General features: G+C 53.1%; 114 protein-coding genes, 1 tRNA gene, 1 other RNA gene and 1 riboswitch (2 of these 117 running past the window's edge). Of the genes, 43 read left to right on the top strand and 73 right to left on the bottom strand.

Annotated elements, in window-relative coordinates; all coding sequences use genetic code 11:
- Positions 1-575: the 5' portion of a diaminopimelate decarboxylase gene (lysA, locus tag KP80_RS02745; RefSeq protein WP_052282053.1), read on the bottom strand. It extends 682 nt beyond the left edge of the window; the window shows 575 of its 1,257 coding nt (coding positions 1-575); it begins with the start codon at positions 573-575; the stop codon falls past the left edge of the window.
- Between the two features lie 118 nt (positions 576-693).
- On the opposite strand from lysA, the gene KP80_RS02740 reads away from it, so the two are divergent.
- Complete coding sequence (locus KP80_RS02740; RefSeq protein ID WP_052282052.1) at positions 694-1,629, top strand: LysR family transcriptional regulator; 936 nt, start codon at positions 694-696, stop codon at positions 1,627-1,629.
- Here KP80_RS02740 and KP80_RS02735 read toward each other — a convergent pair.
- A complete protein-coding gene (locus KP80_RS02735; protein WP_052282051.1) occupies positions 1,616-2,308 on the bottom strand; it encodes an aspartate/glutamate racemase in 693 nt (230 codons plus the stop codon). The two genes, KP80_RS02740 and KP80_RS02735, sit on opposite strands and share 14 nt — an antisense overlap.
- Positions 2,309-2,450: 142 nt before the next feature.
- On the opposite strand from KP80_RS02735, the gene KP80_RS02730 reads away from it, so the two are divergent.
- The 9 genes from KP80_RS02730 to KP80_RS02690 all read left to right on the top strand — a co-directional run bounded on the left by KP80_RS02730 (position 2,451) and on the right by KP80_RS02690 (position 12,807).
- The gene (locus KP80_RS02730) at positions 2,451-2,777 is read left to right on the top strand and encodes a cupin domain-containing protein (protein ID WP_052282050.1); all 327 of its coding nucleotides are present in this window, start codon (positions 2,451-2,453) and stop codon (positions 2,775-2,777) included.
- Positions 2,778-2,982: 205 nt separating this feature from the next.
- The gene (locus tag KP80_RS02725; RefSeq protein ID WP_052282049.1) at positions 2,983-3,891 is read left to right on the top strand and encodes a hypothetical protein; all 909 of its coding nucleotides are present in this window, start codon (positions 2,983-2,985) and stop codon (positions 3,889-3,891) included.
- 43 nt (positions 3,892-3,934) lie between these two features.
- Positions 3,935-6,241, top strand: coding sequence for a hypothetical protein (locus tag KP80_RS02720; RefSeq protein WP_052282048.1), 2,307 nt, complete (start codon positions 3,935-3,937; stop codon positions 6,239-6,241).
- 18 nt (positions 6,242-6,259) lie between these two features.
- Positions 6,260-6,874: an N-acetylmuramidase family protein gene (locus KP80_RS02715; protein ID WP_197276135.1), complete on the top strand. Its 615-nt coding sequence runs from the start codon at positions 6,260-6,262 to the stop codon at positions 6,872-6,874.
- 509 nt (positions 6,875-7,383) lie between these two features.
- Complete coding sequence (locus tag KP80_RS02710) at positions 7,384-8,274, top strand: carbohydrate ABC transporter permease (RefSeq protein ID WP_052282047.1); 891 nt, start codon at positions 7,384-7,386, stop codon at positions 8,272-8,274.
- On the top strand, positions 8,267-9,169 hold the full coding sequence (locus KP80_RS02705; protein WP_052282046.1) for a carbohydrate ABC transporter permease: 903 nt from the start codon (positions 8,267-8,269) through the stop codon (positions 9,167-9,169). Before KP80_RS02710 ends, KP80_RS02705 begins: the two co-directional genes overlap by 8 nt.
- A 12-nt stretch (positions 9,170-9,181) precedes the next feature.
- On the top strand, positions 9,182-10,309 hold the full coding sequence (locus KP80_RS02700; protein WP_052282045.1) for an ABC transporter ATP-binding protein: 1,128 nt from the start codon (positions 9,182-9,184) through the stop codon (positions 10,307-10,309).
- A gap of 14 nt (positions 10,310-10,323) precedes the next feature.
- Positions 10,324-11,610 (top strand): ABC transporter substrate-binding protein, encoded by a 1,287-nt coding sequence (locus tag KP80_RS02695; protein WP_052282044.1) that lies wholly within the window; start codon positions 10,324-10,326, stop codon positions 11,608-11,610.
- A gap of 69 nt (positions 11,611-11,679) precedes the next feature.
- Entirely contained in the window at positions 11,680-12,807 is a 1,128-nt protein-coding gene (locus KP80_RS02690) for an oligogalacturonate lyase family protein (protein WP_052282043.1), read from the top strand.
- Positions 12,808-12,854: 47 nt separating this feature from the next.
- Here KP80_RS02690 and KP80_RS02685 read toward each other — a convergent pair whose 3' ends face one another.
- On the bottom strand, positions 12,855-14,273 hold the full coding sequence (locus tag KP80_RS02685; RefSeq protein ID WP_052282042.1) for a sugar porter family MFS transporter: 1,419 nt from the start codon (positions 14,271-14,273) through the stop codon (positions 12,855-12,857).
- Between the two features lie 134 nt (positions 14,274-14,407).
- Between KP80_RS02685 and KP80_RS23000 the strand changes: the two genes are divergently transcribed.
- Positions 14,408-14,596 (top strand): hypothetical protein, encoded by a 189-nt coding sequence (locus KP80_RS23000; protein WP_156315562.1) that lies wholly within the window; start codon positions 14,408-14,410, stop codon positions 14,594-14,596.
- Between the two features lie 3 nt (positions 14,597-14,599).
- On the opposite strand, the gene kduD is transcribed toward KP80_RS23000, so the two are convergent.
- Complete coding sequence (kduD, locus tag KP80_RS02680) at positions 14,600-15,361, bottom strand: 2-dehydro-3-deoxy-D-gluconate 5-dehydrogenase KduD (RefSeq protein WP_052282041.1); 762 nt, start codon at positions 15,359-15,361, stop codon at positions 14,600-14,602.
- A 122-nt stretch (positions 15,362-15,483) separates the two neighbouring features.
- Complete coding sequence (kduI, locus tag KP80_RS02675; RefSeq protein ID WP_052282040.1) at positions 15,484-16,320, bottom strand: 5-dehydro-4-deoxy-D-glucuronate isomerase; 837 nt, start codon at positions 16,318-16,320, stop codon at positions 15,484-15,486.
- A 470-nt stretch (positions 16,321-16,790) separates the two neighbouring features.
- Between kduI and KP80_RS02670 the strand changes: the two genes are divergently transcribed.
- A complete protein-coding gene (locus tag KP80_RS02670; RefSeq protein WP_052282039.1) occupies positions 16,791-17,966 on the top strand; it encodes an oligogalacturonate lyase family protein in 1,176 nt (391 codons plus the stop codon).
- A 331-nt stretch (positions 17,967-18,297) separates the two neighbouring features.
- Here the strand turns inward: KP80_RS02670 and KP80_RS02665 are convergent, their stop codons facing one another.
- The 3 genes from KP80_RS02665 to KP80_RS02655 form a co-directional block, all read right to left on the bottom strand.
- On the bottom strand, positions 18,298-19,011 hold the full coding sequence (locus tag KP80_RS02665) for an oligogalacturonate-specific porin KdgM family protein (protein ID WP_052282038.1): 714 nt from the start codon (positions 19,009-19,011) through the stop codon (positions 18,298-18,300).
- A 480-nt stretch (positions 19,012-19,491) separates the two neighbouring features.
- A complete protein-coding gene (locus KP80_RS02660) occupies positions 19,492-20,679 on the bottom strand; it encodes an acetyl-CoA C-acetyltransferase (RefSeq protein ID WP_052282037.1) in 1,188 nt (395 codons plus the stop codon).
- Positions 20,680-20,790: 111 nt separating this feature from the next.
- The gene (locus KP80_RS02655) at positions 20,791-21,660 is read right to left on the bottom strand and encodes a LysR family transcriptional regulator (protein WP_052282036.1); all 870 of its coding nucleotides are present in this window, start codon (positions 21,658-21,660) and stop codon (positions 20,791-20,793) included.
- Positions 21,661-21,754: 94 nt separating this feature from the next.
- Between KP80_RS02655 and KP80_RS02650 the strand changes: the two genes are divergently transcribed.
- Positions 21,755-22,210 (top strand): multidrug/biocide efflux PACE transporter, encoded by a 456-nt coding sequence (locus KP80_RS02650; RefSeq protein WP_052282035.1) that lies wholly within the window; start codon positions 21,755-21,757, stop codon positions 22,208-22,210.
- Between the two features lie 117 nt (positions 22,211-22,327).
- Positions 22,328-23,557 carry an amino acid permease gene (locus KP80_RS02645; RefSeq protein ID WP_052282034.1) on the top strand — a complete coding sequence of 410 codons (1,230 nt, stop codon included), beginning with the start codon at positions 22,328-22,330 and terminating at the stop codon, positions 23,555-23,557.
- A gap of 97 nt (positions 23,558-23,654) precedes the next feature.
- Here KP80_RS02645 and mqo read toward each other — a convergent pair whose 3' ends face one another.
- From mqo to KP80_RS02610, 7 genes are all read right to left on the bottom strand, one after another.
- Positions 23,655-25,310, bottom strand: a complete 1,656-nt coding sequence (gene mqo, locus KP80_RS02640; RefSeq protein WP_052282033.1) for a malate dehydrogenase (quinone) — start codon at positions 25,308-25,310, stop codon at positions 23,655-23,657.
- Between the two features lie 194 nt (positions 25,311-25,504).
- Positions 25,505-26,278, bottom strand: coding sequence for an ABC transporter ATP-binding protein (locus KP80_RS02635; RefSeq protein ID WP_231625898.1), 774 nt, complete (start codon positions 26,276-26,278; stop codon positions 25,505-25,507).
- Entirely contained in the window at positions 26,275-27,246 is a 972-nt protein-coding gene (locus KP80_RS02630) for an ABC transporter substrate-binding protein (protein ID WP_052282032.1), read from the bottom strand. The genes KP80_RS02635 and KP80_RS02630 overlap by 4 nt, the downstream gene beginning before the upstream one ends.
- A gap of 53 nt (positions 27,247-27,299) precedes the next feature.
- A complete protein-coding gene (locus tag KP80_RS02625) occupies positions 27,300-28,136 on the bottom strand; it encodes an ABC transporter permease (protein WP_052282031.1) in 837 nt (278 codons plus the stop codon).
- Between the two features lie 9 nt (positions 28,137-28,145).
- Entirely contained in the window at positions 28,146-29,492 is a 1,347-nt protein-coding gene (locus KP80_RS02620; protein WP_052282030.1) for an LLM class flavin-dependent oxidoreductase, read from the bottom strand.
- Between the two features lie 143 nt (positions 29,493-29,635).
- Complete coding sequence (locus KP80_RS02615) at positions 29,636-30,955, bottom strand: voltage-gated chloride channel family protein (protein ID WP_052282029.1); 1,320 nt, start codon at positions 30,953-30,955, stop codon at positions 29,636-29,638.
- Positions 30,956-31,025: 70 nt separating this feature from the next.
- Positions 31,026-31,087, bottom strand: a riboswitch (Fluoride riboswitch).
- Positions 31,088-31,131: 44 nt separating this feature from the next.
- Positions 31,132-31,596, bottom strand: coding sequence for an Lrp/AsnC family transcriptional regulator (locus tag KP80_RS02610; protein WP_052282028.1), 465 nt, complete (start codon positions 31,594-31,596; stop codon positions 31,132-31,134).
- Between the two features lie 140 nt (positions 31,597-31,736).
- On the opposite strand from KP80_RS02610, the gene KP80_RS02605 reads away from it, so the two are divergent.
- On the top strand, positions 31,737-32,348 hold the full coding sequence (locus KP80_RS02605; RefSeq protein ID WP_052282027.1) for a LysE family translocator: 612 nt from the start codon (positions 31,737-31,739) through the stop codon (positions 32,346-32,348).
- Positions 32,349-32,383: 35 nt separating this feature from the next.
- On the opposite strand, the gene KP80_RS02600 is transcribed toward KP80_RS02605, so the two are convergent.
- The 4 genes from KP80_RS02600 to KP80_RS02585 all read right to left on the bottom strand — a co-directional run bounded on the left by KP80_RS02600 (position 32,384) and on the right by KP80_RS02585 (position 34,376).
- The gene (locus KP80_RS02600) at positions 32,384-32,656 is read right to left on the bottom strand and encodes a GNAT family N-acetyltransferase (RefSeq protein ID WP_052282026.1); all 273 of its coding nucleotides are present in this window, start codon (positions 32,654-32,656) and stop codon (positions 32,384-32,386) included.
- Between the two features lie 10 nt (positions 32,657-32,666).
- Positions 32,667-32,900: a 4Fe-4S mono-cluster protein YjdI gene (gene yjdI / locus KP80_RS02595; protein WP_052282025.1), complete on the bottom strand. Its 234-nt coding sequence runs from the start codon at positions 32,898-32,900 to the stop codon at positions 32,667-32,669.
- A gap of 68 nt (positions 32,901-32,968) precedes the next feature.
- A complete protein-coding gene (locus KP80_RS02590; RefSeq protein WP_052282024.1) occupies positions 32,969-33,490 on the bottom strand; it encodes a hypothetical protein in 522 nt (173 codons plus the stop codon).
- A 190-nt stretch (positions 33,491-33,680) separates the two neighbouring features.
- Positions 33,681-34,376, bottom strand: a complete 696-nt coding sequence (locus tag KP80_RS02585; RefSeq protein ID WP_052282023.1) for an oligogalacturonate-specific porin KdgM family protein — start codon at positions 34,374-34,376, stop codon at positions 33,681-33,683.
- A 624-nt stretch (positions 34,377-35,000) separates the two neighbouring features.
- Here KP80_RS02585 and KP80_RS02580 point away from each other — a divergent pair.
- From KP80_RS02580 to KP80_RS02570, 3 genes are all read left to right on the top strand, one after another.
- Positions 35,001-35,258 carry a YjhX family toxin gene (locus tag KP80_RS02580; RefSeq protein WP_052282022.1) on the top strand — a complete coding sequence of 86 codons (258 nt, stop codon included), beginning with the start codon at positions 35,001-35,003 and terminating at the stop codon, positions 35,256-35,258.
- Positions 35,259-35,268: 10 nt separating this feature from the next.
- Positions 35,269-35,985, top strand: a complete 717-nt coding sequence (locus KP80_RS02575) for an SAM-dependent methyltransferase (RefSeq protein ID WP_052282021.1) — start codon at positions 35,269-35,271, stop codon at positions 35,983-35,985.
- 167 nt (positions 35,986-36,152) lie between these two features.
- Entirely contained in the window at positions 36,153-36,929 is a 777-nt protein-coding gene (locus tag KP80_RS02570) for an SDR family NAD(P)-dependent oxidoreductase (RefSeq protein WP_052282020.1), read from the top strand.
- A gap of 43 nt (positions 36,930-36,972) precedes the next feature.
- On the opposite strand, the gene KP80_RS02565 is transcribed toward KP80_RS02570, so the two are convergent.
- Complete coding sequence (locus tag KP80_RS02565; protein WP_052282019.1) at positions 36,973-37,341, bottom strand: NUDIX hydrolase; 369 nt, start codon at positions 37,339-37,341, stop codon at positions 36,973-36,975.
- Positions 37,342-37,444: 103 nt separating this feature from the next.
- Between KP80_RS02565 and KP80_RS02560 the strand changes: the two genes are divergently transcribed.
- Entirely contained in the window at positions 37,445-38,197 is a 753-nt protein-coding gene (locus KP80_RS02560) for a DeoR/GlpR family DNA-binding transcription regulator (protein ID WP_052282018.1), read from the top strand.
- Between the two features lie 75 nt (positions 38,198-38,272).
- Here the strand turns inward: KP80_RS02560 and KP80_RS02555 are convergent, their stop codons facing one another.
- The 4 genes from KP80_RS02555 to KP80_RS02540 form a co-directional block, all read right to left on the bottom strand.
- Positions 38,273-39,796: a phosphoethanolamine transferase gene (locus KP80_RS02555; protein WP_197276134.1), complete on the bottom strand. Its 1,524-nt coding sequence runs from the start codon at positions 39,794-39,796 to the stop codon at positions 38,273-38,275.
- A gap of 292 nt (positions 39,797-40,088) precedes the next feature.
- Complete coding sequence (locus KP80_RS02550) at positions 40,089-41,276, bottom strand: OmpP1/FadL family transporter (protein WP_052282016.1); 1,188 nt, start codon at positions 41,274-41,276, stop codon at positions 40,089-40,091.
- Between the two features lie 90 nt (positions 41,277-41,366).
- Positions 41,367-42,980: a mechanosensitive ion channel family protein gene (locus KP80_RS02545; protein ID WP_052282015.1), complete on the bottom strand. Its 1,614-nt coding sequence runs from the start codon at positions 42,978-42,980 to the stop codon at positions 41,367-41,369.
- Positions 42,981-43,227: 247 nt separating this feature from the next.
- On the bottom strand, positions 43,228-43,917 hold the full coding sequence (locus tag KP80_RS02540) for a hypothetical protein (RefSeq protein ID WP_052282014.1): 690 nt from the start codon (positions 43,915-43,917) through the stop codon (positions 43,228-43,230).
- 244 nt (positions 43,918-44,161) lie between these two features.
- Here KP80_RS02540 and psiE point away from each other — a divergent pair, with 244 nt between their 5' ends.
- Complete coding sequence (gene psiE / locus KP80_RS02535; RefSeq protein WP_052282013.1) at positions 44,162-44,575, top strand: phosphate-starvation-inducible protein PsiE; 414 nt, start codon at positions 44,162-44,164, stop codon at positions 44,573-44,575.
- A 310-nt stretch (positions 44,576-44,885) separates the two neighbouring features.
- Positions 44,886-45,446: a hypothetical protein gene (locus KP80_RS02530; RefSeq protein WP_052282012.1), complete on the top strand. Its 561-nt coding sequence runs from the start codon at positions 44,886-44,888 to the stop codon at positions 45,444-45,446.
- A gap of 229 nt (positions 45,447-45,675) precedes the next feature.
- Here KP80_RS02530 and KP80_RS02525 read toward each other — a convergent pair.
- From KP80_RS02525 to KP80_RS02515, 3 genes are all read right to left on the bottom strand, one after another.
- Positions 45,676-45,749: transfer RNA gene (locus KP80_RS02525), tRNA-Gly, on the bottom strand.
- Between the two features lie 80 nt (positions 45,750-45,829).
- On the bottom strand, positions 45,830-46,576 hold the full coding sequence (gene actS / locus KP80_RS02520; protein WP_052282011.1) for an amidase activator ActS: 747 nt from the start codon (positions 46,574-46,576) through the stop codon (positions 45,830-45,832).
- Between the two features lie 74 nt (positions 46,577-46,650).
- Positions 46,651-47,544: a LysR family transcriptional regulator gene (locus KP80_RS02515; protein ID WP_052282010.1), complete on the bottom strand. Its 894-nt coding sequence runs from the start codon at positions 47,542-47,544 to the stop codon at positions 46,651-46,653.
- Positions 47,545-47,715: 171 nt separating this feature from the next.
- Between KP80_RS02515 and KP80_RS02510 the strand changes: the two genes are divergently transcribed.
- The 4 genes from KP80_RS02510 to idi are packed head-to-tail and all read left to right on the top strand — an operon-like array spanning position 47,716 to position 51,128.
- Positions 47,716-49,194: a UbiD family decarboxylase gene (locus KP80_RS02510; RefSeq protein ID WP_052282009.1), complete on the top strand. Its 1,479-nt coding sequence runs from the start codon at positions 47,716-47,718 to the stop codon at positions 49,192-49,194.
- A 12-nt stretch (positions 49,195-49,206) separates the two neighbouring features.
- Positions 49,207-49,788, top strand: coding sequence for a UbiX family flavin prenyltransferase (locus KP80_RS02505; RefSeq protein WP_052282008.1), 582 nt, complete (start codon positions 49,207-49,209; stop codon positions 49,786-49,788).
- Between the two features lie 21 nt (positions 49,789-49,809).
- Positions 49,810-50,526 (top strand): DUF554 domain-containing protein, encoded by a 717-nt coding sequence (locus tag KP80_RS02500; RefSeq protein ID WP_052282007.1) that lies wholly within the window; start codon positions 49,810-49,812, stop codon positions 50,524-50,526.
- 53 nt (positions 50,527-50,579) lie between these two features.
- The gene (idi, locus tag KP80_RS02495; RefSeq protein ID WP_052282006.1) at positions 50,580-51,128 is read left to right on the top strand and encodes an isopentenyl-diphosphate Delta-isomerase; all 549 of its coding nucleotides are present in this window, start codon (positions 50,580-50,582) and stop codon (positions 51,126-51,128) included.
- Positions 51,129-51,190: 62 nt separating this feature from the next.
- Here the strand turns inward: idi and lysS are convergent, their stop codons facing one another.
- The 5 genes from lysS to xerD all read right to left on the bottom strand — a co-directional run bounded on the left by lysS (position 51,191) and on the right by xerD (position 57,277).
- Complete coding sequence (lysS, locus tag KP80_RS02490) at positions 51,191-52,708, bottom strand: lysine--tRNA ligase (protein ID WP_052282005.1); 1,518 nt, start codon at positions 52,706-52,708, stop codon at positions 51,191-51,193.
- A 9-nt stretch (positions 52,709-52,717) separates the two neighbouring features.
- Positions 52,718-53,816, bottom strand: a protein-coding gene (gene prfB, locus KP80_RS02485; RefSeq protein WP_156315561.1) for a peptide chain release factor 2 whose coding sequence is annotated in 2 segments (ribosomal slippage) — positions 52,718-53,740 and positions 53,742-53,816 — 1,098 coding nt in all. Because the reading frame shifts where the segments join, the coding sequence is not laid out codon by codon here.
- A gap of 89 nt (positions 53,817-53,905) precedes the next feature.
- The gene (gene recJ, locus KP80_RS02480; protein WP_052282003.1) at positions 53,906-55,639 is read right to left on the bottom strand and encodes a single-stranded-DNA-specific exonuclease RecJ; all 1,734 of its coding nucleotides are present in this window, start codon (positions 55,637-55,639) and stop codon (positions 53,906-53,908) included.
- A gap of 5 nt (positions 55,640-55,644) precedes the next feature.
- The gene (dsbC, locus tag KP80_RS02475; RefSeq protein ID WP_052282002.1) at positions 55,645-56,358 is read right to left on the bottom strand and encodes a bifunctional protein-disulfide isomerase/oxidoreductase DsbC; all 714 of its coding nucleotides are present in this window, start codon (positions 56,356-56,358) and stop codon (positions 55,645-55,647) included.
- A 22-nt stretch (positions 56,359-56,380) separates the two neighbouring features.
- Entirely contained in the window at positions 56,381-57,277 is an 897-nt protein-coding gene (gene xerD, locus KP80_RS02470) for a site-specific tyrosine recombinase XerD (protein ID WP_052282001.1), read from the bottom strand.
- A gap of 102 nt (positions 57,278-57,379) precedes the next feature.
- Here xerD and fldB point away from each other — a divergent pair, with 102 nt between their 5' ends.
- Entirely contained in the window at positions 57,380-57,901 is a 522-nt protein-coding gene (gene fldB / locus KP80_RS02465; RefSeq protein WP_052282000.1) for a flavodoxin FldB, read from the top strand.
- Here the strand turns inward: fldB and KP80_RS02460 are convergent.
- Together KP80_RS02460 and sdhE are read right to left on the bottom strand one after the other, a co-directional pair.
- Entirely contained in the window at positions 57,898-58,314 is a 417-nt protein-coding gene (locus KP80_RS02460; protein ID WP_052281999.1) for a protein YgfX, read from the bottom strand. The genes fldB and KP80_RS02460 overlap by 4 nt on opposite strands.
- Positions 58,295-58,561 (bottom strand): FAD assembly factor SdhE, encoded by a 267-nt coding sequence (gene sdhE / locus KP80_RS02455; protein WP_052281998.1) that lies wholly within the window; start codon positions 58,559-58,561, stop codon positions 58,295-58,297. The genes KP80_RS02460 and sdhE overlap by 20 nt, the downstream gene beginning before the upstream one ends.
- A gap of 248 nt (positions 58,562-58,809) precedes the next feature.
- Between sdhE and ygfZ the strand changes: the two genes are divergently transcribed.
- Positions 58,810-59,793: a tRNA-modifying protein YgfZ gene (ygfZ, locus tag KP80_RS02450; protein WP_052281997.1), complete on the top strand. Its 984-nt coding sequence runs from the start codon at positions 58,810-58,812 to the stop codon at positions 59,791-59,793.
- 67 nt (positions 59,794-59,860) lie between these two features.
- On the opposite strand, the gene trhA is transcribed toward ygfZ, so the two are convergent.
- The gene (trhA, locus tag KP80_RS02445) at positions 59,861-60,523 is read right to left on the bottom strand and encodes a PAQR family membrane homeostasis protein TrhA (RefSeq protein ID WP_052281996.1); all 663 of its coding nucleotides are present in this window, start codon (positions 60,521-60,523) and stop codon (positions 59,861-59,863) included.
- A gap of 158 nt (positions 60,524-60,681) precedes the next feature.
- The gene (gene yqfB, locus KP80_RS02440) at positions 60,682-60,996 is read right to left on the bottom strand and encodes a N(4)-acetylcytidine aminohydrolase (protein ID WP_052281995.1); all 315 of its coding nucleotides are present in this window, start codon (positions 60,994-60,996) and stop codon (positions 60,682-60,684) included.
- Positions 60,997-61,025: 29 nt separating this feature from the next.
- Here yqfB and KP80_RS02435 point away from each other — a divergent pair, with 29 nt between their 5' ends.
- Both KP80_RS02435 and bglA read left to right on the top strand, forming a co-directional pair.
- A complete protein-coding gene (locus tag KP80_RS02435; protein WP_052281994.1) occupies positions 61,026-61,775 on the top strand; it encodes a MurR/RpiR family transcriptional regulator in 750 nt (249 codons plus the stop codon).
- Between the two features lie 120 nt (positions 61,776-61,895).
- Positions 61,896-63,329 (top strand): 6-phospho-beta-glucosidase BglA, encoded by a 1,434-nt coding sequence (gene bglA / locus KP80_RS02430; RefSeq protein ID WP_052281993.1) that lies wholly within the window; start codon positions 61,896-61,898, stop codon positions 63,327-63,329.
- 39 nt (positions 63,330-63,368) lie between these two features.
- Here bglA and KP80_RS02425 read toward each other — a convergent pair whose 3' ends face one another.
- The 8 genes from KP80_RS02425 to KP80_RS02390 form a co-directional block, all read right to left on the bottom strand.
- On the bottom strand, positions 63,369-64,112 hold the full coding sequence (locus KP80_RS02425; protein ID WP_052281992.1) for an SDR family oxidoreductase: 744 nt from the start codon (positions 64,110-64,112) through the stop codon (positions 63,369-63,371).
- Between the two features lie 59 nt (positions 64,113-64,171).
- Positions 64,172-67,045: an aminomethyl-transferring glycine dehydrogenase gene (gcvP, locus tag KP80_RS02420; protein ID WP_052281991.1), complete on the bottom strand. Its 2,874-nt coding sequence runs from the start codon at positions 67,043-67,045 to the stop codon at positions 64,172-64,174.
- Positions 67,046-67,252: 207 nt separating this feature from the next.
- On the bottom strand, positions 67,253-67,642 hold the full coding sequence (gene gcvH, locus KP80_RS02415; RefSeq protein WP_052281990.1) for a glycine cleavage system protein GcvH: 390 nt from the start codon (positions 67,640-67,642) through the stop codon (positions 67,253-67,255).
- Positions 67,643-67,668: 26 nt separating this feature from the next.
- On the bottom strand, positions 67,669-68,763 hold the full coding sequence (gene gcvT, locus KP80_RS02410; RefSeq protein WP_052281989.1) for a glycine cleavage system aminomethyltransferase GcvT: 1,095 nt from the start codon (positions 68,761-68,763) through the stop codon (positions 67,669-67,671).
- A 391-nt stretch (positions 68,764-69,154) separates the two neighbouring features.
- Entirely contained in the window at positions 69,155-70,357 is a 1,203-nt protein-coding gene (ubiI, locus tag KP80_RS02405; protein ID WP_052281988.1) for an FAD-dependent 2-octaprenylphenol hydroxylase, read from the bottom strand.
- Between the two features lie 19 nt (positions 70,358-70,376).
- On the bottom strand, positions 70,377-71,555 hold the full coding sequence (ubiH, locus tag KP80_RS02400) for a 2-octaprenyl-6-methoxyphenyl hydroxylase (RefSeq protein ID WP_052281987.1): 1,179 nt from the start codon (positions 71,553-71,555) through the stop codon (positions 70,377-70,379).
- Entirely contained in the window at positions 71,552-72,868 is a 1,317-nt protein-coding gene (gene pepP / locus KP80_RS02395; protein ID WP_052281986.1) for a Xaa-Pro aminopeptidase, read from the bottom strand. The genes ubiH and pepP overlap by 4 nt, the downstream gene beginning before the upstream one ends.
- 65 nt (positions 72,869-72,933) lie before the next feature.
- Entirely contained in the window at positions 72,934-73,512 is a 579-nt protein-coding gene (locus tag KP80_RS02390) for a YecA family protein (protein WP_052281985.1), read from the bottom strand.
- A gap of 157 nt (positions 73,513-73,669) precedes the next feature.
- Here KP80_RS02390 and zapA point away from each other — a divergent pair, with 157 nt between their 5' ends.
- The 3 genes from zapA to KP80_RS02380 all read left to right on the top strand — a co-directional run bounded on the left by zapA (position 73,670) and on the right by KP80_RS02380 (position 74,841).
- Entirely contained in the window at positions 73,670-73,999 is a 330-nt protein-coding gene (zapA, locus tag KP80_RS02385; RefSeq protein ID WP_052281984.1) for a cell division protein ZapA, read from the top strand.
- Between the two features lie 41 nt (positions 74,000-74,040).
- Positions 74,041-74,224: non-coding RNA, 6S RNA (gene ssrS / locus KP80_RS22150), on the top strand.
- A 20-nt stretch (positions 74,225-74,244) separates the two neighbouring features.
- On the top strand, positions 74,245-74,841 hold the full coding sequence (locus KP80_RS02380; RefSeq protein ID WP_052281983.1) for a 5-formyltetrahydrofolate cyclo-ligase: 597 nt from the start codon (positions 74,245-74,247) through the stop codon (positions 74,839-74,841).
- 91 nt (positions 74,842-74,932) lie between these two features.
- Here KP80_RS02380 and KP80_RS23415 read toward each other — a convergent pair whose 3' ends face one another.
- From KP80_RS23415 to rpiA, 3 genes are all read right to left on the bottom strand, one after another.
- A complete protein-coding gene (locus tag KP80_RS23415) occupies positions 74,933-74,992 on the bottom strand; it encodes a type I toxin-antitoxin system Ibs family toxin (protein WP_156315568.1) in 60 nt (19 codons plus the stop codon).
- Between the two features lie 228 nt (positions 74,993-75,220).
- Positions 75,221-76,453 carry a phosphoglycerate dehydrogenase gene (serA, locus tag KP80_RS02375; protein ID WP_052281982.1) on the bottom strand — a complete coding sequence of 411 codons (1,233 nt, stop codon included), beginning with the start codon at positions 76,451-76,453 and terminating at the stop codon, positions 75,221-75,223.
- A gap of 265 nt (positions 76,454-76,718) precedes the next feature.
- The gene (rpiA, locus tag KP80_RS02370; protein WP_052282216.1) at positions 76,719-77,378 is read right to left on the bottom strand and encodes a ribose-5-phosphate isomerase RpiA; all 660 of its coding nucleotides are present in this window, start codon (positions 77,376-77,378) and stop codon (positions 76,719-76,721) included.
- A gap of 213 nt (positions 77,379-77,591) precedes the next feature.
- Here rpiA and argP point away from each other — a divergent pair, with 213 nt between their 5' ends.
- On the top strand, positions 77,592-78,485 hold the full coding sequence (argP, locus tag KP80_RS02365) for a DNA-binding transcriptional regulator ArgP (RefSeq protein WP_052281981.1): 894 nt from the start codon (positions 77,592-77,594) through the stop codon (positions 78,483-78,485).
- A gap of 48 nt (positions 78,486-78,533) precedes the next feature.
- Here argP and KP80_RS02360 read toward each other — a convergent pair whose 3' ends face one another.
- Both KP80_RS02360 and argO read right to left on the bottom strand, forming a co-directional pair.
- Complete coding sequence (locus KP80_RS02360) at positions 78,534-79,286, bottom strand: oxidative stress defense protein (protein ID WP_052281980.1); 753 nt, start codon at positions 79,284-79,286, stop codon at positions 78,534-78,536.
- An 85-nt stretch (positions 79,287-79,371) separates the two neighbouring features.
- Positions 79,372-80,007 carry an arginine exporter ArgO gene (gene argO, locus KP80_RS02355; RefSeq protein WP_052281979.1) on the bottom strand — a complete coding sequence of 212 codons (636 nt, stop codon included), beginning with the start codon at positions 80,005-80,007 and terminating at the stop codon, positions 79,372-79,374.
- A 204-nt stretch (positions 80,008-80,211) separates the two neighbouring features.
- On the opposite strand from argO, the gene dctP reads away from it, so the two are divergent.
- A complete protein-coding gene (gene dctP / locus KP80_RS02350) occupies positions 80,212-81,240 on the top strand; it encodes a TRAP transporter substrate-binding protein DctP (protein ID WP_052281978.1) in 1,029 nt (342 codons plus the stop codon).
- Positions 81,241-81,292: 52 nt separating this feature from the next.
- Here the strand turns inward: dctP and KP80_RS02345 are convergent, their stop codons facing one another.
- The 6 genes from KP80_RS02345 to tkt all read right to left on the bottom strand — a co-directional run bounded on the left by KP80_RS02345 (position 81,293) and on the right by tkt (position 88,817).
- Positions 81,293-81,628, bottom strand: coding sequence for a hypothetical protein (locus tag KP80_RS02345; protein ID WP_156315559.1), 336 nt, complete (start codon positions 81,626-81,628; stop codon positions 81,293-81,295).
- A 319-nt stretch (positions 81,629-81,947) separates the two neighbouring features.
- Entirely contained in the window at positions 81,948-82,811 is an 864-nt protein-coding gene (gene mscS / locus KP80_RS02340) for a small-conductance mechanosensitive channel MscS (protein WP_052281976.1), read from the bottom strand.
- Between the two features lie 177 nt (positions 82,812-82,988).
- The gene (gene fbaA, locus KP80_RS02335) at positions 82,989-84,068 is read right to left on the bottom strand and encodes a class II fructose-bisphosphate aldolase (RefSeq protein ID WP_052281975.1); all 1,080 of its coding nucleotides are present in this window, start codon (positions 84,066-84,068) and stop codon (positions 82,989-82,991) included.
- Between the two features lie 87 nt (positions 84,069-84,155).
- The gene (pgk, locus tag KP80_RS02330) at positions 84,156-85,319 is read right to left on the bottom strand and encodes a phosphoglycerate kinase (RefSeq protein WP_052281974.1); all 1,164 of its coding nucleotides are present in this window, start codon (positions 85,317-85,319) and stop codon (positions 84,156-84,158) included.
- A gap of 39 nt (positions 85,320-85,358) precedes the next feature.
- Positions 85,359-86,387 carry an erythrose-4-phosphate dehydrogenase gene (gene epd / locus KP80_RS02325; protein WP_052281973.1) on the bottom strand — a complete coding sequence of 343 codons (1,029 nt, stop codon included), beginning with the start codon at positions 86,385-86,387 and terminating at the stop codon, positions 85,359-85,361.
- A 438-nt stretch (positions 86,388-86,825) separates the two neighbouring features.
- Positions 86,826-88,817, bottom strand: coding sequence for a transketolase (gene tkt, locus KP80_RS02320; RefSeq protein WP_052281972.1), 1,992 nt, complete (start codon positions 88,815-88,817; stop codon positions 86,826-86,828).
- Between the two features lie 268 nt (positions 88,818-89,085).
- On the opposite strand from tkt, the gene KP80_RS02315 reads away from it, so the two are divergent.
- On the top strand, positions 89,086-89,844 hold the full coding sequence (locus tag KP80_RS02315) for a M48 family metallopeptidase (RefSeq protein ID WP_052281971.1): 759 nt from the start codon (positions 89,086-89,088) through the stop codon (positions 89,842-89,844).
- A 514-nt stretch (positions 89,845-90,358) separates the two neighbouring features.
- On the top strand, positions 90,359-91,627 hold the full coding sequence (locus tag KP80_RS02310; protein WP_052281970.1) for an OprD family outer membrane porin: 1,269 nt from the start codon (positions 90,359-90,361) through the stop codon (positions 91,625-91,627).
- Between the two features lie 71 nt (positions 91,628-91,698).
- Here the strand turns inward: KP80_RS02310 and KP80_RS02305 are convergent, their stop codons facing one another.
- From KP80_RS02305 to KP80_RS02240, 14 genes are all read right to left on the bottom strand, one after another.
- Positions 91,699-93,339, bottom strand: coding sequence for a thiamine pyrophosphate-binding protein (locus KP80_RS02305; protein ID WP_052281969.1), 1,641 nt, complete (start codon positions 93,337-93,339; stop codon positions 91,699-91,701).
- A 13-nt stretch (positions 93,340-93,352) separates the two neighbouring features.
- Positions 93,353-94,822, bottom strand: coding sequence for an aldehyde dehydrogenase (locus KP80_RS02300; RefSeq protein ID WP_052281968.1), 1,470 nt, complete (start codon positions 94,820-94,822; stop codon positions 93,353-93,355).
- Between the two features lie 9 nt (positions 94,823-94,831).
- On the bottom strand, positions 94,832-95,602 hold the full coding sequence (locus tag KP80_RS02295) for an aspartate dehydrogenase (protein WP_052281967.1): 771 nt from the start codon (positions 95,600-95,602) through the stop codon (positions 94,832-94,834).
- Between the two features lie 9 nt (positions 95,603-95,611).
- On the bottom strand, positions 95,612-96,406 hold the full coding sequence (locus KP80_RS02290; protein WP_052281966.1) for an SDR family oxidoreductase: 795 nt from the start codon (positions 96,404-96,406) through the stop codon (positions 95,612-95,614).
- Positions 96,390-97,160, bottom strand: coding sequence for an alpha/beta fold hydrolase (locus tag KP80_RS02285; protein WP_052281965.1), 771 nt, complete (start codon positions 97,158-97,160; stop codon positions 96,390-96,392). Before KP80_RS02285 ends, KP80_RS02290 begins: the two co-directional genes overlap by 17 nt.
- A 9-nt stretch (positions 97,161-97,169) precedes the next feature.
- Positions 97,170-97,700 (bottom strand): cupin domain-containing protein, encoded by a 531-nt coding sequence (locus KP80_RS02280; protein ID WP_052281964.1) that lies wholly within the window; start codon positions 97,698-97,700, stop codon positions 97,170-97,172.
- Positions 97,701-97,710: 10 nt separating this feature from the next.
- The gene (locus tag KP80_RS02275; protein WP_052281963.1) at positions 97,711-98,967 is read right to left on the bottom strand and encodes an MFS transporter; all 1,257 of its coding nucleotides are present in this window, start codon (positions 98,965-98,967) and stop codon (positions 97,711-97,713) included.
- A 26-nt stretch (positions 98,968-98,993) separates the two neighbouring features.
- Entirely contained in the window at positions 98,994-100,181 is a 1,188-nt protein-coding gene (locus tag KP80_RS02270; RefSeq protein WP_052281962.1) for an NAD(P)/FAD-dependent oxidoreductase, read from the bottom strand.
- Entirely contained in the window at positions 100,178-101,104 is a 927-nt protein-coding gene (locus KP80_RS02265) for a VOC family protein (RefSeq protein ID WP_052281961.1), read from the bottom strand. Before KP80_RS02265 ends, KP80_RS02270 begins: the two co-directional genes overlap by 4 nt.
- Positions 101,105-101,192: 88 nt before the next feature.
- Positions 101,193-101,981, bottom strand: a complete 789-nt coding sequence (locus tag KP80_RS02260; RefSeq protein ID WP_052281960.1) for an IclR family transcriptional regulator — start codon at positions 101,979-101,981, stop codon at positions 101,193-101,195.
- 14 nt (positions 101,982-101,995) lie between these two features.
- Positions 101,996-102,745, bottom strand: coding sequence for an SDR family oxidoreductase (locus KP80_RS02255; RefSeq protein ID WP_052281959.1), 750 nt, complete (start codon positions 102,743-102,745; stop codon positions 101,996-101,998).
- Positions 102,745-103,767 carry an aromatic ring-hydroxylating oxygenase subunit alpha gene (locus tag KP80_RS02250; protein ID WP_052281958.1) on the bottom strand — a complete coding sequence of 341 codons (1,023 nt, stop codon included), beginning with the start codon at positions 103,765-103,767 and terminating at the stop codon, positions 102,745-102,747. Before KP80_RS02250 ends, KP80_RS02255 begins: the two co-directional genes overlap by 1 nt.
- A 10-nt stretch (positions 103,768-103,777) precedes the next feature.
- Complete coding sequence (locus KP80_RS02245; RefSeq protein WP_052281957.1) at positions 103,778-104,086, bottom strand: recombinase-like helix-turn-helix domain-containing protein; 309 nt, start codon at positions 104,084-104,086, stop codon at positions 103,778-103,780.
- Positions 104,083-104,406 carry a Rieske (2Fe-2S) protein gene (locus tag KP80_RS02240; protein WP_052281956.1) on the bottom strand — a complete coding sequence of 108 codons (324 nt, stop codon included), beginning with the start codon at positions 104,404-104,406 and terminating at the stop codon, positions 104,083-104,085. Before KP80_RS02240 ends, KP80_RS02245 begins: the two co-directional genes overlap by 4 nt.
- Positions 104,407-104,823: 417 nt before the next feature.
- Between KP80_RS02240 and KP80_RS02235 the strand changes: the two genes are divergently transcribed.
- Entirely contained in the window at positions 104,824-106,035 is a 1,212-nt protein-coding gene (locus KP80_RS02235; protein ID WP_052281955.1) for an MFS transporter, read from the top strand.
- Positions 106,036-106,038: 3 nt separating this feature from the next.
- Here the strand turns inward: KP80_RS02235 and speB are convergent, their stop codons facing one another.
- The 4 genes from speB to KP80_RS23410 form a co-directional block, all read right to left on the bottom strand.
- Positions 106,039-106,959 (bottom strand): agmatinase, encoded by a 921-nt coding sequence (speB, locus tag KP80_RS02230; protein ID WP_052281954.1) that lies wholly within the window; start codon positions 106,957-106,959, stop codon positions 106,039-106,041.
- A 292-nt stretch (positions 106,960-107,251) separates the two neighbouring features.
- Positions 107,252-109,228 carry a biosynthetic arginine decarboxylase gene (speA, locus tag KP80_RS02225; RefSeq protein WP_072129034.1) on the bottom strand — a complete coding sequence of 659 codons (1,977 nt, stop codon included), beginning with the start codon at positions 109,226-109,228 and terminating at the stop codon, positions 107,252-107,254.
- Positions 109,229-109,236: 8 nt separating this feature from the next.
- Positions 109,237-109,368, bottom strand: a complete 132-nt coding sequence (gene yqgB, locus KP80_RS22140; protein ID WP_072129037.1) for an acid stress response protein YqgB — start codon at positions 109,366-109,368, stop codon at positions 109,237-109,239.
- Positions 109,369-109,465: 97 nt separating this feature from the next.
- Positions 109,466-109,603, bottom strand: a complete 138-nt coding sequence (locus tag KP80_RS23410; protein ID WP_419772948.1) for a hypothetical protein — start codon at positions 109,601-109,603, stop codon at positions 109,466-109,468.
- Positions 109,604-110,019: 416 nt separating this feature from the next.
- On the opposite strand from KP80_RS23410, the gene metK reads away from it, so the two are divergent.
- From metK to gshB, 6 genes are all read left to right on the top strand, one after another.
- Positions 110,020-111,174: a methionine adenosyltransferase gene (gene metK, locus KP80_RS02220; RefSeq protein ID WP_052281952.1), complete on the top strand. Its 1,155-nt coding sequence runs from the start codon at positions 110,020-110,022 to the stop codon at positions 111,172-111,174.
- 379 nt (positions 111,175-111,553) lie between these two features.
- Positions 111,554-112,948: a sugar porter family MFS transporter gene (locus KP80_RS02215; protein ID WP_052281951.1), complete on the top strand. Its 1,395-nt coding sequence runs from the start codon at positions 111,554-111,556 to the stop codon at positions 112,946-112,948.
- 76 nt (positions 112,949-113,024) lie between these two features.
- Positions 113,025-113,525 carry a SprT family zinc-dependent metalloprotease gene (locus tag KP80_RS02210; protein WP_052281950.1) on the top strand — a complete coding sequence of 167 codons (501 nt, stop codon included), beginning with the start codon at positions 113,025-113,027 and terminating at the stop codon, positions 113,523-113,525.
- A 94-nt stretch (positions 113,526-113,619) separates the two neighbouring features.
- The gene (endA, locus tag KP80_RS02205; protein WP_052281949.1) at positions 113,620-114,327 is read left to right on the top strand and encodes a deoxyribonuclease I; all 708 of its coding nucleotides are present in this window, start codon (positions 113,620-113,622) and stop codon (positions 114,325-114,327) included.
- Between the two features lie 193 nt (positions 114,328-114,520).
- Positions 114,521-115,252: a 16S rRNA (uracil(1498)-N(3))-methyltransferase gene (gene rsmE / locus KP80_RS02200; protein ID WP_052281948.1), complete on the top strand. Its 732-nt coding sequence runs from the start codon at positions 114,521-114,523 to the stop codon at positions 115,250-115,252.
- A 12-nt stretch (positions 115,253-115,264) separates the two neighbouring features.
- On the top strand, positions 115,265-115,343 hold the start of the coding sequence (gshB, locus tag KP80_RS02195; RefSeq protein WP_052281947.1) for a glutathione synthase. The gene runs 869 nt beyond the window's last position; the window shows 79 of its 948 coding nt (coding positions 1-79); the start codon lies at positions 115,265-115,267; its stop codon lies beyond the right edge, outside the window.

Genomic DNA, 115,343 nt, shown 5'->3' with positions numbered 1-115,343 from the left:
GAACCGATATGCATATGAATACCGACAAGTTTCAGTTTATAGCGCTGAATGACTTCCAGCGCCGCTGGCAGATCGCTATACCAGATACCGTGCTTGCTGTTTTCACCGCCGGTATTGGTTTTCTGGCTGTGCCCGTGGCCAAAACCTGGATTCACTCGCAGCCATACGCGGTGGCCCGGCGATACTTCGCCCAGCTGTTCGAGCATATCCACCGACCCCGCGTTCACCGGAATCTGCAATTCATGTACTCTTGAAAGCGTCGCGCCATCAATCATGTCGGCAGTGAAGACGATCTCATCTTTACCCGGCACAAAGCCCGCCGCGATGGCGCGTTCAATCTCACCTAATGATACCGAGTCCACCTTTACGCCCTGCTCACGCATCAGGCGCAGAATATGAATATTCGAGCAGGCCTTTTGGGCAAAACGGATAACGTCGAACTGATTTAGCTTGGCGATCTGCGCACGAATAATTTGCGCGTCATAAACCCACACCGGGCAGCCAAACTCGGCAGGTAGGCGCAGCAGGTTGTCGGCGGTCAGGTCGGTGTCAGTGTTGTTGAGCGGGCGTGGCATAGCGAACTCCGGTTATCATTTTTTTATGATTACGCCACAGTCGAAAGAGAATAAAAAATATCGTTTTGTCGAGAGTCTATGCAAAAATGATATGGACATGCTGATATAAGGAACGCCCATGCCTGCAGTTAACCTACGTCATATCGAAATCTTTCACGCCGTGATGACGGCGGGAAACCTGACCGAAGCCGCGCGTTTATTGAATACGTCGCAGCCGACCGTCAGCCGCGAGCTGGCGCGCTTTGAGCAGGTTCTGGGGCTAAAGTTGTTTGAGCGCAGCCGTGGGCGTTTGCATCCCACCGTCCAAGGATTACGTTTATTTGAAGAGGTTCAACGCTCTTGGTACGGCCTCGACCGTATCGTGAGCGCGGCGGAAAGCCTGCGCGAGTTCCGTCAGGGTGAGCTGTCTATTGTCTGTCTGCCGGTGTTCTCACAATCTTTTTTACCGCTGCTGCTGCAGCCATTTTTATCCCGCTACCCGCAGGTCAATATTCAAATCGTACCGCAGGAGTCACCGCTGCTGGAAGAGTGGCTGTCGGCACAGCGTCACGATCTGGGGCTGACCGAAACAACGCACACACCTGCCGGAACCGAGCGGACGCCACTGCTCACCTTGAATGAAGTTTGCGTACTCCCCGCGGCGCATCCGCTGGCGAACAAAGAAGTGCTGACTCCCGCTGATTTTCAGGGTGAAAACTACATTAGCCTGTCGCGCACCGACAGCTATCGTCAGCTGCTCGACACGCTGTTTAATGAACATCATATTAAGCGGCGAATGGTGGTTGAAACCCACAGCGCAGCGTCCATTTGCGCGATGGTCAAAGCGGGTGTCGGTCTATCCATCGTCAACCCGCTGACCGCACTCGACTATGTGAATAGCGGTGTCGTCATACGCCGTTTCAGCATTGACGTCCCCTTTACCGTGAGCCTGGTGCGCCCGCAGCATCGGCCAACGTCCGCGCTCATCGAAACCTTTACCGCACATTTGCAGCAAAACCTCGGGCGGATAATCGAGCCGTTTGACGCGGTGCTTAACCCGATTAAGAAAGCATAAACTCCACCGCGTCCGCCGCGTGAATAGCGGCTGTATCAAACACCGGCAGCGGGCTCATCTGAGCCGGGACCAGCAGACCAATTTCGGTACAGCCGAAGATCACCCCTTGCGCCCCCTGCTGCGCCAGAGACGCAATCACGCCGAGATAATAATCACGTGACGCATCGCTAAATTCTCCCAGGCACAGTTCGTCAAAGATTATCTGGTTGATCCGCTGGCGATCAGCGGCTTCCGGGATCAATGTGCTGATGCCAAATTCTTCCTGTAGCCGCCCGCGGTAGAAATCCTGCTCCATGGTGTAGCGAGTGCCCAGCAGCGCCACGTTGCTCATATTTTGCTGGCTAATGGCACGGCCCGTTGCATCAGCAATATGCAAAAACGGCACGTCGCAAGCGGTTTCAATCGCGTCGGCCACTTTGTGCATCGTGTTGGTGCACAGCACGATACCTTCCGCACCTGCCTGCTGTAGACCCACAGCCGCCTGCGCCAGAATCTCTCCTGCAAGCTGCCAGTCTCCGCGCGACTGACAGGCCTCAATCTCATGGAAATCAACGCTATGCAGCAGAATTTTTGCCGAATGTAGGCCACCCAGCTGCTGCTTCACTCCTTCGTTGATCAAACGGTAGTACGGAATGGTGGACTCCCAGCTCATACCACCCAGCAGGCCGATCGTTTTCATGCGCTTATCCTTATTCGTTGTCGTCCTCCCAGTGAACCAAAGTTGTGATCAACTTTCCACATCTGCGGCGAGAGTTTTCTTTTTGTTGGTTTCTGAGATAAATTTAATGAAACACCGTTTCAACATAAAATAGGACTGCTGGATGTTTATTTTTCATAAAGAGACCACCCTTGAAGATTTGGGCAATGGCGTAACCCGCCGCATCCTCGCGCACGATGGCAAGATGATGGCGGTCGAAGTTAACTTCGAAGCAGGCGCTATTGGCCCTATGCACAATCACCCGCACGAACAGCTAACCTACGTGCTGTCCGGCGAATTCGAGTTCACCATTGGTGAAGAGAAGCACATCGTCGGTGCAGGCGATACGCTGTACAAACAGCCCAATATTATGCACGGCTGCGTGTGCCTGAAAGCCGGTACTCTGCTGGATACCTTTACGCCAGTCCGCCAGGATTTCCTGAAGGCGTAATGCTTAACCGCCCAGCCGCTTTTCTATTTGAAAGCGGCTATCCTTTCTCCGTATTATTCCTGGCATTTATATCAGCGACATCTTAAATATTCACTATTTTGGATGAGTTATAAATCAGATTCCCATCACAGTTCCCTCAAAATAATTAACGATATTCTACTACACATTCGCGTTAATCAATTTTCTAAATATAAAAGGAATATATATGAAAAGGATTTCTATCGATGAGCTGCACCCTGCTGATGTTTTGCTTTTCTCACCAGAAAAGAAAAGCTTTATTTCCTGGGCCATTACTTTCCTCACCGATGCACCAGTCAGTCATGCGGCTATGTATTTTAATGCCATGCCACCGACGATCATTGAAGAAACACCACCGCAAGTTACCCTCAATGCCGCCGAGCGTCGTTTTATAGGTCGTACAATTCACGTATATCGCCACACCACACCGTCATCGCTTAACCCCGTTATTGATGCAGCACGACACCACCTCAATAATAATGAACCGTATGATAACACTGGTTTATATATGGTTGGGTTATTATTGATGTACAAGAAGTTTTCAATAACCAGTCAGAAACAGCAGATCATTATTAGAATTTTTCAAAAGCTAACTTCCACGATAACCCACTATATTCAACAACATCAGACACCGGGTAAACATCCGATGGTGTGCTCACAGTTTGTTGCCCAGTGTTTTGACGACGCAGGCAACAACTTCCGGCTACAGTTCCGCCATGCCGTACAGCTAGATTCGACGATCGGAGAGACGCTGCTGGAGAAAGCGATCGACTGGACAACGCAGAGACAACCGGTCTTTACCCAGCAGGATTCAGTCGCTGCGCCAGAAACTGCGAGCGATGAAGCGTTATGTGAAGCTCTGTATAAATCGTTCATGGAGGATACCTCCCAGCCAGCGCCTGCGATGACCGATGCGCTGGCTGAAGCTATTTACCATTTTTCCGAAGCGCATGCAGCGTTATTAAATATTGATACCGCAACCAATCGTTTTAATCCATTAACTGCGCTGCAAGCAAACAATAATATGTTCGTTTCGCCAGGCGATCTCATGCGTCACTGTAGCAATTTAACACCCGTCGGTATTCTGATGATATAGCACTAACACTTAACGATTTATTAATTGTTCAGGAGAATTAATCATGGTTGATGAGCACCGTCCGGAAAACCCAAAATCAGTAACAAATGAATCCCACCAGCAGGAATTTATGGTCACTACGGATATAACCATAAAGGAAAATGGACCGGAGCCAAACCCAGCATTATTAGATGCAGCAACAACACCGAGTTTCGCCGATGAGTTATACGAAAAAATCACTTCCGTAATCGGTGGGAGCAACCCGAATCAATTTTTCTGCATGAGCCTACCAGGTACTCATATAGATAAAAACCTCTACAGTTACGATATTGAAAAAAATGAGCAGAAACCGGCATTCGTCGAAGCTAATGAATCGAAGCTGGTGAATAAACTCTTTGATGCCTGCACCATGACGGCCTCCGATAATGGGCGGCATCTGCAAACACAGTATAAAAGCGCGCTTGATATGCTCACGCCGCAATTAAACAGCCGTCTGTTCGATGCGAAATCAAAACTACGCAAAGTCCTGATGACGCCTTACCCCTACAATTTTGGTGAAGGGCTTACCACTGGCTTTACCTTGCAGCAGGTTTTTTACCGCCTGTACAGTGAATACGTTGATGCCAAACAGGCCTGGGCTAAAGTACAACTAGACAAGAAAACAGAGTTAAACGCTAAATATCCCGGCAATAGCCGGGAGGACAATCGCAGTCGGCAGAATGACTATCTTGACTGGTATGAAACCACCGCCGAGTCTCAGTTGCTGAAGGTGCAGGAGAAGCTAGGTAAAGTACTGAACGTCTTTTCGCCGGGCGATATGGAGATTATTACCGGGATCCTCGATAGCGGTGCCGGACGCGAAGTTGCAGAGGCCCGACAGACACTCGCCAACGTGCAGAAACTCAATCCTGACGGCGGCTATGTTTATCCGGTGACCCTTTATCCTGAAAACTGGTTCACCCTGCTGGACACCTCATTTACCGCCCTTGATCTACTAGAAAGCCCAACAGCGCTGGCACAGCAGCTTTCAGTGCTTATCATGCAGCGTAATAATTTGACCTCTACCGTGAATTCATTCCTTGCCATTATTCCCGATGAAGAGGTGGTCAAAGCGCTATCAGATGCCCATACCACAGCCAATGATGCATTGACAAAAGCGGAAGGACAGCTGCTACAAAAGCAAATTAAAGTCACCAGCGATGCCATAAAATGCTTTATGACAATTGCCTCTAAATCAAATGGCAAGCTCCCCGATGCCACCGCGGCTAAAGTTCTCGGCATAGATTTAGGCAAGGTAACCGACGCCGTAAACGTCCTCACCACTTGTGCCACCGAATGTACACAAGCCCTGGACGCAGTGATTACCGCCGCGCAAAACGTCACAAGCAGTGCGATGGCCTACTTCAGCAAGCATAATTTAGAGCAGTACAAAGGGATGCTTGAGCCACTCCAAAATCAACTCAAGCAGGTGAACACAGAAATTACTGAGCTGCAAAATAAAATCGCCCTCTCATCGGTCATGCAGCAGGCCAAACCTGCAGAAAGCGACGCGAGTGAATTGAACGACAGCGATGTGGCGCCAAATGCTATTCCAGACCGTTTTACCCAAATTATCATCCACTCAAAAATGTCCTCAGTGAACCAAAGCTCCAGTAGCGCTACGTCCGCATCAACATCATCAAGCCGGGTATCGTTCTTCTTTGGCGGCTACAGCAGCAGCCAGTCGCATATGTCGGCAGTTAATGAGAGTCTCGCCAAAGAGAGTGATATGGATATTCAGATTGGTATGTCGGTGGCGAAAGTGGCGATTGGCAGGGAATGGTTTAACCCTGGAGTGTTCCTGTTGACTAAAGACATGTACAACACCTCCAGCAAAAAAATCGCGCCAAAGTACAGCGGTATACCGCTCAGCAAAGAACATTTTGACGCAATGAACAAATGCACCTTCCCGTGTTTTCCGGTTTCCTTCGTCATCGCCCGGGATATCACCATCAAGTTCTCATCGCGCAGTTCGGTATCCAGTAGCTTTGCGCAAAGCGTTGAGGATCACTCCGCACGGGGCGGTGGATTCTTTATCTTTGGCGGGAGTTCATCATCGTCATCAAGTTCATCACGCAGCAATTCGAGCACCAACTCCACGGCTAACAGCGTGACCATCCGCTTCACCAGTCCACAGATCATCGGTTATTACCTAGAGGCAACACCGGCCGATGAAAGCGCCAGCCTAAGTGAAGAACGCAACAGCACTGGCGAATTCATCTCCATTCTGGACTTTATTAAAAACTTCCAGTCGATGCTTGATGACTACAACAGCACCTATAATCGGGACGCCCTGCAAATGTCCCCACGCAGTAATCGTGCTACGGACTAATGGGAGATTGATATGCACATGGAAGACAGTGCTCCACTAGCACTCCAGACTTTGAACTGGCTGGATATCGTTGCCGCCGCGGCACAGATGAATATCGAACCCTGCACGCTCCAGGCCGTGTGTACCGTTGAAGCGTCAGGAAATGGTTTCCTTCCCTCCGGGAGGCCAAAAATTCTGTTTGAAGGGCATATTTTCTGGCGTGAGCTAGCAAAACGTCATTATCAACCGGAGCGTCTGGCCTCTGACTTCCCTTCTATTCTCTATCAGAGATGGACAAACCAGTTCTACCAGGGGGGAGAGAAAGAGTATGAACGGCTAGCCATGGCTCAGAGTATTCATCACGAGGCCGCATATTGCTCGACATCGTGGGGAGCATTTCAAATTATGGGATTTAACTATGCCCTCTGCGGTTTTCATTCAGTCACCGATTTCGTCGCCGCACAGCAGCAAAGCTGTAGTAAACAACTGGAGGCCTTTTGCAAATTCCTGATCACCAATAACCTACAGGTCTATTTGCAAAACAAAGATTGGACTGCTTTTGCCAGGCGCTACAACGGGCCAGAATATGTTCGTAACCAATATGATAAAAAACTAGAAATCGCTTATCGTTCGTGTCAGCACGCCCATTCGTGATGTTTTCGAAATAAGCTTTTTATTGTGACCAAAGCCTCATCTTTTTAGCTGAGGCTTTATATTCTTACCTCTCCATAAAGATTAGTTAGTTAATCATTTAAATAATTAATTATATCGCAATTTATAAAAGTTTATCGCCGTCAACTTCCATACCAGACACCCTGCAAACCGCCGCCAGATGGGTAAAAACGCCATCGCCGTCACTATAATGAAACATCGTTTCGACTTTGATCACACTTTCATGATTAATCGAATGACGTAGAAACAAATCGCAATAAAATAAATTTAAAACGGTGTTTTATAAAATGATTGTAGCCAAGCATGAGATTTTAAAACGCAACAACACCGACGAAAGGACCGCGTTTAAATTTTTTATATTACATCTACTTACAGGGAAGGCTTCATGACTGACACCAAGCTAACGCTTTAACACTCCTGGCGCCAGCAGGCGCGGGGAATGTCACTAACACCCAATCCATTTGACACACTTGTTTGCCAGGTAGGTATGTATGAATGAAAACAGAATGCTGGGATTGGCCTGGATTTCGCCCTATATAATCGGGCTGATAATCTTTACGGCCTTCCCGTTCGTGTCATCTTTCTTCCTCAGTTTTACTGAGTATGACTTGATGAGTCCGCCGGTGTTTAACGGCATTGAAAACTATCGCTACATGCTGACAGAAGATTCTCTCTTCTGGAAATCCATGGGTGTAACGTTCGCCTACGTATTTTTGACCATCCCATTAAAGCTGGCATTCGCTTTAGGGATTGCGTTTGTTCTGAACTTTAAATTACGCGGTATCGGCTTCTTCCGTACTGCTTACTATATCCCGTCAATCCTCGGTAGCTCCGTTGCTATCGCGGTGCTTTGGCGTGCGCTGTTTGCTATCGACGGCCTGCTCAACAGCTTCATCGGCGTATTAGGCTTTGACCCAGTTAACTGGCTGGGCGAACCGTCATTGGCGCTGATGTCCGTGACCCTGCTGCGCGTTTGGCAGTTCGGTTCCGCGATGGTTATCTTCCTTGCCGCGCTGCAAAACGTACCACAGTCTCAGTACGAAGCGGCCATGATTGATGGCGCCTCCAAATGGCAGATGTTTATGAAAGTGACCGTGCCGCTGATTACGCCGGTTATCTTCTTCAACTTCATCATGCAGACCACTCAGGCATTCCAGGAGTTTACCGGACCATACGTCATTACCGGCGGCGGCCCAACCTACTCAACTTACCTGTTCTCGCTGTACATCTATGACACGGCGTTCAAGTACTTCGATATGGGTTACGGCGCAGCGCTAGCGTGGGTTCTGTTCCTGGTCGTTGCGGTCTTTGCCGGCATCGCCTTTAAGTCTTCAAAATACTGGGTGTTCTACTCCGCCGATAAGGGAGGCAAAAATGGCTGATATCCAACAAATCTCAGAAGCAAGAAGCATCGCTGAACGTGAGGTTGCCCGTACCCTTAGACGTGAAAAGATTAACGCCTGGATTCGCTATGTCATCCTGCTGTTTGTCGGACTGTTAATGCTTTACCCGCTGGCGTGGATGTTCTCGGCATCGTTCAAACCGAACTACGAGATCTTCACCACGCTGAGCCTGTGGCCCGCACATGCAACCTGGGATGGTTTCATCAACGGCTGGAAAACCGGTACCGAGTACACCTTCGGCCACTACATGCTTAATACCTTTAAGTATGTGATTCCGAAAGTGATCCTGACCATTATCTCTTCCACCATCGTGGCATACGGCTTTGCCCGCTTCGAGATTCCATGGAAGAAATTCTGGTTCGCGACGCTCATCACCACCATGCTGCTGCCAAGCACCGTGCTGCTGATTCCTCAGTACCTGATGTTCCGTGAAATGGGCATGCTGAACAGCTACATGCCACTGTATCTGCCGCTGGCATTTGCGACACAAGGGTTCTTCGTCTTCATGCTGATTCAGTTCCTGCGCGGCGTCCCGCGTGACATGGAAGAAGCGGCGCAGATTGACGGCTGTAACTCCATCCAGGTGCTGTGGTACGTGGTGGTGCCGATTCTGAAGCCGGCGATTATCTCCGTCGCCCTGTTCCAGTTCATGTGGTCCATGAACGACTTTATCGGCCCGCTGATCTACGTCTACAGCGTTGATAAGTACCCGATTGCACTGGCACTTAAAATGTCCATCGACGTCACCGAAGGGGCGCCGTGGAACGAAATTCTGGCAATGGCGAGCATCTCCATTCTGCCATCCATCATTGTGTTCTTCCTGGCGCAGCGCTACTTCGTACAGGGCGTTACCAGCAGCGGAATTAAAGGTTAAGAGGGATATATCATGGCTGAAGTTATTTTCAACAAACTGGAAAAAGTGTACTCCAACGGCTTCAAAGCGGTACATGGTATCGACCTGAAAATTGCAGAAGGGGAATTTATGGTGATTGTCGGTCCATCCGGCTGCGCCAAGTCTACAACCCTGCGTATGCTGGCTGGTCTGGAAACCATCAGCGGCGGTGAAGTTCGCATCGGCGAGAAGATCGTCAACAACCTTGCGCCAAAAGAGCGTGGGATTGCGATGGTGTTCCAGAACTATGCGCTGTACCCACACATGACCGTGCGTGAGAACCTCGCGTTCGGTCTGAAGCTGAGCAAAATGCCGAAAGCGCAGATTGACGCTCAGGTTAACGAAGCGGCCAAAATCCTCGAGCTGGAAGAACTGCTGGAACGCCTGCCGCGCCAGCTTTCCGGTGGCCAGGCGCAGCGTGTGGCTGTAGGCCGTGCGATTGTGAAAAAGCCAGACGTATTCCTGTTCGATGAACCGCTGTCGAACCTGGATGCCAAGCTGCGTGCTTCCATGCGTATCCGTATCTCCGACCTGCACAAGCAGTTGAAGAAATCCGGCAAACCAGCGACCACCGTCTACGTCACCCACGATCAGACCGAAGCGATGACCATGGGCGACCGTATCTGCGTCATGAAGCTGGGCCATATCATGCAGGTTGATACCCCGGACAACCTGTACCACAAGCCTAAAAATATGTTCGTGGCCGGTTTTATCGGCGCGCCGGAAATGAATATTCGCTCCAGCAAGCTGGTGAATAAAGAAGGCCGTCTGAACCTGACTATCGGTGATGAGTTCATGCCGCTGTGCGACAGCCTGCAGCAGAAACTGACCGGTCATGAAAATGAAGAAGTGTTCTACGGTATTCGCCCGGAATTCGTCGCGCTCTCCGACGAACCGTTCGCGGAAGGTGGCTGCAGCGGTGAAATGGTGCGTGTGGAAAACATGGGCCACGAGTTCTTCGTTTACCTGAAAGTTGCCAACTACGAACTGACGGCACGCATCCCTTCAGATGAGGCTAAGCCAATGATTGATAAGGGGCTTCATCGTAAGGTGTACTTTAAGTTTGACATGGATAAATGTCATATCTTTGACGCTAAAACTGAACAGAACCTCTCTCTCTAATCTGGAGTATTAAAATGAAAAAAGTGCTTTTAAGCGCAGCAATCTCCGCCACCCTGGGCCTCACGGCCCTCCCATCGATGGCAAAGGATGTCGACCTTCGCATGTCCTGGTGGGGCGGTAACGGTCGCCACCAGGTGACGTTGAAGGCGCTGGAAGAGTTCCATAAGCAGAACCCGGATATTAACGTCAAAGCAGAGTACACCGGTTGGGATGGCCACCTGTCCCGTCTGACCACCCAGATTGCAGGCGGCACAGAGCCTGACGTGATGCAGACTAACTGGAACTGGCTGCCGATCTTCTCCAAAACCGGCGATGGTTTTTACGATCTGAACAAAATGAAAGACGTCATCGACTTAAGCCAGTTCGATGCCAAAGAACTGCAGTCCACCACGGTCGACGGCAAGCTGAACGGGATCCCAATCTCCGTGACCGCGCGTGTGTTCTACTTCAACGACGAAACCTGGAAACAAGCGGGCGTTGCTTACCCGAAAACCTGGGATGAGTTGATGGCGGCGGGTAAAACCTTCGAAAGCAAACTGGGCAAACAGTACTACCCGGTAGTTCTGGAGCACCAGGATACGCTGGCGCTGCTGAACTCCTATATGACGCAAAAGTACAACATCCCAGCTATCGATGCGCAGGCTAAAAAATTCTCCTACAGCAAAGAGCAGTGGGTTGAATTCTTCCAGATGTACAAAAAGCTGGTCGACAGCCACGTGATGCCGGATACCAAATACTATGCGTCATTTGGTAAGAGCAACATGTATGAAATGAAGCCGTGGATCCAGGGCGAATGGGGCGGTACTTATATGTGGAACTCCACCATTAACAAGTACTCCGACAACCTGAAGCCACCGGCCAAACTGGAACTGGGTAGCTACCCAATGCTGCCAGGTGCAACCGATGCGGGCCTGTTCTTCAAGCCAGCGCAGATGCTCTCTATCGGCAAATCCACCAAAAATCCTGAAGCCGCAGCGAAGGTCATTAACTTCCTGCTGAACAGCAAAGAAGGCGTGGATACGTTAGGCCTTGAGCGCGGCGTGCCGCTGAGCAAAGTCGCGGTGAAATACCTGACCGAAGACGGCATCCTGAAAGAAGACGACCCATCCGTTTCTGGCCTGCGTTTGGCGCAGTCTCTGCCAGCGAAGCTGAGCGTCTCTCCGTACTTTGACGATCCGCAGATCGTTGCCCAGTTCGGTACCACTCTGCAGTACATCGACTACGGTCAGAAAACCGTAGAAGAAGCGGCCGCTGACTTCCAGCGTCAGGGTGAACGAATCCTGAGACGCGCAATGCGCTGATTGCTATCAATGCGTTAATACCCTGCAGCTTCCGGCTGCGGGGTATTTTTTTATTTAAGGAGAAAGCACATGAAAGGCAAAATCATCCCGCTGAATTTCCGCCAGCAGAAAGACAGCGAAACCGGTCATGAGGTGATCCGGATGACGCCACCGCACATTATTTGCCACCGTAACTACTTCTACCAAAAATGCTTCACCCGCGACGGCGGCAAGCTGATTTTTGGCGGCGCGTTTGAGGGGCACTGGAACTACTATTTACTGGATATTGCCGCCCAACAGGCAACCCAACTGACCGATGGCCCCGGAGACAATACCTTCGGCGGTTTCCTCTCCGATGACGACCAGTCGCTGTGGTACGTCAAAGACACCCGCCAGCTCAGACGCGTTGACCTATCGACGCTGGAAGAGTACGTGGTATATGAAGTGGACGATGAATGGGTGGCCTATGGAACATGGGTCGCCAATTCTGACTGTACGCAGCTGGTCGGCATCGAAATTAAAAAAAGCGACTGGCAGCCGCTGACAGATTGGTCGAAATTCCGCGCCTTTTACTTCACCAAACCGGAATGCCGCTTAATCAATATTGATCTGAAAACCGGCGAGCAGCGGACCATTTTGCAGGAAAATGGCTGGCTCGGGCACCCGATTTATCGTCCATTCGATGACAACACCGTGGCGTTTTGCCACGAAGGACCGCGCGATGCGATTGATGCACGCATGTGGCTAATCAACGCCGACGGCAGTAACCTGCGCTGCGTACGCCAACACCAGACAGGGGAAAGCTTTACCCACGAGTTCTGGGTGCCGGACGGTTCAGCACTCTACTATGTTGCTCATAAGGAAAACAGCCCGCACCGTTATCTCTACAGCGCCGACCCATTAACGCTGGAAAATCGCCAGTTGATGGCGATACCGCCCTGCTCTCACCTGATGAGCAACCACGACGGTTCCCTGGTCGTCGGCGATGGAGCCCCGCACAATACCGGCGATATCAGCCTTAACGATCCATTTATCTGGGTCTTTGACCTGCACTCCGGCGAGAAGAAAGCGATTTGCCAGCACAACAGCAGTTGGAAAGTGCTCGACGGTGACCGCCAGGTAACCCATCCGCATCCATCATTTTCACCGGATGGGCAGTGGGTGCTGTATACCTCAGACGTGGAAGGGATGCCGGCGCTGTATATGGCGCAGGTTTAAATTCGTGCGGTTTGCTCCCCTCACCCCTTTGGGGTGAGGGAACTGAATTACACACCGATGTTTCTTAACTTCTCCCCTTTCATCAGCTTACGCTCAATATGTTCCAGCGTGACCCCTTTGGTTTCAGGAATCAGCCAGAAAGTGACGCCAATAAACGCCACGTTCAGCGCGGTGTATAGCCAGAACGTTCCCGCAGCGCCGATAGAGTCCAGCAACGTCAGGAAAGTCGCACCGATAATCATATTCGACACCCAGTTAGTGGTTGTCGAACAGGTGATGCCAAAATCACGGCATTTCAGCGGCTGAATCTCTGAGCACAGGATCCACACCACCGGCGCGGCGCTCATGGCATAGCCAGCGATGCACATCATGGTCATGCCTACCGACAGCCAGGACAGGCCGCTGGAGGCGGTACCGTTATCAAACTGCATCAGGCAGTAACCGAGCACCAGCGTCCCCAACGCCATAATAGTGAAACCAATTTTCAGCGCCGGTTTACGCCCCGCTTTATCGACGGTAAACACGGCGATAAAGGTGGCGAACATAAAGGTGAGACCCACCACCAACGTGGCGATCATCTGCTGTTCAGTGGTGGTAAAACCGGCCATCTTAAAAATACGCGGAGCGTAATACATGATGATATTCATCCCGGTAAATTGCTGCATCGCCTGCAGTAACATCCCGAGGAACACCGCCCGGCGTACGTTGCGGTTAACTTTGAACAGCGCCCAGCCGCCTTGCTTGAGTTTGAGGCTTTCTCGAATTTCATTTAGCTCATCGCGCGCTTTTTCTGACGTATCACGCAGCATACGCAGCACTTCTTCAGCCTCAATGTGACGACCTTTTTCCGCCAGCCAGCGCGGGCTGTTAGGGAGGAAAATCACCAAAATCATCAGCAGAACCGCCGGAAGCGCCAGCACCCCCAGCATGGCGCGCCAGTTGCCGCTATAGCTAAATGCGGTATCGGAGAGAAACGCCATCACAATCCCCAGCGTGACCATCAGCTGATACATACTGATCATTTTGCCGCGAACGTTTTCACTCGCCATCTCCGACAGATACAACGGCGCGGTATACGAAGCAATCCCTACCGCGACGCCGAGAATGACCCTGGCGATCAGCAGCATTTCAACATTAGCGGCAAATGCCGAGCCCAGCGAACCGGCGACAAACAGCACCGCGCCAACCATCAGGCTGTATTTACGCCCGAGGCGGAAAGAGAGCCAGCCGTTGAACAACGCGCCAATTGCCGCACCAAGCATCATGCTGCTCACCACCCACTCCTGCAGGCGGCTGGATAACACAAAGTGGTCAGTGATAAAGGGCAATGCGCCCGCAATCACCCCAATATCCAGACCAAATAGTAGCCCTGCCACCGCGGCAGCAATCGACACGAACTGATTCATTCGCTTGGTATCACGCAGCGTACGCGGCATTAACTTTGGATCATTACTGATGGAAGTCATTTTTTCCTGCCTGACAAAGTAAGACGTGACATGAAAGTAAGGGATTGCCGGGCGAAGGTGTCAGGCGGGACAGGTTAAAAACATGGATTTTATTGCTGCAACACTTGGTTTTGTGATGGACATTTTACTTTAAGATGGAAGAAAAACGCGTTGCATATTGCCTTAACCCCTATTACACAGGCGTTATTATTTCATGCCGGGAATATCGATATGGATTATCCAAACATATCAATATGGATATTTTACATACAACCAAAGACAACAGCCGTTGTCTTATGGGCGCAAAAAAACCTGCCGCAGCAGGTTTTTTTGAAGACGGCTAAAACTTAGCGCGCCAGCCAGCCGCCATCTACTGCAACGGTATAACCGTTGATGTAGTCAGATGCTGGGGAAGCCAGGAAGACAATCGGCCCCATCAGATCGCTTGGCAGACCCCAGCGGCCCGCTGGGATACGGTCGAGGATCGCAGCACTACGCTCTTCGTCAGCACGCAGCTGCTGGGTGTTATTGGTCGCCATGTAGCCTGGTGCAATGGCGTTCACGTTGATACCGTGTTTCGCCCATTCGTTCGCCATCAGACGAGTTACGCCCATCACGCCGCTTTTTGATGCGGTGTAAGAAGGAACGCGGATGCCGCCCTGGAAGGAGAGCATGGAAGCGATATTGATGATTTTGCCGCCTTTGCCCTGCGCAATGAAGTGCTTAGCCGCAGCCTGGGACATGAAGAACACGCTCTTGATGTTCAGGTTCATCACGTCGTCCCAGTCTTTTTCGCTGAAATCGATAGCGTCTTCACGGCGAATCAGACCGGCGTTGTTCACCAGAATGTCAATATGGCCAAACTCTGCCACCGCGCGCTCCAGCAGCGCCGGGATACCGTCAATCTGACGCAGGTCAGCGGTCAGGCTCAGGAAGCGACGACCCAGGGCGGTAACGCGTTCGATGGTTTCAGTGGGCTCAACGATGTTGATACCCACGATGTCGCAGCCGGCTTCAGCCAGACCCAGCGCCATACCCTGACCCAGACCCGTATCACAACCAGTAACGACGGCAACTTTACCTTGCAGAGAGAATGAATCCAAAATCATTATATATTCCTTGTTGTTAGCGCCTGTACCGAACAGGCATTGTTAGTCTATACGCGTACTCTTTCGGGCTACCTTCACGGCAGACTTAGCCCGAAATCCTCTGCGTACAATGCTGTCCGCGACTAGCGCAGATCTTTCACTGCAACATGATCCATGTCATCAAAGACCTGGTTCTCACCTACCATTCCCCAGATGAAGGTATACGCCTTAGTACCTACGCCTGAATGGATTGACCAGCTCGGTGAAATCACCGCCTGCTCGTTGTGCATCACGACATGACGCGTTTCCTGCGGCTGCCCCATCATGTGGAACACACAGCTGTCTTCATCCATATTGAAATAAAAATAGACTTCCATGCGGCGCTCATGGGTATGGCACGGCATGGTGTTCCACAGGTTGCCTGGCGCCAGTTCGGTCAGGCCCATGCTGAGCTGACAGGTTTCGAGTACATCAGGAACGAAATATTTATTGATGGTGCGGCGGTTACTGGTGAGGTTATCCCCCAGCGTGACTGGCGCAACGTCGGCCGGCGTCACTTTTTTCGTTGGGTAAGTGGTATGGGCTGGCGCGCAGTTGTAGTAAAACTTCGCGGGTTTCGCCGCATCGACGCTGGCGAAGACCACTTCTTTGGCTCCTTTACCAACATACAGCGCGTCGCGGTGGCCAATTTCATAACACTGACCGTCAACGGTAATCGTACCGGCACCACCGATGTTGATAACACCCAGCTCGCGGCGCTCCAGGAAGAAGCTAACGCCCAACTGTTTACCGACTTCACCGCCGACCGATACTGTTTTCGCCACCGGCATGATGCCGCCGACGATAATGCGGTCGATGTGGCTGTACACCATGGTGTACTCATCAGCGACGAAAACCTGTTCAACTAAAAACTCGTCACGAAGGCCTTGTGTATCCAGCGTCTTGGCATGCGCGCTGTGAATGCTCTGTCTCACTTCCACCTTAACCTCCAGGAAAATGTGGCTTTACTCTATATAGTAGAACGAAACTCTATTCCACTTTGTTTATGCACATATCTTATCGCTGATGAAATGGGTTTTCAATTCCAAATAAAACATCGTTTCATTTTTTCTGTGAATTAATATCAAAAATGCAAATGGGATCACGAATACGCCATTCAAGACGATCAATTAAAACTAAAAAACATTACTATTCATTTGGTTACATGTTTCTTTGAAAAATAACCTGAAAGAGGTAAATACCGTCGCAAAAATGAAGGTCGGCTTGACAAGCTCGTTAAACAAGCATCAAAAAAAGTAGCAGGAATGCTGATTTTTCGTATAAAGTGCGTCAGGCATCACAAACAATGAAACGTCGTTTTGATAAATTAACACCATATTTTTAAAATAACGTCCACATCGGCCAGCGAGGAAGATAGACCCCGCGACCGCTGGAGTAAAAGGAGAGCATCATGGCTAAAGGCATGCGGGTAAAATTGAACTATGAGGTCAGCCGCGACCCGGACACTGGCGCGGAAGTCACCCGCTTAACTCCACCAGAAGTAACGTGTCATCGTAACTACTTCTATCAAAAGTGTTTCTTTAACGATGGCAGCCATCTGTTATTTGCCGGTGAGTTCGATGGCCATTGGAACTACTATTTGCTGGATGTGGCAAATGCCGAAGCCGTACAGCTGACCGAAGGCGCTGGTGACAACACCTTCGGCGGCTTCCTGTCTCCGGACGACAAGTCCCTCTATTACGTTAAAAACGACCGTACCCTGTTGGAAGTGAACCTGAAAACGCTGGCCGAGCGCGAAGTTTACCGCGTGCCAGAAGAGTGGGTAGGCTACGGCACGTGGGTATCTAACAGCGATTGCACCAAGCTGGTTGGTATCGAGATAGCCAAAAGCGACTGGACACCGCTCAACGACTGGCAGCTGTTCCACGACTTCTTCCATAAAGGCCCGCATTGCCGCCTGCTGCGCGTGGATCTGAAAACTGGCGAAAGCGCGGTGATCCACGAAGAGAAGAACTGGCTCGGTCACCCAATTTATCGTCCGTTTGATGACAATACCGTGGCCTTCTGCCATGAAGGTCCGCACGACCTGGTGGATGCGCGCATGTGGCTGGTCAACGAGGACGGCAGCAACGTCCGTAAAGTGAAAGAACATGCCGAAGGCGAAAGCTGCACCCACGAATTTTGGGTTCCGAACGGTTCCGCGCTGGTTTACGTCTCTTACCTGAAAGGCAAACAGGGCCGTACCATCTACCGCTTCAACCCGGATACCAACGTCAATGAAGCGCTGATGCAAATGCCAGCCTGCTCGCACCTGATGAGCAACTTCGACGGCACCTTGCTGGTCGGTGATGGTTCCGGTACACCGGTCGACGTGAAAGACACCAGCGGCTACACCATCGACAACGATCCGTACCTGTACGCGTTCGACGTAGCCAAACAGTCATACTTCCGCGTTGCCCGCCACGATACCTCGTGGGCAACGGTACAAAACAGCCGTCAGGTCACTCACCCGCATCCGTCCTTTACCCCAGACGATAGCGCGGTGCTGTTTAGCTCTGATAAAGACGGCAAACCGGCGCTGTATATCGCCAAACTACCGAGCGAACGAGTATTAATGAAAGCATAAGTGTTCTGAGTTTGTGTTTCTGTAACTGGCCTTGCCCTCCTTTCGGAGGGCCTTTTTTTGTCTGCCGTTTAAGGCGATAAATATCACGCTGTACCGCCCTTCCTTTTCTCTCCAACATTAGGTTAATCCGAGCCTTTCTGTTTTCTAAGGCCATGCTCTGAAATCGATCGCTTTCTCATTCAAGCACACCATTCTGTCCCGCGGTGAGAGGGTTAAGGTGAAGAGATGGGCCTCGCAGAGAATAAAAAGATGAAGAAAATTGTGGAGGCGAAAAAACGAAAACCCCCGGCCAAATGCTCCGGGGGGAAAACGGATGAGGGTCCGGTTTTAATTAGAAGGAGTATGCAACACCAACACGCAGACGGGTCTGACGTTCATCGGTAGATTTCACACCCACGTTACCCACTTCAAAATACGGGGACCAGTTTTTATCCCACTTATAGGCCAGCTTAGCGTTGTATTCATTGCTATAAGGTTTGTTGTTATTACGATACAGGCTCTTATGCTGATCGTCTGCAATAGTACTGCGCGCATATACATAGTTCAGTTCTGCACGCCAGTCGCCCATCACCCAACCTACCCAGGTATCCACTTTATTCACTTTATCATCGGTACCGCCATTGCTTGAGGTCGCCGGTACGCGGGTATATTCGTAACGGTAACGCGCCGCGACGTAGAAACCGTTATCAAAACTGTACTGCGCGTGTAGATACGGTTTGTAGATAGAGTAGCTGTCTTTACTTTCAATATTAAAGCCAGGGTTCAGGGCAAAGTTATCCGTTGCCTTCCAGCGCCAGTTAATGGATTCCTCGTGTCCGTTACCCACGATTTCGTTAAATGGACGATCCTGTTTATCCGTATCGCCGCCCGTCTTCCACTTCGCTTCTACACCAAAGCCAAGACCATTATCAAAACGGTGTGAAACTGCCACACGGTCTGCGTTGGAACCGCTATCAATATATTCATGACGCAGGTCAACGGTCACCGCAGAAGCGGCGAAAGACATACCGGATAAAATAGCCAGGGCCAGATTTTTCTTAAGCATTTGCCATCCCTCAAAATGAAATAATGTTTCTTTATTATGGAATTTGATTTTATTTTTTCCGGATTTGCATTTTAGTGATCAAGATCGTAATTATTTGTTTCATAAAATCCGGCACAAAAAGGACGTGACAAAGCTCAACAAAAATAAGACAGAAATACAAAAAACCAGAACTTAGATCACAGTTATTTATTTATATAAATAAATCTTTTCTATATTTTACTTAAATTACAGACAGTTATCACAAAACAAATAACGTGCGTTATTTGTACTGATTGCAATGATTTATTTTCGATTGATAATCAGGCTAATGTTTAACGTATTAATAACGCCATTGATTGATACAAATACACATACGTTCATAAAAGGTCTAACTAGACATTTGCCTATTTATCTTCTTCAGAAAAAGGGCATAGAAACAAAAAAAGACCTCTCGCGAGGCCTTTTTAAATGGGGGGTGTTGGAAAGAAATTCGAAGAAAAGTTACGAGATATCCCGCTCAACCGCAAGTGCAACACCTTGTCCACCGCCGATACACAACGTTGCCAGTCCTTTGCGGGCATCACGTTTAACCATTTCATGGACCAGCGACACCAGAATACGACAGCCGGATGCGCCAATCGGATGTCCCAATGCAATGGCCCCGCCGTTTACATTGACCTTCTGTTCATTCCATTCCAGCATTCTACCCACAGATATCGCCTGGGCGGCAAATGCTTCATTGGCTTCAATCAGGTCAACATCGTTGAGCTGCCAGCCCGCTCGCTCAAGGCAGCGACGGGTAGCGTAGACGGGAGCAATTCCCATCAGCGCAGGATCCACGCCCACGCTGGCAAAAGCCCGGATGCGGGCGAGGATCGGCAAGCCCAGCTCCTGCGCCTTACTTTCACTCATCATTAATACGGCAGCCGCGCCGTCGTTTATCGACGAGGCATTACCGGCAGTCACCGAACCGGCGCTCTCAAAGGAAGGCACCAGACGCGCCAGCGCTTCGGCACTGGCATCGGTTTGCGGCTGCTCATCGGTATCGATGACCTGCGATACACCGCCGGGCAGTGAATTAGTGACCGGCACGATCTCATCGCGAAAACGGCCGGAATCAATGGCTTTACGCGCTTTATGCTGTGAACTCAGCGCCCACGCATCCTGCTGCTCGCGGCTAATACCATATTCCCGCGCCAGGTTTTCCGCCGTCACGCCCATATGATAATCATTGAACGCATCCCACAAGCCATCATGGACGAGGCTGTCGATAAGCTGGCTATTCCCGAGCTGAGCGCCGGTGCGGCTGTCGGTCAACACGTGTGGCGCGCGGCTCATATTCTCCTGCCCACCAGCGATGACCACATCCGCCTCACCGCATTGAATGGCCTGGGTCGCCAGATGCAGCGCCTTTAATCCGGAGCCGCAAACGTCGTTAATGGTGATGGCCGAAACGGTATTCGGCAGTCCGCCTTTGATGGCCGACTGTCGCGCCGGGTTTTGCCCAGTGCCTGCCGTCAGTACCTGACCAATAATCACCTCATCAATCACCGCGGCGGGTACTCCGCTGCGCGCGATCAATGCCTGGATCACAAGGCTACCCAGCTCCACGGCAGAATGGCGGGCCAACGCCCCCTGAAAACAGCCAATGGGCGTTCGGACAGCACCTACGATAACGACGTCTTTCATCTCGACCTCAGCGCAAAATAGTCCGCGTATAGTAGATGATTGTTATCAAATTTTTTCGCGATTGTTTAAAAAAAGTGAGTTTTATCACAAAGGAATTTCGTATTCGTCGCGTTAGCCCGATACCTGCTGCAGGTACTGCCGCAGCCAGCTTCCTGATGCGCCGAGCGGAGCCGCTTTATGCCACAGTAAATCGGTTGAAACCGAGATCGGCCAGCCCGCAATATTGAGCATAGTCAGCTGTGCCGAACGAGCAAATTCATCCACCAGCGCACAGGGCAGCGCGCACCAGCCCAGTCCCTGCGCCGCCATACTGAGCAGCATCAGATAGTTGGGGGCAGACCACACCGGCCCGCGAGAAGGCGCTGCGCGGTTTTCCAGGTAGGTGTTTAGCCGCAGCTCGCGCCAGGTGCGCAGCTGTTCCAGCGTTAGCCCCTGTTCACGCGTCAAAGGGTGATCCGGTGAGGTATAGATCGCCATGCGCGTCTGCATTGGCAGGCGGATGTGGCCAATATCGGTGGGATAGTCATCGCGGGCCTCAATCAGCCCGACCTGCGCACGCCCTTTTTGCAGCAGATCGACAACATCGTCGTCCTCCCCTACCAGGCACTCAAATTCGGTATGCGGAAAACGCTGGTCAAACTGCGCCAATAACCCTTCCAGCACGTCCGGATGTAGCGTATCGGAAAGCACAAAAGTCAGCCGAGCCTCGGTTTCGCCGCTCAATTCTACCGCCAGTTCGTCCAGTCGCTCGCTGGCCGCCAGTATCGCCTGCACGTAGCTCAACACCCGCTGCCCTTCGGCGGTCAACACCGGCTGGCGCGCTGAACGGTCAAATAGCGTAACGCCAATATCGGCCTCCAGATGGGCGATAGCGGTGCTGATGGTGGACTGGCTTTTTCGCAAGCGGCGAGCGGCGGCGGAGAACGATCCGCAGGCGACCGTTTCCACAAAGGCGGTCAGAGCTTCGGGAGAATAGCGCATGAAGTATCTACTTTATCGATGGGTTCTATCTTTTACTTATCACATTTGTCCATAAAATACCCGCAACAACGTTCAATAATTGAAAGGTCATCAGATGCAACACGATTCATTACATCGCAGAAAGCTCCCGGAGCGTATCTTCCATGCCGTTTGCTTTGAGGGGATCGCCACAGCGATCCTCGCCCCCACCGCAGCCTGGCTTATGCAGCGTTCGGTACTTGAAATGGGCGGCTTAACGGTGATTCTGGCTACCACCGCCATGGTGTGGAACATCATCTATAACGCCGTCTTCGACCGACTGTGGCCGGTCACTCGCGTGAAGCGCACCGCTAAAGTTCGTGCCCTGCACGCGCTGGGGTTTGAGTGTGGGTTTATCGTCATCGGCGTCAGCATTGTATCGTTCGTGCTCGGCGTGACGCTGCTACAGGCTCTGACGCTGGAGATTGGTTTCTTCCTGTTCTTCCTGCCTTACACCATGCTCTATAACTGGGCCTATGACAGCCTGCGTGAGCGCGTGGTCAAGCGCCGTTTAGAGAGACGCTGCGCGTAAAATCCCTTAACTTTTCAGACCGATAGCCATCGGTCTGAAAATGTTCAACCACACGAAAAGCTAATTATGGTAAATTATCCGCCATTTTTTTGGTTTCTTGGTTGATATATTCAAATAATGTCTAAAATTTGGTCTAAAGAAGAGACCCTCTGGAGCTTTGCCTTATATGGCACTGCTGTCGGAGCAGGAACCTTGTTCCTGCCCATCCAGTTGGGTGCAGCAGGTGCGGTCGTTTTGTTTATTACCGCCCTCGTCGCCTGGCCCCTGACGTATTGGCCACATCGCGCGTTATGCCAGTTCATACTGTCCGCTAACACCCCAGCCAGCGTGGGCATCACCGGTGCTGTCACCCACTACTACGGAAAGAAGATCGGTAACCTAATTACCGCGCTCTACTTTATCGCGTTCTTCGTGGTGGTCTTGATCTACGCGGTGGCTATCACCAACTCGCTGGCCGAGCAGATTTCCCGCTATCGCCCGGTGGACTTACCGCTGCGTGCACTGATTAGCCTTGGCGTAGTGCTGCTGCTGAACCTGATCTTCCTGACCGGTCGCCAGACGACTATCCGGGTGATGGGGATGCTGGTATTTCCACTGATTGCCTATTTCCTGTTCCTGTCGATTTACCAGATCGGGAGCTGGCAGCCGTCGCTGTTGACGACTCAGATGGAGGTCAACACCCATACGCTACACCAGGTGTGGTTATCCATTCCCGTGATGGTTTTCGCTTTTAGCCATACGCCGATTATCTCGACCTTCGCCATCGACCGGCGCGAGAAATATGGCGATCTCGCCATGGGTAAATGCAAAAAAATCATGAAGGTGGCCTATCTTATTATCTGCCTGAGCGTGCTGTTCTTTGTCTTCAGCTGCCTGATGTCGATTCCACCGTCCTATATCAACGCCGCAAAAGACGAAGGCGTCACCATTCTCTCCGCGCTGTCGATGGTGCCAAACTCGCCGAGCTGGCTGTCTATTTCCGGCATTATCGTGGCGGTGGTAGCAATGTCGAAGTCGTTCCTCGGCACCTATTTTGGGGTGATTGAAGGGGCGAGCGAAATGGTGAAGTCCACGCTAAACCAGGTGGGTGTGCGTAAGAGCCGCTCCTTTAACCGCGGCTTGTCTATCCTGCTGGTGTCAACGCTGACCTTTATCGTCTGCTGCATCAACCCGAATGCTATCTCGATGATCTACGCCATCAGCGGCCCGCTGATTGCCATGATTCTGTTTATTATGCCAACGCTGTCGACTTATCTTATCCCAACGCTCAAGCCTTACCGCTCCATCGGTAGCCTGATTACGCTGATTGTGGGTCTGATGTGCGTCTCTGTCATGTTCCTCGGTTAACCGGGTGACAGACACGAAAAAGGCCTGCTGGGGTAACCTGGCAGGCCTTTTTTATCGCTTTCCTGCACGCCGGTAACCCGGCGGCAGGAAGTCCTAATTACAATGCCATATCGTGCTGCGGTGAAGCGACTGCAGGCTGTTCAGCCGGTTTAGCCTGCGCAACCGGCGCATCTGGCATAGTGATCACCGGTGGTTTCGTCAACTGCAACGTGGCGGCCGTGTCGTCCCACACCTGCTGCGTCAGCGCCGTATTACCGTTCAGGTTCTGGCCAAAGCTCGGAACGATACCGCGAATTTTGCTCTGCCACTCCGGTGAGTTGAACTGCTCAGGGAACAGCTTTTTAATCACATTTAGGGTGATAGGCGCAGCGGTAGATGCACCTGGCGATGCGCCCAGCAGTGCAGAAATGGTGCGCTGTTGGTCAACAACCACTTCAGTCCCCAGCTTCAGTACGCCACCTTTATCAGCATCTTTCTTGATAATCTGCACGCGCTGGCCGGCCTGAATCAGTTTCCAATCCTCTTTACGCGCTTCTGGGTAGTACTCTTTCAGCGCCGCAAAACGATCGTCGTCGCTCAGCATGACCTGACTAATCAGATATTTCACCAGATCGAAGTTATCCAGACCGACGTGGGTCATCGGCAGCACGTTGCTGGTCGTGGTGGTGCTCAGCAGATCGAAGAACGAGCCCTGCTTCAGGAATTTGGTTGAGAAGGTAGCGAATGGCCCAAACAGCACCACGCGTTTGCCGTCGATAAAGCGCGCATCGATATGCGGCACCGACATCGGCGGCGCGCCCACGGAAGCCTGACCGTAGACTTTTTCCATGTGCTGACGAGTGACGTCCGGGTTTTCGGTCATCAGGAAGGAGCCGCCCACCGGGAAGCCCGCGTAGTTATCCGCTTCTGGAATACCGGTTTTTTGCAGCAGCTTCAACGCCCCGCCACCGGCACCGATGAAGACGTATTTCGCATCAATCGCATGCTGCTTACCGCTGTTCACGTCTTCAATGGTCACGTGCCAGGAGTTATCGCCATTACGCTTAAATTCGGTTACTTCGGAAGAGGTTTGCAGCGTGAAATGGTTATTTTTTTGCAGGCTGCCGATCAGCTGACGGGTGATTTCACCGTAGTTCACATCGGTACCGGATGGCGTCCAGGTCGCCGCCACTTTCTGCTGCGGGTCACGACCGGCCATCACCAGCGGTGCCCACTGGGCAATTTGCTGATGATCGGTCGAGAATTTCATGCCCTGGAACAGGGTGGTTTTTTGCAGCGCATCGTAGCGTTTGCCGAGGTAATCAACGTTCTTATCGCCCCAGACGAAGCTCATGTGCGGCGTCGAGTTGATAAACGCATGCGGGTTATTCAGCACGCCGCGTTTCACCTGCGCCGACCAGAACTGACGGGAAATCATAAACTGTTCGTTGATTTCCAGCGCTTTGGTGACGTCGATGGTGCCGTCGGGGCGCTCCGGCGTGTAGTTCAGCTCCATGTTCGCGGAGTGGCCAGTACCGGCATTATTCCAACCGTTAGAGGATTCAAGCGCCACTTTGTCGAGCTTCTCGACCATCACTTGTTTCCAGTCTGGCTGCAGCTCTTGCAGCCATGTGCCCAGCGAGGCACTCATAATCCCGCCACCAATCAGCAGGACGTCGGTTTTTTGGGTGGTATCGGTATTTGCATAAGCGGCTGAATTGACCAGCAGCGCTATTGTCGCCAGAGAGAAGAGTTTTTTATTTATAGCAGACATAATGATGATATTCGCATAGCAAAATGTAATGTGTGCGCTAATGGTAGCGCACTTTTACATTATTTTAAAATATCACTCATTTTTCATTTCGAATTATTAACATTTATTGCCACGCCTGCTTTTTTTAATTAAAAAAAGCAGGCTTATTCTTTGCGTGGAAATAAAAGCTAACCAACTCATCTTGCAACGAATAATTAGTGCAGACCAAACTCGGCCATTAATTCCTGGCGTAACGCAACAAAATCGGCGCTGCTGCGAACCCGTGGACGAGCGAGTGAAACTTCAATAGTGCGAATAGGATCACCCTTAATTTTCGGCAGAATCAGTACCCGGTCGGCAAGATAAATGGCCTCTTCCAAATCGTGCGTCACCAGCACCATGGTAATTTTTTCCACCTCGTGGATCCGCGCCAGTTCTTCCTGCATGGTGATTTTGGTCATCGCGTCCAGCGCGCCCAACGGCTCATCAAGCAGCAGGATTTCCGGTTGGATGGTCAGCGCCCGGGCAATCCCAACACGCTGGGCCATTCCGCCAGAAAGCTGATTCGGCAGCGCCTGCTCGCAGTGGCTTAACCCCACCAGCTCAATCGCTTCTTTTGCCCGCTCCCGCGCTTTTTTACGCGGGACGCCCTGCACATCGAGGCTAAAACTGACGTTTTCCAGCACCGTCAACCACGGCAGCAAACGCGGCTCCTGAAAAATCACCGCCCGCTCGCGGCTCATGCCATGTACCGCCTGACCGTCAATCACCACATCACCGCCGTCCGGTGTCTCCAGCCCTGCCAGAATGCGCAGCAGCGTGGTTTTTCCGCAGCCGCTAGGCCCGACGATAGCGATACTCTGGCCGCTGTCGATCTGCAAATTCAGATCGCGAAAGACATCAAACGGCTTACCTTCAAGGGAAAACGTCTTGCGCAGACGGCGAATCGAAATATCGCCGCGCGCTGCCTGAGTGGATATCGTCATCATGCACCTTCCGTTTTCAGCAAAATAGTGGACGCTTTCAGCTGGCCTTTTTGGATAACACCGTCGCGCTCAAGGATATCCAGCCAGAACTGCACGTCATGCGGCTCAGACAGCCCGCCTTTACGCACGCCGTAGCCGGTAAAGTACTTCGCCACTTCCGGGTTTTCACCGCGTTCTTTGAGGATGTTGGCCATAATTTCGCGCACTTTTTCTGGATTATCGCGGGCATAATCCAGCGCTCGCGCTGACTCCACCACGAAGATGCGCGCTGCATCCGGATGCTTTTTCACGAAGTCTGCACGCAATACGGTGAAACCACCGGCAATCGGCCCCAGCACATCGGCATCGTTGAAGATAGGACGCAGGCCGCCGTGGCTACGCGCCGCGCCTTCAAAGGTAGTTTGCCAGTAGCCGAACGCCGCAACGTCAACCTGCCCTGAACGCAGGGTCTGTTCCAGCTGCGGGCCCGGCACCGCAACCGGCTTGGCTGCGTTTTCCGGTAATTTCGCCTGATGCAACGCTTCGCGCAGGGTGTAATCCAGATGCGCCCCCAGCGTGTTCACCGCGACGCTTTTGCCGACTAAATCTTTGATAGATTTAATCGGGCTATCTTCCTTAACGTAGAAAATCGATTTAGTGGTTTCATTGATGCCATTGGTCGGATAAGCCGCAACAAAGTCATTGCCGTTGGCAATCGAGTTAATCACCGCTGGCGTTGCCGCTGAACCGATATCGATGCTGTTAGAGGCCAGAGCAAATAATGACTCCGGGCCGCCGCTGGCGTAACCGGCGTTTTTAATCGACACGCCTGTGCCCTTAAAATATCCCAGCGCTTCAGCTAACTCATGGGCGGAAATACCGCCGTAGCTCGCCATATAACGCATAGTGACTTCATCCTGAGCGCGCGCCGATGCGCTCATACCAAAAAGGAAAAGTGCCGCAACCCACGCAAAGTAAATTTGTTTTTTCATTATAGAATTCTCATCAGGCTATATTCGAATGCGAAAAATAAAGTGCTAGAAAATTAGTGGTTACGCGTGTTCCAGCGACACAGGCGGCGCTGTAAAAGCACCAGAATGGCGTTAGCTAATAGCCCGGCAAAGGCCAGCAGGAATATGGCGGCAAACATCATCGGGATCTGGAAGTTATATTGGGCGTTCATCACCCTAAAGCCGATCCCCTGATTGGCACCAATCATCTCAGCAGCGATCAGCAGCAGCAGCGCGGTGGTCGCTGACAGACGCAGGCCGACAAAAATAGAGGGCACGGAAGCGGGCACAATCACCCGGTAGAACAGCGTCAGCCGTCCGGCGCCGAAGGTTTTCGCCATTTCCAGCAGCTTTGCATCCACCTCTTTCACGCCGCTAATGGTCGACAGCAGAATCGGGAACAGCGCCGCCCAGAAGATAACGAATACTTTCGAGGTCTCCCCCAACCCCAACAGCAGGATAAAGATTGGGTACAGCGCAAGTGCCGATGTCTGACGGAAGAGTTGCAGGATCGGATCCAGCGCCTGTTCCAGCGGGCGAATTTGCCCCATAAACAGGCCCAGCGGAATGCCCACTACGATAGCGGCGAAGAAAGCCAACCCCGCACGCTGCAAACTTATCGTAATATCCCCGAGCAGTGCGCCCTGTGTAATACCGTTCCACAACGCCACAATGATTTTATCCAGCGGCGGGATCACCGCTGCATTCAGCCAACCTGCGCTGCTGGCAATTTGCCAACCGGCGAAGAACAGCACCAGCAGGCCGTAGCGGGCAATTAGCGACAGACTGCGCTGATACCACACCTTGTACGCTGGCGCTGATGCCACCTGGCGACGGGCTCTCAAACGGATTCGGGTCGTCGAATAAAACATAGCGCCTCCTCAAGCCACTTTGGCGTTGCGCACCGCGCTGTAGCGGTTGCTGACAAACGGTAGCCCCAGATTTTCACGCAGCGTTTTGCCCTCATACTGAGTACGGAACAGCCCGCGTTTTTGTAAAATCGGCACCACCAGCTCGATAAAATCATCCAGACCGCCGGGTAACCATGGCGGCAACACGTTGAAGCCATCTGCCGCTTCGTTTTCAAACCACGCTTGCAGCGTGTCGGCGACCTGTTCCGCGCTCCCCACCACCGTGAAGTGGCCGCGCGCGGTTGCCACCCATTGATAGAGCTGGCGAATGGTAAAGTTGTTTTCATCCGCGATCTGGCGGATCAGCTCCGGCCGCGACTTCATCCCTTCGGTCACCGGCAACGGCGGTAGCGGGCCGTCCGGATCAAATTTGCCCAGATCGATCCCCCCACCGGCGAGACCGTTCAGCAGCGCGATGCCATCGGCTTCAACAATCAGCGAGGTCAGTTTGTGGTATTTCTCTTTGGCTTCTTCTTCGGTACGGCCGATGAACGGCGCGACGCCCGGCATGATCAGCACATGATCCGGATTACGACCGGCGGCTCTGGCGCGTTTTTTAATGTCGCGATAGAAATCCTGTGCGGTTTCCAGGTGCTGATGTGACGTGAAAATCACCTCGGCAGTGGCGGCCGCCAGCGAACGACCGCTTTCAGACTGCCCGGCTTGTACGATAACCGGCTGGCCCTGCGGTGAACGCGGCACGTTTAGTGGCCCGCGGACTTTAAAGAATTTGCCGACGTGGTCGGTGTCATGCACCTTACTGCGGTCAAAGAACTGACCGGAGGCTTTATCACGTAAGAAGGCGTCGTCTTCAAAGCTGTCCCACAGCTTTTTCACCACTTCTACGTGTTCAGTTGCACGCTGGTAGCGATATTCATGCGGGTGCTGGGTATCGAGATTAAAATTGTGCGCCGCCGCTTCGGTGGCAGTCGTCACTACATTCCACCCCGCGCGGCCGCCGGAGATTAAATCCAGAGACGCGAATTTGCGCGCCAGGTTATAGGGTTCTTCATAGGTCGTGGACGCGGTAGCGATGAAGCCGATGTTTTTGGTCAGCGGTGCCAGCGCGGAAAACAACGTTACCGGTTCAAAACCGGCGACTTTCGCCGTACCACCGTCGGTCACGCCGGAGGCCGGAATAGCCAGGCCATCGGCCAGGAAGTAAGCATCAAACAGGCCGCGTTCGGCGGTTTGCGCCAGCTGTTTGTGGAATTCAAAGCTGGTTGCGCCATCGGCGGGTTGGTCCGGATGACGCCACGCCGCAATATGCTGGCCGCCGCCGGGAAGAAAAGCACCTAACTTGATTTGTCTGCTCATTCTGGGTTTCTCCTGATTCGTTGCCGGAATAGTGGGCTGGAACCAAGATAGCCAGAATGAGCCGCCATTCTGAAATAACAATTATTGAGTACGTTATTTACATTTTCGCAATAAGAAATCCATGCTGTTACAACAATACGTTATTAGCTATCCGCTTTTGCTTCATCATGATGCGCCGTCGGCTGCCGTTGTTCACGCTGCCAGGCCGGCAGTTCTGCCAGCTTAATCCCCTCGGGCACGATGCGATGCTTCAGGCAGGCCACGCGCTGAGAGCGATAGATGCCGGTGTAGCCCGACACCAGATAAGCCACCACGCAGCCCATCGCCGCATAAATGCCGATATCAGCGCCGAAGAGTTCGATCGCCATTAGGGTAGAAGCAATCGGCGTATTGGCCGCACCGGCAAAAATTGCCACAAAACCGATCCCGGCAAGGAAAGCGAAAGGCAAATGCAGTAGCGGTGCCAACGCATTGCCAAGCGTAGCCCCAACGTAAAACAGCGGCGTCACTTCCCCACCTTTAAAGCCGCTGCCCAACGAGGTGACGGTAAACGCCAGCTTGCCGAGAAAATCCCACGGCGCCAGCGGATGCTGGAAAGCATCAACAATCACCGGGATCCCAAGGCCAATGTAGCGGTCGGCATGCAGCAAATAGGCCGCTGCGGCGACAACCGCCCCGCCGATAAACGGCCGAAGCGGCGCGTAGGCGATGTGCGTTTTCATGATGCCGCCGATCAAATGCGTGGCATCGGCAAAGACGCGAGCCGCGAGCCCAAAGCAGCAGCCTGCGATGATCACCGCCCCCAGCGTCCAGAGAGACATTTGCGGGATCAGCGACATCGCGTAATGCGTGTGCTGAACGCCCCACATCAGCCCCACCTGGTCGGCGACAATGGCCGCCAGCAGGCAGGGAAAAATCGCCGTGTAGTGCATACGACCTATCGCCATCACTTCCAGGCCGAAAATCGCCCCGGCCAGCGGCGTGCCAAATACCGAAGAGAAACCGGCGCTGACGCCTGCCATCAACACCATCCGCCGCGCGTCATCATTCAGTTTTAACGCCGAGGTAAACTGGTCGGCAATCGATGCCCCCATTTGTACCGCGGTGCCTTCACGGCCGACCGACGCGCCAAACAGATGCGAAACCACCGTCCCGATAAACACCAGCGGAGCCATCCGCAGCGGAATCACCTTTGCCGGGCTGTGCACCTCTTCGAGAATCAGGTTGTTACCCGCTTCAACATCACGGCCAAAACGTAAATAGACCCAGCCCACGGCAAAACCGGCAAACGGCAGCAGCCAGATAAGCCAATGATGATGTAGACGCGTTGCGGTTGCCCATTCAAGCAAGAAGAGAAATAGCGCGGAGGCCGAGCCGACAAAAACGGCAATCACCAGAGCCAGCAGCAGCCATTGCAGTAAAAAGAAAAGCGGATTTTTACGAGCGAAGTGTTCAGAAAACATTGACGCATCCTTAGATGAAGAAATCATCCTGGACGCGGTTGAGGTGTGCCTGTTCATTCCCGGTCCAGGAATACAAACAGGCATCATCAGCCACACGGCGGTTCAAGGGGGTATGCCATCCCCTGCGCAATAATATTAGCACACGAATCGTTTCAGCTAAAAGCGTTTAGCCACGGTTATTTTAATGAGTCCAGTGGGAACGGCCTGTCCTGTACCACGGTTTTCATGACCAGCGTCGAGCGCAGATGCTGCACGCCCGGCATCGCCGAGAGCTTTTGGTCATAGAGCTTCTGAAAAGCCGACAGATCGCGAGTCACAACCTGCATCAAATAATCCGGATCGCCAAACAGGCGCTGTGCCAGCACGATCTGTGGGATCTCTTCAACCGCTTCCTCAAAAGCGCTGACCGCTTTCTTGTCGCCCTCTTTTAAGGTGGCAAACACCAGCGCCACAAAGTTAAACCCCATTTTGCCGGGATCGAGATTGGCACGGTAGCCGGAGATCACCCCTTCCTGCTCCAGCGCCCGCAGGCGTCGGTGGCACGGCGAAAGGCTTAAATTCACCCGTTCAGCCAGCTCGGTAATAGATAAACGCCCATCCGCCTGAAGCTCAGCAAGAATTTTTCGATCAATGCTATCCATTTAGAAGATTCTCTCATTTAACGCGGATTTCCAGCATAACATTGAAAGCTCATTGCGCAGTATTCCCGATATTCTTTCGTTAACGCAAAACACGAATGAATTGAGGCTAACACAATGAAAAATAAGGGAAGGTATAGGGAATGGAAATAAGTCTGGTGGCTGGATTCTGGCTGGTTTCTTTTCTGCTCATTATGACACCCGGCGCAGATTGGGCTTATACCATCAGCGCCGGGATCCACGGTCGCCGTATCCTGCCTGCGGTCGCCGGGCTGATGTCCGGCCATCTGCTGGCGACACTGGTGGTCGTCGCGGGGCTAGGTGTACTGATTGCCGGACACCCGCTGGCACTCTCTGCCATTACGCTTTTGGGTGCATGTTATTTGCTGTGGCTTGGCGTTTCGCTATTACGTCATCCGGCAACGGTTGCCAGCGCCAGTCACCTCAGCGGCGGCTGGAATCAATGGGCATTGAAGGGCTTGTGCATCAGCGGTCTCAATCCAAAGGTCTTTTTATTGTTTCTGGCGCTGCTGCCGCAGTTCACTGACCCACACAGCCAATGGCCGGTTGCCATGCAGATGTCGGCGCTCGGGCTGATGCATCTTGTCACCTGTACCATTATCTATTTACTGGTGGGTTATGGGTCGCGGGCGCTGCTGGCAAGCCGTCCACAGGCGGCAAGAATGGTCAGCCGATTCTCAGGGGGGTTGATGGTGGTGATTGCGGCACTGCTGCTGGTCGAACAGATCCGCTAAAACGAAACTGCGCCAGCCTCAGCTGGCGCAGAGATTCAGGCGCGAATATCGTCGTATTCGCGAGTGTTATCGAATTCGTGTTTGGCGAACGGGCACAGCGGAATGATTTTGCGCTGTTCTGCACGCATTTTCGCTACCACTTTGGCCACCAGCTTTTTACCGACGCCCTGCCCTTTCAGGCTTTCATCGACATCGGTGTGTTCAATAATACTCAGGTGTTCACCGGTAGGAACAAACACAATTTCGGCAACCTGGTTACCGTCAGCGTCGTTGACGTAAAACTTATTATGACCTTCCAGAATGTCCATTGGCTCTCACTTAGTCATGATGACGGTACTTAAGTGCCCCGCTTGGGCAGGTATCAATCACGCGAACAACCGTAGCAACGTCAACTTCATCCGGGATAATCCACGGTTTACGTTTCAGGTTAAACAGTTTACCGCTGCCGCGAACGCAGTTGCCGGAGTGCTGGCAAATCGCCGTATTGAAGTAGACATCAATCTTCTCCCCGGTGTAGACGCGATAACCCGCGTCCTCGAGTTCCTTATCCATGACATTGCCTCTATTTTTTATCTATGTTCGAGACTAAGCATAGACCTCTCACCGGTGAAAATCGTCAATCATTTTACCGTCACTTCATTGCGAATACGGTTCTGAAACTCTGTGGACTGGGTGGAGAACTTCTGTAGCTTATCGGTAAGCTCGGCAATCACCCGCTGGCTGTCGTTCGAGCGTCCGTAAAGGTAGTCAAAATAGACCGTACAGTCGGCGATTTTGCACAGCTTGGCATAGTCGTCCTGAAGATGGGGAAAGTAGATGAAAATCAGCGCTTTAATTTTTGAGTGCAAATGCGTGTTGTCACCGTTGATGCTGGCTTGGGTTCCGCGGTATTCCGCATCCTGCTTTTTCTTTATTTTGGCAATGAAGAAATGAATACTCGCAATTCGATGCGTGTGCCATTCAATTTCCATCGCTAACAGCTCTTCATATTTCTGCAGCGTTTTCTGATGTTTTTCCTCCTCACGTTTTAGCTCAAATTCATTCAGCATTTTTTTCTCGATCTTCATTTCGGTGCGCATGATGAGAAACCATCCGCCGCCCAGAACCAGAAAACAGACGATGAGAAGTAATAATACGACCATAGCGCTATCCATACACGAACCTCTGCGAGAATGTGAAAACAAATGACTCCGTGTAAGAGCGACACAACCGTGTGGGAATATTAAAAAATAGATGTCGATGCTAAAAAAATGATCGCAGATGAGGTTTATCGCAATACAGAAAGGAGAGAACCCCGGCTACTGCGCCGGGGGATCTCTAAATCGAAACGGATTAGAAGGAGTACGCTACACCGACACGGAAACGGGTCTGGCGGTCATCGCGGTCGTTAACGCCAACGTTGCCCACTTCACCGTACGGTGCCCAGTTTTTATCGATTTTGTACGCCACTTTAACGTTGTATTCCTGGGAGTACGGTTTGTTGTTGTTACGTGCATTACCTTCAGTACTACGTGCATATACGTAGTTCAGCTCGGTACGCCAGTCACCAAACACGTAGCCCGCCCACGCGTCACCACGGTTGACCTTATCATCGTCTTTATTCGCATTTGACGGATAACGGGTGTAGTCATAACGATAACGTGCCGCCACATAGAAGCCATTGTCGAAGCTATATTGCACGCGCAGATTTGGTTTATAAATAGAGCGGCTGTCGTTACTTTCAATATTAAAGCCAGGCTGTACAGAGAAGTTCTTGTTGAACTTGTACTGGTAGCTAATCGACTCTTCATGACCATTACCAATAAAGTCGGCGTAAGGCTTATCAGTATTATCGCCACCTGATTTCCACTTCGCTTCCACTGAGAAGCCGAAACCATTCGCAAAACGGTGAGAGACAGATACGCGGTCGGCGTTGGTTTTATCTGTCTTACCACCATCAATGAATTCGTGACGTAAATCGACAGTTACTGCGGATGCAGCGAAAGACGCGCCGCATAAAGCCATCATGACCAGAGATTTTTTAAACATTCAATAACCCTCAATTGGAATCATGTTTCATTTTTATGAAACTGAATTTTATTTTTTTAAGAAAGTTATTTTAGTGATCGAGATCGTAAAGATTTATTTCAAACAGCAGAGAGGTCTAATGACGTGATGAGCTTCAAGCTAATCGCGATTGACGAAGCCAAAATAATGGCTTAGATCACATCATAAGTTTATTTACAGTAAGTTGACATAACTTTAGATATCTATTTTATGTGTTTATTTTCAACAGGATAAAAAAACAAATAACCCATGTTATTTGTTTTTCATTAATAGTTAACGATGTCAATAATATAAAAACAAAGAGTAACCTGAAGTGAAAAACCTATTTGATACATATCTTCACAACCCAACTATGGAAAAGCCTGGCTGTTTCTGGATCACATTATCTGGATAAAATCGCTGTCATTAATATCATCCATGTTATGCTATTGGGGTTATTTCCTTTATTACGCACTTCGAGGCCTGCATGCTGGAGAATGTCATCATCAGATAATCAGCTTCCCGACCTTTTCAGGCCGGACTGATTATCGCTGCGCTTAAAACCTACGCTTTCACCTGCGGGTGATGGCTCGTTTTCGCACATGATGATTAAACAGGTTCTTCAGTATGAATTTATCCCGTCAGGAACAACGTACCTTACACGTTCTCGCCAAAGGTGGCCGCATCGCGCACGTCCGTGATAGCTCAGGCCGCGTCACATCCGTCGAATGTTACAGCCGCGAAGGGTTCTTGCTCAGCGACTGTACGCTCAGCGTATTCAAAAAACTCAAAACCAAAAAACTGATTAAATCCGTCAACGGACAGCCATACCGGATCAATACCACCGGACTAAACAACGTTCGCGCCCAGACGGATAACCGCTAAGGAGCAAGCCATGACAACGCGATTTCCTTTTACCGATCGCTACAATCCCGCGCTTTTGCAGGAAAACATGATGGGCCCCAACGCCATGCGCATTATGGAAGAGATGGCAGCAAGGCTGGAGATTAAACCGGGTATGCGCATTCTCGATCTTGGCTGCGGAAAGGGTATCTCCTCTATCCTGTTGGCAGAAAAATACGCGGTCACCGTTTTCGCCGCTGACCTGTGGATCTCACCGACGGAAAATGCCCAGCGCTTTACCCAGTTGCAGCTGGATGGACAAATTTTTCCGTTATCAGTCGATGCAACGCAGGCGATACCTTTTGCTGAAGCGTACTTTGATATCATCGTCAGCGTCGATGCCTATCAGTACTTTGGTGGCAATGATGACATGCTGGGGAAGCTGTTGCCCTTCCTGAAGCCAGGCGGACAGATTGCTGTCGCGGTACCGGGATTTACTGGCAACTACTCAGCAGATAACCTGCCGGAAGTCGTCAAGCCATTCTGGACACCGGAATGGTATTTCTACTCCTGTGCCTGGTGGCAAGCGCTGTGGGAGAAAGAACCGGGGCTTCAGCACTTTACCTTGCGGGAGATGGATTGCTGTCAGCAAGCGTGGGATGAATTTATGCAGTGTCCCATGGCACAGGAGATGATGGTGCCTATTATGGAAGCCGGTGCAGGCCGCTACTTTAACTTTATCGAGCTCACGGGACGTAAGCCAAAATAACCTCAACGCTGCCCTCCTTCCTGGAGGGCAGTCATCGATCGCGAGATAGTTTTTCTTCATCGTGATGCTATTTCTTATGCTTCGTCAGATTCGTTTTCCCCTGCCATTATTCTCCCATCGCAAGCGGCGCTCTGCGGCTTGATTCAATTTTGCAAACGAGGTTAACGATGAACGCATTATTTGCCGGTAAAAAACTGTTAGTGGTCGGCGGAACCAGCGGTATGGGTTTTGAAACGGCGAAAAAAGTCCTGCAAAACGGCGGTAGCGTAGTATTGGTCGGCAATCGTCAGGAAAAAGCTGAGCAGGCACGCCAGGCGCTGGCAGCCTACGGTAGCGTCGATATTATCGTTGCCGATCTGATGACTGACGCCGGTATGCAACACGTGATCGCCACCATCAATGCCAAACACAAAGATATCAGCCTGCTGGTTAACGCCGCCGGGGTATTCTTCCCGAAACCGTTCACCGAGCATGAATCTGCCGATTACGACATGTATATGAGCATCAATCGCGCGACCTTCTTTATTACCCGTGACGTGGTACGCAACATGGTCTCCGCAGGCATTAAAGGTGCTATCGTGAACATTGGTTCAATGTGGGCACAGCAGGCCATTGGTGCGACCCCCTCCTCCGCCTACTCAATGGCGAAAGCCGGTCTGCACGCGTTAACTAAAAACCTGGCGATTGAGCTTGGCGGTAACGGCATTCGCGTCAACGCGGTTTCTCCAGCGGTGGTGCACACGCCAATTTATGAGGGCTTCATTCCAAAAGACGACGTCAAAGAAGTGATGACCAGCTTTGATAGCTTCCACCCCATCGGCCGCGTGGGAAGCGCGGAAGACGTCGCCGAAACCGTGACCTTCCTGCTGTCGGACAAAACCGGCTGGGTAACCGGCGCGATTTGGGACATCGACGGCGGCGTGATGGCCGGCCGTAACGCGTAATCAATCTGGCGCATGCTCTTTCAGAGTATGCGCCGTTCGCTTGTTATGCCGCCTCACTCGGCATATCACCCAGAGAGTAATACACCGCCAGACCAAGTTCTCCCGCAATACGCACATCGTTATCCGCACCGTTCGATGCCCCTTCAAGACGCAGTACGGCATCACAGCGCGTCAGCAATCGGTGGGCGACGGGATAAAGAAACGCCTCGCTGATCTCATCACCAATGCGCGTTGAGCCGGCAGCAGTAGAGAGCGGAAACGCCAGCCACTCGCCAATGACCGGAATATGCCCTTTGCGATAGACAGCCAGTGCAGCCTGCTCCATTCGCGCCAGGTTTTCATGCATCAGCCGCTCATCACCATGGGTACCGCTTCTCACTGGGCCAGCAATCAGTACGATCATACTTTTCATTTTGACTCTCCAGGTATGTTGTTATTCTCTGTCGCAGATGACAGCACACAACCTATCATGCATAATCGTGCACATTCAAGACAAAACAAGCATAGAGGAAATGATGTTAGCCAGCCAACGAAAGCAGCTCATCCTGGATATTCTCGCTCGGGATAAGCAGGTCCACTCGACCGAACTTAGCCAGCGCTTTAGCGTTTCTGAAGACTCTATTCGTCGCGATCTCAGAGAGCTAGCATCGGCCGGATTGTTACAGCGGGTGCACGGCGGAGCACTGCCTGTTTCCGCCGCTATTGCCCCATTTGAAGCGCGGAAAAACGTGCAAATAGACGCAAAAAAAACCATCGCCCAGAAAGCGATGACGCTTATTGGTCCGGGCCAGGTGGTGATCATTGACGGTGGAACCACCACCGCCGAGATGATTAAGCTCCTGCCGCAGGAGATGCCCTTTACCGTCGTCACCCATAGCCCGAATATCGCCGTCGGGCTGATTGACTACCCGGCCATTGAAGTTATTTTGCTGGGAGGCACGCTGTTTAAGCATTCGGTGGTGACCATGGGCACTGCCATGACCGAAGCCGCCAGCCGTATTAACGCCGACCTGTACTTTATGGGCGTGACGGGCGTGCACCACAGCGCCGGATTCACCACCGGCAGTTTCGAAGAGGCTGGCGTTAAGCGTTTATTAAGCCAGAGAGCCAGCGAAACCATTGTAATGGCCTCACACGAGAAAATTAACGCCGCGTCCGCTTTTGCTATCGGTGATTTGGGCCTTGCCAGCACGATAATTGTAGAAAGTGAACTGGATATAGCACTGGTAGATGCGTTGGAACGCCACCGCGTAGCTGTCATTCGTTAGCCCCGCGAGCAAATGACAGCTCGGTAAAAAGCAAAAAATAAGGTGCCCACGCGGGCAGGGGCACCTCACATCTTCTTATTGCGCTATTACGCTAGAGATATCAATAGCGGGATCGTCCACTTTATACGGCTGCTGGCTTAAGCCAAAGTCGTTGGTATCGGAAATGCCATCAAAGAGATTGTAGGGCTGGATTTTCTCCGCGCTAATACCCATCCAGTCAGCCAGACCATTCACAAACAGTAAACCCGATTTCTGTGACGAGATAACTTTGCGCTCACGATCGTCCGATGAAATTTTCACCAGCGGAATGTCATGATGATATTTACTGATATAGTTGTTATTCAGTTGAATCACACCATCCACATCGCGATGGGCCATGCCATGATCGGAAAAATAGATCATTGAAAAACTGCGGCCATGGCTATTTTGTGAAATCACATCATGAAGATTTTCCAGGAACTTATCGGTTTGTTTGATGCTGGAGATATAACAAGCAATATAAGAATCTGTCTTGTTAGTTACGGTGATCGGGTCTTTCATTTCTTTAATACGATCGCAGGCATGCGGGTGAGAGCCCATGGTATGAATCACAAAGAAGCGCCGCTTCGTCGTACTTTGGTTAATCATCGGCTTTAATATTCGCAGCATGGCGAAATCTGAAATATTACGCTCGTTGTATTCCTGGAATTTGGTGAAGTAGCTTTTATCGCTTTTCTTGGCGATCGCTGATATCGGGGTATCCCACTCACCAAACTGCCCCTGATTTGAAACCCAGTAAGTACTAAAACCAGCTTTAGTGGCTAAGCCAACTACATTCAGATTATAGTTTGGTGTCCAGGCATTGGTATCCGCCAGGGTCAACATTAAACGTAATGAACCGATCGTGTAAGTTCCGGCAGATTCCAGACCGTTAACGATAACGCCCTTAGTCGAGTCGAGGAACGGCGTGTTCTTTACCGGGTAGCCGTAAGCATGGAAGTAGTCACGGCGCGCACTTTCACCAATAACCAGGTAGTAATCATCATACTGAGTTTTCCCCGTTTGCTTAACATCGACCCAATCGTTTTTGTTAACGAATTTCTCAAGCTCACTGTTTTCTTTCTCGACTTTCGCCACCGAGGCTTTTGTTTCATTGAAGAACAAAAATGCTCCTGAAGAGCAGAAAGAGAGGACAGCAAAGGACAAAACGAACAGCTTGTTGTTACAAGGTTTAATATTAAAACGTAAAGCCATACGATGCAGAATAAATGGTGCAACCAGTAATATAACCGTATACAAATATGCCTTAAGTGGAATTAATCGCAGAAACTCCAGTGATTCTCCAACGGTGGTTGCAAACAATGATGCAACATACTGATAGGTTGGATAGCCATATGTCAGACCAACTGGTGCGTATAATGTCAGAATCAGCAAGAAAGGAATGGTAATAAGAAACGTTCTTTTGGCCGTAAATAGCAAAGAACAGAGACCAGTTAACAACAAAACGTTCACAACTTCCGGATGCCCATCACCCGTCGCACGTAATAAAAAACGTGAGTAAAGAAATAGTGCAGTGAAGAAAAAAAGAACAGCAACGTGTTTTTTATATTGGCTAAACATTTTTAATAACATTTTTAGGCGAGTCGCGGATTGTACGCCTGAAGGTATTTGCCATCAACCTAATGAGGGAAATCCCAGTAAAAACTCTTATATATAGTAGTGTTCACTCAAGCTCAAATAATTTCGCAAAGAAAAATTAGCAATCATATAGTAATATGACTAACCATTTTAAATGGTCTTAGCGTATTACTGAAAAATTATCGTCCTTTCTTTATGCAGCCCAACTTAATGCATTTATACATTTTCAAAAAGGGAACGCTCATGCGGCCCCAAAATGACCTAACTATCGCCCTTAGAATTGATAACTGTAATTTACGCTGGCGAACCATAGGTAAGGATCGCTGTAGCTGCCTTTGTACACCGCAGGTGACTGCACGCGAGCGGACTGTATGTGCAGGTACGACACCGCAACGCCGAGATTACTCTGTGGCGTTATTTGATACTGCGCCCCGGTTGCAAAGCGCCACTCATCGCCGGTGGGTAACGTGAGCGCAGCATTGCTCTGCGAACGATAGACCGTACTGTCGTAAGCCACGCCCGCGTTCAAGCGCCACTGCTCCGTAGGCCGGTATTGCACCCCCAGCGCCGTGTGCCAGGAATCTTTAAGACGACTGTCTTTATCCAGCGGCTGGTCGCTCACGGTAATTTGCGGTGCGCCAAACTGGCTCCAGTCCTGCCAGCCCAGATCGCCCATCACCGACCACTGTTGATTAAGGTCATGCACCAGACTCAGCATCACCTGCTGCGGTGCCCGCACCTGAGCAGAAATAGGCAGATCGTATTCCACGTTCGGCAAGTTCGGGAAACGGGCTTTGCCGTCGATATTGAAGTCGTAATCGGTTTTACTGGTCCAGGCGATACCCGCTCGAGTTTGCTCAGTCAACGCCATCAGCAGGCCCAAACGGTAGCTCGTCGCCCAATCGTGATCTTTTTGCTGTTCATCATTGCCATCAACATTGCGCGTGAGCGATAGCAGACCGTAGTTAAAGTTAACAGAACCGCCGATAGACACCCTGTCGCTGAGTTTGTAGGCCAAGGAAGGGCTTAACGTCATCGCGACCATGGTGCTTTTCTTGATGAGCCTATCTCCTGCCCAGGAGCCAAAATCAATACCCAGCCCATAGTTACCGTACAACCCAAGGCCAGCATAAAGATCGTCGTTAACCTTCTGGGCATAGAACGCACTCGCATTCGGGAAAAAGCGCATGATATTGCCGGGGCTTTTGCGACCAGCATCATCGTCAAGCGAGTAAGAGATGTCGCCATCCATCGCCTGCAACCCGCCGGTGAACATATGATCCGGGAGTCGCGTCATCCCGGCGGGATTGGTCACAATGGTGGATGCATCCTGAGCTCGCGCCGCCTGCCCGGCCCCTGCCAGTGCGGTGTCCTCGGTACCAATCTCGTAGAAATAGAGCGCGCTCGCCTGCGTTGCCGGGGCGAAAAACAGACCGAGATAAACCAACGTGGATTTTTTCATGTTTGACCCGCAATTATCGATACTATTGGCAGCATTAGGGCACGTCGTGACGCCTGCTGCTTCGCGTGACTCTCCAACCCGATCCCAGGACTATTTTCCCGCATCCAACGGCACCGCCGGCGCCGGAGACCAATTCTCTTTCCCCACCATCACCGCCCCCTTTGGCTGCATCACGAAATTCGGCGACATAATCTGGACACCGAACTCATTAAAGACATCCTGAATATTGCTATGCAATTCGTTGCGCGCGTCGGCCAGAGACTGACCGGCAACCAGCCGAACCTGTAACTCATAGGCGATGTACCAGTCCATCAGGCTGAGCTGGCGTACCAGCGGCGGCGGCGACAGTTCGATACCCTTAGCCCGCTTCGCGGCAAGTTCCAGCATGGCGTGAACCTGACGCCAGGGAGTGTCATAACCGATGGTCACGCTAACCGTCAGGTTGACGCCACCGTCGGCGCTTTGCGCACTGAGGTTGGTAATTTTTCCGCTAACGACCACCGCATTGGGTACCGTCACCACATAGTGCTCACGGGTGATGATTTTGGTGGCAAGCATGCCAATTTCACTCACCTGTCCTTCGTTATCCGCAATGCGGATAACGTCGCCTTTGCGCAAGGCGCGGGAGTAAATCAGCACCAATCCGCTCATCGCGTGGTTCATCACCCCGGCCGACCCTAGCGTCAACATCAAACCGAAGAAGACGCTAATGCCTTTAAACGCCAGCGAATTAGCACCCGGCAGGAAGGGATACGCGGCTGAAAGCGCAAATAGCCAGACCACGACGGAGATCAGTTTACGGGTGGCGCTGACGGTTTCCGGATGAATGCCAGGAAGCTGTAATCGCCCTGCGGCGACCTGATCCAAAATCACCCGCAGCAGCTTCAGGATGAAGGCGGTAATCAGCACAATGACGAGAACAATCATCAGCCCAGGAAGAGCCGAGACGATCGATAACGCAATGTCGCGTACGACGCGGATCGACCAGTCGCCCAACGACTCTCCCCATACTCGCGTCCAGGGAAACAGGCTAAACACCCAGCTAAGCCATACATAAAACACCGCAACGCCGAGCAGAATCATCAACAACGCGTAGAGCCGCGTCTCAATCGCACCGATAAACCGTCTCCAGCTTTGGGGAACCCAGCTGCGGTTCTCAATAATCCGCCGACGATAAAAACGCCTGACGCCGCGCCAGGAGTAATAAGCGATATACCACAGCAGAATCATCCCCAGCATCGCGGCGAAGGCTTTCACCGCAGACAAGGCCAGTTGGCGGCCATCATACTGATCGTGCAGCGCCGTACGCTGCGCTTCCATTCTCACCAGCACCCGCTGCGCGGCCTGATCCAACGTGAGATCGTCGCCTTCATCGAGATCGCCTTGTGCCAGCAGCATCACCGGCTTACCGTTCATGACAATTAGCCTGCCGGGCTGGTTATAGCGAGTGACGGTTATCACCTTCAACGGCTCTCGTACGTCGGCTTGCGTGAAATGACGCAGCGTATTACGAATGCGCAGTACACGTTCCTCAGGCGTCGTAAGACCGAACTTTGCCTGTAACATCACAATCGGCTGATGAAAGATATATACCGTTCTGGCGCGTTCTTGATCGGTAGGTTCCTGGCGAGGCTCCGCCGCCTCGGTATTAAAAACCGCGGAAAGAAATAAACACGTAAAAACAGCGAGCAGTATCCTGTTCATATCCGCCACCGCGCACGCGAGAGTTATCATTATTATTCAAATGGACAGCCAAAGGCTGGGGGCACTTTTTCAGCATAGACCAGCCTTCCTCTTGCGCAATGTCAGTGGAAACATCGTCGAATCAAAACTCAGGCGTTAAAGAAAGGATTTAATCAGGCGGAGATGGAATACCGTAATACCTACACAGGAATCACTCAGGTGTTCAACACAAAAGCCGTATCAGCGATTAAGAAACACAGGAAGCTTCCTAAGATATTGCAGGGTATTCATGGTGACACAGGGTATTCACGGTACGGTTTTGGCTTTTGATGCCGGTATGGAGAGTGACAGACTTTCCCTCGTTGACCCAAAAACTGTCGCCGGCCTGCACCTGCTCATTAAAAATCGTCGCCCCAGGGTACATCTCTCGCAAACTACCGCTGCTCAGACCAAACCATTGCCGTGAAAGCGCTCTGAACGCTTGAGTGGTTAACAATTTGCCACCGACACGTTCGCAATGTTTGCGCGCCTCCGAGGCGTTGGCATCGACCGTACCCTCTCCGGTAAGCCAGTTTTTTATATAAAACGGATAGTATTGCGTTTGCCCGGTCTTTCGGTTGTAGACGACCAGCGTATTGACCCGCTCATTCGCCTTTGGCTGCCTTATCATTCGCAGCGTGACCCGCCCTTCGTGATGGGGTTTTATTTCAAGCCAATTACGGCTCGCACGAAACGTCAGGTCATTCAGATTCAAAAACTTACTGTTACTGCTCATCGTGACGGACGCCCCTACAAAACCTGACGTCAGCATCTCTACGGTGCGGTATCCCGGCATGCTGGGGGAGTGAAAGCTTATCCACTTAAAATGGTCGACGGCAGCAGACACTTTCTCGTTCGCCAACGCGGCGAACGGCAGTATAAAAGGTAAAACGGCAGCAGTAAGCAACAGAGCTTTCATGGTTGACCATTAGGCAGAGATTAACGTGAGATAAGTATGCAGAGTAGAGCCTTTGCCCTGGTTTGAAAGCGAATTTACACGTTCTGAAAGAAAGCCCTATCTCATTAAAAAACCTGACATAAAAACGCCTCCAGGCCAACAATACGTTTGGCATCCATAAACGCGATTAACGGAGCCAACGCCCGACCATTCCAACCATTTCGGCTATACTCACGATATCAACGCAGCCGTGCAGAGCAAGAAAATGCGAACAACGCTAAACGCTTCATTTGCAACCACCATCCCGACCATCATTCAGTTTATTTTAAATATCGGCATGCTGTGTTTGGCCATCATCCTGCTGGTTTTTCTCGGTAAGGAGTCCTTGTTTCTGGCGAAAACCTTTTTCAATGCAGCAACGATCAAGAGCTATGATTTTGTAGAAGGTCTGCTGACGTGGTTTTTATATTTCGAATTTATTGCGCTGATTGTTAAATACTTTCGGTCCGGTAGCCATTTCCCGCTGCGCTATTTTGTCTATATTGGCGTGACGGCCATTGTTCGTCTGATCATCGTACATTACGATTCCCCAATGAACGTGCTGCTCTATTCTCTTTCGATTCTGATCCTGGTGGTAACCCTTTGGGTATGTAGCAGCTCCCGACTGGCGCGAGATTGAGAACCTCGCCATCCACTCTTTCAGTGAGCGTTTCCAGGTACAAAAGAACGATCGCAACAGAAGTACACCTTATTTATTTATGGTTATAACGGTTCTTTTAAACTAATTTTGATTATTTATCCAACGAGCTAATTAAATCGTCCCACGTTGTCACACGCTGCCGCATAATATATACAAAACCCTTATTTTCTCTTTACGTTAATTCACCATTAGCGCTGTTAGAATTGGTTTCCGGGTATTACCCGGCCTAAATAACCACTTTTTTAATAGACCTACTCTCGGTTTCTTTTTAAACCCTAAGGGTGAATCAATGCAGCAAAAGTTACTGACCGGCCATATTGACCAGCGGCTATGGAATGGCATTATCCTCAAGGAGGGAGACAGTAAACAGTTTATAGAACTCCCCGCCGCCATTCTCCAACACGTTGAAATAGGCCAAACCATTCGTCTTTTATTCCGCAGACAGCGACTGGTTCGGGTCTTTAACGCAACCACCGACCAATTATACGAAACCGATTTCTTTGCGAATAAGCCTCTGCAGCGTAAATATCAGCTCTTTTTGTTTTTACTTGTTGCGGCTATTTGCGGGATTCCCGCTATTGGGGCGCTATTGGGTCTGGCGTTGATTGGGGGGCTTATCGGAACCACCTTCAGACGCAGCGAGGCAGCGGCATTGCAGGTTGCATTGGTCAGTACTGTCACGGCATTACTTTATGTTGGAATAGGTGGATATTTGCTGATGACCGGGCAATTTTTATTGGCCTTCGTGGTCTGCACGACGCTGGTGTTTAGCGCATTTATCTATGCCAGGACCATCGGAACGAAAGAGGCTGTTTTGCTAAATCAAACCATCGTCGCTACAGCAACATGATGATCCGGTCTGGATGACGAAGGGCAATATTCCAGCCCCCCAGAAATCGGCGTCGGGTCATAAACCCGTCGCCTTTAATATTCCGGGTCAACGGTTTCATCTTCTCTTTTCCTTTCTCGCCAACATTTCACATTTGCGCAGCAGACAGGCCAAACATAGGCTGGAAGATCACTCACATCGTTGCGCATACTTTGGAAAAACAGAGGAGTAACGATTTTAGGGAGAGTTTTGGAGCGGGCGAAGGGAATCGAACCCTCGTATAGAGCTTGGGAAGCTCTCGTTCTACCATTGAACTACGCCCGCAAAGGTGTGCGAGGAGCATTATAAACTTTACTCCTCGTCTGGCAAGGCTTTACATGGTTAAGTGATGATAAATTAACCGCTTAGCACTTCGGTTTGCTGCCCTGCGGCGGCAGATAACGTAGCGGGTCAATCGCCGTCGCCCGATAGCGAATCTGGAAATGCAGCCTGACGGAGTCAGCATCTGAGTTGCCCATGGTGGCAATCTGTTGGCCAATCTTCACGTTTTGGCCGTTATTCACCATCAGCTTATCGTTGTGCGCATAGGCGGTGATGTAATCTTCGTTGTGCTTAATCATCACCAGGTTGCCGTAGCCACGAAGCTGATTGCCGACATACACCACTTTACCTGCGCCTGCGGAGTAAACCGGCTGGCCGCGGCTGCCGGCGATATCAATCCCTTTGTTACCGCCTTCCGAGGTAGAGTATGTCATCACCACCTTACCACTTGTCGGCCATCGCCAGCAGCGCTGGCCAACAGGAGGCCAGGAGGATTTCGGTACCGCAGATGACGGTGTGACTTTTGCCGTCTGACCGGAGGATGATTTTTTGCTGCTCGAGGATTTCGACGCCCCGTTGACCTTGATCTTTTGCCCCACCTCAATGGTATACGGCGGAGAAATACCGTTCATGCGCGCCAAATCTCGCACGCTGGTGCCGGTCATGCGCGAAATACGCGACAGCGTATCCCCTCGTTTCACGGTGTATACCGAACCACTGTAGCTGCCCTCTGATTTGGACGAGTTACCCGCACAACCGGAGAGTACGAGCCCGATAATCAGGCACATCAACAGGCGTATTGGGGAAGTGATTGGGCGTCCTGCTCGCAAAACGAATCCTCAGAGAGTGAATAGTGGGGGCTATATCATAGCAGGGTAACGACGGATGCTAAACTCCCCGCTCGCTAGCGCGTAGGAAAGGGATAGCCTTCCGCCACCAGCTCCATGACCTGTGTACACCAGTTCACACCCGGCATTTTCACCATCGCAGGATAAAATATCTGCGGCGAGGGGAAAACATCCACCACGTAACACTGCTCAAGTTTCTCTGCACATACCTCTGATGAAGGCAGCAACGTCGCCGCCGCAAGCCCTGATTCCAGCCAATCGAGAATCACACCCGGCTGGGTAATATGCATAATGACTTTAGGGTCGACGCCCGATTTACGAAACAGATCAATCAGCATCTCATAGGTGCCAGAGTCCTTAGCGCGGTGCAGTAGCACCAGCGGTAGCTGTCCCAGAGCATGATAATCAAACGGGTTCGCCGGGGGACCCGGCAGGCACTGCTTGTTAATCACCGCCACTAGCCTGACCGGATCGAAAGAGACAAAGTCGAATCCTTCGCTGCGATAGGGGCGCTGGATAAAAGCCAGATCGATAGCACCTTCGTTTAATAACCCCTCCAGATGGCTGGAGTCCGTCACCGAGATATTAATTTCGATCTCCGGGTAGCGCTGATATAGCGCCAGCAGCAGCGGTTTGAAATACGATTGAAAAAGATGGCTCATACCAAAACGAAAATGCAGCCTGTCCTTCTGGGCTATTTCCATGGTTTCCCGCGCGGTGTCCTCCACCTGCCGCAGAATTTCGCAGGCTTTGCGATAGAGGAAAAAGCCGGCTTCGGTGGGCTCAATTCGGTTACCATGCCGCAAAAATAGCGGCGTATGCAGTTCGTCCTCCAGCTCCTGAATACGCTTGCTCAGCGGCGGCTGCGCCATATTCAGTACTTTCGCTGCCTGGCTTATCGACCCCTGCTCCACCACCCGGCAGAAATACCGTAATCGTTTTAAATCCATGCCGCACCCACCTCCAGAATCGCTTTGCTTTAGTGTACGCACGATATCCCGACGGGTGTAGTCCCATCTTTTTGATCTTCCCAGACCTAGCGAAACGGTATTTGCCCCTAAAAAGGGTAAGGAATAGGGTGAACGCAGACATTCTTTCGTGATTATCAACAGGAATACACTGTGAAAAATACCCCTACCGTACGCGACCTCCGCTCGGCGCTGGCGCTACTGAAAACGCTGCCGGGCGAATACGTTGAAACCAATACCGAAGTTGACCCACATGCCGAACTTTCCGGCGTTTACCGCTACGTGGGGGCGGGCGGTACCTGCCAACGCCCAACGCGTAAAAATGGCCCGGCGATGGTGTTCAACAAAATCAAAGGGTTTGATGATATCAGCGTGGCCATCGGCATTAACGGCTCGCGTAAACGCGTCAGCCATTTCCTCAACTGCCCGCCGGAACGACTGGGGCATCTGCTTAAAGACTCGGTTCAAAGCCCAATTCCACCGGTCCTGACGACGGAAAAAGCGGTCGCTCAAGAGGTTGTGCATCTGGCCACCGACGCCGATTTCGATCTGCGTAAACTGCTGCCTGCACCGACCAATACCGAAGAAGATGCCGGCCCGTATATCACCATGGGGCTGTGCTACGCCTCGGATCCGCAGACGCATGAGTCGGATATCACCATTCACCGTCTGTGTGTGCAAAGCCGCGACGAGCTCTCGATGTGGCTCACCCCAGGCCGTCATATCGATGCGTTCCGCATGAAGGCGGAAGAGCTGGGTCAACCACTGCCGATCTCAATCAGCATTGGTGTCGACCCCGCCATCGAGATTGCCGCCTGCTTCGAACCGCCAACCACGCCGCTGGGCTTTGATGAATTGAGTATCGCTGGTTCGCTGCGCGGCCAGGCCGTGGAAATGGTTAACTGCCTGACCATCAATGAAAAAGCGATTGCCCACGCGGAAATTATTATTGAAGGTGAACTGCTGCCAAACGTGCGGGTTCGCGAAGACCAGAACACCAATACCGGGCGCGCGATGCCGGAATTCCCAGGCTATACCGGTGAGTCCAAAGATGCGCTGCCAGTCATTAAAGTGAAAGCCGTAACGCATCGCCTTCAGCCAATCTGGCGCACCACCGTCGGGCCTGGCGAAGAACACGTCAATATGGCCGGTATCCCAACCGAAGCCAGCATCCTCGATATGGTGGGCCGCGCGATGCCGGGCAAACTGCTGAACGTCTTCGCCCACTCGGCGGGCGGCGGCAAGCTGCTGGCGGTAATGCAGTTCAAAAAATTCTCCCCAGCAGATGAAGGCCGTCAGCGCCAGGCTGCGCTGCTGGCGTTCTCCGCCTTCCCGGAACTCAAACACGTCATTTTGGTGGACGAAGACGTTGATATTTTTGATAGTGACGACGTGCTGTGGGCTATGCAAACCCGCTATCAGGGTGATATCGATACCATCACCATCCCAGGCGTACGCTGCCACCCGCTGGATCCGTCACAGGTACCGGAATACAGCCCAAGCATTCTGCAGCAAGGGATGTCCTGCAAAACCATTTTCGACTGCACCGTGCCGTTCCATCTGAAGCATCACTTTGAACGCTCGAAATTTAAGGAAGTGGACATCAAACGCTTCCTGCCTGATTTCGAGTAAGAGGAAACGACCATGACACCACGCATCATTATCGGCATCAGCGGCGCATCGGGCTTTCAGTACGGCGTGAAAGCGCTGGAGCTTCTGCAACCGCTGCCGCTGGAAGTTCACCTGGTGGTTTCAAAAGGTGCGGAGAAAACCTGCGCGCTGGAAACAGACTACCGTCTGGATGAGGTGATGGCGATGGCTGACGTCGTACATCCGATCGGTAATCTGGGTGCCGCGATCTCCAGCGGGTCATTTAAAACGCTGGGGATGTTGGTTGCCCCCTGCTCCATGCGATCGCTGGGGGCCATTGCGCACTGTCTTACCGATAATTTGCTGACTCGCGCGGCGGACGTGGTGCTTAAAGAGCGCCGCCGTCTGGTGCTGCTGGCTCGCGAAACGCCGTTAAACCTCGGCCATATTCGCAATATGGCCGCCGTGACCGAAATGGGAGGCATCGTCTTCCCACCGGTACCGGCGCTTTATCAACGTCCGCAAACCGCGGACGACATTATTACGCATAGCGTTAGCCGTGCGCTCGATCTGTTCGATATCGACGTGGACAACATTCCACGCTGGGGCGAAGGATCGCTGCGACACGAGGCTTAACGTACCAAGGACATTTTTTTCATGTTAATCGGCCCTTATGTAAATGGTTCCGCCATCATTATTGGCGGGCTCGTTGGTGCGCTAGCGGGAGGAAAACTTCCAGAGCGCGTGAAAACGGCACTGCCGATGACCTTCGGCCTCTGTTCCGTTGGTCTGGGTATCACCCTGGTTTTGAAAGTGAAATATATGCCCGCCGTGGTGCTGGCAATGATCGTCGGCGCGCTGATTGGCGAGCTGCTACATCTGGAAAGTGGAATTGGCAAAGTGGCGGGATCAACCCGTGGCCTGATCAATAAAGTTTTGCCGCCGGTGCAGGGCTTAAGCCATGAGGAATTCACCGAGAAGTTCGTGGCGATTCTGGTGCTATTTTGTGCCAGCGGTACCGGGGTTTTTGGTGCGATGACCGAGGGGATGAGCGGCGATCCATCTATCCTGTATATCAAAACCATCCTTGACCTGTTTACCGCCGGTATTTTTGCCACTCTGCTGGGCTACGCGGTGATGACCATTGCCATCCCACAGTTGATCATCCAGCTGGCGCTGGCGATGCTGGCCGTTGTTCTGCTGCCGATGATTTCACCCTCTATGATGGCGGATTTCTCCTGCGCAGGTGGACTACTGATGGTCGCTACCGGGTTGCGTATCTGTAACATTAAGCTTTTCCCGGTTGCCAACATGTTGCCAGGGCTTGTTTTGGTAATGCCTTTTTCCCATTTATGGGCTACGCTGGTCGCCTGAGTATATGGCCCGGTGGGTTTATGCCGGGTCATCTTTCATTTTCAGGAGTAGTCATGACTGGCGAACATGTCATTTTGCTCGATGAGCACGATAAACCTTCAGGCATTCTGGAGAAGTACGCCGCTCACACCCTCTCCACTCCCCTGCATCTTGCCTTCTCATGCTGGTTATTCAACGATAAAGGCCAACTGCTGGTCACCCGCCGTTCGCTGAGCAAGGTTGCCTGGCCCGGCGTATGGACCAACTCGGTATGCGGCCACCCGCAGCAGGGGGAAACCTTCGAACAGGCCATTGTCCGCCGTAGCCGCTTTGAGCTTGGCGTTGAGATTACCGATATCATTCCTGTCGCCACCGACTTCCGCTATCGCGCTGTAGCACCCAATGGCATCGTTGAAAATGAGGTTTGTCCGGTGTACGCCGCACGTGCGACCAGCGCCGTAGCGGCAAACCACGACGAGGTGATGGAGTATCAGTGGTGCGAACTGGCCGATATGTTGAGTGCGCTGACGCTCACGCCGTGGGCATTTAGCCCGTGGATGGTGATGGAAGCCGCCGACGAAAACGCGCAACAAGCGTTTATCGGCTTCGCAAAACAGGCCTAAACACAAAATGGCAGAGATAAAAAAACCCGGCAATGCCGGGTTTTTGCTTTTCGCGGTCGCAATTATTTCACCGGACGCATCGCCGGGAACAGGATAACGTCGCGGATGGTGTGGCTGTTGGTGAACAGCATAACCATACGGTCGATACCGATGCCCAGGCCTGCAGTTGGTGGCAGGCCGTGCTCCAGCGCGGTCACGTAGTCTTCGTCGTAGAACATCGCTTCGTCATCGCCTGCTTCTTTGGCATTAACCTGATCCTGGAAGCGCTGCGCCTGGTCTTCTGCGTCATTCAGCTCGCTGAAACCGTTACCGATTTCACGGCCGCCGATGAAGAATTCAAAGCGGTCAGTGATTTCAGGATTTTCATCATTACGACGCGCCAGCGGAGAAACCTCTGCCGGGTATTCGGTGATGAAGGTCGGCTGAATCAGGTGCGCTTCGGCAACTTCTTCGAAGATCTCGGTGACGATACGGCCCAGACCCCAGCTCTTCTCAACGTGAACGCCAATGCTTTCAGCAATCGCCTTCGCGGAATCGAAGTTATCCAGGTCAGCCATGTCGGTTTCTGGACGGTATTTTTTGATAGCTTCACGCATGGTCAGTTTTTCGAACGGCTTGCCGAAGTCGAAAGTCTGGTCGCCATAAGGCACCGCGGTGTTGCCCAGAATGTTCTGCGCCAGCGTACGGAACAGGGATTCGGTCAGCTCGATCAGGTCTTTGTAGTCCGCATACGCCATATAGAGTTCCATCATGGTGAACTCTGGGTTGTGGCGAACGGAAATACCTTCGTTACGGAAGTTACGGTTAATTTCGAACACACGTTCGAAGCCGCCAACCACCAGACGCTTCAGGTACAGTTCCGGCGCGATACGCAGGTACATGTCCAGATCCAGCGCGTTATGATGGGTGATGAACGGACGTGCGGATGCGCCACCTGGGATCACCTGCATCATTGGCGTTTCCACTTCCATGAAGTTACGGCCAACCATGAATTCACGGATGCCAGCCAGGATCTGGGAACGCACTTTGAACGTGTTGCGAGACGTATCGTTGGAAATCAGGTCCAGGTAACGCTGACGATAGCGCGCTTCCTGATCCTGCAAACCGTGGAATTTATCTGGCAGCGGACGCAGTGCTTTAGTCAGCAGACGCAGCTCGGTGCAATGGATAGACAGTTCACCGGTTTTGGTTTTGAACAGTTTACCTTTTGCGCCCAGGATATCGCCGAGGTCCCATTTCTTGAACTGCTCGTTGTAGATACCTTCCGGCAGATCGTCACGGGCGACGTACAGCTGAATACGGCCGCCAACGTCCTGCAGGGTAACGAAAGACGCTTTACCCATAATGCGGCGAGTCATCATACGACCAGCCACGGACACTTCGATATTCAGCGCTTCCAGCTCTTCGCCTTCCTTGCTATCGAATTCAGCGTGCAGTTGGTCTGAGGTACGGTCACGACGGAAATCATTTGGGAACGGGATACCCTGCTCACGCAGTGCAGCCAGCTTCTCGCGGCGTGCCTTCATTTCGTTATTAAGATCGACTACCTCGTCAGCGCCTTGTGCGTTTTGTTCAGACATGTTGGTTCCTCATAACCCTGCTTTCAAGCTTGCTTCGATAAATTGATCCAGACTTCCGTCCAGTACCGCCTGCGTATTACGGGTTTCAACCCCGGTGCGCAGGTCTTTAATGCGGGAATCGTCCAGAACGTAGGAGCGAATCTGACTACCCCAGCCAATGTCGGACTTGGTGTCTTCCATCGCCTGTTTTTCTGCATTCTTCTTCTGCATTTCCAGTTCATAAAGCTTCGCTTTCATCTGCTTCATGGCCTGGTCTTTGTTCTTGTGCTGTGAACGGTCGTTCTGGCACTGCGTCACGATCCCGGTCGGAAGGTGGGTAATACGCACCGCCGATTCCGTACGGTTAACGTGCTGACCACCTGCACCGGAAGCGCGGTATACGTCGATACGCAGGTCTGCCGGGTTGATTTCGATATCAATATCGTCGTCCACTTCCGGGTAGACAAACGCGGAGCTAAACGAGGTATGACGACGGCCACCGGAGTCAAACGGACTCTTACGCACCAGACGGTGAACGCCGGTTTCAGTACGCAGCCAGCCGTACGCATAGTCGCCGGAGATTTTAATGGTCACGGATTTAATCCCGGCCACGTCACCTTCGGACTCTTCAATAATTTCGGTTTTAAAGCCGCGTGCTTCTGCCCAACGCAGATACATGCGTTCGAGAATGCTTGCCCAGTCCTGCGCTTCAGTGCCGCCAGAACCGGCCTGGATATCGATGTAGCAATCCGCGCTGTCATATTCACCGGAGAACATACGACGGAATTCCAGCTGTGCCAGCTTGTCTTCCAGCGTGTCCAGCTCGGCAACGGCCTCGTTAAAAGTCTCTTCGTCGTCGGCTTCTACGGCCAGTTCCAGCAGGCCAGAAACATCTTCCAGACCCTGAGACATCTGATCGAGGGTGTCGACGATGGCTTCAAGGGAAGAACGCTCTTTGCCCAGCGCCTGCGCGCGTTCGGGTTCGTTCCAGACATCCGGCTGTTCCAGCTCGGCGTTTACTTCTTCCAGACGCTCTTTCTTGGCATCATAGTCAAAGGTACCCCCTAAGAACGTCAGAGCGCTCCGTGAGGTCCTGAATGCGATTATTTACCGGGTTTATTTCAAACATGGTCTATTTTCTTTTAATGGACGAGAAAAATGCGGTTATAAGAGCGGAATCTTAGCGGATTCCCGCTCTTAATTACAGTCTAAGTGATGTTAAATCGGCCAGAGATTCTCGATGATTAGCTGTAAGCTTCGGTTGCCGCGATATTCATTGATATCCAGCCGATAGGCCAATGTCACCTCACGCACACCATTATCCGGCCAGATGGTGGTATCGACATTAAATGCGATGCCATCCAGCAGCGGGCCACCTCCCACCGGTTCCACCATCACTTTAAGATGGCGCTCGCCCACCAGCCGCTGTTGCAGCAAGCGGAAACGCCCATCAAACAATGGCTCCGGGAACATTTGACCCCATGGCCCTGCTTCACGCAGCATCTGCGCCATCTCAAGGGTCATCTCCTGCGGACTCAATTCCCCGTCTGAAAGGATTTCACCCTGCAACAAAGCCGGATCCAGCCATTCGGTAACCAGATCGCCAAAGTGACGCTGGAACTCTTCAAAGCGCGCCTCTTCCAGCGAAAGTCCCGCCGCCATCGCATGGCCGCCGAATTTCAACATCAGTCCCGGGTGCAAGGTATCCAGGCGCTCCAGCGCGTCGCGCATATGCAGCCCCTGAATAGAACGCCCCGAGCCTTTCAACTGGCCGTTGCCCGCTGGAGCAAACGCGATGACCGGACGATGGAAGCGCTCCTTAATGCGTGAAGCCAGAATCCCCACAACGCCCTGATGCCACTCTGGATGATACATCGCCAGCCCGCCAGGCAGCTCATCGCTGCTGCGTTCCAGTTTTTCGCACAGGGTCAACGCTTCCGCCTGCATACCCTGCTCAATTTCTTTACGCGTCTGGTTGAGCGCGTCCAGTTCGTTTGCCAGTACGCGTGCATCGCCAAGGTTATCGCACAGCAGCAGCGCTACGCCGACCGACATATCGTCCAGACGCCCAGCGGCGTTAAGGCGAGGCCCTAGCGCAAAACCGAGATCGCTTGCCACCAGCTTCGAGGCATCGCGATTGGCAATCTCCAGCAGCGCTTTAATCCCCGGGCGACAGACTCCGGCGCGAATACGGCTCAGCCCCTGCCAGGTGAGGATACGGTTATTGACGTCCAGCGGCACAACGTCGGCAACGGTTCCCAGTGCCACCAGATCAAGGAGTTCAACAATCTTCGGCACCGCGATACCACGGGCTTCAAACCATCCCTTTGCCTTTAGGTGATTACACAGCACCAGCATTAGGTAGAACGCTACGCCTACGCCTGCCAAAGATTTAGACGGGAACGGACAATCGACGAGATTGGGGTTAACCATTGCATCAGCGGCAGGCAGCGTTTCACCCGGCAGGTGATGATCGGTGACCAGCACGCTGATCCCAAGCTTATGCGCATGATCGACGCCGGCATGGGAAGAGATCCCGTTATCCACCGTCATGATCATCTGCGCGCCGCGAGCATGAGCTTGATCAACCACTTCCGGACTCAGCCCGTAACCATCTTCAAAGCGGTTTGGCACCAGATATTCCACGCTTCGACAGCCCATCGCTCGCAGGGCCAGAACGCTTAGCGCGGTGCTGGTAGCACCATCGGCATCAAAATCGCCTACCACCATAATGCGCAGATTTCTCTCGAACGCGTCGTGGAGCATGTCGACGGCCTTTTCGACCCCCGTTAGGTCGCGCCAGTGCAGCATCCCTTTCAGGCCACGCTGCAAATCATCCGGAGATTTCACCCCGCGGCTGGCATAAAGGCGTCGCAGCAGCGGTGAAAGATCATCGGGCAGCGTGATTGATTCATCCACCTCACGGCGGCGAAGTTGAGTCTGTAATTTCACGCGAATTATTTACCGCTGGTCTGTTTTTGATGTTCGTCGAGGAAGGCTTTCATCTCTTTCGGCCCCTGATAACCCGGAACCACGTAACCATCGTTAAGGACAATCGCTGGCGTTCCGTTGACGCCAAACTGCACGCCCAGCGCGTAGTGGTTGGCAATATCGATATCACAGGTCGCGGCCTGCGCACCTTTGCCATTCATCGCGTCATCAAAGGCTTTGTTGCGGTCTTTCGCACACCAGATGGACTTCATATCTTGCTCAGCCTGGCTCTGCACTCCCTGACGCGGGAAGGCCAGATAACGCACGGTGATCCCCAGTGCGTTGTAGTCTTTCATCTCTTCATGCAGCTTGTGGCAATAGCCACAGGTGATGTCGGTAAAGACCGTGATCACGTGTTTTTCCTGCGGCGCTTTGTAGACGATCATCTCTTTTTCCAGCGCTTTCAGATGGGTCATCAACAGGCCGTTGGTCACGTTCACCGGCTGCGCGCCGCTCACGTCATACATTGGCCCCTGAATGATATGTTTACCGTCTTCGGTAACGTACAGGACGCCGCTATTGGTCAGCACGGTTTTCATGCCGGCAACCGGAGCGGGCTGGATATCAGTGCTCTGCACACCCAGTTTCGCCAGCGACTGTTTAATCGCCGCATCATCCGCGTGCGCCAGACCAGAGAATGCGGCCGCCAGCAGGGTAAACATCATTAAACCTTGTTTCATACACTGTCCTTTTAAATCAGCATCATGCTCGTGGATGGTGCTGTTGATGAAGTTGACGCAGCCGCTCTGTTGCGACGTGCGTATAAATTTGAGTGGTCGAAAGATCGCTATGCCCCAGCAGCATTTGCACGACGCGCAGATCCGCACCGTGGTTTAACAGATGCGTCGCAAAGGCATGACGTAAAACGTGCGGTGACAGCTTTTCACTGTCGATCCCCGCCAACTGTGCATAGTGCTTTATGCGGTGCCAGAAGGTCTGACGGGTCATCTGCTGCGCACGCTGGCTGGGAAACAAAACGTCAATCGCCACGCCGTTTAACATCCACGGACGGCCGTGCTCCAGCCAATTTTCAACCCAATAGACGGCCTCTTCTCCCAGAGGAACCAGCCGTTCTTTATTGCCTTTGCCAATCACCCGGACCACGCCCTGACGTAGGCTGATATCGCTCATCGTCAGGCCCACCAGCTCAGATACGCGCAGCCCAGTGGCATACAGTACCTCAAGCATAGCCTTGTCGCGTAGCTCAAGCGGTTGATCGACAACCGGCGCCTGCAGCAATCGTTCCACCTGCGCTTCGCTGAGATCTTTGGGTAATCGCTGAGGTAGTTTAGGCGACGCCAACAGCGCGCTGGGATCGTCTGAACGAATCTTTTCACGATACAAATGCTGGAAGAAGCGGCGCATGGCACTAAGCAACCGCGCTGTACTGGTCGCCTTATAGCCGCCCTGCTGGCGTTCAGCAAGCAGATTTTGCAGATCGTCGCTTTGCACGCTCTCAAGCGTGAGGCTGCGATGCGCCAGCCATTCAACCACCATCGTCAGATCTCGACGATAGGCGCTGAGGGTATTTTCCGCCAGATTTCGTTCCAGCCATAGCGCATCGAGAAACTGCTCGATTCGTGCAAGGTCCTTGTCCACATCGGCTCCTGTGCGTGTTTAATCAGCACCATTATGCCTGAATCAGATGCCTTTCTGGTACACTAGCGGCATCGTCATCGCAAGAATCGAGAGCTGTACGTCATGAATATTGGCCTTTTTTATGGTTCCAGCACCTGCTACACCGAAATGGCAGCGGAAAAAATTCGCGACATTATCGGACCGGAACTGGTCACATTACACAATCTAAAAGATGATTCCCCTGCTTTAATGGAGCAGTACGATGTGCTCATTCTCGGGATCCCGACCTGGGATTTCGGTGAAATTCAGGAAGATTGGGAAGCGGTCTGGGAACAGCTAGATACGCTGAATCTGGAAGGAAAAATCGTCGCGCTTTACGGCATGGGCGACCAGTTGGGCTACGGCGAGTGGTTCCTCGACGCGCTAGGTATGCTGCACGACAAGCTGGTCACCAAAGCGGTTAAATTCGTCGGCTACTGGCCAACGGAAGGGTATGAGTTTACCAGCCCGAAACCGGTTATCGCTGATGGGCAGCTGTTTGTCGGTCTCGCGCTGGATGAAACTAACCAGTACGATCTGAGCGATGAGCGTATTCAGAGCTGGTGCGAGCAGATCCTCGGCGAAATGGCCGAACAGTTCTCTTAATGTTTGCTCGGTGCGGGCTGCTGCAGAAGGATCCGCCGCAGGTCGCGCCACTCTTCCGGGTTCATACTGTCAGCCGCTAGCCACAGATGATGGCGTCGGCCGCCACCGCAGCGGCGAATGCGCAGCATCATGCCAGAACTCAGCATCCACGGCGCCCCCAGAACATCCCACTCCTGATTACGCCAGCGCAGCCGAGAGTCCATCAGCAGTTTAATCTCTCCCTGATGCGAATTGATGCGCCGTTGGCTGCGTACGCAGTCAAACACCACCAAAGACAGCAACAGTAGCCAAAGCGGGGTGTAACTCAACGGCCATGGCATCAGCAGCACAAAAGCCGCCACCAGGCCGTGGAGTAGTAAAGAGAGCCACTGTGAGCGCCAGGAGACGCGTAAATCAGATTGCCACAGGACCACGTTCCCGATTCCGTGTCTGAATGAGTTGCACCATGCGCTGGAGGCTGGCATCGGCTGGTTTACCGTGGTTCATCAACCAGTTAAACAGGTCCGGATCGTCGCATTCCAGCAGACGAATAAAGATAGCTTTATCTTCATCGCTCAGCGTGTCGTATTCATGCTCAAAGAACGGCATGATGGAGATATCGAGTTCACGCATACCGCGGCGGCATGCCCAGTGGATACGGGCTTTATTATTGATGTCCATAATTTCCTTCCAGCATAACGTTGTTACTAGTTTAACGTGTTTTTTGCAGTTTCTTTACTGGAATCTCACGTCATGCGCGTCATATTCAGAAAAAAGACCATGATAAATGAAAGGAATTCATTTTGTTACACGGCATCTCGCAGAACACGCTAACGGCACAAAACGGCCGTCAAAACCGCTTGCAATGGCGGGCAGCTCTTTTACCATGAGGGAATTAGCGCGATCGTTACTCAATTCAGGACACTCATATGGCTTTTACTCCTTTTCCTCCACGCCAGCCTAGCGCCTCCGCGCGTTTACCGCTGACGTTAATGACGCTTGATGATTGGGCGCTGGCAACCGTCACCGGTGCCGATAGCGAAAAGTACCTGCAGGGCCAGGTTACCGCCGACGTCGCGCAGTTAAACGAACATCAGCATCTGCTGGTTGCCCATTGCGATGCCAAGGGAAAAATGTGGAGCAACCTGCGCCTGTTTCGTCGTCAGGATGGTTTTGCCTTTATTGAGCGCCGCAGCGTACGCGAAGCGCAACTGACCCAACTGAAAAAATACGCCGTATTTTCAAAGGTCACTATCTCTGCCAATGACGATTTGGTTCTGTTGGGCGTGGCGGGTTTCCAGGCGCGTGCCGCGCTGGCCAATCTGTTTGCCGAGCTACCAAACGCTGATAAGCCAAACGTACAGGAAGATGAAACCTCCCTGCTGTGGCTGGCGCATCCAGACGAACGTTTCCTGCTCGTCACCGATATCGCCACCGCCGAGCGCGTGGCCGAAGCGCTGCGCGGCGAAGCCCAGCTCAACAACAGCCAGCAGTGGCTGGCGCTAGATATTGAAGCTGGCCTGCCGGTAATTGATGAAACCAACAGCGCGCAGTTTCTTCCACAAGCTACAAACATCCAGGCACTGGGCGGTATCAGCTTTAAGAAAGGCTGCTATACCGGTCAGGAGATGGTTGCCCGCGCGAAATTCCGCGGAGCCAACAAACGTGCGCTGTGGACGCTGGCAGGTAAAGCAGCCCGAGTCCCGGAAGCCGGGGAAGATCTCGAACTGAAAATGGGTGACAACTGGCGTCGCACCGGTACCGTGCTGGCCGCGGTGCAGCTGGAAGATGGTCAACTGCTGGTACAGCTGGTGATGAACAATGATATGGAAGCCGACAGCGTATTCCGCGTCCGCGACGATGCCAATACATTGAGCATCAAGCCGCTGCCGTATTCGTTAGAAGAAGAGTAAGCGGTTTTTCAGTCTCGCCGAGCTACGGCTAAATGTAGCCTGGCGAGATGTCGTACCATCAGGGCCGCTAGGCGTGTTGCCCCACATAGAGGTAAATTGCCAGGAAATGGCAGGCGCTCCCCCCCAGTACAAACGCATGCCAGATAGCGTGATTGTAAGGTATCCGCTTGCAGACGTAGAAAATCACGCCCAGCGAATAGACTATTCCACCGACCGCCAGCAGCGTCACCCCACCTATCGACAGCTTCACCGCCAGCTGATACACCACAATGAGCGACAGCCAGCCCATCGTTAGATAAGTCACCAGCGACAAGACCTTAAATCGATGGGCAATGGTTAGCTTAAATAAGATCCCCAGCAGCGCCAGGCTCCAGATAACAATCATCAGCCCCCGCGCCAGCGGCGAGTCCAGCCCAACCAGCAAAAACGGTGTATAGGTTCCGGCAATCAGCAGATAAATGGCGCAGTGGTCGAATTTTTTCAGCCATACCTTAGCGCGCTGAGAAGGAATGGCGTGATACAGCGTCGAGGCCAGAAACAGCAGAATCATACTGCCGCCGTACAGGCTGTAACTGGTGATAGCCGTGGCGCTGGCGTTGGTATCGATCGCTTGCACCAACAGCAGGACCAAACCAACAATCCCCAACACAAAACCGACACCATGACTGATGCTATTGGCAATTTCCTCTGCCAGAGAATATCCCTGCTGAATGAGTGGCTTCTTATCCATTACGCGCTCCGGGCGAACGATAAATCGAACAAACGCCCTAGCGTAACTGAGAATGATTTCAGTGAACACATGTAAGCTAAAATAAAATGATGATTTTTTGTAAAATCAGATTAATCAATAAGTTAATCAAGTCATTCAACTAACACGTGTACCTTATTTTAATCAATGCATTTAAATTCAATAACATAGAAGGTATTTTCACCAGGATAAATATCGGCGATCACCTGTTTAAGCTCGGGTAGGATCATGTTTTCCTGTTCAGCATGCCGCTCCGTCAAGGTATCCATGGTCACGGTTGAGGTGGCCACTACGCGAATGGTACAAAAGTAACCGTTATCTTCGTAACGCCCTACCCGCAGCACATCTCCAACTTTAAAATGCGATTCCGTCGCATCACGCAGCGTGATGGTCTTACGACCGGCAAGAATGTCGTCCTGAAAACGCTGAAAAAAAGTGATGTCGTTAGGCTGCATGGTATTATTCCTGTAGATGATTTAATTTGATGAGTATCGCCACCGTGAGCCTATTCTCCCACGCCACTATCGCCAGCCTCAATAATCTTGAGATGATGGTTTATCACTACGTTATCAAAAATCGCGACACGGTAATGTACATGACCATCCGCGAGCTGGCAGACGCGGCAGGTGTCTCAACTACCACGGTGATGCGCTTTTGCCGCAAGCTTAACTGCGAAGGCTACTCGGAGTTTCGCGTACGCTTCAAATTATATTTAGAGCAAGATGAACCGCAACAGGCTAATTTCGGCGCCAGTGAGATAATTAGTTTCTTCAAAGGCGTCAATAATGACGAGTTTGATAAACTGCTCGATAATGCTGTCGATATTATTCTGTCCTCAGAACGTATTATATTCGTTGGCGCAGGCACCTCCGGCTCACTCGCTAAATACGGTGCACGATTCTTTTCCAACATTGGTAAATTTAGTAATCATATCGACGATCCTTATTTTCCGGTCACTAATGATATGGCCAAAAATGCGCTGGCAATCGTGCTATCCGTCTCCGGTGAAACTGAAGAGATCTTGCGTTTTGCTGGCCAGTTCAGCCTGCACCGCTGCAAAGTGATGTCCATCACCAGCCACGAACACTCGCGCCTGGCAAAGCTCGCCGACTTTAATCTCTCCTGGCACGTGCCGCAAACCCGTATCGGCGGCGTCTACGATATTACAACACAGATCCCCGTTATCTATATTCTCGAGTCACTCGGTCGTAAACTGGCGAAGAAATTAGCATAAAAATACAGGGTGTTTTTTCGATGTAACATATTCCCTATGGTGGAATTTGTTATATCGTGACATTTAATTATCCTTTGTTAGACTCGGTTTTATTAAGACCAATATATGAGCATAGCAAAGATGAAAAAACTGACCTTACCGAAAGACTTTTTATGGGGTGGCGCCGTCGCCGCACACCAGGTTGAAGGCGGCTGGAATAAAGGCGGCAAAGGCCCCAGCATCTGTGACGTGCTAACCGGCGGTGCCCACGGCGTTCCGCGTGAAATTACCCAGGAAGTCGTGCCGGGGAAATACTATCCCAATCACGAAGCCATCGACTTCCACGGCCACTACAAAGAAGACATCAAGCTGTTTGCCGAGATGGGCTTCAAATGCTTCCGTACCTCCATTGCCTGGACCCGCATTTTCCCGAACGGCGACGAAGCGCAGCCAAATGAAGAAGGGCTGAAGTTTTACGACGATATGTTCGATGAGCTGCTGAAATACAACATCGAACCGGTTATCACCCTCTCACACTTCGAAATGCCGCTGCATTTGGTACAGCAGTACGGCGCGTGGACCAACCGTAAAGTGGTCGATTTCTTTGTCCGTTTCGCCGAAGTCGTTTTCGAGCGCTACAAGCACAAGGTCAAATACTGGATGACCTTTAACGAAATCAATAACCAACGTAACTGGCGTGCGCCGCTATTTGGTTATTGCTGCTCCGGCGTGGTGTATACCGAGCATGAGAATCCAGAAGAGACCATGTATCAGGTGCTGCACCATCAGTTCGTGGCCAGTGCGCTGTCAGTGAAAGCCGCTCGCCGAATTAACCCGGAAATGCAGGTCGGCTGCATGCTGGCAATGGTCGCCCTCTATCCGTTCTCCTGTAAGCCAGAGGACGTGATGTTTGCTCAGGAATCGATGCGCGAGCGCTATGTCTTCACCGACGTGCAAATGCGTGGCTACTACCCGCGCTACGTGCTGAACGAGTGGGAACGTCGCGGCTTCAACATCAAAATGGAAGCGGGCGACGAGGCCATCTTGCGTGAAGGCACCTGCGATTATCTGGGCCTAAGCTACTACATGACCAACGCCGTGAAGGCTGAAGGCGGTAGCGGCGATGCGATTTCCGGATTTGAAGGTAGCGTACCGAATCCGCACGTGAAAGCGTCTGATTGGGGTTGGCAGATTGACCCAGTTGGCCTGCGCTACTCACTGTGCGAACTGTACGAGCGCTATCAGAAGCCGTTGTTTATCGTGGAAAACGGCTTTGGCGCGTACGACAAAGTTGAAGACGATGGCAGCATCAACGACGACTATCGAATCGACTACCTGCGTGCGCACGTCGAAGAGATGATGAAAGCAGTCACCTACGATGGGGTTGACCTGATGGGCTATACGCCATGGGGCTGTATCGACTGCGTGTCATTCACCACCGGCCAGTACAGCAAGCGCTACGGCTTTATCTACGTCAATAAGCATGACGACGGCACCGGCGACATGTCGCGTTCACGTAAGAAGAGCTTTAACTGGTACAAAGAAGTGATCGCCAGCAACGGCGAAAACCTCTAATCGATAGCCCCTCTTCCTGACGGAGAGGGGCGAATTTCGCTATTTACCACCCGCCAGCTCAATAAAACTTCCGGTGACGTAAGAGGCCTTATCGCTGAGTAACCAAATAATCGCCTGTGCCACTTCTTCCGGTTGTCCACCACGCTGCATTGGCAGCATCGACTTCACGCGATCAACCCGCCCCGGTTCTCCGCCGGATGCATGCATCTCGGTGTAGATAAGACCAGGACGCACGCAGTTGACGCGAATTCCCTGCGCTGCCACCTCAAGTGCCAGCCCGGTAGTCAACGTATCAACAGCCCCTTTTGAAGCCGCATAATCCACATATTCGAAAGGAGCCCCCAGCCGTGACGCCGCCGAAGAGACATTCACAATCGCTCCGCCTTGCCCACCGTGCGGCAGCGCCATGCGTTTTACCGCCTCCCGGCAGCACAGAAAATAGCCGGTGACGTTGGTCTTTAAAACCCGATTAATACGTTCAGCGGTCAGCGCTTCCACGCGGCTTTGGGTAAACAGAATGCCAGCGTTATTCACCAGCGCCGTGAGCGGCTCCGCATGCTTGTCGAGCAATGCAAACATGGCCTCAACCTGTTCTTCATCGCCAATATCTGCCTGTACGGCAAACGCGTTGCCGCTGGCAGCTCTAATGGCGCTCACCACCTCTTCCGCCGCCTGCGCGTTCTGGTGATAATTCACCGCCACCGTATACCCTTCTTGTGCAAGCTGTAGCGCTGTCGCTCGCCCGATCCCCCGGCTTGCGCCGGTCACTAATGCAAGAGCCATCCAATCCTCCAAAAAATAAAGGCGCCGAAGCGCCTTTAAAAGATAGTGTAATCAGCGGATTACTGATATTCGCTCATCGGTACGCAGGAGCAGAACAGGTTACGGTCGCCGTAAACGTCATCAAGGCGTTTCACCGTCGGCCAGTACTTGTTCGCCACGCCCGCCGGGAAGACGGCGACTTCACGGCTGTAACCGTGGTTCCACTCGGCGACCAACTCATTCTGGGTATGCGGGGAGTTGACCAGCGGGTTGTCTTCCAGCGTCCATTCACCGGCTTTCACGCGGTCAATCTCAGCGCGAATGGCCAGCATGGCATCGATAAAGCGGTCCAGCTCGGCTTTGCTTTCCGATTCAGTTGGCTCAACCATCAGCGTACCCGCGACCGGGAAGGACATGGTCGGCGCGTGGAAGCCGTAGTCGATAAGACGCTTAGCAATATCCAGCTCGCTGATGCCGGTCTCTTCTTTCAGCGGACGAATATCCAGAATACATTCGTGCGCGACATGGCCATCGCGACCAGTGTACAGCACCGGATAAGCCTCTTTCAGGCGAGTCGCGATATAGTTGGCGTTCAGAATCGCCACCTGACTTGCCTGTTTCAGGCCCTCCGCGCCCATCATGCGGATGTACATCCAGCTAATTGGCAGAATAGAAGCGCTGCCGAACGGCGCCGCAGAAACCGCGCCCTGACGGGTCAACATGCCTTCGATATGCACCACGCTGTGTCCTGGTACGAACGGAGCCAGGTGAGCTTTCACGCCGATTGGACCCATGCCTGGGCCGCCGCCGCCGTGCGGGATACAGAAGGTTTTATGCAGGTTAAGGTGCGAAACATCCGCGCCGATAAAGCCCGGTGAAGTAATACCAACCTGCGCGTTCATGTTCGCGCCGTCGAGGTAAACCTGTCCACCGAACTGATGGACAATTTCGCATACTTCACGGATGGTCTCTTCATACACACCGTGAGTGGACGGATAGGTCACCATAATGCAGGAAAGATTTGCCGCATGCTGCTCCGCTTTCGCACGCAGATCGGCCAGATCGATGTTACCGTTCTTATCGCAAGCAACAACAACTACCTGCATCCCCGCCATCTGTGCGGAAGCCGGGTTGGTACCGTGCGCTGAGCTTGGGATCAGGCAGATATCACGATGACCGTCGTTGCGGCTTTCGTGATAGTGACGAATCGCCAACAGGCCTGCGTATTCGCCCTGCGCGCCGGAGTTTGGCTGCATGCAAAGCGCATCGTAACCGGTGAGTTTCACCAGCCAATCGGAAAGCTGACCGATCATCTGATGGTAGCCTTCTGCCTGATCAACCGGGCAGAACGGGTGCAGTTCAGCAAATTCTGGCCAGGTGATCGGGATCATTTCCGCCGCAGCATTCAGCTTCATGGTGCACGATCCCAGTGGGATCATCGCCTGATTCAGCGCCAGATCTTTACGCTCCAGAGAGTGCATATAGCGCATCATCTCGGTTTCGCTGTGATAGCGGTTAAACACTGGATGGCTCAGAATCGCGTCATCACGCTGCATCACCGATGGGATAGAGCGGCTGTCGAGCGCCACGTCTTTATCCAGGGTGTCGATATCCAGACCGTGATTATCGCCCAAAATCACCTTAAACAGGCTCAGCACATCTTCACGAGTGGTCGTTTCGTTCAGGGTGATGCCTACGGCATTGAGGATATCGCTACGCAGGTTAATTTCCGCAGTCTGCGCGCGCGCCAGCACCGCGGCTTTATCCGCCACTTCCACGCACAGAGTGTCAAAGTAGTGCGCATGACGCAGTTTTTGACCTTTCTGCTGCAGGCCCGCAGCCAGAATATCGGTCAGACGGTGAATGCGATTGGCAATACGCTTAAGGCCAACCGGGCCGTGGTAAACCGCATACAGGCTGGCGATGTTGGCCAGCAGTACCTGAGAAGTACAGATGTTGGAGTTCGCTTTCTCGCGGCGGATATGCTGCTCACGGGTCTGCATAGCCATACGCAGTGCGGTATTGCCTGCGGCATCTTTTGAGACGCCGATAATACGGCCCGGCATAGCGCGTTTGAATTCATCTTTCGCAGCAAAGAATGCCGCGTGTGGGCCACCATAACCCATGGGTACACCGAAGCGTTGAGCAGAGCCGAAAACAATGTCCGCGCCCTGTTTGCCTGGTGCGGTTAACAGCACCAGCGCCATGAAATCAGCGGCAACGCTCACCACCACTTTGCGGGATTTCAGTTCTGCAATCAGTGCCGAATAGTCGTGCACTTCGCCGGTCGTGCCAACCTGCTGCAACAGCACGCCAAACACATCCTGGTGATCCAGTGCTTTCTTCGCCTCGTCAACAATCACGTCGAAGCCGAAGGTTTCCGCACGGGTGCGCACCACGTCCAGCGTTTGCGGATGGACATCGGCAGCCACGAAGAAACGGTTCGCATTTTTCAGTTTGCTGACGCGCTTGGCCATCGCCATCGCTTCGGCCGCGGCGGTCGCTTCATCCAACAGGGAGGCGGACGCCATGTCGAGACCGGTCAGATCCAGTGTAACCTGCTGGAAGTTGAGCAGCGCTTCAAGGCGGCCCTGAGAAACTTCCGGCTGATACGGCGTATAGGCGGTATACCAGCCCGGATTTTCCAGCATATTGCGCAGGATAACCGGTGGCAGCTGCACTGGCGCATAGCCCATGCCAATGTATGACTTAAAGCGCTTGTTGCGACCGGCAATCGCCTTCAACTCCGCCAGCGCGGCGAATTCTGTGGTGGCGTCGCCTACCTGCGGCGGCGTAGCAAGCTGGATATCTTTCGGCACGATTTGTCCAATCAGTGCGTTTAATGAATCCGCGCCAACTGTTTTGAGCATCTCTTGCTGCTGCTGGGCATCCGGCCCGATGTGACGTTCAATAAACGCGCCACGGTTTTCAAGCTGGCTTAAAGTCTGTGTCATGAGCGATGGTTCCTGAAACGTGCGGTGAATCGTGATTGTCTAACTAAGCTGCCCGGTGGTGCTTCGCTTACCAGGCCTACAAACTACGCCAAATAATTCGCGTTGCAGGAGGCGGCAAGTCAGTGAATGCCCAGTCACGTACATAAGTACGTGACTGGGCTAAACGAACGCAGCCAACGCGCCTGCAGCGCGAAGTATGAAGCGTATTTATTCGTCTTCGAGCAGAGCTTCATATGCGGTCGCATCCAGCAGCGCGGCAACTTCCGCTTCGTCGCTGGCTTTGATTTTGAAGATCCAGCCGCCAGCGTAAGGTTCGCTGTTGACCAGCTCAGGAGAGTCTCCCAGCTCGTCATTGACGGCGACGATTTCACCGCTGATTGGCGCGTAAATATCGGATGCCGCTTTAACGGATTCCGCTACCGCACAGTCGTCGCCTGCACTCACGGTCGCACCGACTTCCGGCAGGTCAACAAACACCATGTCGCCCAGTAATTCCTGTGCGTGTTCGGTGATGCCGACGGTGTAGCTACCATCCGCTTCTTTGCGCAGCCATTCGTGTTCTTTACTATATTTCAGTTCTGCTGGTACGTTGCTCATCAAAAAATCTCCAGAATAATAATGAGTTACGCGACGGATTTGCCGTTGCGTACAAAAATAGGTTTCGTGACCTTCACCGGCATTTCACGGTTACGGATTTGCACAATCGCCGTCTCGCCAATCCCTGCCGGGACGCGAGCCAGTGCAATACTGTGGCCTAAAGTCGGCGAGAACGTTCCGCTGGTGATCACACCTTCACAAGGATTGCCGTTGGCATCGATAAAACGTACTGGCAGCTCGCCGCGCAGTACGCCTTTTTCGGTCATCACCAGGCCTACCAGTTGCTCGGTGCCTTTCTCACGTTCCAGCTCAAGCACTTCACGACCGATAAAGTTACGGTCTGCCGGTTCCCAGGCGATGGTCCAGCCCATGTTGGCCGCCAGCGGAGAGATGCTTTCGTCCATCTCCTGCCCGTATAGATTCATGCCCGCTTCCAGACGCAGCGTATCGCGCGCGCCCAGGCCACAAGGCTTCACACCCGCCTGTACCAGTTTTTGCCAGAAATCCGCGGCCTGCTCTTTTGGCAATGCAATTTCGTAGCCCGCTTCACCGGTGTAACCGGTGGTAGCGATAAAGAAATCCCCCGCCTGCACGCCGAAGAAAGGTTTCATTCCTTCTACCGCGTGACGCTGTTCATCGCTAAACAGGCTGTTGGCTTTTACTTGCGCGTTCGGCCCCTGCACCGCAATCAGCGACAGATCGTCACGGACGGTGATATCAATGGCATACGGTTCGGCGTGTTGGGTAATCCAGGAGAGGTCTTTTTCGCGGGTGGCAGAGTTAACGACGAGGCGGAAATAATCTTCGGTAAGGTAATAAACGATGAGGTCGTCAATCACGCCGCCCGAGGCATTTAGCATGCCGCTATAAAGCGCTTTGCCGGGCTTAGTGAGTTTGGCGACATCGTTCGCCAGCAGATAGCGTAGAAACTCACGGGTTCGACTACCGTGGAGGTCAACGATGGTCATGTGCGACACATCGAACATCCCGGCATCAGTACGCACCGCGTGATGCTCATCAATCTGCGAGCCATAGTGCAGCGGCATCATCCAGCCGTGGAAATCTACCATGCGCGCGCCACATAACACGTGCTGGTCATACAAAGGCGTTTGTTGAGCCATCATGTCCTCGTTGAATATATCGCACCACAAAAACTAACGGCGGAGCCTTTTCAGGCACCGACGCAAACGTTCTCTTTTCCCTGAACTTACCACCGAACACGGTGCTAAACCATCGGGAAAAAAGGGACATCACATTAGCTTATGACCAAAAGCCGCGAAAAAGCATACAGAATGATTGACTGCTAAAAAGCGAAATGCGCCACATATAATTAACAAAAACGGCGAGACATTCAGCATAAGATGATATTTCATGCGGAAAACGAGGCGTGTTTTCCGTAACATGAAAATCATAAGATTAAAAAATCTAATGCGAAAAATGGCGTGAAATTAGATTTTTTCAAATGAGGGATATGACTCCCGGCAGGGGGCCGGGAGTAAAAGTGTGATCGACTTAACGAAGCCACTCGGGAAGGTCATTCAGCCCCATCGCCTGACGAATCAGCTGTGGTTTTACCCCTGGTAGTGTATCCGCCAGCTTCAGACCGATGTCACGCAGCAATTTTTTGGCTGGATTTTCGCCCGCGAACAGTTCGCGAAAACCCTGCATGCCTGCCAGCATCAACGCGGCGCTGTGTTTGCGGCTACGTTCATAGCGACGCAGATAGAAATGCTGGCCAATATCTTTGCCCTGCGCATGCAGACGTTTGAGTTCATTAATGAGTTCGGCTGCATCCATAAAGCCCAGATTCACGCCCTGCCCGGCTAACGGATGAATGGTGTGCGCCGCATCGCCGACCAGCGCCAGACGATGTGCGGCAAACTGGCGTGCATAACGCCCGGTTAGCGGGTAAATTTGCCGTTCGCTCTCGACCTGGCAGAGCCCCAGACGATTATCGAAGGCAATATTCAATGCCTGGTTAAACTCAGCGTCGCTGGCCTGCTGCATCCGTTGAGCTTCCTGCGGCGACAGCGACCACACGATGGAGCACAGGTTAGGATCGGACAACGGTAGAAAGGCGAGGATGCCTTCACCGTGGAAGCACTGACGCGCCACCGCATCGTGAGCCTCTTCGGTGCGAATCGTCGCCACCAGCGCGTGATGGCGATAGTCCCAGAAGGTCAGCGGAATATCGGCCTTATTACGCAGCCAGGAGTTGGCGCCATCGGCTCCCACCACCAGACGGGCGGTCAGCATATTGCCGTCTTTCAAGGTTAAAAAGGCTTCATTCTCGCCCCACACCACCTGCTGGATTTCAGCGGGAGCCAGCAGCGTAACGTCAGAGCAGCGCTGTGCTTTTTGCCAAAGCGCCTGATGGATAACGGCGTTTTCGACAATATGGCCAAGATGACTGTAGCCCATGCTGCGATCGTCAAACGCGATGCGGCCAAAACTGTCTTTATCCCACACTTCCATACCGTGATAGCAGCTGGCGCGCTGGGAAACGATAGCCGACCAGACATCGAGCTTTGACAGCAGTTTTTCGCTGCCGGCATTAATGGCCGACACGCGCAGCGCTGGGGGCGCATTGGCGTCCAATACCTGTGGCAGTGATTGTTCCAGCACCGCCACCCGCAGGCCGCTGCCCTGTAAACCACACGCCACCGCGAGCCCCACCATTCCACCGCCTACGATGGCAACATCAACACTTTGCACATTAACTCCTTAACTGCTGTTAGCGGGCGACCCAGCCCAGCGTCCGCTGCGCCAGCACATCGCGTGCAGGGGTAAACAATTCCATCGCCATCAGCCCTGCGTTACGCCCGGCAACCAGAGGTGCCCAGCGGTTAGCAAACAGATGTACCAGGCTATCCGTAACGCCAATTGTGGCGGATTTATCCTCCGCACGCTGGCGTTGATACAGGCAAAGCAGCGCGTAGTCGCCGATATCCTGGCCGTCACGGTGCGCCTCGGTCAGCGTTTCCGCCAGCGTCATCACGTCCCGCATGCCAAGGTTAAAACCTTGACCGGCAATCGGATGCAGCGTCTGCGCCGCATTTCCCACCAGCGCCAGACGATGTGAGACGGTTCGTTTGGCGGTTGTCAGTGAGAGCGGATAAGCGTTACGTGCACCGGCCTGGGTAATACGCCCAAGCCGCCAGCCGAATGCTTGCTGTAATTCGTGGCAAAAACGCGTATCGGACCAACCCAATACTTCATCATGCCGCTCCAGCGGATGGCACCACACCAAAGAGCAGCGGTTTTGCGACATGGGTAACATCGCCAGCGGCCCATGCTGGGTAAAGCGCTCGAAGGCGCGCCCCTGATGAGCCACGGCGGTGGTGACGTTGGCAATCACCGCCACCTGATTATACGGTTCCTGCTGCCACTGAATACCGCACTGTTCACCGAGCGAAGAGCGTGAGCCATCTGCAGCCACCAGAAGCTTGCCCTTCAGCGTTTCACCATTATCCAGCGTCACGCTGACGCCTTCGGTTTCCCGAGTCACCTGCGTCACGCGTGCTGGGCAATGCAGCGTCACCCCACGCGCTTTACGCAGCAGGCTGAAAAGACGTTGACCCACATCGTGCAGCTCCACCACATTTCCCAACGCCGACAGACGGTAGTCTGATGCATCGAGGGTCACAAAACCGGCATGTCCACGATCGCTGACGTGAACGGTAGTGATAGGCGTCGCGCAGTCGGCAATAGCCTGCCAGAGATCGACTTTCGCCAGTTGCTGACAGGTGCCAGCCGCCAACGCAATTGCCCGGGCATCAAACCCCGGATGCTGGGTGGCGTTGATATCAGCAGCTTCAATCAGGTGTACCGGTAAACGGCCAGCGGTAAGATGTGATACGGCCAGTGCCAGCGTGGCACCGGTCATTCCACCACCGACAATAATCAGGCTCATAGCTGACGCGCCGCCGCCATGAGCGCTTCGATATCGTCAGCCGCTTTCACCACGGTTGCGGTGAGGTTTTCGTTACCGTCTTCGGTGATGAGAATGTCATCCTCAATACGGATACCAATACCGCGATACTCCGCCGGAACGTCCGCATCCGGGGCGATGTACAGACCCGGTTCAACGGTCAGAACCATACCGGGCTCCAGCACGCGGGAACGGTCGGTGCCGTAGGCACCCACGTCGTGAACATCCAGCCCCAGCCAGTGGCTCAGGCCGTGCATAAAGAACGGACGATGGGCGTTGTCAGCAATCAACTGATCAACTTCACCTTTGAGGATCCCCAGCCCCTGCAGACCTGTCACCATGATACGCACCACTTCGGTGGTCACTTCCTGAATGGAAGTGCCGGGACGATATAGCTCAAGCGCTTTGTGCAGCGAGGCGAGTACGATGTCATAAATGGCGCGCTGAGCCGGGCTGAACTTGCCGTTAACCGGGAAGGTGCGGGTAATATCTCCGGCGTAGCCCTGGTATTCACAGCCAGCATCAATCAGCACCAGTTCGCCGTCGCGCAGCTCGGATTCATTTTCGGTGTAATGCAAAATGCAGCCGTTTTCACCACCGCCCACAATCGTGTTGTAGGACGGGTAGCGTGCGCCGTGCCGGGAAAACTCATGCAGAATTTCCCCTTCCAACTGATATTCAAACATCCCCGGACGGCATTTTTCCATCGCGCGGGTATGCGCAAGCGCACTAATTTCACCCGCACGGCGCAGAATATCGATCTCTTCGCTGTCTTTGAACAAGCGCATTTCATGCACCATTGGGCGCCAGTCGACAATCGAATCCGGCGCACTCAGGTTCTGACGTGAGCCTTTGCGCAGTTTATCCAGCGCGGTGAAGACGATTTCATCCGCCCAGCTATATTCACCCTGCGCGTGATAAATCACATCCAGGCCATTCAGCAGTTGATACAGCTGCTGATTGATTTCACTGAAGGCCAGCGCGCGGTCAACGCCCAATTTTTCAGGCGCCGCATCTTGCCCCAGACGGCGGCCAAACCAAATTTCAGCCGTCAGGTCGCGAACGCGGTTAAACAGGACGCTGTGGTTGTGGGTGTCATCGCTTTTAATCAGCACCAGCAAGGCTTCCGGCTCGTTAAAGCCCGTGAAGTACCAGAAATCGCTATTCTGGCGATAGGGATACTCGGAATCCGCGCTACGCGTCACCTCTGGCGCGGCAAATATCAACGCCGCGCTACCTGGCTTCATCTGTGCCAGCAGCTGCTGGCGACGGCGGAGAAACGCTTGCTGTGTCATGACATCTCCTTTCAATCCCTAAGCGCCCCGTCAGCGTCTGTGCGCGGTAAACGGAGCAGGTACGGTTAGTGTAATGTTGGTTTTTGAACTTCAGGCGCGGTCGGCTGCGGACGAGTGAACGAATCGTGGCACAACAGCGCGGCGACACGAACATATTCGATAATCTCTTCCAGCGACATCTCCAGCTCTTCCTGGTCTTCGTCTTCTTCATAACCAAGTTGCGCAATATTACGAAGATCGTCAATGGCTTCGCCGGTTTCGCCTTTCACTTTATCCAGTTTTGGCTGCACCATCCCCAGCCCCAGCAGGAAATGGTTTACCCAACCAGAGAGCGCATCAGCACGTTCAAACACGCTAACGTCATCGCCATCCGGCAGATAAAGCTGAAAAAGGAAGCCGTCATCTTCCAGCGCATCGCTGGTTGCCGCATGCATAGCACGCAATGACTGAGCCAGTTCATGACCGAAGGCCAGACCTTCGTTAGTCAGGTCGTGAACCAGCGGCTGCCAGGAGCTGTCTTTATTGCCGCCGCACAGCAGGCCGCTTAGCAGACCGTGCATTTCAGCAGGCGTCAGACCTACCCCTTGTTGGTTGAGTTGCTGGTTCACCGCGGTATAACCCGGCATTTCGTTCTGTATAGACATGGCATTCGTCATTGTTGGGAGGATTTCATGATATGCTACCACTTTGGACCCTGGGGATACCAGAAAAGGGCTTGTATGTTCATACCAGGGTAGCTATAGTGTCGCCCCTTCACATCCTGAGAGTGAAGGTCGCGCAGTCAATCAGCAGGAAGGTGGCATGTCTGCAGAACCCGTCGATATCCATATTTTTGGCCGTTCACTGCGAGTGAATTGCCCGCCTGAACAAAGGGATGCTTTGAATCAGGCTGCGGACGATCTGAATCAGCGGTTGCAAGATCTGAAAGAACGCACTAGAGTCACAAATACTGAGCAGCTGGTTTTCATCGCCGCGTTGAACATCAGCTACGAGTTAACTCAGGAAAAGGCGAAGACGCGCGACTATGCTTCCAGCATGGAACAGCGTATTCGGATGCTGCAACAGACCATTGAACAAGCGTTGCTTGACCAGGGTCGCACATCTGATAAGTCAGGGCCAAAGTTTGAATAACACTTTGCAGTTTACTATGGTAGAGTGACTGTGAAGACAAAATTTCTCTGAGATGTTCGCAAGCGGGCCAGTCCCCTGAGCCGATATTTCATACCACAAGAATGTGGCGCTCCACGGTTGGTGAGCATGCTCGGTCCGTCCGAGAAGCCTTAAAACTGTGACGACGCATTCACCTTGAACCAAGGGTTCAAGGGTTACAGCCTGCGGCGGCATCTCGGAGATTCCCCTTCTACCTACCGGTCGTTATGACACAGCTTCCAGAGCACATTCTCTCCCGACAAGAAATTCGCCAGTTAATCCGGCAGCGTCGTCGTGCGCTCACACCAGAGCAACAAACTCAGTTTGGCCAACAGGCCGCCGCCCGAATGATGGCCTGGCCGCCAATCGCCATGGCACAAACCGTCGCGGTATTTTTGTCCTTTGACGGCGAGCTCGACACCCAACCGCTGATTGAACGGCTCTGGCAGGCAGGCAAGCGCGTTTATCTGCCGGTGTTGCATCCGTTCAGCCCGGGTAACCTGCTGTTTCTGCACTACCATCCGCAAAGCAATTTGGTGATAAACCGCCTGAAAATCAGCGAGCCCAGGCTCGACGTACGCGACGTATTGCCGCTAAACCAGCTGGATATTCTAATCACCCCACTGGTGGCTTTTGATGAGCACGGGCAGCGGCTTGGCATGGGCGGTGGTTTCTACGATCGTACCCTACAGAACTGGCAGACCCATGGCCTCCAGCCGGTCGGCTACGCCCATGATTGCCAGCAGGTAGAAGCGCTGCCGATAGAAGAGTGGGATATCCCCCTGCCCACCGTCATCACCCCCGCCAAAGTATGGCAGTGGTAGCCATTTTCTACCGATTGACAGCGCTGCATTTTTGACCTAAATTCCTCGGTAAAGGGTGAGGGAGGCGAACCTCCCTCCTGCGTAAATACTGTTAATATGCTGGGTAGGCGATAATTAACAGAATCAGCAGTATGATGACGAGTCTCATCATTGTCCCTTTCCTTTTCAGAGCCCCTGTTTCGGTAGGGGCTTTTCCGTTTCAGCCCCATGCTGAGCCTCTATCGTAAGTGGCTTTCTTACGCGAACAAGGCGCAGCAGAGCCTTTAATCACCGTTTGCGGCGAGGCTCGAAAATGAGATGTATCGATTGCACAGAAGAGATGACGCAGGGAGGGCTGATGGAATACGGGCAGACCCATGGCCTGCCCGTGGAGGAGAGATTAGTACAGCAGGCGAGCGCGCAGAGTGCCTGGAATCGCCTTCATGCTCAGCAGCGCTTTCTCGGCAACATCTTCTTCCGCTTCGATATCGATAACCACATAACCCATATCTGAGTTAGTTTGCAGATACTGTGCGGCAATGTTGACACCCTGATCGGCGAAGATCTGGTTTAACGCAGTCAATACACCCGGACGGTTTTCATGGATGTGCAGCAGACGACGCCCACCGTGCAGCGGCAGAGAAACTTCCGGGAAGTTTACCGCAGACAGCGTAGAGCCGTTGTCGGAGTACTTCGCCAGTTTACCCGCAACTTCCAGACCGATATTCTCCTGCGCTTCCTGAGTTGAACCACCAATGTGTGGCGTCAGAATAACGTTATCGAACTCACACAGCGGTGACGTGAACGGCTCGCTATTCGTCGCGGGTTCCGTTGGGAATACGTCGACAGCAGCACCCGCCAGATGTTTACTCGCCAGCACCGCACACAGCGCTGGGATATCAACAACGGTACCGCGAGAGGCGTTGATCAGAAGCGCACCTGGCTTCATTAGCGCCAGTTCTTCCGGGCCCATCATATTTTTGGTGGACGCATTTTCCGGCACGTGCAGGCTGACCACATCACTCATATTCAACAGGTCGGAAAGATGCTGTACCTGAGTGGCATTACCCAGCGGCAGTTTGCTTTCAATATCGTAGAAGAAGACGTGCATCCCCAGCGATTCCGCCAGAATCCCCAACTGAGTACCGATGTGGCCATAACCGATGATGCCCAGTTTTTTACCACGCGCTTCATAAGAACCCGCAGCCAGTTTGTTCCATACACCACGGTGCGCCTTGGCATTAGCTTCCGGAATACCGCGCAGCAGCAGCAGCAGTTCACCGATCACCAACTCCGCCACGGAACGTGTGTTAGAGAACGGCGCGTTAAATACGGGAACGCCGCGTTTTGCCGCCGCTTTCAGGTCAACCTGATTGGTACCGATACAGAAGCAGCCGACCGCCACCAGTTTCTCCGCGGCAGCCAGAACATCTGCCGTCAGATGCGTGCGGGATCGCAGGCCGATGAAATGTGCATCACGGATCGACTCCTTCAGCTGTTCAGTATCCAGCGCACCCTTGTGAAATTCGATATTGGTGTAACCTGCAGCGCGAAGGCTATCCAGCGCCTTCTGGTGCACGCCTTCAACCAGCAGAAACTTAATTTTGTCTTTTTCCAGTGATACCTTAGCCATTTCCCCGTCCTGTCTTTGTTTTACTGATGTTGTGCTGAACGAAAGTTCATCTAAGCAACATATCAAAAATAAATATTGCGGCAATATGAACGTTTGCGTAGGGGTCATGAAGAAGCGTCACGAATGACAAAATGCCAGCATAAAATGCTAAACCGAGAACTAAACGTGGGATGTTAATCAGGCGGGAGTTATAAATGTGACACAAGTCACCAAATTTAACCCTAATAAAAAAAATGGGGGAAATAATGATTCCCCCCGGGTCAGATCATTTCACAATAGTTTTCACGCCATCGGCGGTACCAATCAGCGCAACGTCTGCACCACGGTTGGCAAACAGGCCGACGGTAACCACACCTGGAAGGCTGTTAATCGCATTTTCCAGCGCGATAGCATCGAGAATTTCAAGGCCATGCACATCGAGGATCACGTTGCCATTATCAGTCACCACGCCCTGACGATATTCCGGACGGCCACCCAGTTTAACCAGTTCGCGAGCAACAGCGCTACGTGCCATCGGGATCACTTCAACCGGCAGCGGGAAGTTGCCCAGGATATCAACCTGCTTGGATGCATCGGCGATACAGATAAATTTATCCGCCACGGACGCAATAATCTTTTCGCGCGTCAACGCAGCACCGCCGCCTTTAATCATCTGCATATGGCCGTTGATTTCATCCGCGCCATCAACGTAGATACCTAAACGGTCAACTTCATTCAGATCGAAAACGTGAATACCGAGGCTTTTCAGCTTCTCGGTCGAGGCATCAGAGCTGGAAACTGCGCCTTCGATTTGTCCTTTCATGGTGCCCAGTGCGTCAATAAAGTGCGCGGCGGTTGACCCGGTACCTACACCCACAATCGTACCCGGTTGTACGTATTGAAGCGCCGCCCAGCCTACTGCTTTTTTCAGTTCATCCTGCGTCATGATCGTTTCGCCTGTGGTGTCATTCATCTGCGCGCATTATAGAACAGAACACCGCAACAATTCGAGTTAAGCACCGGCCCTCGACGGCCCAGAGCAGTTGACGACGCCAACACGTGAGCGTCATCACGGTAATCTGCAAACCAATTTCGTCTGTATCTACGGTAAATTTATGTCATAGTGCAGATAACACCGACACGGGAGTACCTCAGAGCAATGAAACGTCCGGACTACAGAACACTACAGGCGCTGGATGCCGTTATCAGGGAACGTGGTTTTGAACGCGCCGCGCAGAAACTGTGCATCACTCAGTCCGCCGTTTCTCAGCGTATTAAGCAACTGGAGAACATGTTCGGCCAGCCGCTGCTGGTGCGTACTGTCCCACCACGCCCAACCGAGCAAGGGCAAAAACTGCTGGCGCTGCTGCGTCAGGTTGAGCTTCTGGAAGAAGAGTGGCTGGGTGATGAGCAAACAGGGTCAACGCCGCTATTGCTGTCATTGGCAGTCAACGCCGACAGTCTGGCCACCTGGCTGCTGCCTGCTCTCTCGGAAGTTCTGAACAACTCCCCTATCCGCCTGAATCTCCAGGTAGAAGATGAAACGCGTACACAGGAACGCCTGCGTCGTGGTGAAGTGGTCGGCGCGGTGAGTATTCAGCCGCAGGCGCTGCCAAGCTGCCTGGTCGATCAGCTCGGTGCTCTGGATTACCTGTTCGTGGGTTCCAAAGCGTTTGCCGAACGCTATTTCCCCAATGGCGTGACCCGTTCCGCGCTGCTGAAAGCCCCTGCCGTCGCCTTCGACCATCTCGACGATATGCACCAGGCATTCTTACAACAGAACTTTGACCTGCCGCCGGGTAGCGTTCCGTGTCATATCGTTAACTCATCGGAAGCGTTCGTACAGCTGGCACGTCAGGGCACGACTTGCTGTATGATTCCGCATCTGCAAATCGAGAAAGAGCTGGCCAGCGGTGAGCTTATCGACCTGACGCCAGGGTTATTCCAGCGTCGTATGCTGTACTGGCATCGCTTCGCTCCTGAAAGCCGTATGATGCGCAAGGTCACCGACGCTCTACTCGCTTACGGGCATAAGGTCTTGCGTCAGGATTAAACAAAGAAAAACCCTCGCATGCGAGGGTTTTTTAATCGATGCCGTGGATTACTTCGCCGCTGATGGAGCCGGTGCTGCTGCAGGTGCTGCGGCCTGTTCAGGTTGCAGCTCGAACACCACATCTACCTGATCGGCAAACTGAATCGTGGCTTGCTCGTAGCTTTCCTGTGCGGAAACCGGTGCAGCATCAGCTTTCATCATGCGCACCATCGGGCTCGGTTGGTAATTCGATACATGGTAACGCACGCTATAGACCGGCCCCAACTTGCTGTGGAACCCGGATGCCAGCGACTGCGCCTGATGCACCGCATCTTCAATCGCTGCTTTACGTGCCTTGTCTTTATAAGCATCCGGCTGCGCAACGCCCAACGAGACAGAACGGATCTCATTCAAACCGGCCTTTAATGCGCCGTCGAGCAACGAGTTGAGCTTATCCAGCTGGCGCAACGTGACTTCCACAGTACGTACTGCACGATAGCCCTTCAGGACGCTTTTCCCATTCTGGTAGTCATAATCAGGCTGAGTGCGTAGGTTAGCCGAGCTAATGTCTTTCTTGTTTACGCCGTTTTGCTCAAGGAAAGAGAGATATTGCGCAACGCGCTGATCGGCTTGTTTTTTGGCACTCGCGGCATCTTTAGCGGCAATGTTCACTTCGATAGAAAGCGTCGCGATATCCGGTACCGCATCCACGCTCGCCGTCCCCGACGTGACAATATGTGGACCATTCGGCAATTCATTTGCCTGCACTGACATTGCGCTAAATCCGATTACTGCAGCCAGAGCCATCACTTTAAACTTCACTGTTGTATCTCCATGGTTATCACCCGACAACGGGGTCTTGCCTGCAAGCTTAGTCGTTGCCAGATGAAAGTCCATCAGATGACGCTTAGTTAAGAAGTGACTGTAGGTGCCCAACACCTTCTTTTGCCAGCTGAAAAGCGATGAACCACATGACAACGCCAACGACGATATTAATAATGCGTTGTGCTTTCGCCGTACGCAAACGCGGTGCCAGCCAGGCAGCCAACAGTGCCAGCGCAAAAAACCACAGGAACGAGGCGCTGATGGTGCCTAACGCAAACCAGCGCTTCGGTTCAACGTCCAACTGGCCCCCCAGGCTCCCCAGCACCACAAAAGTATCAATATAGACGTGCGGGTTAAGCCAGGTCACTGCCAGCATGGTCGCAATAATTTTCCAGCGCCCCTGCTTCATCACCTCTGCATTAGCGAGCTCAATATTGCTACCCATCGCCGTTTTCAGCGCGCCAAAACCATACCACAGCAAGAAGGCAACGCCCCCCCAGGTCACCAGCGCCAGCAACCACGGAGATGACATCAGCAACGCGCTGCCACCAAATATGCCGGCGCAAATAAGCAGCAAATCGCTCACCGCACACAACAGCGCAATCATGAGATGATATTGGCGGCGAATGCCCTGGTTCATGACAAAAGCATTTTGCGGGCCGAGCGGCAGAATCATGGCAGCGCCAAGCATAAGACCTTGAAAATAATAAGATAACACGATGAGTATTTCGCTGAATGTAAGTATGTAGCGAGACTATATCGCGGGATAATCATTAGATGAAATTGATTTTTTTAATAGGTTATTAGAATTACTAATAGCTTATCACTGCGCACGGGCTGCATATCCATTCATTGGCTATGCGTTATACTGCATTTCGTTGATTCAAACCCAATCTTTCCCTTCCGTGTTCAAGGATAGATCATGAAATTAAAGGTATTTTTTGCCGCCACTTTGCTATGTCTCACACATACCTCACTGGCTGAAACGGTACTTCGTTATTCCGACCATGAACCTCTTAGCAATATGCGTACAAAAATAATCAACGACGTTTTCTTCAAAGCTATTGAGCAGGAATCGCAAGGACGTATTCGGGTTGACGCCCACTGGAGCGGCGAACTCGCCGTAAGCTATGATGCCCTTAAAACGATCGGTGAAGGTCAAAAAGCGGATATCGGGATTGTGGTACCGGAGTACACCGCGGAACAACTCCCGCTTTATCAGATCTTTAAAAGCTTTCCACTCGGGCCTGATAACGGCGAGAAACAGGTACGATTTTTCCATAACGTCTTCGCGACAATCCCACAATTCGCTGCCGAACTGGCGGCTAATAACTTAGTCAATCTGCAGTTTTTCCTGGGATATCCGGCAGCCTTTTTCTCGACGGATCCCTCATTAAAGTATGACGACCTCAAAAACACGACCTGGCGTACGGCCAGTTTCTGGCATCAATCCTATTTAGAAAATGCTGGCGCAAAAGTCATTAAGATGCCATGGAATGAACAAATAACTGAGGCCCTACGCGACGGTAAACTGGACGGTTTATTAGTCAATCTCGACAGCGGCGACGATATCAAAGCCTGGCAAGGGGCAAAAGAGGTTGGTGTTTCACAGCGCCTTTGGCTTGGGCACGTCTATCTGTTGGTCATGAACAAAGCGCGTTGGGAAAGTCTTGCTCTACAGGATAAACAAGCCATTCAGCGTGCTGCTGCACGTACTGAAAAGATCCTTGGTTCTACGCTGGATGCGAGTCTTAATGAAATGGTCAGCAACATGAATGCCCATGGGGCTCATGCCCATTTCCTGACGACAACAGAACTGGAAAGCTGGCAGAACATCAGCCATTACCAGTCTATACAAGCCGATTGGATAGCGGTCCAAACAGCAAAAGGAGTGCAGAACACAGAGCATATTCTCAAGGCAGTAGAGGCTCAGCTACAGGCCATAGAGTAGCAACTGAGAGCCCCCGCCAGAGAGGTTCTCTGGCGGTCAGACGGGTGAATCATCAGGATAAACTCGCTTCCGTCCAGTCAAGGTCAAGCGAGAACCCATCATCCGTCTTCACCAGAGAGACCTGATAGCCAGAATCACGAAACAGTTTCATAATTTTTTCCAGCTCCTGCTCCGCGCCTTCGTTACCTAAAATCGGGAATTTCTCCCGGCTGAAAAACGCAGAGACAACCCCTCTCTTATGTTTTTTCGGATCTCGTAATAAACGTACCAGGTCTCCAGAGATCAGCGCTTTTTCATTCGCGATACGCTGAGACAGATCGGAACGATGCTTTTTGTATGTCTGATTAAGTAAGTAAGCTTTAGGAATAAACATTTCAGTAGCTGTCATTCATTATTTTATGTTTTCACGAATTCAGGGCATGTAGTCCGGCCCTGAGCATCGAAGCAAGCTCAGCCAGTAAGCGCTGATTAATTCGCGGTAATGTTGTGCATCTTCCGCGAAGAGTGTACTGACTTTAAAACCTGCCGACTATTGGGGCAGCACGCATTATCAATACAGAAATAAACTTTCTGCATGCAATATCATCTTTGAATATTTATTCAATAAAACTCATCGCCGCCATGAATATCACATAAAAAAATGGCTTCCCGAAAGAAGCCATTATTCGTTGTTCATCACTTACTCACCAGGCGATCGCACAGCTGAATTATGCTGATTCAGTCTGCGAGCTTACCGGTTTCATATTCACATCGAGCTGCGGGTAAGGAAAACTAATCCCATTAGCATCAAATTCACGTTTAATCTGCTCCAAAACGTCCCAATAGACGTTTTGCAGATCGCCACTCAGGCTCCAGGCGCGAACCACAAAATTCACCGACGAAGGCGCCAGCTCATTCAAGCGTACGGTAATATCGCGATCTTTAAGCACACGATTATCGGCTTCCAGAATACGCGTCAGAATCTGCTTAACCTTATCAATATCCGCATCGTAGGAAACGCCGATAATAAACTCATTGCGACGAGCCGGTTCACGGGAGAAGTTGATAATATTACCGGCAATAATTTTACCGTTCGGAATCACCACAATTTTTCCGTCCACGGTCCGCATGGTAGTGGAGAAAATCTGCACGCTCAGTACCGTTCCTGCGACACCGCCAAGGTCTACATATTCCCCGGCACGGAATGGTCGGAACATCACCAGCAGCACGCCAGCTGCGAGGTTGGAGAGCGACCCTTGCAGCGCCAAACCAACGGCTAAACCCGCGGCACCCAGTACAGCGATGACCGATGCAGTCTGCACGCCCACGCGGCCAAGCGCGGCAATCAGCGTAAAGGCGATAACCGCATAGCGCACCAGCGCGGAGAGGAAATCCGCCACGGTGGCATCAATTTTACGTGCCAGCATCAGGCGGTTGACGGTATTTGATACGATCCGCGCCGCAATCATCCCGACAACGATGATGGCAATTGCCGCAACGATATTGACGGCATAACTCAGCAGTAACTCCTGATTACGCACCAGCCATGAACCGGCACCATTTATGCTATCGACAACGTTTAAATCTTCCATTCAATATTCCTTATGGGAAACAAAATACGGCCTGTAAAACTACAGACAGGTATAAAGAGTAAACAAAAAATTAGCATTTTGCCAAATTGATCACATTTCCACGACAGACCATGACATTGAAAAGGCAATAAAAAAGCCCGCCATAAGGCGGGCTTTTACAGAAAAGTCGGTCTTTTCTTACAGAACGTCTTTCGCGTTCAGCTCAGAGAAAGCCTGTTCCAGACGGGCGATCATAGAGGTCTGAGCAGCACGCAGCCATACGCGTGGATCGTAGTATTTCTTGTTCGGCTGGTCTTCGCCTTTCGGGTTGCCCAGCTGACCCTGCAGGTAAGCTTCGTTTTCTTTGTAGTAGTTCAGGATACCTTCCCAAGTTGCCCACTGGGTATCGGTATCGATGTTCATTTTCACTACGCCGTAGCTTACGGAGTCTTTGATTTCCTGAGCAGAAGAACCGGAACCGCCGTGGAAGACGAAGTTCAGGCTGTTGTGCGGCAGGTTGTGTTTCTTAGAAACATAGTCCTGAGAATCGCGCAGGATAGTTGGGGTCAGAACCACGTTACCTGGTTTGTACACACCGTGTACGTTACCGAAGGAAGCTGCGATGGTGAAACGTGGGCTGATTTTGCTCAGCTCGGTGTAAGCGTAATCAACGTCTTCTGGCTGAGTGTACAGTGCAGAAGCGTCCATGTGGCTGTTGTCCACGCCGTCTTCTTCACCGCCGGTGCAACCCAGTTCAATTTCCAGGGTCATACCCATTTTGGACATACGAGACAGGTATTTGGAGCAGATTTCGATGTTTTCGTGCAGGGACTCTTCAGACAGGTCAATCATGTGGGAAGAGAACAGTGGTTTACCGGTAGCGGCAAAGTGTTTTTCACCTGCGTCCAGCAGACCGTCGATCCACGGCAGCAGTTTCTTCGCACAGTGGTCAGTATGCAGGATAACTGGAACACCGTAATGCTCAGCCATCTGGTGAACGTGGTGCGCACCAGAGATAGCGCCCAGGATTGCTGCACCCTGAGGAACGTCAGTTTTCACGCCTTTGCCTGCGATGAACGCAGCGCCGCCGTTGGAGAACTGTACGATAACCGGTGCTTTAACTTTTGCTGCGGTTTCCAGTACGGCGTTGATGGAATCAGTACCGACGCAGTTAACGGCTGGCAGAGCAAAGTTATTTTCTTTTGCTACCTGGAAAACTTTCTGTACGTCATCACCAGTGATTACGCCTGGTTTTACGAAATCAAAAATTTTAGACATGTTACGAGTCCTGTATCTTCGGCCTTGGAAAGGGGCGCGCCCTAAAGCGCGTGAATAACTGGGCAGGTTTCCCTGCCCTTAAATGGCTTACTTCTTAGCGCGCTCTTCGAGCATTGCTACTGCTGGCAGGACTTTACCTTCCACGAATTCGAGGAATGCGCCGCCGCCAGTAGAGATGTAGGAGATTTTGTCGGAAATACCGAACAGGTCGATAGCCGCCAGAGTATCGCCGCCGCCTGCGATGGAGAACGCTTCACTGTCTGCGATAGCGTTAGCCACAATTTCGGTCCCTTTACGGAAGTTAGGGAATTCGAACACGCCAACCGGACCGTTCCACAGAATGGTTTTCGCATTTTTCAGAATGTCAGCCAGTTTCTGTGCAGAAACGTCGCCCAGATCCAGAATCTGCTCTTCATCTTTGATGTCGTTAACAGATTTCAGGGTTGCAGCCGCAGTTTCAGAGAACTCGGTCGCTACGCGAACGTCGGTTGGGACTGGGATATCACAGGTGGTCAGCAGACGTTTTGCTTCGTCAACCAGGTCTGCTTCATACAGAGATTTACCGACGTTGTGGCCTTGAGCAGCAACGAAGGTGTTAGCAATACCACCGCCAACAATCAGCTGGTCAGCGATTTTAGACAGGGAATCCAGAACGGTCAGTTTGGTAGAAACTTTAGAACCGCCAACGATAGCAACCATTGGGCGTGCTGGTTCTTTCAGTGCTTTACCCAGTGCGTCCAGCTCAGCGGCCAGCAGTGGGCCTGCGCAAGCGACGTCAGCGAACTTGCCGATACCGTGAGTAGAAGCCTGTGCACGGTGTGCAGTACCGAATGCATCCATCACGAATACGTCGCACAGTGCAGCATATTTTTTAGACAGCGCTTCGTCGTCTTTCTTTTCGCCTTTGTTGAAGCGAACGTTTTCCAGAACCACCAGTTCACCGGCAGCCACTTCAACGCCGTCCAGGTAATCTTTCACCAGGCGTACTGGAGCAGACAGTTTGTCTTTCAGATAGTTAACAACCGGCAGCAGAGAGAATTCTTCGTTGTACTCGCCTTCGGTCGGACGACCCAGGTGAGAAGTGACCATCACTTTAGCGCCCTGCTTCAGAGCCAGCTCAATGGTCGGCAGAGATGCACGGATACGCGCGTCGCTGGTTACTTTCCCTTCTTTAACTGGTACGTTCAGGTCCGCACGGATGAAAACGCGTTTACCAGCCAGATCCAGATCGGTCATCTTAATTACAGACATGGTGAATCCTCTCGTTGATACTTAAAGTTTTGTCGACGCTCAAGCGTCGAGCCTGAAACCAATAGCTGCCATTGCTAACGTCGTGTCGAGCATTCGGTTAGCAAAGCCCCATTCGTTATCACACCAGACCAGCGTTTTGATCAGGTGTGCTCCACTGACCCGCGTCTGCGTGCCATCGACAATGGCGCTGTGCGGATCGTGATTAAAATCAGTCGAGACCAACGGTAATTCCGTATAGTCAACTATACCATGAAATGTACCCTGTGCTGCTTTTTGCAGCAACTGGTTGACTTCATGGGCTTTTACCGGCTTCTTCACCGTCACGCTCAGGTCAATCGCCGTCACGTTGATGGTGGGTACGCGCACTGCGATCGCCTCAAAATGGTCACTAAACTGCGGGAAAATACGGGCAATCCCCGCCGCAAGTTTTGTATCGACCGGAATGATGGACTGGCTTGCCGCGCGCGTGCGGCGTAAATCCGGGTGATAGGCGTCAATCACCTGCTGATCGTGCATCGCGGAATGGATAGTCGTAACCGTACCGGACTCAATGCCATAGGCATCATCTAATAATTTGATGACGGGAATGATGCAGTTGGTGGTACAGGAGGCATTGGAAACAATGCGGTGTTCCGCGCGCAGTTCGTGTTGGTTAACGCCAAACACGACGGTCGCGTCGAGATCGTTGCTGCCAGGATGTGAAAAGAGCACCTTCTTCGCGCCGGCGGCAATATGGGCTTCGCCGTGTTCGCGATTACCGTACACGCCGGTACAGTCCAACACCACATCAACCGACAGTTCACGCCAGGGGAGCGCGTCGATTGAACGCTCGTGCAGAAGACGGATGGAATCGTCGCCGACATAGAGCTGTTCTCGCTCCTGGCGGACATCCCAGGCAAAGCGCCCATGACTGGTGTCATACTTCAACAAATGCGCGATGCCGGCAGCATCGGCCAGTTCGTTGATAGCCACTACGGTGATTTCCGCACGGCGTCCGGATTCATACAAAGCACGAACCACGTTACGTCCAATGCGACCGAAGCCATTAATCGCTACGCGTACGGTCATAGGTCTCCTGCAAGGTTATCCCGAAGCAAAGTGGCTCACAGAGTAATGCAGCCATCGGTTCTGGGAAACCTTACCCGCCACAAACAGTGACTGATTGGTTAAATGTCGAACAAACTGCCAACTGAAACGCTTCAGCTAGAATAAGCGAAACGCGGAATAAAAGGAATGATTGTCCAGTTAGAGAAAGCGGTTATCTGACTTACGTCACACTTTTGTGCAATGAGAGGCCCTATTTATTCCACATCCCAGAATTGTGCATAAGCGTAGCAAGATAACGTTATTGCCGCTGCGTAAATCTGGATTTCTCTCTGAAAACGGATTAATCGCATCAATATGATGGCCGCCTCCATCAGATTTCAGATAACGTTCCCCACTCATCTTTTATTGAAGACAAAAAAAACGGGCCGCCTAAGCGACCCGTTTTCTACTGTCTTAAAACTACAGCAGCGCTTTCGCTTTCGCGACAACGTTGTCGACGGTGAAGCCGAACTCTTCGAACAGCAGCTCTGCCGGAGCAGACTCGCCGAAGGTGGTCATACCGACGATGGCGCCGTTCAGACCCACGTATTTGAACCAGTAGTCAGCGATACCCGCTTCTACAGCCACGCGAGCGGAGACCGCTTTTGGCAGTACGGATTCACGGTACGCTGCGTCCTGTTTGTCGAATGCATCAGTGGACGGCATGGAAACCACGCGCGCCTTCACGCCTTCTGCAGTCAGTTTTTCGTAAGCTGCAACCGCCAGCTCAACTTCAGAACCGGTCGCGATGAAGATCAGTTCTGGCTGACCCGCGCAGTCTTTCAGCACGTAGCCACCGCGAGCGATGTTTGCCAACTGCTCTTCGGTACGTTCCTGCTGTGCCAGGTTCTGACGGGAGAGAATCAGTGCGGTTGGGCCGTCCTGACGCTCTACGCCGTATTTCCACGCTACCGCAGATTCAACCTGGTCACATGGGCGCCATGTGGACATGTTCGGGGTCACGCGCAGAGATGCAACCTGCTCTACTGGCTGGTGAGTTGGGCCATCTTCGCCCAGACCGATGGAGTCGTGGGTATAAACCATCACCTGACGTTTCTTCATCAGCGCAGCCATACGTACGGCGTTACGTGCGTATTCAACAAACATCAGGAAGGTCGAGGTGTAAGGCAGGAAACCGCCGTGCAAAGAGATACCGTTAGCAATCGCGGTCATACCGAATTCACGGACACCGTAATGGATATAGTTACCCGCGATGTCTTCGTTGATTGGTTTAGAACCCGACCAGATAGTCAGGTTAGACGGTGCCAGGTCAGCCGAACCGCCGAGGAACTCTGGCAGCAGAGGACCAAACGCTTCGATAGCGTTCTGAGAAGCTTTACGGCTGGCGATTTTAGCCGGGTTAGCCTGCAGTTTAGCGATGAATTCGTTCGCTTTTGCATCGAAGTCTGAAGGCATGTCGCCTTTCATACGACGAGTGAACTCAGCGGCTTCTTGAGGGAAAGCTTTCGCGTAGGCAGCGAACTTCTCGTTCCAGCTGGCTTCTTTCGCCTGGCCTGCCGCTTTCGCATCCCACTGCGCGTAGATGTCAGCTGGGATTTCGAACGGCGCGTATTTCCAGCCCAGTTTTTCACGAGTCAGCGCCACTTCTGCATCACCCAGCGGTGCGCCGTGGGAGTCGTGAGTCCCTTGCTTGTTCGGAGAACCGAAGCCGATAATGGTTTTGCACATCAGCAGGGACGGTTTGTCGGTCACTGCGCGAGCTTCTTCTACCGCACGTTTGATGGCGTCAGAATCGTGGCCATCAATGCCGCGGATGACGTGCCAGTTGTAGGCTTCAAAACGCTTAGCGGTATCATCGGTGAACCAGCCTTCAACGTGACCATCGATAGAAATACCGTTGTCATCGTAGAACGCAACCAGTTTACCCAGCTTCAGGGTACCGGCCAGGGAGCACACTTCGTGAGAAATGCCTTCCATCATGCAGCCATCACCCATGAATGCATAGGTGAAGTGGTCAACGATATCGTGACCAGGACGGTTGAACTGTGCCGCCAGCGTTTTTTCTGCAATCGCCATACCCACCGCGTTTGCAATGCCCTGACCCAGTGGGCCAGTGGTGGTTTCCACACCTGCGGTGTAGCCGACTTCCGGGTGGCCCGGAGTCTGGGAGTGCAGCTGACGGAAGTTTTTCAGCTCGGACATTGGCAGATCGTAGCCGGTGAGGTGCAGCAGGCTATAGATCAGCATGGAGCCGTGGCCGTTAGACAGTACAAAGCGGTCACGGTCAGCCCAGGACGGATTTTGTGGGTTATGGTTCATAAAATCACGCCACAGGACTTCGGCAATGTCAGCCATACCCATAGGGGCACCCGGGTGACCGGATTTGGCTTTCTGTACTGCGTCCATGCTCAGCGCACGAATAGCATTAGCAAGCTCTTTACGTGAGGACATTTTGACTCCAGTTCGGACTGTTGAAGGCGTACCCTAACGCCACGAGGCGCGCACGTTACGGGCTGTGCCAGAAAAAAGTGCCAACAATGTAACCTATGCGACAAAGCATGTACATGGAGCATCCTTTTGCGAATTCAGAAATCTCTGGAACAGAGGTTAACGAGATGTAATCCACTCGCTCGCAACTGACGATATTCTTTATACTTAGCGTAACTCTGGCGATACCATTCCAGGGCACTATCAGATAAACGACTTTGGAAGCACTCTCATGAAAAAACGGGCGATAGTTCTGGCTTTCGGCGCGACGTTACTGCTTAGCGGCTGCCAGAATATGGATTCAAACGGCTTATTAAGTTCCAGCACCGGCGCGCTGCAGGCGTTCTCCTTAAGCGATGAGCAGGTGCAAGCCCTGAGCGATCAGGCCTGTAAGGATATGGACAGCAAAGCGACTATCGCTCCGGCCAGCAGCGACTACGTGAAACGCCTAAATAAAATTGCGGCCGCACTTGGCGACAACATCAATGGCCAGCCGGTGAATTACAAAGTCTATGTGGCAAAAGACGTTAATGCCTTCGCCATGGCTAACGGCTGCATCCGCGTCTACAGCGGCCTGATGGATCTGATGAATGATAACGAAGTCGAAGCGGTCGTCGGCCACGAAATGGGCCACGTCGCACTGGGGCATGTGAAGAAAGGAATGCAGGTGGCCATCGGCACCAACGCCCTTCGCGCTGCGGCCGCGTCTGCGGGCGGTATTGTCGGCAGTCTGTCACAATCACAGCTGGGCGATCTTGGCGAAAAACTGGTGAATTCACAGTTCTCTCAGCGCCAGGAATCTGAAGCAGATGACTATTCCTACGATCTGCTGCGCAAAAGAGGCATCAACCCAACCGGCCTTGCCACCAGCTTTGAGAAGCTGGCAAAACTCGAAGATGGCCGCCAAAGCTCGATGTTTGACGATCACCCTGGTTCTCAGGAACGTGCCCAGCACATCCGCGATCGCCTGAACGCCGACGGCATTAAATAATTAATCTATACACAAAATTATTCAAGTGGCATCAAGGCGGCAAGTGAGTGAATCCCGATGAGCTTACTGTGGTAAGTGATTCGGGTGAACGAACGCAGCCAACGCTGAGGCAGCTTGAAGGATAACGTGTATACAAGGGGGCGATATTGCCCCCTTGCTATAATAAGTAAAAAATATTAAAAGTAGCTAAACGGCATTAATTGATAATTTAAGCGCACAAACCGTTAAATATGCTTAGATGTCAGCCAGGAATAATATATAAGCAATACCCTCTCGCCTCAAACACTCATCCTGATAATGAATGAAAAATTATATTAATTCTCTTTCGGTAGGACCATAAGCCATATTTTTAAATAGTCTATACCGTCTAAGCCAATCCAGCCGCGACAGGCCATGCGGGTTCACCTGAAGGAAATATCCGCTCATACAATGATTGCTTTTGACACGCTTTCAGGAGAATATCGAAATTGTAACAACACAATTTGACAGTTATATAAACAGAGAAGTTCCCTCCGTGAAAAATAAATTAGCCTTAATTGCCTTAAGTATTATTGCCTCTGCGCCAGCTTTCGCCAGCCAACAATCTGAGAGTCAGGGATTTGTTGACGACAGTCATTTAGATCTATTTTTACGCAATGCCTATATTAAACGCGACTATCGCGATGGCCTGCATGATAAAAGCGAATGGGGCCAGGGCATTATTGCCACCTTCGAATCCGGCTTTACGCAAGGCCCAATCGGCTTTGGTGTGGATGGTATCGCACAGTATGCCGTACGCCTTGATGGCGGTCGCGGCAACAGCGGCGCTGGCGGCATTGACTTCTTTGCTCAGGACAACGACGGTCGCGCAAAATCCGACCTGGCAAAGTTTGGCGCCACGGCCAAAATGCGCTTTTCCAACACCGTATTAAGCTACGGCAGCCAGCGCCCCGCGCTGCCAATCATCAACGCTGATGATTCACGTCTGCTGTATGAAAGCTACACCGGAACCATGCTGACCTCCAAAGAGATCGCGGGCCTGGAAGTCAACGCCGGTTACCTCACCGACGAACAGCGTAAAAGCGACGACAGCCACAATAGCGGCCTGAAGAGCATCACCTTCGGCGGTGCCAGCTATCAGTTCAACGACCAGCTGAGCGGTGCGCTCTACGCTTCTCACGTGGAAGATGTCCTGAACAAACAGTATCTCGGTCTGAACTACGCGCAGCCGCTGACCGACTCTCAGAAGCTGGTCTTCGATTTCAACGGCTATAACTCTCGCCTGGAGCAGGAATATGCCGATTCACTGGATACCGGCCGCAGCAACTCCATCTGGAGCCTGGCCACCAGCTATATCTGGGATATTCACACCTTTAAAATCGCCTACCAGCAGAGCAGCGGCAGCACCGGCTATAACTACGGCGGCTACCAGAACCAGGGCGGCGTCGGCGACGGCGGCAATACCATCTGGCTGGCAAACTCCTACTGGTCTGATTTCAACGGCGAAGATGAGCGTTCATGGCAGGCGTCCTATGCGCTGGACTTCGGCGGTCTGGGCTTACCGGGTCTGAGCTGGACCACTGCTTACGTTCGCGGTGACAACATCAAGACGGCTGAGACCAGCAACGGTAAAGAGCACGAGTGGTTTAACCAGGTGCAATACCAGGTACAGGACGGCCCGGCGAAAGATCTGAAATTCAAAGTTCGCTACTCGGTACTGCGCGTATCCAGCAATGCCAGCGACTACAACGTCAGCGGCAACGAAGTTCGCGTATACGTCGAATATCCGTTCAACGCGTTTTAAGATTATCCCCACCGTTCGGTGAGAATAAACAGACCCCTTTCCCGCCAGGGAGAGGGGCCATCTTTTAAGCATCAATACAGCGTCTTCTGCGGCGGACCGGCAAACTTCAGCGCGCCAATCTGCCCCATTTTGACTTCAACCACCGACGGCCCTGGCATCGCTAACGCTTCGGTCATCACCGCAGTAAAATCCTCCGCCCGATCCACGCTCCACGCCTGCAGACCAATCGCCTGCGACAGCAGAGTGAAATCCGGCGTATGCAGTTCATTAAAGTATTGGCGTCCGCCGAAATACTTATCCTGAATGCCGCGCATCACGCCGTAACCCCCATCGTTCATGATTAGCAGCGTCACGTTGGCCTTTTCCTGCGCCAGCGTCGCCAGTTCGCCGAGGTTCAAACTCAGACCGCCGTCACCAACCAGCCCGACAACCTTGCGCTGTGGATTAGCAATCGCCGTGCCGATCGCCATCGGCAGCCCCATACCAATCGCCCCAGCTAACGAATGAATATTCATCAGTGGGCCGTTAGCGCGGAACAGACGACTGCCCCACAGACTGCCGGACACGGTAATGTCGCGAACCAGCAGGCCATCCTCAGGCAGCGCCTGGTCGATAGCATCGTTGAGTTTGGCATACTCGCCGCACTGCTCTCGTAATCCTTCTTCGGCTTTCACCACCGCGCCGCGCACCAGCGCATCCCACTGCGCGTTGCCCCATTCGCGCCCCTGCACTCTGTCCGCCAGCGCCGTCAGCAGCGCCGCACAGTCGACAGTGAGGGTGTTATCCATCAAGTAGTTGCGGCTGGCCGCGGCCGGGTCGATATCAATCTGCACCCTAGGATGCGGCAGTTCCAGCGTCCACGAACGGGTTTCATTACTGCGCAGTCGTGACCCGGCAACCAGCGTGAAATCGCAGCCCGACATCACCGCTTCAACCGACGGCGAGTTGTGGAATGCCCGCAGGCTCGCGCGGTGGCTATCCGGCAAAACGCCGCGCGCATGGGTGCTGGAAATCACCGTCATCCCAGCATCCGCCAGCTTTTTCACTGCCTCAGCGCAACCAAGTGCACCACCGCCCAGCCACAGCAGAGGCAGTTTTGCTTGCTTGAGTTGCGCCCACAGTGCATCCACTACGAGGTTATCGACACTCTCAGGGGAGCGCGCTTTAATCGGCGCAGTCACCAGCGACAGCGGGATCTTCGCCCCTTGAATATCAATGGGAATTTCCACCGATACCGGACCGCACGGCGGCGTTTGGGCCTCCTGAATCGCCTTGTGCAAAATCGCTATCGCCTGATTGGCATTACTGATGCGATAAGCACGCTTCGAGCTGGCCTTAAGGAACGTTAGCTGGTCGCGGGTTTCATGGATAAAACCGGTATCCGCATCCAGCCAGGCTTTTTCTACCTGACCGGTCAAATGCAGCAGCGGCGTGCAGGCATTCATCGCTTCCACCAGCGCACCCACCGCGTTGCCCGCCCCGGCACCGGTGCTGGTCAGCGCCACGCCCAGTCCAGAAAAACGGCCATGGGCATCCGCCATGGTGACCGAGCCCGCTTCACCGCGCGCGGGCACAAAACGGATATTGCCGCGCTGGCCCACCGCATCGGCAATCGGCAGGTTATGAATCGAGATGACGCCATAAATGGCTTCAACGTGATACTGCTCCAACGTTCTGGCGATAGCGTCGCCGACGGTAATCATTTCGCTCATTGCTCACCCTTTCTTAGTCGCACCAGTGGTTGACGCCATTACCCGTCGCCAGATAAATGCTCTTTTGTTGCATCCAGGCCTTTAATCCCTGAATACCCTTTTCGCGGCCCAGGCCGCTCTCTTTAAAGCCCCCAAACGGGGTCGAAATCGAAAAGACTTTGTAGGTGTTAATCCACACCGTGCCGACTTCCAGCGCTTCGCTTAAACGCAGCGCTCGCCCGGTATCACGCGTCCAGATACCGGCGGCCAGACCGTAGATAGAATCGTTGGCTTGGGTGATCAGCGCCGCTTCGTCGTTAAACGGTATGGCTATCGCCACCGGCCCGAAGATCTCTTCCTGACAGACACGGGCCTGATTATTCAGCCCTTCAATAATGGTCGGCATAAAGAAGCTACCCGCCGCCAGCGCCGGGTCGGCCGGAACCTCACCGCCGCACAGCACGCGACCCCCTTCGCGCTTCGCCAGCTCGACGTACTCCAGCACGCTCTGGCGATGCTTTTCACTGATGAGCGGCCCCAGATGGGTATCCGCACTGAAGGGATGGCCGACGCGTAAGCCGCGAGTCAATTCCAGCAGGCGTGCCATCAGCGGTGCATAGACTTGCTCGTGGATGAATAGTCGCGATCCGGCAATGCAGGCCTGGCCGGCGGAGCTAAAAATGCCGTAGCAGATCCCGCGCGCGGCCAGTTCAATGTCGGCATCTTCCAGCACGATAGTCGGTGACTTCCCGCCCAGTTCGAGAGAGGTAGGGATTAGTTTTTCCGCCGCCACATGCGCCAAATGACGCCCGGTCGTCGTGCCGCCAGTAAAGGAGATTTTTCGCACAGAAGGGTGGCGCGCCAGCGCATCGCCAATTACAGAGCCTTTCCCCGGCAGTACGCTCAGCAGGCCAGTCGGAAGCCCGGCTTGCTCAAAAATACGCGCCAGCTCCAGCGCCATCAGCGGCGTGGCTTCGGCGGGTTTTAAGATAACCGCGTTGCCGGCGGCAATCGCCGGGGCGACTTTTTGCATCTCGCTGGCAATCGGCGAGTTCCACGGCGTAATGGCCGCCACCACACCCAGCGGTTCATAGCAGCTCAGCGTCAGTAAATCTGGCTGACGCGGGGTTGGCAGCTCGCCTTCCAGCAGCTCGCAGGCAGCGGCAAAATAGCGCGCCGTCCCCGCAGCGCTCATCACCAGCCCACGCGCTTCCGCCAGCGGTTTGCCGTTATCACGACTTTGCATCCGCGCCAGCTCATCGACACGCGATTCAATATTGTCCGCCACTTTATGCAGCAGCCTCGCCCGCTGATGCGGTAGCGCATTGCGCCACTGCGGGTCGCGCCACGCGCGCTCTGCGCACTCAATCGCTTCCTGTAAATCCTCAAGACTTGCCGCATTCAGCGTGGCGTTGACGGAGCCGTCGGCGGGGAAATAGCTGCGCATCGTATCCCCACCGCCGAGACGCCAGTTGCCGCCAATAAAAATCGATAATATTTCCATAACAGCCTCTTAGCGCATCGCCAGTTCACGGCAGGCGCGAACCGCGCTTAATGCTGCCAGGGTGGAGGTTTTAGGGTTACTGGCCAGCGGTAATCCGCTGAGTTCCAAATGGAATTCGCCAAACCCCCCTTTGACATGGATGGTATGGGTATTGCGCTGAGTGGCCGGATCAACCATCAGCTGCACCCGGGTTTCGTCCATGCCGACGCCGCCAAGCGCAACGGTCGCCGCCACGTTGGCGTTCGCCGGAAACAGTCTGGCTGCCTCGCGGGCACTGCCTTCAAAAAAGACCTGCGCCTCAGAGACTGCATTGAGATCGATAAGCTGCTCGGCGTAGCTGCCGCGCCAGCTGGCGGGGCTTTTACGCGCCTGATAGGTTACGTGCTCCAGCCCGCCCTCTTTCGCCGCGGCCAGACCGTCAATTCCCGCCACGGCACCGGACAGCAACGTTAACTGGCCGCCCGCGTTAAGCAAACGGCTCTCCAGCGCGCTATCAGCCAGCGCGCCGGTGGAAATCACCGCCAGATGCCAACCGCGCGCCAGCACCGCTTCGCCGTACTGCGCCACCGCCTGTTGGCTTGCGCATTCCAGTACCAGATCCGGCGTGTCGTGGCATTCCAGCGGTGAAGTCAGCGCTTTCACCGCCTCACCAAGCTGGGCGTGAATGGCCGCATGATGCGACTCCCGCGCCACAATCCAGCCGATCGCCACCTGTTCTGGCAGACGTTCAATGACCGCCTGTGCCATGGCACCGTAGCCAATTAACATGATCTTTTTCATGACGCTTCCTTAAAGATGACGGCAGAAACCGCCGGAGACATCCAGCGCCGCGCCGGTAGTAAACGAGGCCAGCGGAGAGGCGAGGAATAACAGCGCCTGCGCCGGTTCCTGTGGTTTGCCAAGGCGCGCCATCGGAATACCGCGCTGACGAGCGATTTCCTCCGTCCACTCCGTCCAGCCCTGGCTTTTATCGCTGCGGTTCTCAAAGCGGCGTCGCCACTGACCAGACTCAACCATCCCCAGCAGAATGGAGTTCACGCGGACGCCTTTATCCACCAGCTCTTTTGACAGCGTCAGGGTCATATTCAACAGCGCCGCGCGGGCCGCCGACGTGGCAATCATGTGCTCTTCCGGCTGCAGCGCCAGCAGCGAGTTCACGCAGGTAATGGAGGCGATATCCGACTGCTCAAGCTGCGGCAGAAACGCCTGCACTGGGTTAATGACGCCAAACAGTTTGAGTTCCGCTTCATGCAGCCACGCCTCGCGCGGGGTATCGGCAAAATGCGCCACGTAGCCTTGTCCTGCGTTATTGATAAGCATGTCGACGGCACCAAAGCGCGCGTACACCGCGTCGGCAAACGCCTGTACCTCTTCGCTTTTCAGTACGTCACAGCAGCAAGAGAAAATCTCGCCTGCGGGATATTCGTTTTGTAATGTCGCGTGTGCGCTGGAGAGCCGGTCGGGATTGCGGCCGCAAAAGGCGACTTTTGCCCCCTCACCCAGCAGCAGGCGTAGCGTTTCAAAACCAATTCCTGAAGACCCTCCGGTGACTACCGCTACACGTCCATCAATTTGTGCATTCATCGCGCACCTCTTCTTTAATCCGTAAAAGCTGTTGATTGAAAAACTCGTGGTTATCGAGATAGCTGGCGTGCCCGGCCTGCGGTATCGCGGTGTACGGCATGCCGTATCGCAGCGCGAGTCCATACACCAACTCCGGTTGGGTGATGGCGTCCTGCTCACCGCACCACACTTCGAACACCCCGGCATAAGATTTCAGCCAACCGTGAATGTCGTCGTGCGCCAGCATCCACGACGCCGCCAGATAGCCTTCGGGGCGCAGTTTGCGCATCCCGTTGGCCACGGTAGCGATATCCGCTTCTCGTGCATCAGGGTGAAGCAGCCTGGCCGCGCGGGTCTGCGCCAGAATTTCGCCGCCTAACGCGATTTGCTGTTCGCGGCTGCGCCACACGTTTTCACGCAGCTCCAGTGCGCTTTGGCCGTAGCCCTGGGCCGCATCGGCCAGTACCAGATGCAGAACGCGCTGCGGATACTTCGCCGCAAAGGCGCTGGCCACCAGCGCACCGAGCGAATGACCCACCAGCACCGTTTGCATCACGCCTGCCTGGTCGAGCAACGCTGCTAGCGCATCGGCATAGTCACCGGCGTTGGCACACGTCGCGGTTAACATTGGGCTTTCGCCATAACCCGGCATATCCCACGCCAGGACGCGAAAACCGGGGAGCGCCATCTGCTTATGCCAGGAGGCCGCTCCGGAGCTAATACCGTGCAGCAGCATCAGCGGGATACCGGTTCCCTGCTCACGAAAACCCGTCATCATGGCTCCTTAGCTCCGCTTCACTTTGGACAGCGGGTGATCCGCCGGATAAGTTGGGATATGCGGTTTCTGAGTACCGAGCATGACGCACATCAGCGCTTCCTCTTCACCGTGGTTAAACAGCCCACGGTAGATTCCCGGCGGTACAGAAATCAGATCGCGTTCGTGTAGCACGGTTTCGGTGTACTGATCACCGTCCTGAATCATCAGCGTGATCTGCCCTTTGAGCATGAAGAACACCTCCTCAACGTCATCATGCAGATGCAGTGGCCCTTCGCACTTCGACGGCAGCACCATCGTGGAGAAAGTGAAATGTTCAGCGGGAACGGTGTTGGTATCGCTCGCCACGCCGGTCGCCCCGGTGCCGATATAGCGCATCTGCGCACGGCGATATTTCGGGTCGTAGTCAGCCTGGAACTTCAGTGCATTCCAGTCATATTTACGCCCTTCGAAACGCGCTATACGCGATTCGACCCACTCTTCCATGGTCAGATGGTCAGGTTTAACGCCCGGTTTTGCGGTTACAGTTGAATCAGTCATGACACTCTCCTCAATAACGTCTTAGCAGCGGCAGTAACAGGAAGCAGCCCACCGCCGCCATCACCGCCAGAAAAATCAATCCGGAATCCATGCTGTGGGTGAAGGCGATAAGCGCCCCCATGACCGCAGGCGATAACGCCCCAGCAAAGTTTCCCAGCCCGTTAAAAATGCCCCCCGCCGTGGCGCTCACCCGTGGATGCGTCGCTTTGGCCAGCAGGGCAAAAATGTTGGGTGCACCGGTTCCCCACATAAAGGTGCTGAAGCTCATCGCAGCGATAATCGCCAGCGGGGTATCAAGGTGCATCACCACCGCCAGCCCAACGCCTGCGCCCGCCATCGAGAGAAAACAGGCGGCGGCGCGTTTATCAACCCGGTCCGACAGCCATGCACCAATCACTTCTCCCGCCAGCATGGCGATAAACGGCATCGACGCGAGCCAGCCAGCATGTTCAAGATGGATACCTTTCCCTTTGATTAAATAGCCCGGCAGCCAGCCGTTGATGCCCCATAGATAGGTCAGGAAAGTGATGTTAAAGATGCAGATAATCCAGAAATGCGGGCTGACGAACAGCTCACGCCGCGCCGCACGCCGTTCATCCTGCGACGTCTGGGCAGTGCTGGTTTTCTCCTCCAGGCGAATTCCGCGCAAACCGATGCGCACAAAAATCAGCACCGGCACGGTGAGCATTGCCATCACAAAGAAAGTGCTCTGCCAGCCAAAGGTGTTGAGCAGCCAGAGAGAAAGCGGGAAGCCAATCGCTGCGCCAACTGGCGTACCGAGCAGCCACAGCATGGTGGCGCGCGCCTGGAGGTGCTGCGGGAAGTTGTGACGGACGATAGCAAACGCCAGCGGGAACAGAGGCCCTTCGGCAATGCCAAGTAAAATGCGCAGCACGATCATCAGCGTGTAGTTATGGGTAAAGCCCATCGCCACCATCAGCACGCACCACACCGCCATCATGCCGGTCAGCAGTCGCAGGGGCGCGATCTTGTCGCCGAGTCCGCTTAAAAAAACGGAGGAAAAACCGTAGCTCAGCAAAAAAGCGCTCATCAAAATGCCCAGCCGCGTGGTATCGAAATCGATCCCCATCGCCCGCTGAAAATGGCCGTCAGAAAACAGCGCAGCAATGCTGATTTTGTCGAAAAAGGCCAACAGTACGCAGGCCAGCAGCGACAGCGGAATAGCCCAGCGAACGGCTTTTTCAGGCATGCAGATGCCCTCACCGCTCGCCTCAACCGGCGCGGTGTTCGTCTCTAATGTGGTCATTTCTCCCCCTTAAGGGTGCGCGTGTTTTATCGCAATGACATCAGCGAAAAGGTCGGGTCAGTGAGCGGTACGTCCGATAAATCTCGTCCGGCCGCCATCCAGCGTTTTGCCAGCTTGACGGTACGAGCATCGTTAAACGCCACCAGCTGCGTGAGCCGTCCGTTATCATCCAGCGAGAAATAAAGGGTATTATCGCGTATCACCGTTTTACTTCCCGGTGAAGGGATCCCCAGGATCTGAATGTTGTGCTGGTATTGATCCGACCACAGCCACGGCGCTTCGTCATAGCCGGCGGCCTGCGGGTCGAGCATCGCTTTGGCCGTTGCCACCGCCTGGTTTTGCGCAAAAGCCCACGACTGAATACACAAGCCATAATGATGGTGCTGAGCCACATCACCAGCGGCGAAAATTGCGGGATCCGAGGTGCGACCCTGCGCATCCACCACGATCCCTTGTGCAATGTTCAGCCCGGCATTGCGCGCCAGTTCGAGGTTAAGATCGACACCGATCCCCACCACCACCGCATCAAACGTTTCGCGTTTACCGTCGCAGTGAATCACCGGATGGCCGTTATCGTCCTCCAGCTCCAGCCCACCGCAGCCAGTGCGAATATCCACGCCCTGCTGGCGATGCATCTGCTCAAGATGCTGCGACACATCGCGGCTGACCGAACGCATGCACAGCGTCGGCTGCTGCTCAAACAGCGTCACCGCAACGCCGCACTTGCGCGCCGAGGCGGCAATTTCCAGCCCAATCCAGCCGCCGCCAATAATGGCCAGCCGTTGGCTTTGCGCCAGCCGCTGCTTCAGACGCTGCGCATCCTGCCAGTGGCGTAAGGTATAGACCTGAGGATGGTTCGCCCACGCGGTACCAGGAAGACGCGCCCGACCACCGGTCGCGATCAGCAGTTGGTCATAGGCCAGAGACGCACCGGTGCTCAGGCGTACCGTTTTTGCCTCACGATCAATCGCTTCAGCGCGCTGCGGACGATACCAATTCAGATTCAGAGTCTGCTGCACCTCTTCGCTGAACAGACGCGGCAGTACGGCATCAGGCTCCAGCAGGGAAGCTTTCGACAGCGGAGGGCGCTCGTAAAAATCCCACTCCTCTTCCGCCACCACGCAGATTTCACCGCTAAAGCCTTCATCGCGTAGCGTTTTTGCCGCCCAGCCGCCCGCCTGACCGCCGCCAATAATGACAATGCGCGCCGTCATACCGCCTCCGACTTCTGCTGCTGGCGACGGGTATCATGATCAATCCCGCCTTCGACCGCCCATTCGGTAAACGACACCAAAGAGTGCTCCAGCTCGCGCGGATGCCAGTTTTCCGTCAGGTAGTCGTCGTTGGTGTAGTATTCAAACGCACCGCCGGTTGGGCTGTTGACATACCAGAAGTAGGCCGAAGACACAGGATGGCGGCCTGGACCGATAAATGTGCTCCAGTCGTGCTTGTTCATGGCGATCCCGCCGCCAATCACCTCATGGATATCACGCACGGTGAACGCCACGTGGTTCAGCCCACGCTTGCGGTTGGGTAACTGGAGTAAGAAGAGGTTGTGATGGCCGCCGCGCGCGCCACAGCGCAGGAACACCGCGCGGTTAATGTAGCGATCGGAAACCTGGAAACCGAGCACGTCGCGGTAGAATTTCTCCACCGCCGCCAGCTCTTCCACAAAGAACACCACGTGGCCGACGTTTATTGGTTGGGCGCGTTCGTAAACCGGGCTCGGGGTGTCGATGCGGCGCACGTCCCCCCACTGGTTTATCGGCTCGACGTTGAGTTCAACCGGCACCTGCTGACTGACCTGCACCCGCAGCGTCATGCCGTTCGGATCGAGACACTCCAGCGCGCCGTCCACTTCACGAAAGTCCGGCTGAACGGCCAGTTTCGGTCTTAGCGCTTCAAGGCTTTGTCGATCGGCCACCGCCCAGGTCATCCGGCGTAGTGTATTACCGGCTTCGAAAGCCGGAGGAAGATCGGGGCTGTCGGTGGCATTTAGCTCAACGCTCGCGCCGCTTAAGGTTGTAAAACGCTGGCCGCTGACGTCGCCGGTCAGGCCAAAATCATGCATAAATTTGGCGCAATGCGTCAGGTTATCGACGCCAAATTCCAGCTTTTCTATTCCAATCACGCTCATCACAGGTTGCCTCATTTACCGTTTATCACCCAAATTTGGGCGTAAGACATGCCCGACGCCCTTCGGCGCCTAGAGTTAACTCACTGATTTAACTGGCTTGAGAAAGATGTCCTAAGAAGCCAGAAATTTTATCTGCTGCCAGGCGAACCTCCTGCTGCAAACGCTCCCGGTCGGTTTGCGGGATCTCTTCGGCAGGTACCAGAATGCTCACCACCGCGGCCACGCGGCCGCTTCGGTCATACACCGGATAGACGATGGAAGAGATGCCGTGGCGGAAGAAGGATTCACCAATCACATAGCCGCGCGCTTTATCTTCCTGCACCATCTGCCACAGCGCTTCACGCTCAAAAAGCTGGCCCGGCGTGTTGCCCGGCAGCCGCTCCTGCGGGAACAGCTGTTCAAAATCAGCGCGGGAAAGGTCGGTCAACAGCATGCGTCCCAGCGAGGTGCAGTGCACCGGCAGCCGTGTGCCGATACTGACCTGATTAATCCGCGAACCGGCGGCACTGACGCGAGCGATGTAGATGATGTCGCGCCCATCGCGAATCGCCAGATGACTGCTGCACTGGCTGGTGTCACGCAGCTGTTCGATAACCGGCTGCCCCACCTGTGCAACATCCAGCGAAGCGATATATTCAAAGCCCAGACGCAGCACATTCATGCCCAGCGAGAAGGTGTTGGTGCGCGCGTTGCGCTCCAGAAATCCCATATACTCCAACGTCTGTACCACGCGATAGGCGGTGGCTTTCGGCATATCCACCAGCCGGTGCAGTTCGGCAAAGGTCAGATCGCGATGCTGCTCGCCGAAGGCCAACAGCAGCTGTAAGCCACGTTCCAGCCCCGGCACCAGATATTTCACTTCCTGATCGTTTGCCATATGCACTCCACTTCTTAGTTAAAAACAAAACCGCCGTTGACCGGAATGAGCTGCCCGGTGATAAACCGCGACAGATCGCTCAACAGCCAGACTACGCTGCCGGTCACATCCTCGGGCTGCTGCGCGCCGCTGAGCGCGCGTCCGTTTTCATACAGCTGGTGACGCTCCGCAGGCACATATTCCGTGGCCTCGACGCGGGTTAATCCTGGCGCAATCGCGTTGATGTGAATGCGTTTTTCACCCAGCTCGCGGGCCATGGAACGCGTCATGGCAATCACCGCCCCTTTGCTGGCGACGTAGGCCATTAAGCGCGGTGCGCCCCACAGCGCGGTATCCGAAGCCACGTTGACGATGCCCGATCCTTCGCGCAGCAGCGGCACCGCCGCGCGGGTGACCAGCCAGGTGCCTTTGACGTTCACCGACATCACCCGATCCCAAAGATCCGCATCGTAGTCGAGCATGTTTTTACCGCCGACGCCGGTGGCCATCGCCGCATTGTTCACCAGACCATCAATCTGGCCCTTCTCACCGATCGCGCTGAATGTGGTATCGATTGAGGCCGCATCCGCCAGATCGATAACGTGCGATTCGATGGTATAGCCCTGCTCGCGCAGCCCATGGGAGCTTTCGGCAAGTTCACCTTCAAGAATGTCGCACATCACCACCGCCGCACCCTGCTCTGCGCAGGCTTTGGCGAAGTGGAAACCCAGCCCACGCGCCGCGCCGGTAACCACAATGCGTTTACCGTTCAGGAGGCCATTCATCAGGCCGCTCCTTGCTGCTGTTCCCGAACCGCCAACTGCTCTTTAGCGGCTTTCTGCATCATGCGGCGCAGGCGGGACAACCCCACGTCGTGCTGATAAAGGTATTCGTGTTCACGGGCGTTTGGCGCCAGGCTTTCAAGCACCACGCGGTCTTGCTCCAGCACTTCCCAGTGCAGCTTCTCCAGGCGATTACGGTACATGAAGCGCCACATATCGCGCTGCCAGCCCTGCACACGGCGAATACGCCAGAAGAACACGCGGCAGTGATCGTTATCTTCCGGCACCACCATGCCGACGATAAAGAAGTGGCCACCCGGCCCAAAGCGCTGCTTGTAAGGGATCGACAAACGCATCCAGTAGGTGCCGCTGTTGCCCAGTTCTACCCAGTCAAAGTTGACGCCGCTTTGGCCTTTTTTCTCAAAAATGAAGCCAGTCTTAGTTGGCTGCAACACCATGTCGGCCTTGCGATCGCCTTCAGCCATCGAGTGCGAGGAGGAGTGCAGGTAAGTGCCGTGCATCGGATCCATCACGTTTTCCAGCGCGTACTGATAGTTACAGTCCCACGCCGCGGTACACAGGAAGTTGCTGTAGGCTTCGCCGTCAGCCAATTCCGTTGGGAAGGTTAACTCATCGGGCTGCTGATCGGCGGTAACGCCAAACCACAGGAAGATCGCGCCGTGCGCTTCCTGCACGTTGTAGCTGCGCACGCACTGCTGGCCCACCAGCGGGCATTTATCGACGGCGGGAACATCTTTGACTTCGCCGTTACCCGCCACCTCAACCCCGTGATACCAGCAGGCGATGCGATCGCCCAGATTCCAGCCCATCGACAGACGTGCGCCACGGTGCGGGCAGCGGTCTTCCAGCGCCTGTACCTGACCATCTTTGTTACGCCAGACCACAATCTGCTCGCCAAGGCGAGTAATGCCCACCGGTGCCGACTGGACTTCCCAACTGGCCAGTACCGGATACCAAAGGCCGCGCAGGCCCGTGTCGAGATAATTTTGTACGCTCGTCGTCATCGCCCTGCCCTCAGTAACCATTAACCTTTAAGAACGCCTGGAAGCTGCTGTCGCTCCACGGCTCCCCCTGCTGGTCGTGCATACGTGCAGCATTCAACCCGTTCACCAGCGCCGGTAGCGTATCAACGCCCTGCTCGAAGAGCGTCTCCAGAGCAGCAATCAGATTCAGTTCCCAGTTCTCCGGGACCCGGCTGCGCGTCTGCCAAATGAGGTTCTGGTAGCTGCCCGGTTTATGAATTGCACCGTTGCCGCCTTCAGCAGGAGGCGTGAACTGACGGCTCTCCGGCAGCGCTGGGTTAAAATCCTGGGTTTCGCTCATGCCACGGTCTCCTCGATAAACGTAATCTGAATCTGATTTTCAAATACCCGAACCGGGTAACGGTTGAGATTTCGCCCGCCGGGACCGTGCAAACACTGGCCGGTTTTGACATCAAATACGGCCTCATGCAGCGGACACTCCACCTTGCCGTCTTCGACAAAACCCTGGCTCAACAGCGCATAGGCGTGGGGGCATACATCTTCCAGGGCAAAAAATTCACCGTCGATCAGGTAAATGCCGATCTCTTTGCCTTCGATATTGCCGCTAAAAGGGAAATCTTCCTGTACTTGCTCTGCGTCACATACGCCTATCCAGCTCATCGCGATCCTCCAGGCTTTTGTTTCATATATGAAACTCTGTTTCTTATTTAATACGGTCAATATAAAAGCGATGCGTCTGACGTCAAGTGGGAATGTGACCGAATTGTTAATCTCAAGGAGTTTAATTAACTAAGTGTGCAAAGGATCACGAAAAAATGCAGAGATATGAAATCTTCATAATACGAAGCGTCAGGAATACATTTTATTAATGTTCTTAAATTTTCAAAAATAGATATTGACTTGTTCTATTGATAGTCTCTAAAAATTATTACCCGCTACCATGAAGCTGTTTCACCCATGAAACAACAAGTTATTTTATCTATATAAAACAATGAGTTTCATATGTTAACCATTTTAGCTCCGTGATAGTCACCAGAATAACAATATAAACAGATAAACATCATTAAGGCGGAAGTCATGACGGTAAGATGGCAGGGAACAATCGCATTGTTATTGTTAATTATTATTTCATACGTCGACCGGGTAAATATCTCGGTGATGATTCTCAACCCGGAATTCGCCGATCACTTCCGTTTAAATGGAAACAGAATGTTACAGGGAATGTTAATGACCTGCTTTCTACTGGGTTATGGTTTTTCCGCTTTACTATTAACTCCGGTTATTGAAAACCGGTTTAATTATCGACAAGGGTTGTTGGGCAGCATTCTGATTTGGGCCGTGGTGTGCGCCATATCACCGCTGTTGGGATCGCTGATGGGCATGCTGGTCGCACGCATCATTCTGGGCATCGCCGAAGGGCCACTGTTCTCACTCAAAACGCGGTTTATCAGCGATAACTTTACTGCCGATGAGATAGGTAAACCCAACGCTGTCACTGCGCTGGGCGTTTCGTTGGGACTGGCGGTTGGCTTTCCGCTGATCACCTGGACAATGACGCATTTTGGCTGGATGGGATCGTTCTATGCACTGGCGGTGATGAATCTTTTGCTCGGCGGTGGACTTATCTGGCGCTTTCTTCCCGCACCACGTCGGGAAGTCGAACGCCACAGCGCGGGCTTTATGCACACTTTTACCCTCGCATGGAAAACGCCGCTACTGGGCTGGATCCTGCTGGTCGAGATCGCCACGCTAAGCTACCTCTGGGGTAGCAGCGCCTGGCTGCCGGCATGGCTGCGCGATGAGCACCACTTCTCGCTGCACGCGACCGGTTTGCTCGCGGCCATCCCTTTCTTACTGAGCCTGGGGTCTAAGTTTCTTGGCGGCGTGCTGCTCGACAAAATGCGCCCGGAACAGGCACCGGTGCTTTTTGTGGTGGGCGGTTTACTGACGGCGCTTTCCGTGATGGCGCTGATGTTGAGCCACCAGCCGGCCATGCTGGCGCTGTTTATGCTTTCGGCGAATATCTTCTGGGGTTTGCAGGGCGCGGCAATTCCTGCGGTGGTGCAGCATCACGCCGCCCGGGAAGCCGTCGGGAGCGCTTACGGGATTATCAATGGCATTGGCAACATTTGTGCGGCGTTTATTCCGCTGTTGATGGGGTTGGTGATGAAGTCGGTGGGTTCGGTCAGCTCCGGGTTTTCGGTGCTGGTTGCCTCGCAGATTATCACGCTGCTGGCAGGTGGGATGCTGCTGCTGCGCATGCGTCGCGCAGCAGCAGTGAGCGTTTAAGGCTTATTCGCCTTTTTTCGCCGCCTGGATGTAGAGCATTTCCAGCGCCAGGGTTGCGGCCGCCAGTGCGGTGATCTCTGACTGGTCATAGGCCGGAGCCACTTCAACCACGTCCATACCGACGATGTTGAGATCTTTAAGGCCGCGGACCAGTTTAATGGCGCGATCGGATGTCAGACCGCCGATCACTGGCGTACCGGTGCCCGGTGCAAACGCCGGATCCAGACAGTCGATGTCGAAGGTCAGATAAACTGGCATATCACCGACAATCTGCTTAACCTGCGCGATGATATCGTCCACGCCGCGATCGTTAACCTGGCAGGCATCGAGCACGGTGAAGCCGTTGTCTTTATCAAACTCGGTACGGATACCAATCTGCACCGAGTGGTTCGGGTCAATCAGACCTTCGTTCGGCGCGGTGTAGAACATGGTGCCGTGGTCGAACTCGCAGCCGTTAGCGTAGGTATCGGTGTGGGCATCAAAGTGCACCAGCGCCATTTTGCCGAAGTGCTTCGCGTGCGCGCGCAGCAGCGGCAGGGTGATGAAATGGTCGCCGCCGAAGGAGAGCATACGCTTACCGGCTGCCAGCAGTTTTTCCGCGTGCGCCTGCAGTTTTTCACTCATTTCACGGGCATCGCCGAACGCGTAAACCAGGTCGCCGCAGTCAACGACATTCAGGCGTTCACGCATATCGAAGTTCCACGGGAAGCGGTTGTGCTCCCAGGCCAGGTTAGTGGAAACCTGGCGGATCGCCGCCGGGCCATGACGGCCACCGGCACGACCGGAGGTTGCCATATCAAACGGTACGCCAGTAATCACCCAATCCGCATCGCTGTCGTACGGCTGGAAGTTCATCGGCAGACGTAGAAAACCAAACGCGTTGGAAACCAGGGAGTTATCGTATTGATGACCTAAGGTGCTCATGTGCTAACCTCTTGTAAAATCATGCTAAAAAAAATCCCCTCCGCGTCGTTAGGCCCGACGAGGAAGGGATTGATTTGGGTAACTGCTTATATGGGCGAATTATCGCCGTTATTTTGTACGGATACAAGCGGTGTACGCTTGTCCCCTCACCCCGCCCCTCTCCCTCAGGGAGAGGGAGAAAACCAAACCGCATCGTTTAGCTTCTCCATCTCTGCGGAGAGCCTGAAAACTCAACCGCACAGCGGGCCTCTCTCCCCTTTGGGGAGAGAGTTAGGGTGAGGGGGCCGTCAACTTACTCGTCTTCGAGATAAGTATAGCCGTACAGCCCAGCTTCAAACTCTTCCAGGAACTGCTGCTGCAGTTCGGCGTCCAGATCGGTGTTTTTCACCTGGTCGCGGAACTGGGTTAACAGCGTATTAGGATCGAGCTGCACGTACTGCAGCATATCCGCCACGGTATCCCCTTCATCGGACAGTTCAACTTCCACGCTGCCGTCAGGGAAGACAAACACGTCCACCGCTTCGGTATCGCCGAACAGGTTGTGCATGTTGCCGAGAATTTCTTGATACGCGCCAACCATAAAGAAGCCCAGCATCGGCGGGTTATCCACGTCGTATTCTGGCATCGGCATGGTCGTGGCAATACCGTCACCATCAACGTAGTGATCGATAGCACCGTCGGAGTCGCAGGTGATATCCAGCAGCACCGCACGGCGTTCAGGTGCCTGGTTCAGCCCTTCCAGCGGCATCACCGGGAACAGTTGATCGATACCCCACGCATCCGGCATCGACTGGAACAGGGAGAAGTTGACGTAAATCTTATCCGCCATACGCTCCTGCAGTTCGTCGATAATCGGACGGTGCGCACGGTTGCTTGGGTCGAGTTGCTTCTGCACTTCATGGCACATATTCAGATAGAGCTGTTCCGCCCACGCGCGTTCCTGCAGGCTGAAGGTGCCTGAAGAGTAGCCGACGTGAATATCGTGCAGATCCATCTGGCTGTCGTGCAGCCATTCACGCAGCGAACGGCGTGTTCCCGGCTCATGCATCTCCTGCCAGGTTTCCCACATGCTTTGCAGAGCGCGCGGAGCATCTTCTGCCGGAGGCGTTGCCTCGGTGTTTTCGCTACGTTCAACCCCGATAATATTGGAGACCAGCACCGTATGGTGTGCGGTTACTGCGCGGCCGGACTCGGTAATCACCGTTGGGTGCGGCAGGCCGTGTTCTTCACACGCATCGCCAATCGCCCAGATAATGTTGTTTGCGTATTCGTTGAGCCCGTAGTTCACGGAGCAATCGGACTGCGAACGCGTACCTTCATAGTCCACGCCCAGGCCACCGCCGACATCGAAACACTGAATATTCACGCCCAGCTTATGCAGTTCGACGTAGAAACGGGCAGACTCGCGCACGCCAGTGGCGATATCGCGAATGTTGGCCATCTGTGAACCGAGGTGGAAGTGCAGCAGTTGAATGCTGTCAAGACGACCGCGCTCACGCAGAATTTCAACCAGTTGCAGCACCTGGTTTGCCGCCAGGCCAAACTTGGATTTCTCACCACCGGAGGACTGCCACTTACCGGAGCCCTGCGACGCCAGACGCGCGCGGACACCCAGACGCGGAACCACGTTCAGGCGCTCGGCTTCTTCCAGCACGATGGCAATTTCGGACATTTTCTCGATGACCAGATAGACCTTATGGCCCATCTTTTCGCCGACCAGCGCCAAACGAATGTATTCACGGTCTTTATAGCCGTTACAGACAATCACGCTACGCGTCATGCCCGCATGCGCCAGCACAGCCATCAGCTCGGCTTTTGAACCGGCTTCCAGCCCCAGCGGTTCACCGGAGTGGATCAGCGATTCGATCACGCGACGATGCTGGTTCACCTTGATCGGATAGACCAGGAAGTAGTCGCCTTTATAGCCATAAGACTCACGGGCGCGTTTAAACGCGGCGTTAATCGAGCGCAGACGATGCTGCAGGATCTGCGGGAAGCAGAACAACGCAGGCAGACGCTGCCCCTGCGCTTCACGGGCTTTTACCAACTCGGCGAGGTCAACACGGGCGTCCGGAACATCAGGGTCAGGGCAGACGCTGATATGGCCAAGCTCGTTGACGTCGTAGTAGTTATTGCCCCACCAGGCAATGTTGTATGTGCGTAGCATTTTGCTGGCTTCCTGGGAGCTCATCGCAACCTCCTGCATGGAACGTAGTACACCGCGTTCGCCTGCTGACGAAAGCGAATCCAATGAAATGTCGTCAGACATAGCGAACCTCAATTATTTATAACAAGTGTAAAACAGTTAACTACTATCGCAGCGTAACGTTGCGATAACAACCCATAAGCAGACGGATTAGCCAGCAGAACATGCTGGCGCACCGACTGTGCGACCGGTTTCTTATTCATATCATTGTAAAACACGCACCTGAACCTGGTATGACGGTTCAGCGAAACCACGAGAAAACCCTTGCTACAAGCAAGAGCGCCCTTGTTCAGTCATCCGTTACCTACCGGCTCTGGAGTCCTGAGAAGCGCCGAAATGGGTATAACATCGGCTGGTATGCAAAGCAGAAATGAGGGTTGCGGGGGGTATGTTCGCGCCAGAACGGCACGACAAAATCGGCAGAATACAACGGTTCATTATCTCGTATCACCTCCACGGCCGCCCGGTAAGAACGGACCAACAAGCCAAAGCAAAGTTTTAGCCCGGCTGGAAGTGGCGACACGTGAAAATGACGTGTGCTTATTGGTATGAGCCGCGCGCGGCGTTTTATACCGATAAGGCGGGAAAAAAGCAAAATATAAATGTGCACATTGACGACAGTGTCAGGAAAAATTTCCATTCCATTGAGCAGCAGAATGAGAGGCATCTCAAAAAAAACTGGCAATGAGGTGAAGATGTGACCTAAAATAGCCATCCAGATGTTAATCCATCTATACCGATTAACACTCAGACTGCCAGTGACAGAAAGCGACAAGTCCGTGGTAGAATCCTCCATCGTGACTATGCAGCACGACAGTTCGAGCTAACCAAATTCCTATTGGGTGATATTAAATATGGCAAAACACCTTTTTACGTCCGAGTCTGTATCCGAAGGGCATCCTGACAAAATTGCGGACCAAATTTCTGACGCCGTGCTGGACGCTATCCTGGAACAGGATCCGAAAGCCCGCGTAGCGTGCGAAACTTACGTCAAAACCGGTATGGTGCTGGTCGGCGGTGAAATCACCACCAGCGCTTGGGTTGATATCGAAGAGATCACCCGTAAAACCGTTCGCGAAATTGGCTATGTGCATTCGGATATGGGCTTTGATGCCAACTCCTGTGCAGTACTGAGCGCTATCGGTAAACAGTCCCCTGACATCAACCAGGGTGTTGACCGTGCTGACCCGCTGGAACAGGGTGCGGGTGACCAAGGCCTGATGTTCGGCTATGCGACCAACGAAACCGATGTGCTGATGCCAGCACCAATCACCTACGCACACCGTCTGGTGCAGCGTCAGGCTGAAGTGCGTAAAAACGGCACCCTGCCGTGGCTGCGCCCGGATGCGAAAAGCCAGGTGACCTTCCAGTACGACGACGGCAAAGTTGTCGGTATTGACGCGGTAGTCCTGTCTACCCAGCACGCTGAAAGCATCGATCAGAAATCGCTGCAGGAAGCGGTGATGGAAGAGATCATCAAGCCGGTTCTGCCAACCGAATGGCTGAACGCATCAACCAAATTCTTCATCAACCCAACAGGCCGTTTCGTTATCGGTGGCCCAATGGGTGACTGCGGTCTGACCGGTCGTAAAATCATCGTCGATACCTACGGCGGCATGGCTCGTCACGGTGGTGGTGCATTCTCCGGTAAAGATCCTTCTAAAGTTGACCGTTCCGCAGCCTACGCTGCGCGTTATGTCGCGAAGAACATCGTTGCCGCAGGCCTGGCGGATCGTTGTGAAATTCAGGTTTCCTACGCTATCGGCGTGGCAGAGCCAACGTCCATCATGGTTGAAACCTTCGGTACCGAGAAAGTGCCAACTGAACAGCTGACCCTGCTGGTACGCGAATTCTTCGATCTGCGTCCATACGGCCTGATTCAGATGCTGGACCTGCTGCACCCAATCTACAAAGAGACGGCAGCATACGGTCACTTCGGTCGCGAACATTTCCCATGGGAAAAAACCGACAAAGCAGCCCAGCTGCGCGACGCCGCTGGCCTGAAATAAGCCTCGACTCATCGCTAAAAAGCCAGCCTCGCGCTGGCTTTTTTTATGCCTGCTCACCATCCCTTCATCGTATGCATTTACATTTCCAAACAAAGTAATGAAAGCGATTACATAATGTGATTGGCGTGGATAAAGCCTTACAACACCACCATGAAACGCCTTTTCATCTTTATGCGTTGTGTTTCAGTTAATTCTCATTATTTGCTTTTATCACAATGTTAAAATACATAAATCTATATGATTTTATTGTAATTTAACCTAATTTTAACTTAAACGTTAGTGTAACCGATTACACAGTCGTGATTATTATCACATTTTTTTACTTCGTACTCTCCTACCCTAAGCATCTACAAAATCAATGACTCAACTGGAGGGCATAATGCCTAACAATAAAAAACAGGGTCGCTCTAACAAGACAATGACCTTCTTTGTCTGTTTCTTAGCCGCTCTGGCCGGACTGCTGTTCGGCCTTGATATCGGCGTTATTGCCGGTGCTTTGCCCTTTATTACGACCGATTTCCAGCTCAGTGCACATACGCAAGAGTGGGTGGTGAGTTCCATGATGTTCGGTGCTGCGGTGGGTGCCGTCGGCAGCGGCTGGCTCTCCTTCCGCTTGGGTCGTAAGAAAAGCCTGATGATCGGCGCGATCCTTTTCGTTGCCGGCTCCCTGTTCTCTGCCGCCGCGCCAAACGTCGAAGTGCTGCTGATCTCCCGCGTGCTGCTGGGCTTGGCCGTCGGCGTAGCGTCCTACACCGCGCCGCTGTACTTGTCTGAGATTGCGCCGGAGAAAATCCGCGGCAGCATGATTTCTATGTACCAGTTGATGATCACCATCGGTATTCTCGGCGCCTATCTGTCCGATACCGCGTTCAGCTACAGCGGCGCATGGCGCTGGATGCTGGGGGTTATCATCATCCCAGCGATTCTGCTACTGATTGGCGTTATTTTCCTGCCGGACAGCCCGCGCTGGTTCGCTGCCAAACGCCGCTTCAACGATGCCGAACGCGTGCTGCTGCGGCTGCGTGACACCAGCGCAGAAGCCAAACGTGAGCTGGACGAAATCCGTGAAAGCCTGAAGGTAAAACAAAGCGGCTGGGCGCTGTTTAAAGAGAACAGCAACTTCCGCCGCGCGGTGTTCCTCGGTATTCTGTTGCAGGTGATGCAGCAGTTCACCGGGATGAACGTCATCATGTACTACGCGCCGAAAATCTTTGAGCTGGCGGGTTATGCCAATACCACCGAGCAGATGTGGGGGACGGTTATCGTTGGTTTAACCAACGTGCTGGCGACCTTTATCGCGATTGGTCTGGTTGACCGCTGGGGCCGTAAACCAACGCTTATCCTCGGCTTTATCGTCATGGCCGTCGGTATGGGCATACTGGGTAGCATGATGCATGTGGGCATTCACTCCGCCGCTGCGCAGTACACTGCAGTCCTGATGCTGCTGATGTTCATCGTCGGTTTTGCAATGAGTGCCGGTCCGCTGATATGGGTTCTGTGTTCCGAAATTCAGCCTCTGAAAGGCCGTGACTTCGGTATCACCTGCTCAACCGCTACCAACTGGATTGCCAACATGATCGTTGGTGCCACCTTCCTGACGATGCTGAACTCGCTGGGCAGCGCGAATACCTTCTGGGTATACGGCGGCCTGAACGTGCTGTTCATCTTCCTGACCCTGTGGCTGATTCCAGAAACCAAAAATGTCTCTCTGGAACACATTGAACGTAACCTGATGCAGGGCCGTCCGCTGCGCGAAATTGGTGCTCGCGACTAACCCTGAATGACGCTTCCTCCTGCGGGAGGAAGCTTCCCCTTGCACCACCTCGCTTCACGTTTTATCCTCAGCCGTTATGAAAACCCCTCGAATTCCTATCGCCATCCAGCAAAACGTTATGCGCAGCCTGCGGGAAAAACTCGCCCAGGCCAACCTCGCGCTGGGCCGAAATTACCCGGAGCCCAAACTGGTTTATCAGCAGCGCGGGACGTCCGCCGGTACCGCGTGGCTTCAGCAGTATGAGATCCGCCTGAATCCAGTGTTATTGCAGGAAAATCAGCAGGCGTTTATTGATGAAGTGGTACCACATGAGTTGGCGCACTTGCTGGTATGGAAACACTTTGGCCGCGTGGCGCCACACGGCAAAGAGTGGAAGTGGATGATGGAAAGCGTGCTTGGGGTACCGGCTCGCCGAACGCATCAATTCGAACTGGAATCTGTACGCCGCCAGACTTTTCCCTATCGCTGTAGCTGCCAGCTTCATCAGCTTACCGTCCGCCGCCATAACCGCGTGCTGCGCGGTGAAGCCACCTACCGCTGCGTCCACTGCGGCGAGCCATTAGTTGCAGAAATGTAACCATCGGAAATATCAGGAAGTTTTCCGTTCTAACTGATTGCATCTGACAATCACATTCGTTACGTTGCGGGCTCGATTTGAGATGGAGTTCGTGATGTACCGTAAATTGTCTTTTGCCGCCGCATTTTTGGCGACGGCGCTTTCAGGCCAGGCATTAGCCGAGGGTATCAACAGTTTTTCCCAGGCCAAAACGGCGGGCGTAAAGGTTAATAACGACGTTCCCGGCGACTTTTACTGCGGCTGTAAAATCAACTGGCAGGGTAAAAAAGGCGTTATCGATCTGGAGTCCTGCGGCTATAAAGTGCGTAAAAATGAAAACCGCGCCAGCCGCGTTGAGTGGGAACACGTAGTGCCGGCCTGGCAGTTTGGCCATCAGCGTCAGTGCTGGCAGGACGGCGGCAGAAAGAACTGCGCTAAAGATCCGGAATATCGCAAAATGGAAAGCGATATGCATAACCTACAGCCGGCGGTTGGCGAGGTTAACGGTGACCGCGGCAACTTTATGTACGGACAGTGGAATGGGGGCGAAGGCCAGTACGGCCAGTGCGGCATGAAGGTCGATTTTAAAGCCAAGGTCGCAGAACCGCCGGAACGTTCGCGTGGGGCGATCGCCCGTATCTACTTCTATATGCGTGACCGCTACAGCCTGACTCTTTCACGCCAACAAACCCAGCTGTTCAACGCCTGGGATAAAATGTATCCCGTCAGCACCTGGGAGTGCCAACGCGACGAACGCATCGCCAAAGTTCAGGGCAATCATAATCCTTATGTGCAGCAGGCTTGCCAGGCGCAAAAAAGCTAACCTATACACACGATCTTTCAAGCAGTCCAGGCATTATGGTATGCGTTTACTCCGGGCACGAGCCTGAGTCAGCGCATCAGGATTTGCTGCCTTGATGCATCTTGAAGGATTTTGTGTTTACACTAGCGGCAATCGTTCATTTTCCCTGCCCTCTTCTTAAGCTGAGGGCATAGCTACAGATGGAAGTCAGACTATGCGTATCCCCCGCATCTATCACCCGGAATTGATAACCGTCGGCACGCAGATCCCTCTGTGCGATGACGCCGCTAACCACGTTGGCCGCGTCCTGCGCATGGGCAAAGGCCAGGAGATCCAACTGTTCGACGGCAGCAATCAGGTTTTTGACGCCGTGATTACTGATGCCAGCAAGAAAAACGTGATGGTCGAAATCTTGCGCGGCGAAACGGATGATCGTGAATCTCCAGTACATATCCATCTGGGTCAGGTGATGTCGCGCGGCGATAAAATGGAATTCACTATCCAGAAATCGATAGAACTGGGTGTAAGCCTCATTACGCCACTTTTTTCTGAGCGCTGCGGGGTTAAACTGGATGCCGAGCGCCTGAATAAGAAGCTCCAACAGTGGCAAAAAATCGCGATTGCCGCCTGCGAGCAGTGTGGTCGCAACGTTGTACCGGAAATTCGCCCAGCAATGGATGTCGAAGACTGGTGCGCCGAGCAGGATGATGCGCTGAAGCTCAATCTGCACCCGCGCGCCAGCGCCAGCATCAACACTCTGCCGCAGCCGGTTGAGCGCGTACGATTACTGATTGGCCCCGAAGGAGGCCTATCAGCGGATGAAATTGCCATGACCGCACGCTACCAGTTTACTGATATTCTGTTGGGGCCTCGCGTTTTGCGCACAGAGACTACCGCACTCACCGCCATCACCGCACTACAGGTGCGCTTTGGCGATTTGGGTTAAAGGAGAACAATAATGATCAAGCTCGGCATCGTGATGGATCCCATCGCAAGCATCAACATCAAGAAAGACACCAGCTTCGCTATGCTGCTGG

Source organism: Kluyvera genomosp. 1 (genome assembly GCF_001266615.1).
Lineage (GTDB): Bacteria > Pseudomonadota > Gammaproteobacteria > Enterobacterales > Enterobacteriaceae > Kluyvera > Kluyvera cryocrescens_A.
This window is presented reverse-complemented; position numbering and strand designations above follow the sequence as displayed.

Coding starts and splice junctions, on each gene's coding strand:
- KP80_RS02635 (WP_231625898.1), bottom strand. CDS start 26,278: ATGATGACGATATCCACTCAGGCAGCGCGCGGCGATATTTCGATTCGC.
- tkt (WP_052281972.1), bottom strand. CDS start 88,817: ATGTCCTCACGTAAAGAGCTTGCTAATGCTATTCGTGCGCTGAGCATG.
- KP80_RS02515 (WP_052282010.1), bottom strand. CDS start 47,544: ATGGATTTAAAACGATTACGGTATTTCTGCCGGGTGGTGGAGCAGGGG.
- KP80_RS02685 (WP_052282042.1), bottom strand. CDS start 14,273: ATGACTTCCATCAGTAATGATCCAAAGTTAATGCCGCGTACGCTGCGT.
- epd (WP_052281973.1), bottom strand. CDS start 86,387: ATGACCGTACGCGTAGCGATTAATGGCTTCGGTCGCATTGGACGTAAC.
- KP80_RS02660 (WP_052282037.1), bottom strand. CDS start 20,679: ATGAAAGACGTCGTTATCGTAGGTGCTGTCCGAACGCCCATTGGCTGT.
- KP80_RS02240 (WP_052281956.1), bottom strand. CDS start 104,406: ATGAGCTGGATAGGCGTATGTGACGCAGAGCAAGTACAGGAAGATTTC.
- KP80_RS02725 (WP_052282049.1), top strand. CDS start 2,983: ATGAAAAGGATTTCTATCGATGAGCTGCACCCTGCTGATGTTTTGCTT.
- KP80_RS02665 (WP_052282038.1), bottom strand. CDS start 19,011: ATGCTTAAGAAAAATCTGGCCCTGGCTATTTTATCCGGTATGTCTTTC.
- KP80_RS02670 (WP_052282039.1), top strand. CDS start 16,791: ATGGCTAAAGGCATGCGGGTAAAATTGAACTATGAGGTCAGCCGCGAC.
- dctP (WP_052281978.1), top strand. CDS start 80,212: ATGAAATTAAAGGTATTTTTTGCCGCCACTTTGCTATGTCTCACACAT.
- sdhE (WP_052281998.1), bottom strand. CDS start 58,561: ATGGACATCAATAATAAAGCCCGTATCCACTGGGCATGCCGCCGCGGT.
- KP80_RS02215 (WP_052281951.1), top strand. CDS start 111,554: ATGCCTAACAATAAAAAACAGGGTCGCTCTAACAAGACAATGACCTTC.
- KP80_RS02500 (WP_052282007.1), top strand. CDS start 49,810: ATGTTAATCGGCCCTTATGTAAATGGTTCCGCCATCATTATTGGCGGG.
- idi (WP_052282006.1), top strand. CDS start 50,580: ATGACTGGCGAACATGTCATTTTGCTCGATGAGCACGATAAACCTTCA.
- fbaA (WP_052281975.1), bottom strand. CDS start 84,068: ATGTCTAAAATTTTTGATTTCGTAAAACCAGGCGTAATCACTGGTGAT.
- mqo (WP_052282033.1), bottom strand. CDS start 25,310: ATGTCTGCTATAAATAAAAAACTCTTCTCTCTGGCGACAATAGCGCTG.
- gcvH (WP_052281990.1), bottom strand. CDS start 67,642: ATGAGCAACGTACCAGCAGAACTGAAATATAGTAAAGAACACGAATGG.
- rsmE (WP_052281948.1), top strand. CDS start 114,521: ATGCGTATCCCCCGCATCTATCACCCGGAATTGATAACCGTCGGCACG.
- KP80_RS02380 (WP_052281983.1), top strand. CDS start 74,245: ATGACACAGCTTCCAGAGCACATTCTCTCCCGACAAGAAATTCGCCAG.
- KP80_RS02740 (WP_052282052.1), top strand. CDS start 694: ATGCCTGCAGTTAACCTACGTCATATCGAAATCTTTCACGCCGTGATG.
- KP80_RS02255 (WP_052281959.1), bottom strand. CDS start 102,745: ATGAATGGCCTCCTGAACGGTAAACGCATTGTGGTTACCGGCGCGGCG.
- KP80_RS02570 (WP_052282020.1), top strand. CDS start 36,153: ATGAACGCATTATTTGCCGGTAAAAAACTGTTAGTGGTCGGCGGAACC.
- KP80_RS02560 (WP_052282018.1), top strand. CDS start 37,445: ATGTTAGCCAGCCAACGAAAGCAGCTCATCCTGGATATTCTCGCTCGG.
- KP80_RS02245 (WP_052281957.1), bottom strand. CDS start 104,086: ATGAGCGAAACCCAGGATTTTAACCCAGCGCTGCCGGAGAGCCGTCAG.
- KP80_RS02590 (WP_052282024.1), bottom strand. CDS start 33,490: ATGGTCGTATTATTACTTCTCATCGTCTGTTTTCTGGTTCTGGGCGGC.
- KP80_RS02295 (WP_052281967.1), bottom strand. CDS start 95,602: ATGAAAAAGATCATGTTAATTGGCTACGGTGCCATGGCACAGGCGGTC.
- KP80_RS02265 (WP_052281961.1), bottom strand. CDS start 101,104: ATGAGCGTGATTGGAATAGAAAAGCTGGAATTTGGCGTCGATAACCTG.
- KP80_RS02650 (WP_052282035.1), top strand. CDS start 21,755: ATGCAACACGATTCATTACATCGCAGAAAGCTCCCGGAGCGTATCTTC.
- KP80_RS02605 (WP_052282027.1), top strand. CDS start 31,737: ATGGAAATAAGTCTGGTGGCTGGATTCTGGCTGGTTTCTTTTCTGCTC.
- lysS (WP_052282005.1), bottom strand. CDS start 52,708: ATGTCTGAACAAAACGCACAAGGCGCTGACGAGGTAGTCGATCTTAAT.
- kduD (WP_052282041.1), bottom strand. CDS start 15,361: ATGATTTTGGATTCATTCTCTCTGCAAGGTAAAGTTGCCGTCGTTACT.
- KP80_RS02210 (WP_052281950.1), top strand. CDS start 113,025: ATGAAAACCCCTCGAATTCCTATCGCCATCCAGCAAAACGTTATGCGC.
- KP80_RS02285 (WP_052281965.1), bottom strand. CDS start 97,160: ATGACGGGTTTTCGTGAGCAGGGAACCGGTATCCCGCTGATGCTGCTG.
- KP80_RS02730 (WP_052282050.1), top strand. CDS start 2,451: ATGTTTATTTTTCATAAAGAGACCACCCTTGAAGATTTGGGCAATGGC.
- KP80_RS02700 (WP_052282045.1), top strand. CDS start 9,182: ATGGCTGAAGTTATTTTCAACAAACTGGAAAAAGTGTACTCCAACGGC.
- KP80_RS02585 (WP_052282023.1), bottom strand. CDS start 34,376: ATGTTTAAAAAATCTCTGGTCATGATGGCTTTATGCGGCGCGTCTTTC.
- ygfZ (WP_052281997.1), top strand. CDS start 58,810: ATGGCTTTTACTCCTTTTCCTCCACGCCAGCCTAGCGCCTCCGCGCGT.
- KP80_RS02315 (WP_052281971.1), top strand. CDS start 89,086: ATGAAAAAACGGGCGATAGTTCTGGCTTTCGGCGCGACGTTACTGCTT.
- trhA (WP_052281996.1), bottom strand. CDS start 60,523: ATGGATAAGAAGCCACTCATTCAGCAGGGATATTCTCTGGCAGAGGAA.
- pgk (WP_052281974.1), bottom strand. CDS start 85,319: ATGTCTGTAATTAAGATGACCGATCTGGATCTGGCTGGTAAACGCGTT.
- KP80_RS02575 (WP_052282021.1), top strand. CDS start 35,269: ATGACAACGCGATTTCCTTTTACCGATCGCTACAATCCCGCGCTTTTG.
- yqfB (WP_052281995.1), bottom strand. CDS start 60,996: ATGCAGCCTAACGACATCACTTTTTTTCAGCGTTTTCAGGACGACATT.
- bglA (WP_052281993.1), top strand. CDS start 61,896: ATGAAAAAACTGACCTTACCGAAAGACTTTTTATGGGGTGGCGCCGTC.
- KP80_RS23410 (WP_419772948.1), bottom strand. CDS start 109,603: ATGAACCGTTGTATTCTGCCGATTTTGTCGTGCCGTTCTGGCGCGAAC.
- KP80_RS02550 (WP_052282016.1), bottom strand. CDS start 41,276: ATGAAAAAATCCACGTTGGTTTATCTCGGTCTGTTTTTCGCCCCGGCA.
- KP80_RS23000 (WP_156315562.1), top strand. CDS start 14,408: ATGGAAGAAAAACGCGTTGCATATTGCCTTAACCCCTATTACACAGGC.
- KP80_RS02435 (WP_052281994.1), top strand. CDS start 61,026: ATGAGTATCGCCACCGTGAGCCTATTCTCCCACGCCACTATCGCCAGC.
- KP80_RS02710 (WP_052282047.1), top strand. CDS start 7,384: ATGAATGAAAACAGAATGCTGGGATTGGCCTGGATTTCGCCCTATATA.
- KP80_RS02305 (WP_052281969.1), bottom strand. CDS start 93,339: ATGAGCGAAATGATTACCGTCGGCGACGCTATCGCCAGAACGTTGGAG.
- mscS (WP_052281976.1), bottom strand. CDS start 82,811: ATGGAAGATTTAAACGTTGTCGATAGCATAAATGGTGCCGGTTCATGG.
- ubiH (WP_052281987.1), bottom strand. CDS start 71,555: ATGAGCCTGATTATTGTCGGTGGTGGAATGACCGGTGCCACGCTGGCA.
- zapA (WP_052281984.1), top strand. CDS start 73,670: ATGTCTGCAGAACCCGTCGATATCCATATTTTTGGCCGTTCACTGCGA.
- KP80_RS02620 (WP_052282030.1), bottom strand. CDS start 29,492: ATGAGCAGACAAATCAAGTTAGGTGCTTTTCTTCCCGGCGGCGGCCAG.
- KP80_RS02720 (WP_052282048.1), top strand. CDS start 3,935: ATGGTTGATGAGCACCGTCCGGAAAACCCAAAATCAGTAACAAATGAA.
- KP80_RS02615 (WP_052282029.1), bottom strand. CDS start 30,955: ATGTTTTCTGAACACTTCGCTCGTAAAAATCCGCTTTTCTTTTTACTG.
- KP80_RS02630 (WP_052282032.1), bottom strand. CDS start 27,246: ATGAAAAAACAAATTTACTTTGCGTGGGTTGCGGCACTTTTCCTTTTT.
- KP80_RS02695 (WP_052282044.1), top strand. CDS start 10,324: ATGAAAAAAGTGCTTTTAAGCGCAGCAATCTCCGCCACCCTGGGCCTC.
- KP80_RS02655 (WP_052282036.1), bottom strand. CDS start 21,660: ATGCGCTATTCTCCCGAAGCTCTGACCGCCTTTGTGGAAACGGTCGCC.
- rpiA (WP_052282216.1), bottom strand. CDS start 77,378: ATGACGCAGGATGAACTGAAAAAAGCAGTAGGCTGGGCGGCGCTTCAA.
- yjdI (WP_052282025.1), bottom strand. CDS start 32,900: ATGGATAAGGAACTCGAGGACGCGGGTTATCGCGTCTACACCGGGGAG.
- psiE (WP_052282013.1), top strand. CDS start 44,162: ATGCGAACAACGCTAAACGCTTCATTTGCAACCACCATCCCGACCATC.
- fldB (WP_052282000.1), top strand. CDS start 57,380: ATGAATATTGGCCTTTTTTATGGTTCCAGCACCTGCTACACCGAAATG.
- dsbC (WP_052282002.1), bottom strand. CDS start 56,358: ATGAAACAAGGTTTAATGATGTTTACCCTGCTGGCGGCCGCATTCTCT.
- KP80_RS02275 (WP_052281963.1), bottom strand. CDS start 98,967: ATGACCACATTAGAGACGAACACCGCGCCGGTTGAGGCGAGCGGTGAG.
- KP80_RS02270 (WP_052281962.1), bottom strand. CDS start 100,181: ATGACGGCGCGCATTGTCATTATTGGCGGCGGTCAGGCGGGCGGCTGG.
- speB (WP_052281954.1), bottom strand. CDS start 106,959: ATGAGCACCTTAGGTCATCAATACGATAACTCCCTGGTTTCCAACGCG.
- KP80_RS02600 (WP_052282026.1), bottom strand. CDS start 32,656: ATGGACATTCTGGAAGGTCATAATAAGTTTTACGTCAACGACGCTGAC.
- pepP (WP_052281986.1), bottom strand. CDS start 72,868: ATGACACAGCAAGCGTTTCTCCGCCGTCGCCAGCAGCTGCTGGCACAG.
- serA (WP_052281982.1), bottom strand. CDS start 76,453: ATGGCTAAGGTATCACTGGAAAAAGACAAAATTAAGTTTCTGCTGGTT.
- metK (WP_052281952.1), top strand. CDS start 110,020: ATGGCAAAACACCTTTTTACGTCCGAGTCTGTATCCGAAGGGCATCCT.
- KP80_RS02260 (WP_052281960.1), bottom strand. CDS start 101,981: ATGGCAAACGATCAGGAAGTGAAATATCTGGTGCCGGGGCTGGAACGT.
- KP80_RS02715 (WP_197276135.1), top strand. CDS start 6,260: ATGGAAGACAGTGCTCCACTAGCACTCCAGACTTTGAACTGGCTGGAT.
- KP80_RS02545 (WP_052282015.1), bottom strand. CDS start 42,980: ATGAACAGGATACTGCTCGCTGTTTTTACGTGTTTATTTCTTTCCGCG.
- KP80_RS02250 (WP_052281958.1), bottom strand. CDS start 103,767: ATGACGACGAGCGTACAAAATTATCTCGACACGGGCCTGCGCGGCCTT.
- KP80_RS02390 (WP_052281985.1), bottom strand. CDS start 73,512: ATGTCTATACAGAACGAAATGCCGGGTTATACCGCGGTGAACCAGCAA.
- KP80_RS02280 (WP_052281964.1), bottom strand. CDS start 97,700: ATGACTGATTCAACTGTAACCGCAAAACCGGGCGTTAAACCTGACCAT.
- KP80_RS02565 (WP_052282019.1), bottom strand. CDS start 37,341: ATGAAAAGTATGATCGTACTGATTGCTGGCCCAGTGAGAAGCGGTACC.
- KP80_RS02555 (WP_197276134.1), bottom strand. CDS start 39,796: ATGTTTAGCCAATATAAAAAACACGTTGCTGTTCTTTTTTTCTTCACT.
- KP80_RS02540 (WP_052282014.1), bottom strand. CDS start 43,917: ATGAAAGCTCTGTTGCTTACTGCTGCCGTTTTACCTTTTATACTGCCG.
- KP80_RS02505 (WP_052282008.1), top strand. CDS start 49,207: ATGACACCACGCATCATTATCGGCATCAGCGGCGCATCGGGCTTTCAG.
- KP80_RS02235 (WP_052281955.1), top strand. CDS start 104,824: ATGACGGTAAGATGGCAGGGAACAATCGCATTGTTATTGTTAATTATT.
- KP80_RS02735 (WP_052282051.1), bottom strand. CDS start 2,308: ATGAAAACGATCGGCCTGCTGGGTGGTATGAGCTGGGAGTCCACCATT.
- KP80_RS02300 (WP_052281968.1), bottom strand. CDS start 94,822: ATGGAAATATTATCGATTTTTATTGGCGGCAACTGGCGTCTCGGCGGT.
- KP80_RS02530 (WP_052282012.1), top strand. CDS start 44,886: ATGCAGCAAAAGTTACTGACCGGCCATATTGACCAGCGGCTATGGAAT.
- KP80_RS02610 (WP_052282028.1), bottom strand. CDS start 31,596: ATGGATAGCATTGATCGAAAAATTCTTGCTGAGCTTCAGGCGGATGGG.
- KP80_RS02705 (WP_052282046.1), top strand. CDS start 8,267: ATGGCTGATATCCAACAAATCTCAGAAGCAAGAAGCATCGCTGAACGT.
- KP80_RS02645 (WP_052282034.1), top strand. CDS start 22,328: ATGTCTAAAATTTGGTCTAAAGAAGAGACCCTCTGGAGCTTTGCCTTA.
- argP (WP_052281981.1), top strand. CDS start 77,592: ATGAAACGTCCGGACTACAGAACACTACAGGCGCTGGATGCCGTTATC.
- KP80_RS02580 (WP_052282022.1), top strand. CDS start 35,001: ATGAATTTATCCCGTCAGGAACAACGTACCTTACACGTTCTCGCCAAA.
- endA (WP_052281949.1), top strand. CDS start 113,620: ATGTACCGTAAATTGTCTTTTGCCGCCGCATTTTTGGCGACGGCGCTT.
- KP80_RS02425 (WP_052281992.1), bottom strand. CDS start 64,112: ATGGCTCTTGCATTAGTGACCGGCGCAAGCCGGGGGATCGGGCGAGCG.
- gcvT (WP_052281989.1), bottom strand. CDS start 68,763: ATGGCTCAACAAACGCCTTTGTATGACCAGCACGTGTTATGTGGCGCG.
- KP80_RS02345 (WP_156315559.1), bottom strand. CDS start 81,628: ATGACAGCTACTGAAATGTTTATTCCTAAAGCTTACTTACTTAATCAG.
- KP80_RS02625 (WP_052282031.1), bottom strand. CDS start 28,136: ATGTTTTATTCGACGACCCGAATCCGTTTGAGAGCCCGTCGCCAGGTG.
- speA (WP_072129034.1), bottom strand. CDS start 109,228: ATGTCTGACGACATTTCATTGGATTCGCTTTCGTCAGCAGGCGAACGC.
- gcvP (WP_052281991.1), bottom strand. CDS start 67,045: ATGACACAGACTTTAAGCCAGCTTGAAAACCGTGGCGCGTTTATTGAA.
- KP80_RS02290 (WP_052281966.1), bottom strand. CDS start 96,406: ATGAATGCACAAATTGATGGACGTGTAGCGGTAGTCACCGGAGGGTCT.
- KP80_RS02690 (WP_052282043.1), top strand. CDS start 11,680: ATGAAAGGCAAAATCATCCCGCTGAATTTCCGCCAGCAGAAAGACAGC.
- yqgB (WP_072129037.1), bottom strand. CDS start 109,368: ATGAATAAGAAACCGGTCGCACAGTCGGTGCGCCAGCATGTTCTGCTG.